Annotated in this window: 96 protein-coding genes, 4 tRNA genes and 3 pseudogenes; 20 read left to right on the forward strand and 83 right to left on the reverse strand. The window is 68.8% G+C overall.

Translation table 11 applies throughout. The features are described from left to right. The 29 genes and pseudogenes from ACWFR4_RS38865 to rpsJ all read right to left on the reverse strand — a co-directional run. Window positions 1–362 (reverse strand): annotated as a pseudogene (locus tag ACWFR4_RS38865) (DNA-directed RNA polymerase subunit alpha); the annotation flags it as partial. 116 nt (window positions 363–478) lie between these two features. Continuing rightward, window positions 479–883 (reverse strand): 30S ribosomal protein S11, encoded by a 405-nt coding sequence (gene rpsK / locus ACWFR4_RS38870; RefSeq protein WP_003956432.1) that lies wholly within the window; start codon window positions 881–883, stop codon window positions 479–481. Between the two features lie 65 nt (window positions 884–948). Beyond that, window positions 949–1,329 carry a 30S ribosomal protein S13 gene (gene rpsM, locus ACWFR4_RS38875; RefSeq protein ID WP_100594870.1) on the reverse strand — a complete coding sequence of 127 codons (381 nt, stop codon included), beginning with the start codon at window positions 1,327–1,329 and terminating at the stop codon, window positions 949–951. A 187-nt stretch (window positions 1,330–1,516) separates the two neighbouring features. Then, window positions 1,517–1,630, reverse strand: coding sequence for a 50S ribosomal protein L36 (rpmJ, locus tag ACWFR4_RS38880; protein ID WP_003974245.1), 114 nt, complete (start codon window positions 1,628–1,630; stop codon window positions 1,517–1,519). A 59-nt stretch (window positions 1,631–1,689) separates the two neighbouring features. After that, window positions 1,690–1,911, reverse strand: coding sequence for a translation initiation factor IF-1 (gene infA / locus ACWFR4_RS38885; protein WP_003948620.1), 222 nt, complete (start codon window positions 1,909–1,911; stop codon window positions 1,690–1,692). 139 nt (window positions 1,912–2,050) lie between these two features. Next, window positions 2,051–2,887 carry a type I methionyl aminopeptidase gene (gene map, locus ACWFR4_RS38890; RefSeq protein ID WP_453466299.1) on the reverse strand — a complete coding sequence of 279 codons (837 nt, stop codon included), beginning with the start codon at window positions 2,885–2,887 and terminating at the stop codon, window positions 2,051–2,053. Window positions 2,888–2,992: 105 nt separating this feature from the next. After that, window positions 2,993–3,646 (reverse strand): adenylate kinase, encoded by a 654-nt coding sequence (locus ACWFR4_RS38895; protein WP_453466301.1) that lies wholly within the window; start codon window positions 3,644–3,646, stop codon window positions 2,993–2,995. After that, window positions 3,646–4,959: a preprotein translocase subunit SecY gene (gene secY, locus ACWFR4_RS38900; RefSeq protein ID WP_453466303.1), complete on the reverse strand. Its 1,314-nt coding sequence runs from the start codon at window positions 4,957–4,959 to the stop codon at window positions 3,646–3,648. The genes ACWFR4_RS38895 and secY overlap by 1 nt, the downstream gene beginning before the upstream one ends. Before the next feature lie 280 nt (window positions 4,960–5,239). Further along, window positions 5,240–5,695 carry a 50S ribosomal protein L15 gene (gene rplO, locus ACWFR4_RS38905; RefSeq protein ID WP_100594874.1) on the reverse strand — a complete coding sequence of 152 codons (456 nt, stop codon included), beginning with the start codon at window positions 5,693–5,695 and terminating at the stop codon, window positions 5,240–5,242. A 2-nt stretch (window positions 5,696–5,697) separates the two neighbouring features. After that, a complete protein-coding gene (gene rpmD, locus ACWFR4_RS38910) occupies window positions 5,698–5,880 on the reverse strand; it encodes a 50S ribosomal protein L30 (RefSeq protein ID WP_041985698.1) in 183 nt (60 codons plus the stop codon). Continuing rightward, window positions 5,880–6,482, reverse strand: a complete 603-nt coding sequence (gene rpsE, locus ACWFR4_RS38915) for a 30S ribosomal protein S5 (protein WP_100594875.1) — start codon at window positions 6,480–6,482, stop codon at window positions 5,880–5,882. Before rpsE ends, rpmD begins: the two co-directional genes overlap by 1 nt. A gap of 42 nt (window positions 6,483–6,524) precedes the next feature. Further along, on the reverse strand, window positions 6,525–6,908 hold the full coding sequence (gene rplR / locus ACWFR4_RS38920; protein ID WP_453466305.1) for a 50S ribosomal protein L18: 384 nt from the start codon (window positions 6,906–6,908) through the stop codon (window positions 6,525–6,527). A 3-nt stretch (window positions 6,909–6,911) separates the two neighbouring features. After that, window positions 6,912–7,451: a 50S ribosomal protein L6 gene (gene rplF / locus ACWFR4_RS38925; protein WP_405479013.1), complete on the reverse strand. Its 540-nt coding sequence runs from the start codon at window positions 7,449–7,451 to the stop codon at window positions 6,912–6,914. A gap of 21 nt (window positions 7,452–7,472) precedes the next feature. Next, window positions 7,473–7,871 (reverse strand): 30S ribosomal protein S8, encoded by a 399-nt coding sequence (gene rpsH / locus ACWFR4_RS38930; protein ID WP_030221010.1) that lies wholly within the window; start codon window positions 7,869–7,871, stop codon window positions 7,473–7,475. Between the two features lie 223 nt (window positions 7,872–8,094). Continuing rightward, complete coding sequence (locus ACWFR4_RS38935) at window positions 8,095–8,280, reverse strand: type Z 30S ribosomal protein S14 (protein ID WP_003948630.1); 186 nt, start codon at window positions 8,278–8,280, stop codon at window positions 8,095–8,097. Window positions 8,281–8,285: 5 nt separating this feature from the next. Beyond that, on the reverse strand, window positions 8,286–8,843 hold the full coding sequence (gene rplE / locus ACWFR4_RS38940) for a 50S ribosomal protein L5 (RefSeq protein ID WP_100594878.1): 558 nt from the start codon (window positions 8,841–8,843) through the stop codon (window positions 8,286–8,288). Beyond that, entirely contained in the window at window positions 8,843–9,166 is a 324-nt protein-coding gene (gene rplX / locus ACWFR4_RS38945) for a 50S ribosomal protein L24 (RefSeq protein ID WP_100594879.1), read from the reverse strand. Before rplX ends, rplE begins: the two co-directional genes overlap by 1 nt. 2 nt (window positions 9,167–9,168) lie before the next feature. Beyond that, window positions 9,169–9,537, reverse strand: a complete 369-nt coding sequence (rplN, locus tag ACWFR4_RS38950; protein WP_003974257.1) for a 50S ribosomal protein L14 — start codon at window positions 9,535–9,537, stop codon at window positions 9,169–9,171. Window positions 9,538–9,634: 97 nt separating this feature from the next. Next, window positions 9,635–9,919, reverse strand: coding sequence for a 30S ribosomal protein S17 (rpsQ, locus tag ACWFR4_RS38955; protein ID WP_100594880.1), 285 nt, complete (start codon window positions 9,917–9,919; stop codon window positions 9,635–9,637). After that, window positions 9,919–10,143 carry a 50S ribosomal protein L29 gene (gene rpmC, locus ACWFR4_RS38960; protein ID WP_030671810.1) on the reverse strand — a complete coding sequence of 75 codons (225 nt, stop codon included), beginning with the start codon at window positions 10,141–10,143 and terminating at the stop codon, window positions 9,919–9,921. The genes rpsQ and rpmC overlap by 1 nt, the downstream gene beginning before the upstream one ends. After that, the gene (gene rplP / locus ACWFR4_RS38965) at window positions 10,143–10,562 is read right to left on the reverse strand and encodes a 50S ribosomal protein L16 (protein WP_030782563.1); all 420 of its coding nucleotides are present in this window, start codon (window positions 10,560–10,562) and stop codon (window positions 10,143–10,145) included. Before rplP ends, rpmC begins: the two co-directional genes overlap by 1 nt. A 5-nt stretch (window positions 10,563–10,567) precedes the next feature. Beyond that, a complete protein-coding gene (gene rpsC, locus ACWFR4_RS38970) occupies window positions 10,568–11,413 on the reverse strand; it encodes a 30S ribosomal protein S3 (RefSeq protein ID WP_453466307.1) in 846 nt (281 codons plus the stop codon). Next, the gene (rplV, locus tag ACWFR4_RS38975) at window positions 11,413–11,760 is read right to left on the reverse strand and encodes a 50S ribosomal protein L22 (protein WP_026249422.1); all 348 of its coding nucleotides are present in this window, start codon (window positions 11,758–11,760) and stop codon (window positions 11,413–11,415) included. The genes rpsC and rplV overlap by 1 nt, the downstream gene beginning before the upstream one ends. Window positions 11,761–11,802: 42 nt before the next feature. Beyond that, the gene (rpsS, locus tag ACWFR4_RS38980; protein ID WP_100594882.1) at window positions 11,803–12,084 is read right to left on the reverse strand and encodes a 30S ribosomal protein S19; all 282 of its coding nucleotides are present in this window, start codon (window positions 12,082–12,084) and stop codon (window positions 11,803–11,805) included. Between the two features lie 12 nt (window positions 12,085–12,096). Further along, a complete protein-coding gene (gene rplB / locus ACWFR4_RS38985) occupies window positions 12,097–12,933 on the reverse strand; it encodes a 50S ribosomal protein L2 (protein WP_453656431.1) in 837 nt (278 codons plus the stop codon). A 39-nt stretch (window positions 12,934–12,972) separates the two neighbouring features. After that, window positions 12,973–13,389 (reverse strand): 50S ribosomal protein L23, encoded by a 417-nt coding sequence (rplW, locus tag ACWFR4_RS38990; RefSeq protein ID WP_100594884.1) that lies wholly within the window; start codon window positions 13,387–13,389, stop codon window positions 12,973–12,975. After that, entirely contained in the window at window positions 13,389–14,042 is a 654-nt protein-coding gene (gene rplD, locus ACWFR4_RS38995) for a 50S ribosomal protein L4 (RefSeq protein ID WP_100594885.1), read from the reverse strand. Before rplD ends, rplW begins: the two co-directional genes overlap by 1 nt. A gap of 7 nt (window positions 14,043–14,049) precedes the next feature. After that, complete coding sequence (rplC, locus tag ACWFR4_RS39000) at window positions 14,050–14,694, reverse strand: 50S ribosomal protein L3 (RefSeq protein ID WP_100594886.1); 645 nt, start codon at window positions 14,692–14,694, stop codon at window positions 14,050–14,052. Between the two features lie 14 nt (window positions 14,695–14,708). Further along, window positions 14,709–15,017 carry a 30S ribosomal protein S10 gene (gene rpsJ, locus ACWFR4_RS39005; RefSeq protein WP_003948644.1) on the reverse strand — a complete coding sequence of 103 codons (309 nt, stop codon included), beginning with the start codon at window positions 15,015–15,017 and terminating at the stop codon, window positions 14,709–14,711. 508 nt (window positions 15,018–15,525) lie between these two features. Here rpsJ and ACWFR4_RS39010 point away from each other — a divergent pair. Both ACWFR4_RS39010 and ACWFR4_RS39015 read left to right on the forward strand, forming a co-directional pair. Then, complete coding sequence (locus ACWFR4_RS39010) at window positions 15,526–15,837, forward strand: hypothetical protein (RefSeq protein WP_453656432.1); 312 nt, start codon at window positions 15,526–15,528, stop codon at window positions 15,835–15,837. A gap of 155 nt (window positions 15,838–15,992) precedes the next feature. Continuing rightward, the gene (locus tag ACWFR4_RS39015; protein WP_453656433.1) at window positions 15,993–18,086 is read left to right on the forward strand and encodes a PIG-L family deacetylase; all 2,094 of its coding nucleotides are present in this window, start codon (window positions 15,993–15,995) and stop codon (window positions 18,084–18,086) included. 103 nt (window positions 18,087–18,189) lie between these two features. On the opposite strand, the gene tuf is transcribed toward ACWFR4_RS39015, so the two are convergent. The 16 genes from tuf to ACWFR4_RS39095 all read right to left on the reverse strand — a co-directional run bounded on the left by tuf (window position 18,190) and on the right by ACWFR4_RS39095 (window position 37,448). Further along, complete coding sequence (gene tuf / locus ACWFR4_RS39020) at window positions 18,190–19,383, reverse strand: elongation factor Tu (RefSeq protein ID WP_366122482.1); 1,194 nt, start codon at window positions 19,381–19,383, stop codon at window positions 18,190–18,192. Window positions 19,384–19,533: 150 nt separating this feature from the next. Further along, on the reverse strand, window positions 19,534–21,660 hold the full coding sequence (gene fusA, locus ACWFR4_RS39025) for an elongation factor G (RefSeq protein WP_453466865.1): 2,127 nt from the start codon (window positions 21,658–21,660) through the stop codon (window positions 19,534–19,536). A 39-nt stretch (window positions 21,661–21,699) separates the two neighbouring features. Next, window positions 21,700–22,170, reverse strand: coding sequence for a 30S ribosomal protein S7 (gene rpsG, locus ACWFR4_RS39030; protein WP_081218873.1), 471 nt, complete (start codon window positions 22,168–22,170; stop codon window positions 21,700–21,702). Between the two features lie 2 nt (window positions 22,171–22,172). Then, on the reverse strand, window positions 22,173–22,544 hold the full coding sequence (rpsL, locus tag ACWFR4_RS39035) for a 30S ribosomal protein S12 (RefSeq protein WP_003948652.1): 372 nt from the start codon (window positions 22,542–22,544) through the stop codon (window positions 22,173–22,175). 376 nt (window positions 22,545–22,920) lie between these two features. After that, window positions 22,921–23,130, reverse strand: coding sequence for a hypothetical protein (locus tag ACWFR4_RS39040; protein WP_453466863.1), 210 nt, complete (start codon window positions 23,128–23,130; stop codon window positions 22,921–22,923). Between the two features lie 191 nt (window positions 23,131–23,321). Then, window positions 23,322–27,221, reverse strand: coding sequence for a DNA-directed RNA polymerase subunit beta' (locus tag ACWFR4_RS39045; protein ID WP_453466861.1), 3,900 nt, complete (start codon window positions 27,219–27,221; stop codon window positions 23,322–23,324). A gap of 124 nt (window positions 27,222–27,345) precedes the next feature. Then, window positions 27,346–30,831, reverse strand: a complete 3,486-nt coding sequence (gene rpoB / locus ACWFR4_RS39050) for a DNA-directed RNA polymerase subunit beta (protein ID WP_453466859.1) — start codon at window positions 30,829–30,831, stop codon at window positions 27,346–27,348. Between the two features lie 666 nt (window positions 30,832–31,497). Then, on the reverse strand, window positions 31,498–31,881 hold the full coding sequence (gene rplL / locus ACWFR4_RS39055) for a 50S ribosomal protein L7/L12 (protein ID WP_266673324.1): 384 nt from the start codon (window positions 31,879–31,881) through the stop codon (window positions 31,498–31,500). Window positions 31,882–31,992: 111 nt separating this feature from the next. Continuing rightward, complete coding sequence (rplJ, locus tag ACWFR4_RS39060) at window positions 31,993–32,523, reverse strand: 50S ribosomal protein L10 (RefSeq protein ID WP_100594899.1); 531 nt, start codon at window positions 32,521–32,523, stop codon at window positions 31,993–31,995. A 277-nt stretch (window positions 32,524–32,800) separates the two neighbouring features. Next, the gene (locus ACWFR4_RS39065) at window positions 32,801–33,649 is read right to left on the reverse strand and encodes a DUF1396 domain-containing protein (RefSeq protein WP_453466857.1); all 849 of its coding nucleotides are present in this window, start codon (window positions 33,647–33,649) and stop codon (window positions 32,801–32,803) included. A gap of 59 nt (window positions 33,650–33,708) precedes the next feature. Next, entirely contained in the window at window positions 33,709–34,428 is a 720-nt protein-coding gene (locus ACWFR4_RS39070) for a hypothetical protein (protein ID WP_453466854.1), read from the reverse strand. Window positions 34,429–34,569: 141 nt separating this feature from the next. After that, window positions 34,570–35,298, reverse strand: a complete 729-nt coding sequence (gene rplA, locus ACWFR4_RS39075; RefSeq protein ID WP_100594901.1) for a 50S ribosomal protein L1 — start codon at window positions 35,296–35,298, stop codon at window positions 34,570–34,572. Between the two features lie 82 nt (window positions 35,299–35,380). Next, window positions 35,381–35,815: a 50S ribosomal protein L11 gene (gene rplK / locus ACWFR4_RS39080; RefSeq protein ID WP_389880059.1), complete on the reverse strand. Its 435-nt coding sequence runs from the start codon at window positions 35,813–35,815 to the stop codon at window positions 35,381–35,383. A 177-nt stretch (window positions 35,816–35,992) separates the two neighbouring features. After that, on the reverse strand, window positions 35,993–36,901 hold the full coding sequence (gene nusG, locus ACWFR4_RS39085; protein ID WP_453656434.1) for a transcription termination/antitermination protein NusG: 909 nt from the start codon (window positions 36,899–36,901) through the stop codon (window positions 35,993–35,995). Between the two features lie 77 nt (window positions 36,902–36,978). Next, window positions 36,979–37,266, reverse strand: coding sequence for a preprotein translocase subunit SecE (gene secE / locus ACWFR4_RS39090; protein ID WP_100594904.1), 288 nt, complete (start codon window positions 37,264–37,266; stop codon window positions 36,979–36,981). 109 nt (window positions 37,267–37,375) lie between these two features. After that, window positions 37,376–37,448: transfer RNA gene (locus tag ACWFR4_RS39095), tRNA-Trp, on the reverse strand. A 190-nt stretch (window positions 37,449–37,638) separates the two neighbouring features. Between ACWFR4_RS39095 and ACWFR4_RS39100 the strand changes: the two genes are divergently transcribed. Next, window positions 37,639–38,877 carry a pyridoxal phosphate-dependent aminotransferase gene (locus tag ACWFR4_RS39100; protein WP_453466355.1) on the forward strand — a complete coding sequence of 413 codons (1,239 nt, stop codon included), beginning with the start codon at window positions 37,639–37,641 and terminating at the stop codon, window positions 38,875–38,877. Between the two features lie 151 nt (window positions 38,878–39,028). After that, window positions 39,029–40,057, forward strand: a complete 1,029-nt coding sequence (locus tag ACWFR4_RS39105) for an adenosine deaminase (RefSeq protein ID WP_453466353.1) — start codon at window positions 39,029–39,031, stop codon at window positions 40,055–40,057. 18 nt (window positions 40,058–40,075) lie between these two features. On the opposite strand, the gene ACWFR4_RS39110 is transcribed toward ACWFR4_RS39105, so the two are convergent. Together ACWFR4_RS39110 and ACWFR4_RS39115 are read right to left on the reverse strand one after the other, a co-directional pair. Then, window positions 40,076–40,801: a DsbA family protein gene (locus ACWFR4_RS39110; RefSeq protein ID WP_453656435.1), complete on the reverse strand. Its 726-nt coding sequence runs from the start codon at window positions 40,799–40,801 to the stop codon at window positions 40,076–40,078. A gap of 32 nt (window positions 40,802–40,833) precedes the next feature. After that, the gene (locus ACWFR4_RS39115) at window positions 40,834–41,430 is read right to left on the reverse strand and encodes a TetR/AcrR family transcriptional regulator (RefSeq protein ID WP_453656436.1); all 597 of its coding nucleotides are present in this window, start codon (window positions 41,428–41,430) and stop codon (window positions 40,834–40,836) included. Between the two features lie 87 nt (window positions 41,431–41,517). Here ACWFR4_RS39115 and ACWFR4_RS39120 point away from each other — a divergent pair, with 87 nt between their 5' ends. Then, window positions 41,518–42,150, forward strand: coding sequence for an NAD(P)-dependent oxidoreductase (locus ACWFR4_RS39120; protein WP_453466348.1), 633 nt, complete (start codon window positions 41,518–41,520; stop codon window positions 42,148–42,150). 39 nt (window positions 42,151–42,189) lie between these two features. Here the strand turns inward: ACWFR4_RS39120 and ACWFR4_RS39125 are convergent, their stop codons facing one another. The 9 genes from ACWFR4_RS39125 to ACWFR4_RS39165 all read right to left on the reverse strand — a co-directional run bounded on the left by ACWFR4_RS39125 (window position 42,190) and on the right by ACWFR4_RS39165 (window position 47,488). Then, window positions 42,190–43,245 carry a UDP-N-acetylmuramate dehydrogenase gene (locus ACWFR4_RS39125; protein ID WP_453466347.1) on the reverse strand — a complete coding sequence of 352 codons (1,056 nt, stop codon included), beginning with the start codon at window positions 43,243–43,245 and terminating at the stop codon, window positions 42,190–42,192. A 98-nt stretch (window positions 43,246–43,343) separates the two neighbouring features. Next, window positions 43,344–43,724 (reverse strand): DUF3291 domain-containing protein, encoded by a 381-nt coding sequence (locus tag ACWFR4_RS39130; protein ID WP_406104673.1) that lies wholly within the window; start codon window positions 43,722–43,724, stop codon window positions 43,344–43,346. Window positions 43,725–43,766: 42 nt separating this feature from the next. Then, complete coding sequence (locus tag ACWFR4_RS39135) at window positions 43,767–45,212, reverse strand: DHA2 family efflux MFS transporter permease subunit (protein WP_453656437.1); 1,446 nt, start codon at window positions 45,210–45,212, stop codon at window positions 43,767–43,769. 114 nt (window positions 45,213–45,326) lie between these two features. Then, window positions 45,327–45,896 (reverse strand): TetR/AcrR family transcriptional regulator, encoded by a 570-nt coding sequence (locus ACWFR4_RS39140; protein ID WP_453656438.1) that lies wholly within the window; start codon window positions 45,894–45,896, stop codon window positions 45,327–45,329. 139 nt (window positions 45,897–46,035) lie between these two features. Then, window positions 46,036–46,464 carry a MaoC family dehydratase gene (locus tag ACWFR4_RS39145; RefSeq protein WP_326711636.1) on the reverse strand — a complete coding sequence of 143 codons (429 nt, stop codon included), beginning with the start codon at window positions 46,462–46,464 and terminating at the stop codon, window positions 46,036–46,038. 2 nt (window positions 46,465–46,466) lie between these two features. Next, on the reverse strand, window positions 46,467–46,919 hold the full coding sequence (locus ACWFR4_RS39150; protein ID WP_453466342.1) for an FAS1-like dehydratase domain-containing protein: 453 nt from the start codon (window positions 46,917–46,919) through the stop codon (window positions 46,467–46,469). Window positions 46,920–47,045: 126 nt separating this feature from the next. Further along, window positions 47,046–47,210 (reverse strand): 50S ribosomal protein L33, encoded by a 165-nt coding sequence (rpmG, locus tag ACWFR4_RS39155; RefSeq protein WP_100594914.1) that lies wholly within the window; start codon window positions 47,208–47,210, stop codon window positions 47,046–47,048. Window positions 47,211–47,297: 87 nt separating this feature from the next. Then, a tRNA-Met gene (locus ACWFR4_RS39160) sits at window positions 47,298–47,370 on the reverse strand. A 45-nt stretch (window positions 47,371–47,415) separates the two neighbouring features. Further along, window positions 47,416–47,488 (reverse strand) — tRNA-Thr (locus tag ACWFR4_RS39165). Between the two features lie 286 nt (window positions 47,489–47,774). Between ACWFR4_RS39165 and ACWFR4_RS39170 the strand changes: the two genes are divergently transcribed. After that, window positions 47,775–49,034 carry an amidohydrolase family protein gene (locus tag ACWFR4_RS39170; protein WP_453656439.1) on the forward strand — a complete coding sequence of 420 codons (1,260 nt, stop codon included), beginning with the start codon at window positions 47,775–47,777 and terminating at the stop codon, window positions 49,032–49,034. A 114-nt stretch (window positions 49,035–49,148) separates the two neighbouring features. Here the strand turns inward: ACWFR4_RS39170 and ACWFR4_RS39175 are convergent, their stop codons facing one another. Then, the gene (locus ACWFR4_RS39175; RefSeq protein ID WP_453656440.1) at window positions 49,149–50,231 is read right to left on the reverse strand and encodes a hypothetical protein; all 1,083 of its coding nucleotides are present in this window, start codon (window positions 50,229–50,231) and stop codon (window positions 49,149–49,151) included. Window positions 50,232–50,307: 76 nt separating this feature from the next. Between ACWFR4_RS39175 and ACWFR4_RS39180 the strand changes: the two genes are divergently transcribed. Continuing rightward, on the forward strand, window positions 50,308–50,964 hold the full coding sequence (locus ACWFR4_RS39180; protein ID WP_453656441.1) for an SDR family oxidoreductase: 657 nt from the start codon (window positions 50,308–50,310) through the stop codon (window positions 50,962–50,964). A 7-nt stretch (window positions 50,965–50,971) separates the two neighbouring features. Here the strand turns inward: ACWFR4_RS39180 and ACWFR4_RS39185 are convergent, their stop codons facing one another. After that, window positions 50,972–51,196, reverse strand: coding sequence for a hypothetical protein (locus ACWFR4_RS39185; RefSeq protein ID WP_393873856.1), 225 nt, complete (start codon window positions 51,194–51,196; stop codon window positions 50,972–50,974). Between the two features lie 127 nt (window positions 51,197–51,323). Between ACWFR4_RS39185 and nadE the strand changes: the two genes are divergently transcribed. Then, window positions 51,324–52,154 (forward strand): ammonia-dependent NAD(+) synthetase, encoded by an 831-nt coding sequence (gene nadE, locus ACWFR4_RS39190; protein ID WP_453656442.1) that lies wholly within the window; start codon window positions 51,324–51,326, stop codon window positions 52,152–52,154. A gap of 392 nt (window positions 52,155–52,546) precedes the next feature. Here the strand turns inward: nadE and ACWFR4_RS39195 are convergent, their stop codons facing one another. After that, on the reverse strand, window positions 52,547–53,830 hold the full coding sequence (locus ACWFR4_RS39195) for a calcium-binding protein (protein ID WP_453656443.1): 1,284 nt from the start codon (window positions 53,828–53,830) through the stop codon (window positions 52,547–52,549). A 681-nt stretch (window positions 53,831–54,511) separates the two neighbouring features. Between ACWFR4_RS39195 and ACWFR4_RS39200 the strand changes: the two genes are divergently transcribed. Further along, window positions 54,512–54,922 carry a hypothetical protein gene (locus ACWFR4_RS39200; protein WP_453656444.1) on the forward strand — a complete coding sequence of 137 codons (411 nt, stop codon included), beginning with the start codon at window positions 54,512–54,514 and terminating at the stop codon, window positions 54,920–54,922. A gap of 599 nt (window positions 54,923–55,521) precedes the next feature. Here the strand turns inward: ACWFR4_RS39200 and ACWFR4_RS39205 are convergent. Next, complete coding sequence (locus tag ACWFR4_RS39205) at window positions 55,522–55,764, reverse strand: hypothetical protein (RefSeq protein WP_453656463.1); 243 nt, start codon at window positions 55,762–55,764, stop codon at window positions 55,522–55,524. A gap of 426 nt (window positions 55,765–56,190) precedes the next feature. Between ACWFR4_RS39205 and ACWFR4_RS39210 the strand changes: the two genes are divergently transcribed. Continuing rightward, window positions 56,191–57,051, forward strand: coding sequence for a tetratricopeptide repeat protein (locus ACWFR4_RS39210; RefSeq protein ID WP_453656462.1), 861 nt, complete (start codon window positions 56,191–56,193; stop codon window positions 57,049–57,051). 688 nt (window positions 57,052–57,739) lie between these two features. On the opposite strand, the gene ACWFR4_RS39215 is transcribed toward ACWFR4_RS39210, so the two are convergent. Continuing rightward, the gene (locus ACWFR4_RS39215; RefSeq protein ID WP_453656445.1) at window positions 57,740–58,183 is read right to left on the reverse strand and encodes a hypothetical protein; all 444 of its coding nucleotides are present in this window, start codon (window positions 58,181–58,183) and stop codon (window positions 57,740–57,742) included. A 44-nt stretch (window positions 58,184–58,227) separates the two neighbouring features. Continuing rightward, on the reverse strand, window positions 58,228–58,890 hold the full coding sequence (locus tag ACWFR4_RS39220; protein ID WP_453656446.1) for a hypothetical protein: 663 nt from the start codon (window positions 58,888–58,890) through the stop codon (window positions 58,228–58,230). Between the two features lie 493 nt (window positions 58,891–59,383). On the opposite strand from ACWFR4_RS39220, the pseudogene ACWFR4_RS39225 reads away from it, so the two are divergent. The 3 genes and pseudogenes from ACWFR4_RS39225 to ACWFR4_RS39235 all read left to right on the forward strand — a co-directional run. Further along, a pseudogene (locus tag ACWFR4_RS39225) lies at window positions 59,384–59,689 on the forward strand (hypothetical protein); the annotation flags it as partial. Between the two features lie 415 nt (window positions 59,690–60,104). Beyond that, a pseudogene (locus ACWFR4_RS39230) lies at window positions 60,105–60,383 on the forward strand (DNA primase); the annotation flags it as partial. Window positions 60,384–60,424: 41 nt separating this feature from the next. Then, entirely contained in the window at window positions 60,425–61,426 is a 1,002-nt protein-coding gene (locus ACWFR4_RS39235; protein WP_453656447.1) for a tyrosine-type recombinase/integrase, read from the forward strand. 163 nt (window positions 61,427–61,589) lie between these two features. Here ACWFR4_RS39235 and ACWFR4_RS39240 read toward each other — a convergent pair. Beyond that, window positions 61,590–61,671, reverse strand: a tRNA-Tyr gene (locus tag ACWFR4_RS39240). 216 nt (window positions 61,672–61,887) lie between these two features. Here ACWFR4_RS39240 and ACWFR4_RS39245 point away from each other — a divergent pair. The 3 genes from ACWFR4_RS39245 (at window position 61,888) to ACWFR4_RS39255 (ending at window position 64,989) form a co-directional block, all read left to right on the forward strand. Next, on the forward strand, window positions 61,888–62,376 hold the full coding sequence (locus tag ACWFR4_RS39245) for a YajQ family cyclic di-GMP-binding protein (protein ID WP_116511131.1): 489 nt from the start codon (window positions 61,888–61,890) through the stop codon (window positions 62,374–62,376). A 127-nt stretch (window positions 62,377–62,503) separates the two neighbouring features. Then, window positions 62,504–62,929 (forward strand): hypothetical protein, encoded by a 426-nt coding sequence (locus tag ACWFR4_RS39250; RefSeq protein WP_375993894.1) that lies wholly within the window; start codon window positions 62,504–62,506, stop codon window positions 62,927–62,929. Next, window positions 62,926–64,989 (forward strand): CHAT domain-containing protein, encoded by a 2,064-nt coding sequence (locus tag ACWFR4_RS39255; RefSeq protein ID WP_453656448.1) that lies wholly within the window; start codon window positions 62,926–62,928, stop codon window positions 64,987–64,989. Before ACWFR4_RS39250 ends, ACWFR4_RS39255 begins: the two co-directional genes overlap by 4 nt. On the opposite strand, the gene ACWFR4_RS39260 is transcribed toward ACWFR4_RS39255, so the two are convergent. From ACWFR4_RS39260 to ACWFR4_RS39355, 20 genes are all read right to left on the reverse strand, one after another. Next, window positions 64,877–65,359 carry a tetratricopeptide repeat protein gene (locus tag ACWFR4_RS39260; protein WP_453656449.1) on the reverse strand — a complete coding sequence of 161 codons (483 nt, stop codon included), beginning with the start codon at window positions 65,357–65,359 and terminating at the stop codon, window positions 64,877–64,879. The two genes, ACWFR4_RS39255 and ACWFR4_RS39260, sit on opposite strands and share 113 nt — an antisense overlap. Next, on the reverse strand, window positions 65,356–67,983 hold the full coding sequence (locus ACWFR4_RS39265; RefSeq protein WP_453656450.1) for an Hsp70 family protein: 2,628 nt from the start codon (window positions 67,981–67,983) through the stop codon (window positions 65,356–65,358). The genes ACWFR4_RS39260 and ACWFR4_RS39265 overlap by 4 nt, the downstream gene beginning before the upstream one ends. A 32-nt stretch (window positions 67,984–68,015) precedes the next feature. Beyond that, on the reverse strand, window positions 68,016–68,690 hold the full coding sequence (locus ACWFR4_RS39270) for a hypothetical protein (protein WP_453656451.1): 675 nt from the start codon (window positions 68,688–68,690) through the stop codon (window positions 68,016–68,018). Continuing rightward, complete coding sequence (locus tag ACWFR4_RS39275) at window positions 68,674–69,135, reverse strand: hypothetical protein (protein ID WP_399971064.1); 462 nt, start codon at window positions 69,133–69,135, stop codon at window positions 68,674–68,676. The genes ACWFR4_RS39270 and ACWFR4_RS39275 overlap by 17 nt, the downstream gene beginning before the upstream one ends. Continuing rightward, window positions 69,132–73,874 (reverse strand): hypothetical protein, encoded by a 4,743-nt coding sequence (locus tag ACWFR4_RS39280; RefSeq protein WP_453656452.1) that lies wholly within the window; start codon window positions 73,872–73,874, stop codon window positions 69,132–69,134. Before ACWFR4_RS39280 ends, ACWFR4_RS39275 begins: the two co-directional genes overlap by 4 nt. A gap of 3 nt (window positions 73,875–73,877) precedes the next feature. Next, on the reverse strand, window positions 73,878–75,164 hold the full coding sequence (locus ACWFR4_RS39285) for a serine/threonine-protein kinase (protein WP_453656453.1): 1,287 nt from the start codon (window positions 75,162–75,164) through the stop codon (window positions 73,878–73,880). Next, window positions 75,142–78,195 carry an AAA family ATPase gene (locus ACWFR4_RS39290; RefSeq protein ID WP_453656454.1) on the reverse strand — a complete coding sequence of 1,018 codons (3,054 nt, stop codon included), beginning with the start codon at window positions 78,193–78,195 and terminating at the stop codon, window positions 75,142–75,144. The genes ACWFR4_RS39285 and ACWFR4_RS39290 overlap by 23 nt, the downstream gene beginning before the upstream one ends. A 175-nt stretch (window positions 78,196–78,370) precedes the next feature. Next, a complete protein-coding gene (locus tag ACWFR4_RS39295) occupies window positions 78,371–78,763 on the reverse strand; it encodes a YccF domain-containing protein (RefSeq protein ID WP_453460123.1) in 393 nt (130 codons plus the stop codon). Then, a complete protein-coding gene (htpX, locus tag ACWFR4_RS39300; protein ID WP_453460120.1) occupies window positions 78,760–79,623 on the reverse strand; it encodes a zinc metalloprotease HtpX in 864 nt (287 codons plus the stop codon). The genes ACWFR4_RS39295 and htpX overlap by 4 nt, the downstream gene beginning before the upstream one ends. A 170-nt stretch (window positions 79,624–79,793) precedes the next feature. After that, the gene (locus tag ACWFR4_RS39305) at window positions 79,794–80,249 is read right to left on the reverse strand and encodes an MscL family protein (protein ID WP_453460117.1); all 456 of its coding nucleotides are present in this window, start codon (window positions 80,247–80,249) and stop codon (window positions 79,794–79,796) included. A 45-nt stretch (window positions 80,250–80,294) separates the two neighbouring features. Continuing rightward, window positions 80,295–81,836, reverse strand: a complete 1,542-nt coding sequence (locus ACWFR4_RS39310; protein ID WP_453460115.1) for an NADH-quinone oxidoreductase subunit N — start codon at window positions 81,834–81,836, stop codon at window positions 80,295–80,297. Then, the gene (locus tag ACWFR4_RS39315; protein ID WP_453656455.1) at window positions 81,833–83,407 is read right to left on the reverse strand and encodes a complex I subunit 4 family protein; all 1,575 of its coding nucleotides are present in this window, start codon (window positions 83,405–83,407) and stop codon (window positions 81,833–81,835) included. Before ACWFR4_RS39315 ends, ACWFR4_RS39310 begins: the two co-directional genes overlap by 4 nt. Window positions 83,408–83,413: 6 nt before the next feature. Next, entirely contained in the window at window positions 83,414–85,408 is a 1,995-nt protein-coding gene (locus ACWFR4_RS39320) for an NADH-quinone oxidoreductase subunit 5 family protein (protein WP_453460109.1), read from the reverse strand. Beyond that, the gene (gene nuoK, locus ACWFR4_RS39325; protein ID WP_453656456.1) at window positions 85,405–85,806 is read right to left on the reverse strand and encodes an NADH-quinone oxidoreductase subunit NuoK; all 402 of its coding nucleotides are present in this window, start codon (window positions 85,804–85,806) and stop codon (window positions 85,405–85,407) included. Before nuoK ends, ACWFR4_RS39320 begins: the two co-directional genes overlap by 4 nt. Then, on the reverse strand, window positions 85,806–86,426 hold the full coding sequence (locus ACWFR4_RS39330; RefSeq protein ID WP_453656457.1) for an NADH-quinone oxidoreductase subunit J family protein: 621 nt from the start codon (window positions 86,424–86,426) through the stop codon (window positions 85,806–85,808). Before ACWFR4_RS39330 ends, nuoK begins: the two co-directional genes overlap by 1 nt. After that, window positions 86,423–87,034, reverse strand: coding sequence for a NuoI/complex I 23 kDa subunit family protein (locus ACWFR4_RS39335; protein WP_453460102.1), 612 nt, complete (start codon window positions 87,032–87,034; stop codon window positions 86,423–86,425). Before ACWFR4_RS39335 ends, ACWFR4_RS39330 begins: the two co-directional genes overlap by 4 nt. After that, window positions 87,031–88,002, reverse strand: a complete 972-nt coding sequence (locus ACWFR4_RS39340) for a complex I subunit 1/NuoH family protein (RefSeq protein WP_453460099.1) — start codon at window positions 88,000–88,002, stop codon at window positions 87,031–87,033. The genes ACWFR4_RS39335 and ACWFR4_RS39340 overlap by 4 nt, the downstream gene beginning before the upstream one ends. Continuing rightward, entirely contained in the window at window positions 87,999–89,129 is a 1,131-nt protein-coding gene (locus ACWFR4_RS39345; RefSeq protein WP_453656458.1) for an NADH-quinone oxidoreductase subunit C, read from the reverse strand. Before ACWFR4_RS39345 ends, ACWFR4_RS39340 begins: the two co-directional genes overlap by 4 nt. Then, window positions 89,126–89,767 (reverse strand): NADH-quinone oxidoreductase subunit B, encoded by a 642-nt coding sequence (locus ACWFR4_RS39350; RefSeq protein WP_453460093.1) that lies wholly within the window; start codon window positions 89,765–89,767, stop codon window positions 89,126–89,128. The genes ACWFR4_RS39345 and ACWFR4_RS39350 overlap by 4 nt, the downstream gene beginning before the upstream one ends. After that, window positions 89,758–90,150: an NADH-quinone oxidoreductase subunit A gene (locus ACWFR4_RS39355; protein ID WP_453460090.1), complete on the reverse strand. Its 393-nt coding sequence runs from the start codon at window positions 90,148–90,150 to the stop codon at window positions 89,758–89,760. The genes ACWFR4_RS39350 and ACWFR4_RS39355 overlap by 10 nt, the downstream gene beginning before the upstream one ends. A 165-nt stretch (window positions 90,151–90,315) precedes the next feature. Between ACWFR4_RS39355 and ACWFR4_RS39360 the strand changes: the two genes are divergently transcribed. From ACWFR4_RS39360 to ACWFR4_RS39375, 4 genes are all read left to right on the forward strand, one after another. Further along, on the forward strand, window positions 90,316–91,494 hold the full coding sequence (locus tag ACWFR4_RS39360; protein ID WP_453656459.1) for a sensor histidine kinase: 1,179 nt from the start codon (window positions 90,316–90,318) through the stop codon (window positions 91,492–91,494). A gap of 129 nt (window positions 91,495–91,623) precedes the next feature. Continuing rightward, on the forward strand, window positions 91,624–92,973 hold the full coding sequence (locus tag ACWFR4_RS39365) for a sensor histidine kinase (protein ID WP_453460084.1): 1,350 nt from the start codon (window positions 91,624–91,626) through the stop codon (window positions 92,971–92,973). A gap of 175 nt (window positions 92,974–93,148) precedes the next feature. Then, the gene (locus ACWFR4_RS39370) at window positions 93,149–93,808 is read left to right on the forward strand and encodes a LuxR C-terminal-related transcriptional regulator (RefSeq protein WP_453656460.1); all 660 of its coding nucleotides are present in this window, start codon (window positions 93,149–93,151) and stop codon (window positions 93,806–93,808) included. Between the two features lie 321 nt (window positions 93,809–94,129). Continuing rightward, window positions 94,130–95,469: 2-oxoacid:acceptor oxidoreductase family protein (locus tag ACWFR4_RS39375; RefSeq protein WP_453656461.1), on the forward strand; the 1,340-nt coding region annotated here is incomplete at its 3' end.

The following is a 95,469-nucleotide window of genomic DNA, read 5'->3' on the forward strand; positions in this document are numbered from 1 at the left end:
GGGTTGTGCACCTCGACACCGGCCGGGGGCGCGATGTCGGCGGCGGTGACCAGACCCGGTCCCTGCTTGCGCAGGTACATCACGACCGGCTCGTCGTGCTCCGAGGAGACGACCAGCTGCTTGATGTTCAGGATGAGGTCGGTGACGTCTTCCTTGACGCCCGGCACGGTGGTGAACTCGTGCAGGACACCGTCGATACGGATGGACGTGACCGCCGCACCCGGGATCGAGGAGAGAAGGGTCCGGCGAAGGGAGTTGCCGAGGGTGTAACCGAAGCCCGGCTCCAGCGGCTCGATCACGAACCGGGAGCGGAACTCGTCGACGACCTCTTCGGTCAACGAGGGACGCTGAGCAATCAGCATGAAACGTTTCCTTCAGTCATGGACACCCACTATTTGATGCCCGACTAGTACTGCAAGGGTACGGGCGGCACGCCTCCGAAGAGCCGTACCGCCCGAAAACCTAAGACAACCGTGCGTCAGACGCGGCGGCGCTTGGGCGGACGGCAGCCGTTGTGCGGGGTCGGCGTGACGTCCTGGATCGAACCGACCTCGAGGCCCGTGGCCTGGAGGGAGCGGATCGCGGTCTCGCGGCCGGAGCCCGGACCCTTGACGAAGACGTCAACCTTGCGCATGCCGTGCTCCTGGGCGCGACGCGCGGCCGACTCGGCAGCCATCTGCGCGGCGAACGGAGTGGACTTGCGCGAGCCCTTGAAGCCGACGTGGCCGGCGGAGGCCCAGGAGATCACGTTGCCCGAGGGGTCGGTGATCGAAACGATCGTGTTGTTGAACGTGCTCTTGATGTGGGCGTGCCCGTGAGCGACGTTCTTCTTTTCCTTGCGGCGCACCTTCTTGGCAGCGCCCTGACGACCCTTGGGGGGCATCTATTACTCCTACGGGAGGTGGTCGGTCCTGCAGCGACAGCTGTCGATAGACCGCTGAGCGAGGACTACTTCTTGCCCGGCTTCTTCTTACCGGCGATGGCGCGACGCGGGCCCTTGCGGGTACGAGCGTTCGTGCTGGTGCGCTGACCGCGGACGGGCAGGCCACGACGGTGGCGAAGACCCTGGTAGCAGCCGATCTCGACCTTGCGGCGGATGTCGGCCTGGATCTCGCGACGGAGGTCACCCTCGGTCTGGATGTTCGCGTCCACGTACTCGCGGATCTTGATCAGGTCCTCTTCGGACAGATCACGAACGCGGATGTTGCGGTCCACACCGGTGGCGTCCAGCGTCTGCTGGGACAGCGTGCGGCCAATGCCGAACACGTAGGTGAGGGCAACCTCTACGCGCTTGTCGCGCGGGAGGTCAACGCCTTCAAGGCGTGCCATTCAAGGCTCCTGTTGATACTCGGAGGTCTTCAGCAGAACCGTTCCCAGGTGCCGTACTAGGTACATCCTGGGTCCCCGGCCTCCGACCGGGGGTGTCGCCCTCCATTACCAATGGATCTGAAGAGGGACGGGTCCTGCATGTGTGCTTACTTGCGTCGCGCGAAACTCTGCGAACTGCAGTCGTGCGTCAGCCCTGGCGCTGCTTGTGGCGCGGGTTGTCGCAGATAACCATGACCCGGCCGTGACGGCGGATCACCCTGCACTTGTCGCAGATCTTCTTGACGCTCGGCTTGACCTTCATTGGGTGAGGTTCTCCGGGTCAGTGCCACCACCCCGCGCGTGGCAGGGTGCGGGCAAGATCTACTTGTACCGGTAGACGATCCGGCCACGCGTCAGGTCGTACGGAGACAGCTCCACCACGACCCGGTCGTCAGGGAGGATGCGGATGTAGTGCATACGCATCTTGCCGCTGATGTGAGCCAGGACCTGGTGGCCGTTCTGGAGCTCCACCTTGAACATGGCGTTCGGGAGAGACTCGACGACAGTGCCTTCGATCTCGATGGCACCTTGCTTCTTGGCCACGCTTCGCCCTTCGAATCGACTACCTTGATCGACTCAGCACATACATGCAGGCATGCGTGTGCACGAGAGCCGACGAGTCAGTCTACGTCAGGGCACCCGGAAAGACGAATCGGGGGAGTTTGCCCCACAGCCAAGATCATTATGCAAGGGGATCCGGGGCAGCTGTGACACCGAGCTCGGCCAGCTTGGCCTTACCCCCGTCGGGCGCGGTCAGCACCAGCGGGCCCTGCTCGGTCAGCGCGATGGAGTGCTCCCAGTGCGAGGACCAGGTGCCGTCCGTCGTGATGACGGTCCAGTCGTCCTTGAGCACCTCGGTCCGCGGCGTACCCAGCGAGACCATCGGCTCGATCGCGAGGCAGAAACCGGGGACGAGCTTCGGGCCCTTGCCCCGCCGGCGCTCGACGTAGTTCAGGAGGTGCGGGTCCATGTGCATCTCGGTGCCGATGCCGTGGCCGCCGTAGTCCTCGACGATGCCGTACTTGCCACCGCCCGGCTTGGGCTGGCGGCGGATGTAGGACTCGATGGCGCGGGAGATGTCGACGAGCCGGTTGCCGTTCTTCATCGCGGCGATGCCGGCCCACATCGACTCCTCGGTCACCCGGGAGAGCTCGACCAGCTCCGGAGCGTGACCGGTGCCCACGAACGCGGTGTACGCGGCATCGCCGTGCCAGCCGTCGATGATCGCGCCGCAGTCGATGGAGATGATGTCGCCGTCCTTGAGGACGGTCTTGTCGTCCGGGATGCCGTGGACGACGACCTCGTTGACCGAGGTGCAGATGGTCGCGGGGAATCCCCCGTAGCCGAGGAAGTTCGACTTGGCCCCGTGCTCGTCGAGCACCCTGCGCGCGACCTCGTCCAGGTCCCGGGTGGTGGCACCGGGCACCGCGGCCTCACGCGTCGCGGCGTGGATCGCGGCCACGACCAGCCCCGCCTCACGCATCTTGGCGATCTGCTCGGGGGTCTTGATCTGCACCATGGGCGCCTGCGCTCTCCGTCTTCCGTACTACAAGGTTTACCTAGACAACACTACGGCCGCGGCGCCCTGTACGGGCACCGCGGCCGGAGCAGCGTAACAACGGACTTACTTGTCGCGCTTGAGGGCGTCCATGGCCCGCGCGGTCACCTCGTCGACCTTGCCGAGCGCCGAGATCGTCCGTACCAGGCCCTGGGCCCGGTAGTAGTCGATGATCGGCTCGGTCTGCGTGTGGTAGACCTCGAGCCGCTTGCGGACGGTGTCCTCACTGTCGTCCTCGCGCTGATACAGCTCGCCGCCGCAGACGTCACAGACGCCTTCCTGCTTCGGCTGCTTGTACGACACGTGGAAGACGTGCGCGGAGTCCTTACGGCAGATGCGGCGGCCGGCGATGCGCTTGACCACCTCGTCCTCGGGGACCTCGAGGTCCAGGACCGCGTCGAGCTTCACTTCGTCCGCCTTGAGGGCGACGTCGAGCGCCTCGGCCTGCGAGACGTTGCGAGGGAAGCCGTCGAGCAGGAAGCCGTTCACGGCGTCCGGCTGCTCCATGCGGTCCTTGGCCATCCCGATGGTGACCTCGTCCGGAACCAGGTTGCCGGCGTCCATGAACGCCTTTGCCTGCTTGCCCAGCTCCGTGCCCTGGCTGATGTTGGCACGGAAGAGGTCGCCCGTGGAGATGTGCGGAATCGACAGGTCCTTGGCAAGGAACGCGGCCTGCGTTCCCTTGCCCGCACCGGGCGGCCCGACGAGGACGATACGCATCAGCGGAGGAACCCTTCGTAATTGCGCTGCTGAAGCTGGCTCTCGATCTGCTTCACCGTCTCCAGACCGACACCCACGATGATGAGGATGCTTGTCCCACCGAACGGGAAGTTCTGGCTTGCCCCGAAGCCAACCAACGCCATCGTTGGTACGAGAGCGATCAGACCCAGATACAGCGAACCCGGCCAGGTGATCCGGTTGAGTACGTAGCTGAGGTACTCAGCGGTCGGCCGGCCAGCCCGGATGCCCGGGATGAAGCCACCATACTTCTTCATGTTGTCCGCGACTTCCTCGGGGTTGAACGAGATCGCCACGTAGAAGAACGCGAAGAAAACGATCAGCAGGAAGTACGAAACGATGTAATAGGGGTGATTTCCCTTGGTCAGATGGTCGTTGATCCAGGTCTTCCACCCGGAATTCCCTCCCGCGAACTGCGCGACGAGGGCCGGGATGTAGAGCAGCGACGAAGCGAAGATGACAGGGATCACACCCGCCTGATTGACCTTCAGCGGGATGTAGGTGGACGTACCGCCGTAAGAACGGCGACCGATCATGCGCTTCGCATACTGGACAGGGATGCGGCGCTGCGCCTGCTCGACGAAGACCACCAGGCCGACCATGACGAGGCCCACCAGGATCACGGCGCCGAACTCGATCCAGCCGCCGGCGAGGTTACCGGTCGTCTTGATGGTCCACAGGGCGCTCGGGAAGGTGGCGGCGATCGAGATGAACATCAGGATCGACATGCCGTTGCCGATGCCGCGGTCGGTGATGAGCTCACCGAGCCACATGACGATGGCGGTGCCGGCGGTCATCGTGATGACCATCGTGATCGTCACGAAGATCGACTGGTCCGGGACGATCTGGTTCGCGACGGGGCAGCCCTGGAAGAGGGCGCCGCTGCGAGCGGTCGCGACGAGGCCGGTGCCCTGGAGGATGGCGAGCGCCACGGTCAGGTATCGCGTGTACTGCGTGATCTTCGAAGTACCCGCCTGACCCTCCTTCTTCAGGGCCTCGAGCCGCGGGATCACGACGGTGAGCAGCTGCAGGATGATGCTCGCGGTGATGTACGGCATGATGCCGAGCGCGAAGATCGTGATCTGCAGGAGCGCGCCACCACTGAACATGTTGACGAGACCGAACAGCCCCTGCGTGCCTTTGTTCGCGTCCACGCATGTCTGGACGTTCGAGTAGCTGACTCCCGGAATCGGTACATGCGTACCCATGCGGTAGACCACGATGATGCCGAGTGTGAAGAGCAGCTTCTTGCGCAGGTCGGGCGTCTTGAACGCCCGGGCGAACGCGGTGAGCACGGTGCCTCCTGCGACCCCCGCGCAAGTGCGTCAGAGGTGACGGTCTTGAGGTTCGATGAATGAAGGAATGCGTAACAGTCAAGCACCGGGTGAAGATCCCTCAGACTCGTCGTCTTCAGGACACACCGCCCGGCCCGGGGCGTCAGCCCCAGACAGATACAGCACAGTGCAGGCCACCTTACCGGCGACCATGCCCCCTTGGAACGACCAACCGGGGATGCCCCATATGTGGGGCATCCCCGGTTGGGAATCGCTCATGTCATAGAGACGTCTGAAAAGGTCAGACGAGCTCGGTGACGGTACCGCCGGCGGCGGTGATCTTCTCCTTGGCGGAGTTGGAGACGGCGTCAACCGTCACCTGCAGCGCCACGGTGAGCTCACCCTGGCCGAGCACCTTGACGAGGCTGTTCTTGCGAACGGCACCCTTGGCGACGAGACCCTCAACGGTGACCTCGCCACCTTCCGGGTACAGCGCGCTCAGCTTGTCGAGGTTCACGACCTGGAACTCGGTCTTGAACGGGTTCTTGAAGCCCTTGAGCTTCGGGAGACGCATGTGGAGGGGCATCTGGCCACCCTCGAAGCGCTCCGGAACCTGGTAACGGGCCTTCGTGCCCTTGGTACCACGACCGGCCGTCTTACCCTTCGACGCCTCACCGCGACCCACACGGGTCTTCGCGGTCTTGGCGCCCGGGGCGGGACGGAGGTTGTGGATCTTGAGCGGGTTGTTCTCCGCCATGATCAGTCGACCTCCTCGACCGTCACGAGGTGCCGCACGGTGTTAGCCATGCCGCGGAACTCGGGACGATCCTCCTTGACGACCACGTCGTTCAGGCGCTTGAGCCCGAGCGAACGCAGGGTGTCGCGGTGGTTCTGCTTGCTGCCGATGTAGGACTTCGTCTGCGTGATCTTGAGGCGAGCCATTACGCACCCGCTCCCGCACGTGCACGAAGCAGAGCCGCGGGGGCGACGTCCTCGAGGGGCAGACCACGGCGAGCCGCGATCTCCTCGGGACGCTGCAGGCCCTTGAGGGCCGCCACGGTCGCGTGCACGATGTTGATCGCGTTGGACGAGCCGAGCGACTTCGACAGGATGTCGTGAACGCCGGCGCACTCGAGGACAGCACGCACCGGGCCACCGGCGATAACGCCGGTACCGGGGGAAGCAGGCTTGAGCAGGACGACGCCCGCAGCCTTCTCGCCCGTGATCGGGTGCGGGATGGTGCCCTGGATACGGGGGACCTTGAAGAAGTGCTTCTTGGCCTCCTCAACACCCTTGGCGATGGCGGCCGGCACCTCCTTGGCCTTGCCGTAACCAACACCGACGGTGCCGTCACCATCGCCCACCACGACCAGCGCGGTAAAGCTGAAGCGACGACCACCCTTCACAACCTTGGCGACGCGGTTGATCGCGACAACGCGCTCAACGTACGCGGTCTTCTCGGCGGCAGGGCCACCGTCGCGACCCTTCCGGTCCCGCCGCTCGCCGCCACCGGCACCGCTTCCGCGGCGCTGGGGTCCAGCCATTGGAATTACCTCTCTTCGTTTTCCGCTAGCTACGGAACCGGATCAGAACTTCAGACCGGCTTCGCGGGCGGCGTCCGCCAGAGCGGCGATGCGCCCGGCGTACTGGTTACCACCACGGTCGAACACGACAGCCTCGACGCCCGCGGCCTTGGCACGCTCGGCGACCAGGGCGCCGACCTTGACGGCCTGCGCGGACTTGTCGGCCTCGACACCACGGATCGAGGTGTCCAGGGTCGACGCCGACGCGAGGGTGTGACCCTTAACGTCGTCGATGACCTGGGCCACGATGTGGCGGTTCGAACGCGTCACGACCAGGCGCGGACGCTCGGCCGTACCCGAAACATGCTTACGGATACGAATGTGACGGCGCTTGATGGCAGCACGCTTGTAAGCGTCGCCCTTAGCAATCTTGACACCGTATGCCATGGCTTACTTACCCGCCTTTCCGACCTTGCGGCGGATGACTTCGCCTTCGTACTTGACGCCCTTGGCCTTGTACGGGTCGGGCTTGCGCAGCTTGCGGATGTTGGCCGCAACCTCGCCGACCTTCTGCTTGTCGATGCCCTCGACCGAGAACTTGGTCGGCGACTCGACCTTGAAGGAGATGCCCTCGGGCGCCTCGATCAGGATCGAGTGGCTGTAGCCGAGCGAGAACTCCAGGTTGGAGCCCTTCGCCAGGACGCGGTAACCGACACCGCTGATCTCGAGCTTCTTCACGTAACCCTGGGTCACGCCGGTGATCATGTTGGCCACCAGCGTGCGGGACAGGCCGTGCAGAGCCTTGTTCTGACGCTCATCATTGGGACGGGCGACGTTCAGCACGCCGTCCTCGTCCTTCGTGATGACGATCGGAGCGACGATCGTGTGGCTGAGGGAACCCTTGGGGCCCTTAACCGAGACCGTACGACCGTCGATGGTGACGTCCACGCCGGCGGGAACCGTGATGGGGAGCTTGCCAATACGCGACATTAGCTATTCCTCCGTTCCCGACTACCAGACGTAGGCGAGGACTTCCCCACCTACGCCCTTCTTGCCTGCCTGCTGGCCGGTCAGAAGACCGTGCGACGTGGAGATGATCGCCACGCCGAGGCCGCCGAGGACCTTGGGCAGGTTGGTGGACTTCGCGTAAACCCGGAGACCGGGCTTGGAGATCCGCTTGATGCCCGCAATGGAGCGCTCACGGTTCGGGCCGAACTTGAGCTCGAGGACGAGGTTCTTGCCAACCTCGGCGTCCTCGGTCTTCCAGCCCGTGATGAAGCCCTCCTGCTGGAGGATCTCCGCGATGTGAGACTTGATCTTGCTGTGCGGCATCGCCACGGTGTCGTGGTACGCCGAGTTCGCGTTACGCAGACGAGTCAGCATGTCCGCGATCGGATCAGTCATGGTCATGAATTGGCCTTCGGCCTCTCTCGCCGGGGTTTCCTGTATGCGCCATCCCTCTCCCCACACAGAGGCGGGACGGGTGCGGTGCGGGGACCTACGGCGTAGTAAGTCGGTATGGGCGGCGGGCGCCCAACCCCACAAGCCTACGGCATGTGAAGGGGGGCTCCCGCCGTCCAAATACTTACCGAGAGCGTCCGGTAATTCCCAAGTCCCTAAGGACAGAAGGGGATTACCAGGAGCTCTTGGTCACGCCCGGCAGCTCGCCACGGTGAGCCATCTCACGAAGGCACACGCGGCACAGGCCGAACTTGCGGTACACGGAGTGCGGGCGACCGCAGCGCTGGCAGCGGGTGTAGCCACGCACACCGAACTTCGGCTTACGAGCAGCCTTGGCAATAAGAGCCTTCTTCGCCATCTCGGTTACGCCTCCTTGAAGGGGAAGCCGAGGTGACGAAGGAGCGCGCGGCCCTCAGCGTCGTTGGTCGCCGTGGTGACCACGGTGATGTCCATACCCCGGACGCGGTCGATCTTGTCCTGGTCGATCTCGTGGAACATGACCTGCTCCGTGAGACCGAAGGTGTAGTTGCCACGGCCGTCGAACTGCTTGGGAGACAGACCACGGAAGTCGCGGATGCGCGGAAGCGCGAGCGACAGGGTGCGGTCCAGGAACTCCCACATGCGGTCGCCACGGAGCGTGACGTGGGCACCGATCGGCTGACCCTCACGCAGCTTGAACTGCGCGATGGACTTGCGGGCCTTGGTGATGGCCGGCTTCTGACCGGTGATCGTGGTCAGGTCACGGACGGCACCGTCCATGAGCTTGGAGTCACGGGCGGCGTCGCCGACACCCATGTTGACCACAATCTTGACGAGGCCCGGGGTCTGCATGACGTTCTCGTAGGAGAACTCTTCCTGCAGCTTGCCCGCGATCTCCTCGCGGTACTTCGTCTTGAGACGCGGAGTCGTGGTGGTAGCCATCAGATGTCCTCACCCGTCCGCTTGGCAACGCGAACCTTGTTGCCCTCGTCGTCGAAGCGGTAACCGACACGCGTGACGACCTTGTTGCCGTCCTTCTCCACCACGAGCTGAACGTTGCTCACGTGGACAGGGGCCTCGGTCGTGACGATGCCACCGGCCTGCGAACCACTGGCGGTGGGGCCGGCCTTGGTGTGCTTCTTGACCCGGTTGACACCCTCGACCAGGACGCGGTCCTCGCGGGGGAAGGCCGCGATGACCTTGCCCTGCTTGCCCTTGTCCTTACCGGTGATGACCTGTACCAGGTCGCCCTTCTTGATCTTCATGCTTACAGCACCTCCGGCGCGAGCGAGATGATCTTCATGAACTTCTTCTCGCGCAGCTCACGGCCCACCGGGCCGAAGATACGGGTGCCACGAGGGTCGCCGTCGTTCTTCAGAATGACGGCGGCGTTCTCGTCGAAGCGGATGTACGAGCCGTCCGGACGGCGGCGCTCCTTGACGGTGCGAACGATGACAGCCTTGACGACGTCACCCTTCTTCACGTTGCCGCCGGGGATCGCGTCCTTGACGGTGGCGACGATGACGTCACCGATGCCCGCGTAGCGGCGACCCGAGCCACCGAGAACACGGATGGTGAGAATTTCCTTCGCACCCGTGTTGTCGGCGACGCGCAGTCGCGACTCCTGCTGGATCACGTCTATCTCCTGATTGTCTGCCGGTTCCCCCGGGGCAGTTCAGTGAACTGCCCCGGGAGCCTGGCGGAACGAACTCTGAGGGATACCCCTCAGAGAATTACTTGGCCTTCTCGAGGATCTCGACGATGCGCCAGCGCTTGGTCGCCGACAGCGGACGCGTCTCCATGATGAGGACGCGGTCGCCGACGCCGGCAGCGTTCTGCTCGTCGTGCGCCTTGAGCTTGTTCGTACGGCGGATGACCTTGCCGTACAGCGCGTGCTTGACGCGGTCCTCGACAGCGACGACGACGGTCTTGTCCATCTTGTCGCTGACGACCAGACCCTCACGGGTCTTGCGGAAGCCGCGGGCGGCAGTCTCTTCAGTCACGTTGCTCTCGCTCATCAGGCGTTCTCCACCGTCTCGATGCCCAGCTCGCGCTCACGCATGAGGGTGTAGATCCGCGCGATGTCCTTGCGGACGGCCTTCAGCCGACCGTGGTTCTCGAGCTGACCGGTCGCCGCCTGGAAACGGAGGTTGAACAGCTCTTCCTTGGCTTCGCGGAGCTTGTTGAGAAGCTCCTCGTCACCCAGTTCGCGCAGCTCGGACGCCTTGGTACCGGCCGACATCACGACTCACCTGCCTCGCGCCGAACAATCCGGCACTTCATCGGAAGCTTGTGAGCAGCGCGGGTAAGCGCCTCACGCGCAATCTTCTCGTTCGGGTAGGACAGCTCGAACATCACCCGACCCGGGTGAACGTTCGCGACCCACCACTCGGGGGAACCCTTACCGGAACCCATGCGGGTCTCGGCGGGCTTCTTCGTGAGGGGGCGGTCCGGATAAATGTTGATCCAGACCTTGCCGCCACGCTTGATGTGGCGGGTCATCGCGATACGAGCCGCCTCGATCTGGCGGTTCGTCACGTACGCCGGCGTGAGGGCCTGAATGCCGTACTCGCCGAACGCAACCGTCGTACCACCCTTGGCCTGACCGCGGCGCTTGGGGTGGTGCTGCTTGCGGTGCTTGACCCTACGGGGGATCAGCATTTCGGTCAGGCCTCCGTTCCGGTGCTCTCAGCCGGAGCGGCAGCGGCGGGCGCGTCGGCCTTGGGGGCCTCGGCGGCCGGAGCCGTCTGCTGCTGCGGCTTGCGACCGCGACCGCCACGCTCGCCACCACGGCCACCACCACGGGCCGGGCGGTCGGCGCCGCCGCCACCACGGGCCGGGCGGTTGCCGGCGCGGGCTGCGGCGTTCTCGGCGCGGACCTCGGCGATGTTCTTGACATCGCCCTTGTAGATCCAGACCTTCACACCGATACGGCCGAAGGTCGTCTTGGCCTCGAAGAAGCCGTAGTCGACGTTCGCGCGGAGCGTGTGCAGGGGCACACGGCCCTCGCGGTAGAACTCCGAGCGGGACATCTCGGCGCCGCCGAGACGGCCACCACACTGGATCTTGATGCCCTTGGCGCCGGCCTTCATCGTCGTCTGCATGCTCTTACGCATGGCGCGACGGAAGGAGACGCGGGAGGACAGCTGCTCGGCAACGGCCTGAGCAACCAGCTGAGCGTCGGTCTCGGGGTTCTTGACCTCGAGGATGTTCAGCTGGACCTGCTTGCCCGTGAGCTTCTCGAGGTCACCGCGGATGCGGTCGGCCTCGGCGCCACGGCGGCCGATGACGATGCCCGGACGAGCGGTGTGGATGTCCACACGCACGCGGTCACGGGTGCGCTCGATCTCAACCTTCGAGATACCGGCGCGCTCCATGCCGGAGGTCATCATGCGACGGATGGCTACGTCTTCCTTGACGTAGTCCTTGTACAGCTTGTCGGCGTACCAACGGGACTTGAAGTCCGTGGTGATACCGAGCCGGAACCCGTGCGGGTTTACCTTCTGGCCCATTACCGGGTTCCTTCCTTGCTGCTGACGACCACGGTGATGTGGCTGGTCCGCTTACGGATCCGGTAGGCACGGCCCTGAGCACGCGGACGGAACCGCTTCAGGGTCGGGCCCTCATCCACGTACGCCTCGCTGATGACCAGCGAATTGGCGTCGGTGTGGTCGTAGTTGTGTGCAGCGTTGGCGATGGCGCTGTCCAGCACCTTGCCAACCGGCACGCTCGCGGCCTGCGGGGCGAAACGCAGGACCGCCTGAGCCTCCGTGGCATCCATGCCACGGATGAGGTCCACCACTCGGCGGGCCTTCATGGGCGTGACGCGGATGTACCGCGCCTGGGCCCTGGCTTCCATGGTTGTCCCTTCAGTGTTCGTCATAGTCGATTCCACCCCGCCTTAGCGGCGCTTCGACTTCCGGTCGTCCTTGACGTGACCCCGGAAGGTGCGCGTCGGCGAGAACTCGCCGAGCTTGTGGCCGACCATCGACTCGGTGACGAACACCGGGATGTGGATCTTGCCATTGTGCACCGCGATGGTGTGACCCAGCATGCTGGGGATGATCATCGAGCGACGGGACCAGGTCTTGATGACGTTCTTGGTGCCGGCTTCGTTCTGTACGTCCACCTTCTTTACGAGGTGGTCGTCGACGAAGGGCCCCTTCTTGAGACTGCGCGGCATCTAAACCCGCTCCTAGCGCTTCTTGTTCGTCTTGCGGCGGCGGACGATGTACTTGTTCGAAGCCTTCTTCGGCGAACGAGTACGACCCTCCTTCTGACCCCACGGGGAGACCGGGTGGCGACCACCGGAGGTCTTGCCCTCACCACCACCGTGCGGGTGGTCAACCGGGTTCATCGCCACACCGCGGACGGTCGGACGAACGCCGAGCCAGCGCTTGCGGCCGGCCTTGCCCCAGTTGATGTTCGACTGCTCGGCGTTGCCGACCTCGCCGATGGTGGCGCGGCAGCGGACGTCGACCAGGCGGATCTCGCCGGACGGCATGCGCAGGTGGGCCATCTGGCCCTCCTTCGCCAGCAGCTGCACGGAGGCACCTGCGGAGCGGGCGAACTTGGCACCGCCACCGGGACGGAGCTCGATCGCGTGGATCGTGGTACCGACCGGGATGTTGCGGAGCGCCAGGTTGTTGCCCGGCTTGATGTCGGCCCCGGGACCGTTCTCGATGCGGTCACCCTGCGCCAGGCCACGCGGAGCGACGATGTAACGCTTCTCGCCGTCGGCGTAGTGCAGCAGCGCGATGCGCGCGGTGCGGTTGGGGTCGTACTCGATGTGCGCGACCTTCGCCGGCACGCCGTCCTTGTCGTGACGACGGAAGTCGATCACTCGGTAGGCGCGCTTGTGTCCGCCACCCTGGTGGCGAACGGTCACACGACCGGCGTTGTTACGGCCGCCCTTGCTGTGCAGCGGGCGGACCAGCGACTTCTCCGGCGTGGACCGCGTGACCTCGACGAAGTCGGCGACGGAGGAGCCACGGCGGCCCGGCGTCGTCGGCTTGTACTTGCGGATTCCCATTTCTCAGTCCTCGTCCGATATTCGGACCAAGGCGCTCCGTTAGGAGGCCTGGCCGAAGATGTCGATACGGTCGCCCTCAGCGAGGGTCACGATCGCGCGCTTGCTGTCGGCACGCTTGCCGAAGCCCGTCTTGGTGCGCTTGCGCTTGCCCTGACGGTTGATCGTGTTGACTCCGGTGACCTTGACCGAGAAGACCGCCTGGACGGCCTGCTTGATCTGGGTCTTGTTGGCACGCGGGTCAACGATGAAGGTGTACTTGCCCTCATCGAGGAGCGCGTAGCTCTTCTCGGAGACGACCGGCTTGAGGAGGACGTCACGGGGATCCGTGAAGCTCTTGCTCAGCGGCGTCTCAACGGTGTTCTTGCCCTCGGCCTCGTGGCGCTTCGCCTTGGCGATGCGCGCGGCCTTGGCGGCCTTGGCCGCCTTGGGGGCGATGCTCGGGTGACGCGTAGCCATCAGGCTTCGCTCCCTTCGGTGTCAGTGGCCTGCGGGCCGGACACGAAGGACTCGAAGGCGGCCTGAGTGAAGACCACGTCGTCCGAGACGAGAACGTCGTACGTGTTCAGCTGGCCCGGCTCCAGGATGTGGACCTGGGGCAGGTTGCGAGCGGAGAGCAGCGCGGCCTCGTCGGCACGGTCGATCACGAGGAGCAGGTTCTTGCGCTCCGAGATCTTGGCGAGCAGCGACTTGGCGGCCTTGGTGGAGACTCCGCCGTCGACCACGCCGGTGACGACGTGGATGCGAGCGTTGCGGGCCCGGTCGGTGAGGGCGTGGCGCAGGGCCGCGGCCTTCATCTTCTTCGGGGTCCGCTGCGAGTAGTCACGCGGCTGCGGGCCGTGGACGACGCCACCGCCGGCGAACTGCGGCGCACGGGTCGAACCCTGGCGCGCGCGGCCGGTGCCCTTCTGGCGGTAAGGCTTGCGCCCACCACCGCGGACCTCGCCGCGACGCTTGGTCTTGTGCGTGCCCTGACGGGCAGCGGCCAGCTGTGCGACGACGACCTGGTGGAGAAGCGGGATGCTGATCTTCTCTACGTCGAAGATCTCCGCGGGGAGCTCGACCGTCCCGGCCTTGTCGCCTGCCGGCGAAAGGATGTCAATGGTGCTCATCGGTTCCTCAAACCCCCTTGGCCGCGGTACGGACCAGGACGAGGCCACCGTTCGGACCCGGGACTGCGCCCTTGATGAGGAGCAGACCCTTCTCCGCGTCAACGGCGTGAACGGTCAGGTTCTGGGTGGTGACCCGCTCGTTGCCCATGCGACCCGCCATGCGCATGCCCTTGAAGACACGGCCGGGAGTGGCACAGCCACCGATGGAACCGGGCATGCGGTGCACACGGTGGGCACCGTGGGACGCCTTGCCACCCTTGAAGTTGTGGCGCTTCATGACACCGGCGAAGCCCTTGCCCTTGCTCTTCGCGGTGACGTCAACCTTGACGCCGGCCTCGAAGACCTCGGCCGTGATCTCCTGGCCCAGCGTGTACTCGCTGGCGCCGGGGGTACGGAGCTCCACCAGGTGGCGGCGCGGGGTTACATCGGCCTTGGCGAAGTGGCCCTTGAGGGGCTTGTTCACCTTGCGCGGGTCGATCTCGCCGAAGGCGATCTGGACCGACTCGTAGCCGTCAGTGTCGTTCGTACGGACCTGGGTCACGACATTCGGACCGGCCTTGACCACGGTGACCGGGACGACACGGTTGTTGTCGTCCCAGACCTGGGTCATGCCGAGCTTCTCGCCCAGGATGCCCTTGATCTGCTTAGCCATCTCTTCCGCGCCTCTCAGAGCTTGATCTCGATGTCAACGCCGGCCGGAAGGTCCAGGCGCATCAACGAGTCAACGGTCTTGGGCGTCGGGTCGAGAATGTCGATCAGGCGCTTGTGCGTGCGCATCTCGAAGTGCTCGCGAGAGTCCTTGTACTTGTGCGGCGACTTGATGACGCAGTACACGTTCTTCTCAGTGGGCAGCGGCACCGGGCCTGCGACCGACGCACCAGTGCGGGTCACCGTCTCGACGATCTTCTTCGCCGAGCTGTCGATGACCTCGTGGTCGTAGGCCTTGAGCCGGATGCGGATCTTCTGTCCCGCCATGGCTACTAGTAGTCCTGTCTCTCGAAACGCTCTGGAACCTGGCGGGTCCTATTCCGTCCTCCTCCGACCCACGCGGTCGGGCGTGTCGCAGTCTCACTGACAGAAATATCCATACGGATTTCCCTGCTCGGGAGCTGCAGCCCTGGGACCGCGAAGCCGGGGGAAGAAACCCACCGGGCGCCTGGCTGAACGACCTCACTGCACTTCCCGAAAGATTCCCGTACGTCCGCCCTAGCGCTGCCTGCGGATCTTTCGACCTTCTGGCAGATGGGGCGACGAGTACTGTGGGACTCGCTTCCGGTCCTCCCGGCGGGAGGCGCGCAGCATCGGCACTCAACCGAGCAACCCCGACAGTCTGCCACAGGCCGACCATGCCTGGCCAATCGAGCCGTAGAGAGTACCCCCGGAGTGACGAAGGTCAAACCGGGGGTGGGTGTTGCGGGGCGGCGTCTTCGTGCCGGACGGTCGCCGGCATCTCCCGGCAGGAGATCGGAGGGCATCCGCACCGATGACAGACCTCGGACGCCCGGACGACGACCGCGGCTGCCTGCGGGGGGTACTGGCCCTGCCGTTCGGCGTGCTCACTCTCATCGGCGCGTACTTCTGCTGGACCGCCATGTCCATCCGGCCGTACGGGAGTTGGGACGACGAAGCGCAGTCGGGCATCGTCCTGTCGTGTGCCGTCACCATTGCGGCCGCCGGATCGGTGGCAGCGCTCTGGCTGCTGCCGTCCGTGCGGCGGGTCATCGGGTGGGTGTGGGTCGCGCCCGCTCTGTTGCTCGGGGTCGCGGCGGCGGTGCGGTGGGGCGTCTGCAGCTGAGACGCGAAACTCTCTCCCCGCGAAGAACGCCGGTTCGAGTGAACAGAACATGTCCTTGCATGGAACCTGCCCCCACTGACGAGCCTCTTCTCGGCTGAAGCACCGAGAAGCAGCGCACATTCCGACCGCTGCGTACGGCGGACGGAGGACGGCACGTGCGACGTGGACGTGAGCAGGACAAACGTGATCAGAACGCGGAGCACGGCGGGCGAATAGCCGACGAGGGTGAGGGCTTCCCTGCGGCGCCCGGCGTTCACGGGCGCCGGGCCGTGCTCATCGGAGGCGCCGCCGTCGCCGTCGCCACCGCGGCCGCCCTCGTGGGCCACACGGCCACGACCGCGCCCCCGGCCCGCACCACCGCTCCCTCCCCCGCCTCCGGCCGCCCCGTCGCCGAGGGCGATCACGCCCTGCTGCTCCAGGTCCTCGCTCACCCCGACGACGACCTGTACTTCATGAACCCGGACACCAGCCAGGCCGTCGCCGCCGGCATCCCGCTGGTCTGCGTGTACGTCACCGCGGGCGAGGCCGACGGCGTCAACAAGATCCCCGGCCGCCCGCACCCCCCGGCCGACAAGTCCGCGTACGCCTCCGCCCGTCACCAGGGGCTCCGCCAGTCCTACGCCACCCAGCTCGGCCTGCCGGTCTTCAGCGGCTGGCGCACCGAGGTCGCCACGCTCGCGGGCGGGCACCAGGCCGAGGTGAACACCCTGGAGCACCGGGGCCGCCGCGTCGAGCTGGTCTTCCTCGACCTCGCGATGCACACCCCCGCGGGCCACATGGGCGCCCCGGCGCTGTGGCGGGAGCGCGGACTGCCGCTGCGTACGGTCGTCGTCGACGGGTCACCAGTGCGCCGGGCGCGGATGTACGACTACGACGGCCTCGTCGACGTGCTCGTGACCCTCTTCGAGCGCTACCGGCCCACCCTCGTGCACACGCTCGACCCGGACCCCGACATCCAGCACAGCGATCTGCGTACGCGGATACATGACAGCGAGCAGCCCGGTTTCTCCGACCACGCCGACCACACGGCCGTGGCCGCGTTCACCTGGGCGGCGCTGATCCGCTGGTCGCAGACCGCGGCCGACGGGCCGCCCCCGTTCGCGGCCACCGCCTTCCGCGGCTACTACAACCACCACTGGCCCGACAACCTCCCCGAGGCCGTGCTGCACGCCAAGGCCGAGCGCCTGATGCCGTACGGCGCGGCCCCGGACTGGCAGTGCGGCAACCCCTCGGGCTGCGGCGACTACAACGTCGGCGGGGACCGCCCCCTCACCAACCGCAAGGGCTGGGTCCGCTCGACGCACTACCGCTACCCGGGCCCACGGATCGCCCTCGCCCAGGAACCGGACGGCAAGCTGACCGGCTACGGCGTGCTCGGCATGCGGGCCGTCCGCTGGCGCGAGACCCCACAAGGGGTCTTCGGCCGGCCCACGGACCTGGGCGGCGGCCCGCTCGCGCCGGCCCTCGGCTCCACGACCCTCAGCGACGGACGTCAGCTGCTGTTCGGCCTGCGGCTCGCGGCCCTCGAAGGGCGCGGCGGCTCCGACCTGCGCGAGATCGTCGCCCTCGAACAGCGGGCCGCCGGTGGGGAGTTCGGCGTCTGGACCGGACTCGGCAACCCGGAGGCCGACCCCGTGCGCGGACGCCGCATCGGCGTCCCCGTCGCCGTCACCGCACCCGACGGGCAGGTCCACCTCTTCGTCAGGGACGCCTCCCAGGGCATCAGTACGCGCGTACGCGGCCTCGACGGGCGCTGGTCCCCGTGGCGCGGCCTCGGCGGCGGGCCCGTACAGGACGGCCTGACCGCGGTCGTCGGCGAGGACGGCGGCGTGCATGTGTACGGGCCGGGCCGCGACACAGTGCACCACTGGACTCCGGAGGGGCCCGCGCCGCTCGCCGGGCTGCCGGTGCCTGCCGACGCCGTGGCCGCAGCGGGCGGCCGGCTCTACTACCGGGCCCCCGCCTCGTCGGCGCTGACGGCGACGGCCGGGCCCCCGGTCGACTTTCCGGGCTACGGCCCTGTGACCGCCGACGGGCCGTACCTCCTGGGCCGGGACACCGGCGGCACGCTCCAGGTGCTGTACCGCGGCCGGACCCAGCGGGCCGCGCGTGACCTGGTCACCCTCGACGGACCCGCCCTGCGCGCCACCCCGCGCGGCCCCGTGGCCGCAGGCCTCTCCCCCGCAGCCCGGCCATGGCTGTGGCGCCCGGACAGCTCCACCGGCACCGGGACCGCCCGCAAGATCTGAGCCCCAAGAAAGAAGAACGCATGCGAAAGGGGCCCGTACGACCGAAGTCGTACGGGCCCCTTCTGGTGCTCGCTGGAGCTACCAGGTCAAACCGTCAAGGAAATTACTTGACGATCTTGATGACCTGGCCGGCGCCCACGGTCCGGCCACCCTCACGGATGGCGAACTTCAGGCCCTCTTCCATGGCAACGGGCTGGATGAGCGTAACGGTCATCTCAGTGTTGTCGCCCGGCATGACCATCTCGGTGCCCTCGGGGAGGGTCACAACGCCGGTCACGTCCGTCGTGCGGAAGTAGAACTGCGGGCGGTAGTTGTTGAAGAAGGGGGTGTGACGGCCACCCTCGTCCTTCGACAGGATGTAGGCCTGGGCCTCGAACTCGGTGTGCGGCGTGACCGAACCGGGCTTGATGATGACCTGGCCGCGCTCGACGTCCTCGCGCTTGATGCCACGGAGGAGCAGACCGACGTTCTCACCGGCCTGGCCCTCGTCGAGCAGCTTGCGGAACATCTCGATGCCGGTGACCGTGGTGGTGGTCTTCTCCTGCTTGATGCCCACGATGTCAACGGTCTCGTTGACCTTGAGGACACCACGCTCGATGCGGCCGGTGACGACGGTGCCACGACCGGTGATCGTGAAGACGTCCTCGATCGGCATCAGGAACGGCTTGTCGACGTCACGCTCGGGCTGCGGGATCGACTCGTCGACGGCGGCCATGAGGTTCAGGATCGACTGACCCCACTCCTTGTCGCCCTCGAGCGCCTTGAGCGCCGAGACCTTGACGACCGGCAGGTCGTCGCCCGGGAACTCGTACTCGGAGAGGAGCTCACGGACCTCGAGCTCGACGAGCTCCAGGATCTCCTCGTCGTCCACCATGTCGGCCTTGTTCAGGGCGACGACGATGTACGGAACGCCGACCTGGCGGGCCAGGAGCACGTGCTCCTTGGTCTGCGGCATCGGGCCGTCGGTGGCGGCGACCACGAGGATGGCACCGTCCATCTGCGCGGCACCCGTGATCATGTTCTTGATGTAGTCAGCGTGACCGGGGCAGTCGACGTGCGCGTAGTGACGCGTCTCCGTCTGGTACTCGACGTGCGCGATCGAGATCGTGATACCGCGCTGGCGCTCCTCGGGAGCCTTGTCGATCTGGTCGAAGGCCGAGGCCTCGTTCAGGTCCGGGTACGCGTCGTGCAGCACCTTGGTAATGGCGGCCGTGAGGGTCGTCTTACCGTGGTCGATGTGACCGATGGTGCCGATGTTGACGTGCGGCTTAGTCCGCTCGAACTTTGCCTTCGCCACTGGGTCCTCCTGCGGAGTGGTTCTGTACGCCTTGCTTCATCGGCGCCAGGTGATCTTTGCTGGGATACCCGGTGCCCGGGGCACCCGGCCTGAAGAGGCCGGAATGCCCCAGAGCTCCGGAGTCAAGCCTAAAGCGTGAACTCGGGTGAGTTACTCGCCCTTGGCCTTCGCGATGATCTCCTCGGCGACGTTCCGCGGAACCTCGGCGTAGGAGTCGAACTGCATCGAGTAGCTTGCGCGACCCGACGTCTTGCTGCGGAGGTCTCCGACGTAGCCGAACATCTCCGAGAGGGGCACGAGGCCCTTCACGACACGGGCGCCACTGCGCTCCTCCATGGCCTGGATCTGGCCACGGCGGGAGTTGATGTCGCCGATGACGTCACCCATGTAGTCCTCGGGCGTGGTGACCTCAACGGCCATCATCGGCTCGAGCAGCACGGGCTTGGCCTTGCGCGCGGCCTCCTTGAACGCCTGCGAACCGGCGATCTTGAAGGCGAGCTCGGAGGAGTCGACCTCGTGGTAGCCACCGTCGAGAAGGATGACGCGGACGCCAGTCATCTCGTAGCCGGCCAGGATGCCGAACTGCATGGCCTCCTGCGCACCCGCGTCCACCGACGGGATGTACTCCCGGGGGATGCGGCCACCGGTGACCTTGTTCACGAACTCGTACGTGGCGTCGCCGCTGTCGATCGGCTCGATCGCGATCTGCACCTTGGCGAACTGACCGGTACCACCGGTCTGCTTCTTGTGGGTGTAGTCGTGACGCTCGACGGCCTGACGGATCGTCTCGCGGTAAGCGACCTGCGGCTTGCCGACGTTCGCCTCGACGCGGAACTCGCGCTTCATGCGGTCGACGAGCACCTCGAGGTGAAGCTCGCCCATACCACCGATGATGGTCTGGCCGGTCTCCTCGTCCGAGTGGACCTGGAAGGAGGGGTCCTCCTCCGAGAGGCGCTGGATGGCGACACCCAGCTTCTCCTGGTCGCCCTTGGACTTCGGCTCGATGGCGACCTGGATGACCGGCGCCGGGAAGTCCATGGACTCCAGGATCACCGGCTGCTTGTCGTCACAGAGCGTCTCACCCGTGGTGGTCTGCTTCAGACCCATGACGGCGACGATGTCACCGGCGCCCACCGACTCGATCTCCTCACGCTTGTTCGCGTGCATACGGTAGATCTTGCCGATGCGCTCCTTCTTGCCCTTGACGGAGTTCAGCACGGCGGTGCCGGACTCCAGGCGGCCCGAGTAAACCCGGACGAAGGTGAGCTTGCCGAGGTGCGGGTCGCTCATGATCTTGAACGCCAGCGCCGAGAGGGGCTCCTCGTCGGACGGCTTGCGCTTGACGACCTTCTCCGCGTCCTTGACGTCGTGGCCCTCGATGGCCTCGACGTCCAGGGGAGAAGGCAGGTAGCGCACGACGGCGTCGAGCAGGGGCTGAACGCCCTTGTTCTTGAACGCGGTGCCGCAGAACACGGGGGTGACGGTGGTGTCGCCGCCCTTGCCGGAGGCGATGGTGATGCGACGGACCGCCGCGTACAGCTGGTCCACCGAGGGCTCAGTGCCCTCGAGGTACAGCTCCATCATCTCTTCGTCGTTCTCCGCGACGGCCTCGAGCAGCTTGCCGCGCCATTCCTCGGCAGCCTCGGTGTGCGTGGCCGGGATGTCGACGATGTCGTACGCCTCGCCCTTGGCGGCCTCGGCCGACCAGACGAACGCCTTCATCGTGACGAGGTCGACAACACCCTGGAAGTCCATCTCGGCGCCGATGGGCAGCTGCATGACCAGCGGGGTGGCACCGAGGCGGTTGACGATCATGTCAACGCAGCGGTGGAACTCAGCACCCGTACGGTCGAGCTTGTTGACGAAGCAGATACGCGGCACGCCGTAGCGGTCCGCCTGACGCCAGACAGTCTCGGACTGGGGCTCAACGCCGGCAACGCCGTCGAACACCGTCACGGCACCGTCGAGGACGCGGAGCGAACGCTCCACCTCGACGGTGAAGTCCACGTGGCCCGGGGTGTCGATGATGTTGATGGTGTGGTCGACATCGTTCAGCGGCCAGTGACAGGTGGTGGCAGCAGACGTGATCGTGATGCCACGCTCCTGCTCCTGCTCCATCCAGTCCATGGTCGCGGCGCCGTCGTGGACCTCACCGATCTTGTACGAAACACCGGTGTAGAACAGGATCCGCTCGGTGGTCGTCGTCTTGCCCGCGTCGATGTGGGCCATGATGCCGATGTTGCGCACATGGGCCAGGTCAAGTGAAGTGGTAGCCATCTCGGCTCAGTCTTCTCTCGGTCTCGATGTGGGTAGCGACTACCAGCGGTAGTGCGCGAAGGCCTTGTTGGACTCGGCCATCTTGTGGGTGTCCTCGCGCTTCTTCACAGCGGCACCAAGGCCGTTGGAGGCGTCGAGGAGCTCGTTGAGGAGACGCTCGGTCATCGTCTTCTCGCGACGGGCGCGGGAGTAGCCGACCAGCCAGCGCAGGGCCAGCGTGCTGGCGCGACCGGGCTTGACCTCGATCGGCACCTGGTACGTGGCGCCACCGACGCGGCGGGACTTGACCTCAAGGGTCGGCTTGATGTTCTCGAGCGCGCGCTTGAGCGTGATGACCGGGTCGTTGCCGGTCTTCTCGCGCAGGCCCTCCATGGCGCCGTACACGATGCGCTCGGCGGTGGAGCGCTTGCCGTTCAGCAGCACCTTGTTGATGAGGGAGGTCACCAGAGGAGAACCGTAGACCGGGTCGATGATGACCGGGCGCTTCGGGGCGGGGCCCTTACGAGGCATTCTTACTTCTCCTTCTTGGCGCCGTAGCGGCTGCGGGCCTGCTTGCGGTTCTTGACACCCTGGGTGTCGAGGGAACCGCGGATGATCTTGTAACGAACACCAGGCAGGTCCTTCACACGGCCGCCACGCACGAGCACGATGGAGTGCTCCTGCAGGTTGTGTCCCTCACCCGGAATGTAGGCCGTGACCTCGATGCCGCTGGTCAGACGCACACGCGCGACCTTACGGAGGGCCGAGTTCGGCTTCTTCGGGGTGGTCGTGAAGACACGCGTGCAGACGCCGCGACGCTGGGGCGAACCCTCGAGTGCGGGCGTCTTGTTCTTCTCGACCTTGTCCTGCCGGCCCTTCCGGACCAGCTGCTGGATCGTAGGCACTACTTCTCCGGTTTCTGTGTGCCGAATAGTAAAACTAACCTGGAACATCTCCCGACCCACGCGGTCGGGTGTGTCGAATACTGTGAACTCCCGCCGCCAAGCGGGAAGGGCGCAGATTACGGTGGCCCTTCTCGGACTCCCGCAGCGGCTGACGACACGCACGAGAGCCCAGGCACACCCCAGGCACAAGGTCTGAGCGTACCTACCTCATCGGGTTCGGTCAAAACAAATGCAGTCCACCGCGACACGCCGGACGTGTCACACCCCCGAACCATCCGTTCGTGGCCCCATCCTGGCCACTCCGTGTTCGTGCACCACTCGGTTTCAGTAGCTTGATCGCTCGCTGCAACGATCGGGGGCACATGACGGGGCGCATCTACCGGGTGACGGAGGTCTCGACGACCGTGTGCCCTTCCTGGCCCGCCTCGAGAGCGCGGACCGCTGGGGGCTCCTCGCACTCGGCCGTGAGCTGAGTTTCGCGCCCCGCATCGAGCTCCTGCACCAGCACGCGCCGTCGTCGCACGTCCTGTTCACGGGGCAGGGAGCGGTGCCGGGGCACCCGTACGCGGCCGCCCACGTCCGGCACGCCATACGTCCCCCAGCAGGCGCCCTGGGCTCCCTACGGGCCCGCCCTACGCGGCCGCCGGGCCGAACCCCGCGATGCCCCCGACTCCCTGCCTCCAGCCCATCCGCTGACCGCGGCCTGCTGCTCCTGGAAACGACGAAGGGCGCCCACCCCGTAGAAACGGAGTGGGCGCCCTTCGTCAGACGTACGCCTTACTGGTTGTACGGACCGTAGTCGTAGTCCTCCAGCGGAACGGCCTGGCCGGAGCCCGTGCCGAACGGCGAGTAGTCGATGTCGTCGTAACCGACGGCCGAGTACATCGCGGCCTTGGCCTCTTCGGTCGGCTCGACCCGGATGTTGCGGTAGCGGGACAGACCCGTACCGGCCGGGATGAGCTTACCGATGATGACGTTCTCCTTGAGGCCGATGAGGCTGTCGGACTTGGCGTTGATCGCCGCATCCGTCAGGACTCGGGTCGTCTCCTGGAAGGAGGCGGCCGACAGCCAGGATTCCGTCGCCAGCGAGGCCTTGGTGATACCCATCAGCTGCGGACGGCCGGAGGCGGGGTGACCGCCCTCGGTGACCACACGACGGTTCTCGGTCTCGAACTTCGAGCGCTCGACGAGCTCGCCCGGCAGCAGCTCCGCGTCGCCGGACTCGATGATCGTCACGCGGCGCAGCATCTGCCGGATGATGATCTCGATGTGCTTGTCGTGGATCGACACACCCTGCGAGTTGTAGACCTTCTGGACTTCGCCGACCAGGTGGACCTGGACCGCACGCTGACCGAGGATCCGCAGCACGTCATGCGGGTTGGTGGCACCGACGGTGAGCTTCTGGCCCACCTCGACCGCGTCGCCCTCGCCGACCAGGAGACGGGCACGCTTCGAGATCGGGAACGCCGTCTCGTCGCTGCCGTCGTCCGGGGTGACGACGAGCTTCTTGGTCTTCTCGGTCTCCTCGATACGGACGCGGCCCTTCGCCTCCGAGATCGGGGCGACACCCTTGGGCGTACGAGCCTCGAAGAGCTCGACGACACGGGGCAGACCCTGGGTGATGTCGTCACCGGCCACACCACCGGTGTGGAAGGTACGCATCGTCAGCTGGGTACCGGGCTCACCGATGGACTGGGCGGCGATGATGCCGACCGCCTCACCGATGTCGACCAGCTTGCCGGTGGCCAGCGAGCGTCCGTAGCAGAAGGCACAGGTGCCGACCGTGGACTCGCAGGTGAGAATCGAGCGGGTCTTGACCTGCTCGACACCGTGCTGGATCAGCTGGTCGATGAGCACGTCGCCCAGGTCGACGTTGGCCGGCGCGATCACCTTGCCGTCGATGACGACGTCCTCGGCGAGCATGCGGGCGTAGACGCTGGTCTCGACGTCGTCCGTCTTACGAAGGACGCCGTCCTCGCCGCGCTCACCGATCTGCAGCTTGAGGCCGCGCTCGGTACCGCAGTCCTCCTCGCGGATGATCACGTCCTGCGAGACGTCCACCAGACGACGGGTCAGGTAACCCGAGTCGGCGGTACGCAGGGCGGTGTCCGCCAGACCCTTACGGGCACCGTGCGTGGAGATGAAGTACTCCAGAACGGTGAGGCCCTCACGGAAGGACGCCTTGATCGGACGCGGGATGGTCTCGTTCTTCGCGTTCGACACCAGACCACGCATACCGGCGATCTGACGCATCTGCATCATGTTTCCTCGGGCACCCGAGTCAACCATCATGAAGATGGGGTTCGTCTTGGGGAAGTTCGCGTTCATCGCCTCGGCAACCTCGTTGGTCGCCTTGGTCCAGATCGCGATGAGCTCCTGCGTGCGCTCATCCTTGGTGATCAGACCGCGCTCGTACTGCTTCTGGACCTTCTCGTCCTGCGCCTCGTAGCCCGCGACGATCTCCTTCTTGGCCGCGGGGACCACGACGTCGGAGATGGCCACGGTGACACCGGAACGGGTCGCCCAGAAGAAGCCGGCCGCCTTCAGGTTGTCGAGCGTCGCCGCCACGATGACCTTGGGGTAGCGCTCGGCCAGGTCGTTGACGATCTCGGAGAGCTGCTTCTTGCCCACCGAGTAGTCGACGAACGGGTAGTCCTCGGGCAGCAGCTCGTTGAAGAGCGCGCGGCCCAGGGTCGTACGCAGCCGGAAGCTGTCGCCCGACTGGTACTCCGGCTCGCCTTCCTCGACGGCCGGCGGGGTCCAGCCACGCGGCGGGATGGTGCCCACCGGGAAGCGGATGTCGACGGACGACTGGAGCGCGAGCTCGCCGGCGTCGAACGCCATGACCGCCTCGGCGGTGGAGCCGAATGCACGGCCCTCGCCCTTGACGTCACGGAGCTCACCGTCGGTGGTGAGGAAGAACAGACCGAGGACCATGTCCTGGGTCGGCATCGTCACCGGACGGCCGTCGGCGGGCTTGAGGATGTTGTTCGAGGACAGCATCAGGATGCGGGCCTCGGCCTGCGCCTCCGCGGAGAGCGGAAGGTGCACGGCCATCTGGTCACCGTCGAAGTCCGCGTTGAACGCGGTGCAGACGAGCGGGTGGATCTGGATGGCCTTGCCCTCGACCAGCTGCGGCTCGAAGGCCTGGATGCCGAGGCGGTGCAGCGTCGGCGCACGGTTCAGCAGAACCGGGTGCTCGGCGATGACCTCTTCCAGGACGTCGTACACGACCGTGCGGCCGCGCTCGACCATGCGCTTGGCGCTCTTGATGTTCTGCGCGTGGTTCAGGTCGACCAGGCGCTTCATCACGAACGGCTTGAAGAGCTCCAGTGCCATGGCCTTCGGGAGACCACACTGGTGCAGCTTCAGCTGCGGGCCGACGACGATGACGGAACGCGCCGAGTAGTCGACTCGCTTACCGAGCAGGTTCTGACGGAAACGACCCTGCTTGCCCTTGAGCATGTCGGACAGCGACTTCAGCGGACGGTTGCCGGGGCCCGTGACCGGGCGACCACGACGGCCGTTGTCGAAGAGCGCGTCGACGGCCTCCTGAAGCATGCGCTTCTCGTTGTTCACGATGATCTCGGGGGCACCGAGGTCAAGGAGTCGCTTCAGGCGGTTGTTGCGGTTGATCACGCGGCGGTACAGGTCGTTCAGGTCGGAGGTCGCGAAGCGGCCACCGTCCAGCTGCACCATCGGACGCAGGTCCGGCGGGATGACCGGGACGCAGTCGAGGACCATGCCCTTGGGCTTGTTGGCCGTCTGCAGGAACGCGGAGACGACCTTCAGGCGCTTGAGCGCACGGGTCTTCTTCTGGCCCTTGCCGGTGCGGATGATCTCGCGGAGGCGCTCGGCCTCCTCGTCGAGGTCGAAGGACTCCAGGCGCTTCTGCAGTGCGGCAGCACCCATGCAGCCGTCGAAGTACGTGCCGAAACGGTCACGCAGCTCGCGGTAGAGGAGCTCGTCGCCCTCGAGGTCCTGGACCTTGAGGTTCTTGAAGCGGGCCCAGACCTCGTCGAGACGGTCGATCTCGCGCTGCGCACGGTCGCGCAGCTGCTTCATCTCGCGCTCCGCGCCTTCGCGCACCTTGCGGCGCACGTCGGCCTTGGCACCCTCGGCCTCGAGCTCGGCCAGGTCGGTCTCGAGCTTCTTGGCGCGGGCCTCCAGGTCGGAGTCGCGACGGTTCTCGATCTGCTGACGCTCCACCTGGACGTGCGCCTCGAGGGAGGGCAGGTCGCGGGTGCGGCGCTCCTCGTCCACGAACGTGATCATGTACGCCGCGAAGTAGATGACCTTCTCGAGGTCCTTCGGGGCGAGATCAAGCAGGTAGCCGAGGCGCGACGGAACGCCCTTGAAGTACCAGATGTGCGTGACAGGCGCGGCCAGCTCAATGTGACCCATCCGCTCACGACGCACCTTGGCGCGAGTGACCTCGACGCCGCAGCGCTCGCAGATGATGCCCTTGAAGCGGACACGCTTGTACTTACCGCAGTAGCACTCCCAGTCCCGGGTCGGACCGAAGATCTTCTCGCAGAAGAGTCCGTCCTTCTCGGGCTTGAGGGTGCGGTAGTTGATGGTCTCGGGCTTCTTGACCTCGCCGTGCGACCAGGTCCGGATGTCGTCCGCGGTGGCAAGGCCGATCCGCAGCTCGTCGAAGAAGTTGACGTCGAGCACTGTGCGTCAATCCCTCTTTCGGGGTTGTGCCCCTCGCGTTAGCGAGAAATAAGGCGCTTCATCATGGTCTGAACGGTCCCGGGGATGGCCGGGGGCTCCTTGTGGGAGCCCCCGACCAGGCCCGTCAGACCTCTTCGACGCTGCTCGGCTCGCGCCGGGACAGGTCGATACCGAGCTCCTCCGCCGCGCGGAAGACGTCCTCGTCGGTGTCGCGCATCTCGATGGACATGCCGTCCGAGGACAGCACCTCCACGTTGAGGCAGAGCGACTGCATTTCCTTGATGAGCACCTTGAAGGACTCGGGAATGCCCGGCTCGGGAATGTTTTCGCCCTTGACGATGGCCTCGTATACCTTCACGCGGCCGGTCACGTCGTCGGACTTGATCGTCAGGAGCTCCTGGAGGGCGTACGCGGCACCGTAAGCCTCAAGCGCCCACACCTCCATCTCGCCGAATCGCTGACCACCGAACTGAGCCTTACCACCCAGCGGCTGCTGGGTGATCATGGAGTACGGACCGGTCGAACGGGCGTGGAGCTTGTCGTCGACCAGGTGGTGCAGCTTGAGGATGTACATGTACCCGATCGAGACCGGGTCCGGGAACGGCTCACCGGAGCGGCCGTCGAACAGGTTGGCCTTGCCGGACGGCTGGACCAGGCGGTCCCCGTCGCGGTTCGGGATCGTGGCCTCGAAGAGACCGGAGATCTCGTCCTCACGGGCACCGTCGAAGACCGGGGTCGCGACGTTGGTGCCGGGGGCGACCTGGTCGGCGCCGATGGCCTGCAGACGCTGGGCCCAGTCGTCGGCCAGGCCGGAGACGTCCCAGCCGCGGCTGGCGAGCCAGCCGAGGTGGATCTCCAGGACCTGTCCCGGGTTCATTCGGGACGGGACACCCAGCGGGTTGAGGATGATGTCGACCGGAGTTCCGTCCTCGAGGAACGGCATGTCCTCGATCGGAAGGATCTTCGAGATAACACCCTTGTTGCCGTGGCGGCCGGCGAGCTTGTCACCGTCCGTGATCTTGCGCTTCTGCGCCACGTAGACACGAACCAGCTGGTTCACGCCCGGCGGCAGCTCGTCGCCCTCTTCACGGTCGAAGACGCGGACGCCGATGACCTTGCCGATCTCACCGTGCGGCACCTTCAGCGAGGTGTCGCGCACCTCGCGCGCCTTCTCACCGAAGATCGCGCGGAGCAGGCGCTCCTCGGGCGTCAGCTCGGTCTCCCCCTTGGGCGTGACCTTGCCGACGAGGATGTCGCCGGCGACGACCTCGGCACCGATACGGATGATGCCGCGCTCGTCGAGGTCGGCGAGGACCTCTTCGGAGACGTTCGGGATGTCCCGGGTGATCTCCTCCGGGCCGAGCTTGGTGTCACGGGCGTCGACCTCGTGCTCCTCGATGTGGATCGAGGAGAGGACGTCGTCCTGCACGAGGCGCTGCGACAGGATGATCGCGTCCTCGTAGTTGTGACCCTCCCACGGCATGAACGCCACGAGCAGGTTCTTGCCGAGCGCCATCTCGCCGTTCTCGGTCGCGGGACCGTCGGCCAGGACCTGGCCCTCGATCACGCGGGCGCCCTCGTCCACGACAACCTTCTGGTTGACGGAGGTGCCCTGGTTGGAGCGCGAGAACTTCGCGAGGCGGTACGTGGTGTACGTGCCGTCGTCGTTGGCGGTGGTGATGTAGTCCGCGGAAACCTCCTGGACCACACCGTCCTTCTCCGCCTTGAGCACGTCGCCCGCGTCAGTGGCGCAGCGGTACTCCATGCCCGTGCCGACGAGCGGCGCCTCGGACTTGATGAGCGGAACGGCCTGACGCATCATGTTCGCGCCCATGAGGGCACGGTTGGCGTCGTCGTGCTCGAGGAACGGGATCATCGCGGTCGCGACCGACACCATCTGGCGCGGCGAGACGTCCATGTAGTCGACGTCGTCGCCCGGGATGTAGTCGATCTCGCCGCCACGGCGGCGGACCAGGACGCGGTTCTCGGTGAACCGCATGTCCTCGCCGAGGCCGGCGTTGGCCTGGGCGATCACGAAGCGGTCTTCCTCGTCCGCGGTCAGGTAGTCGACGTCGTCGGTGACGACGCCCTCGACGACCTTGCGGTACGGCGTCTCGACGAAGCCGAACGCGTTGACGCGACCGTAGGACGCCAGCGAACCGATCAGGCCGATGTTCGGGCCTTCAGGCGTCTCGATCGGGCACATGCGGCCGTAGTGAGACGGGTGCACGTCACGGACCTCGAAGCCGGCCCGCTCACGGGAGAGACCACCCGGGCCAAGAGCCGACAGGCGGCGCTTGTGGGTGAGACCCGACAGCGGGTTGTTCTGGTCCATGAACTGCGACAGCTGGCTGGTGCCGAAGAACTCCTTGATGGAGGCGACGACCGGCCGGATGTTGATCAGGGTCTGCGGCGTGATCGCCTCGACGTCCTGAGTCGTCATGCGCTCGCGGACGACGCGCTCCATACGAGCCAGACCCGTGCGGACCTGGTTCTGGATGAGCTCGCCGACGTTACGCAGACGACGGTTGCCGAAGTGGTCGATGTCGTCGGTCTCGACGACGATCGAGACACCGCTGTCGCCAACGGTCTCGGTCTCACCGGCGTGCAGCTTCACCAGGTACTTGATCGACGAGATGATGTCCTCGACGGTCAGGACGCCGGCGTCCAGCGGGGCTTCGCCGCCCAGCTTCTTGTTGACCTTGTAGCGGCCGACCTTCGCGAGGTCGTAGCGCTTCGGGTTGAAGTAGAGGTTCTCGAGCAGCGTCTGCGCGGCCTCACGGGTCGGCGGCTCGCCCGGACGCAGCTTGCGGTAGATGTCGAGGAGCGCGTCGTCCTGGCCCTGGGTGTGGTCCTTCTCCAGGGTGGCGCGCATGGACTCGTACTCGCCGAACTCCTCGAGGATCTGCTCGGTCGTCCAACCGAGAGCCTTCAGGAGAACGGTGACGGACTGCTTGCGCTTGCGGTCGATGCGGACACCGACCATGTCGCGCTTGTCGATCTCCATCTCGAGCCAGGCACCCCGGGACGGGATGACCTTGGTCGAGAAGATGTCCTTGTCGGACGTCTTGTCGATCGAGGAGTCGAAGTAGACGCCCGGCGAGCGGACGAGCTGCGACACAACGACACGCTCGGTGCCGTTGATGACGAAGGTGCCCTTGTTGGTCATGAGCGGGAAGTCGCCCATGAAGACCGTCTGGGACTTGATCTCGCCGGTCTCGTTGTTGGTGAACTCGGCGGTGACGAAGAGCGGGGCGCCGTACGTGAAGTCGCGCTCCTTGCACTCGTCGATCGAGTTCTTCGGCGGCTCGAAACGGTGGTCGCGGAACGTCAGGGACATCGACCCTGAGAAGTCCTCGATCGGGGAGATCTCCTCGAAGATCTCCTCCAGGCCGGACTTCCTGGGGACGTCCTGTCCGCTTTCCAGAGCCGCCTCGACACGAGCCTTCCACGCGTCGTTGCCGAGCAGCCAGTCGAAGCTTTCGGTCTGCAGCGCAAGAAGGTTCGGAACCTCGAGGGGCTCCTTGATCTTTGCAAAGGAAATGCGCAGCGGGGCGGTGCTGGCGCCGTTGTTCGTATTCGCGGTCGAGGCAGTGCGCGAGGCGGCCAAGAGGGGGTCCTTCCGAGGGCTCGGACTCACTACGCGCGTACCGGTCCCAAGCTGGCACGGAGGCAGAAGCTTCCCGAATCGGCCGGTGAGGGCCAGGTCAGGACGGCTTCAGTCCAACGGTGCTGATGCGAGGGCATGCCCCTGGTGACGGGCAGGGAGCAGATAACAGGCAGCGCAAAGGGTCAGTGTAGCCACTTGGCTCACTGATGTCCAGTGCGGGTTTTTTGAGACCCTCGTTGTCCTCAACGACCCTCGTCAGACCCTCGTTGTTCTCAACAGCTGCAACACGTCACCACGTCACTCGTGGCGCGCACATCCTTACTGCCCTCTTCGTCGTCGATCCATGCCTCGGATCCGGATCGTTGTGACGACGCGTCCTGAGAATTGCGCGCTGCGTGCGGTTCGTCAAGGCCCCCTCCTGTACGAACAGGGCTGCCCCGACCCTCGCACTCACCAGCAGGCACCCGCTCCAGGCACCGGCTTCAGGCACAACGAAGATCACCATACTCGTCGGGACCGTCAGCGCAAGGCAGCCGAACTGGAACGCCGAGCGGCCGTCCGAAAAGCCTGAAGGGCGACCACCCAGTTGGGTGATCGCCCTTCAGTACGTTCGCGTTACAGCCCTACGCGAGAGCCGCTCCGCAAGGAGTCAGCAGACTCCCGAGGTCACTTGACCTCGACGGAGGCGCCGGCGCCCTTGAGGGACTCGGCGGCCTTCTCAGCGGCCTCCTTGGCGACCTTCTCGAGGACGGGCTTCGGGGCGCCGTCGACGAGGTCCTTGGCCTCCTTGAGGCCCAGGGAGGTGAGCTCGCGCACGACCTTGATGACCTGGATCTTCTTCTCGCCGGCGCCCGTGAGGATGACGTCGAACTCGTCCTGCTCCTCGACGGCCTCAGCGGCGGCACCCGGGCCGGCCGGACCGGCAACGGCGACGGCCGCGGCGGCGGTGACGTCGAACTTCTCCTCGAAGGCCTTCACGAACTCGGAGAGCTCGATGAGGGTCATCTCTTCGAACTGCGCGAGCAGGTCGTCCTGGGACAGCTTCGCCATGATGGCGTCCTTCCACTAATTCGGCAGGTGCCGGATGTAAATGTCGGCGGGCGTACGATCGGCCCGCTGCGACCGTCTCCCTAGTGGGCGACGGTCAATGCGCGAGCCGAGTTACTCGGCACCGCCCTGCTCGTCGCGCTTGACGCGAAGCGCCTCCGCAGTGCGGACGAACTTCGACGGGAGCGCCTGGAAGACCTGAGCAGCCTGAGTCTGCTTGCCCTTCATGGCGCCCGCCAGCTTGGCGAGCAGAACCTCGCGGGACTCGAGGTCCGCGAGCTTCTTGATCTCATCGGCGGACAGCGCCTTACCGTCAAGGACACCGCCCTTGATGATGAGGTTGGGGTTGTCCTTGGCGAAGTCACGAAGACCCTTCGCCGACTCCACCGGGTCACCGGTGACGAAGGCAACCGCTGTCGGACCCGTGAACAGGTCGTCCAGCGTGTTGATCCCGGCCTCGTTGGCCGCGATCTTGGTCAGCGTGTTCTTCACCACGGCGTACTCGGAGTTCTCACCGAGGGAACGGCGCAGCTGCTTGAGCTGGGCCACGGTGAGACCCCGGTACTCGGTCAGCACGGCGGCGTTCGAGCTGCGGAACTTGTCCGTGAGCTCGGCTACCGCGGCAGCCTTGTCGGGCGTCGGCATAGAGCGTCGGCCTCCTTCCGGGTGATGAGGACCGCTCAGAAGGGGCTGTACAAAACAAAACGCCCCGGCGCAGGCGCACGGGGCTTAGCTCTACCGGAACGAATCCGGGAACTTTCCACAGTCACCTGCGCAGGTCGTCCGCTTTCAGCAGATCCTTCGGTCACCGGTTCCTCTTGCAAGGGCACGGCAACGACCAGCGGTCTTTGGCTTCTCAAGGAGATTACGTGACGGGGTCCGTCTCAGGCAAATCCGCCCTTGCCGACCCCCGCCGGGACGCTCAACTGCTGGTCGCACCCTTCATCATCTGCGCCAGATCCACCACGTCCTCGGCGGCCGGAGTCCGTACGGTGACCGGCTTGTCGTAGTCGAAGAAGGTCATCGTCATGTCGAAGCGGCCCCTGTCCGCCGCGCCGCGGGTGCGGAAGCGCTTGGTGCGGTCGTCCTGGTCGATCCACAGGTCCACCGCGAGCTTGTCGATGCCCAGGCCCTCGTACATCGAGAGGTTCTTGTCGCGGCGCTTTCTGGTGGCCGCGTCCTCGTCCTCGTAGCTCTCGCGCATCTGGTCGAGCGTGACGGTGCCCTTGTAGTGCGCGGTCTTCTCGCCCTCCACGGTCTCCTCGCCCACCCGCTCGAGGTCCTTGGAGCCGTTGAGGAACGTGACCTGCTCGGCCGGGTTCTGGGCTGCCTGGCCGGCCAGCGGATTCGTCGCCGCGGCCTCCTGCGACGCGGGCCCGGAGATGTCGAACTTGAGCCAGCTCCTGCCGTCCGTCTTCTTGGCCGCGCCCTTGCCGCCGGCCATGTACAGGGCGCCGCCGGTGACGCGCATCTCGAGGGTGCCGTCGGAGCCCTGGTCGGGCGAGGTCATCCTCATCCGCATCGCCATCGGCTTCACGTTGATCGCGGCCTCGCCGTCGATCCGGCCCGAGCCGGGGGCCTCGCCGGTCATCCGGTAGCCGAACGACGTCAGCCGCTCCCCGTTCTCCGTGGCCTTGAGGACGGCCGCGGCCGCCGCCGTCCGCAGCGAGGAACCCGCCTTCCCGTCGCCCCCCGACGACGTACAGGCGGTGGCCCCGCCACACAGCACCGCGGCGGCCAGCACGGCCCCCGCCGCTCTGTTCACTGTCATGACCCCACCCCTAGGAACACGTGATCGATACACGTAGGTGGGCGCACGATACCGAAGGCTCAGGCGGCGGGCTTTCGATCAACGACGTCCTTGAAGTCGACGGTGTCCCGCGCCGGCGGGCGCTCGGCCGAGGCGCGGGCGCCGTAGTCGGCGTAATGCACCGTCCCGGAGAAGGCGCCGGAGGCCGTATCGGCTCGCTGAACGCGCTTGACCAGGAGGTGCCCACGGTCGATCCACACATCGACGCGCTGCCCGTGGGCCGAGCCCCTGTAGTGCGTGGCGCGGACACCGCGCACTGTCTCCCGGCCCACCTCGCGCGCGTTCCCCGAGGACAGCAGCAGCTTCAGGGAGGCAGCCGGCGAGAGGTCGGCCCCGGAGTCGTACGGGTATCTGATCCAGTGCTTGCCGTCCGACAACGCGGCGAACTTGTCGGTCATACGCGTGTAGTACGCGTCCGGCAGGAAGCGGGACTGGGACGGGGAGCCGCCCATGAGCCGGGTCGTCGAGGCCATCGAGCCGCCGGTCGTGGTCACCCTCAGAGTGCCGCGCAGCCCGCCCGACCAGCGCAGAACGCCCACGCTCCGCGAGGACAGGCTGGTGCCCGTGCTGCTCGTCGCCTCGATCCTCGCGGACCCGGCGGCGACGACCTCGGAACGGGCGGCCTTCAGCGCCCCGGTGACGCTCCCGTCGCGCTTGGGCGCCTCGTGCGTGCCGCAGGACACCAGGCCGGCCATCGCCAGGCAGACCGTCGCGTACCGCACCCATGTCCTGCCGTTCATACGCTCCCCCCGCCGAGCCCCAGGTCGACCCCGCACGCTAGCGGAGCGCACCCGCGCCCGGAGGGGTTAGCGGAAAAACGGGAACGGGCCCCGCACCTCGAAAGGTGCGGGGCCCGAGCCGACTTGGCTGAGCTGTCAGGCTCAGACCGCAGCCGGGTCCTCCTCGACGAGGAGGTTGCGGGTGCGGTTCGGGTCGAGCGGAACGCCGGGGCCCATCGTGGTGGCGATGGCGGCCTTCTTGATGTAGCGACCCTTGGCGGCGGACGGCTTCAGACGAAGGATCTCGTCCAGGGCCGCGCCGTAGTTCTCCACCAGCTGGGTGTCGTCGAAGGACACCTTGCCGATGATGAAGTGGAGGTTCGAGTGCTTGTCGACGCGGAACTCGATCTTGCCGCCCTTGATCTCGTTCACGGCCTTGACCACGTCCGGGGTCACCGTGCCGGTCTTCGGGTTCGGCATGAGGCCACGGGGGCCGAGCACGCGGCCGAGGCGACCGACCTTGCCCATGAGGTCCGGGGTGGCGACAACGGCGTCGAACTCGTTGAGGCGGTTGCCCTTGGAGATCTCGTCGATGAGCTCGTCGGAGCCGACGATGTCGGCGCCAGCGGCTTCCGCGGCCGCAGCACGGTCACCGGTCGCGAAGACCAGGACCCGGGCGGTCTTGCCGGTGCCGTGCGGGAGGTTCACAGTGCCGCGGACCATCTGGTCGGCCTTGCGCGGGTCGACACCCAGACGCATGGCGACCTCGACGGTGCCGTCGAACTTCGTCGCGGAGGTCTCCTTGGCGATACGGACGGCCTCGAGCGGGGCGTAGAGCTTGTCCCGGTCGATCTTCGCGTCCGCAGCGCGGAGAGTCTTGCTGCGCTTCACTTCTACTCCTGGAGTTCAGGTATGGAGTTCGTGGTGCGGACCAGCGCTGGCCCTACCACTGAAAGGTCAAACGGGGTGAGGATCAGCCCTCGACCGTGACGCCCATGGAACGCGCGGTACCGGCGATGATCTTCGCGGCGGCGTCCAGGTCGTTGGCGTTCAGGTCGGCCATCTTCGTGGTGGCGATCTCGCGGACCTGCGCGTCGGTGATCTTCGCGACCTTGGTCTTGTGAGGCTCGCCGGAGCCCTTCTCGATGCCCGCGGCCTTGAGGATCATCCTGGCGGCCGGGGGCGTCTTGGTGATGAAGGTGAACGAGCGGTCTTCGTAGACCGTGATCTCCACCGGGATGACCCAGCCACGCTGCGACTCGGTCGCGGCGTTGTAGGCCTTGCAGAACTCCATGATGTTGACGCCGTGCTGGCCCAGCGCGGGACCAACCGGCGGGGCCGGGTTGGCGGCACCGGCCTGGATCTGGAGCTTGATAAGCCCCGTGACCTTCTTCTTCTTGGGAGGCATTGCTCTCTCCGGGTCCTAGTGAGAGTTTTCAGCCGACCACCCGGTCATCCGGATGGAGGCATACCGCACAACGATAACGGGTATCTGTGTGCAGCTAAAAACCGAGCAGGTCAGACCGGCTTTGAGAGCCCGTCTGACCTGTTCGGAAGTGCTTGTTCCAGAAGGTGCCGGAAGGGGCTAGTTCTTCTGGATCTGGTCGAAGCTGAGCTCCACCGGAGTCTCGCGGCCGAAGATCTCGACGAGGCCCTTGACCTTCTTCGAGTCGGCGTTGATCTCGTTGATCGTCGCCTGCAGCGTCGCGAACGGGCCGTCGGTGACGGTGACCGAGTCGCCGACCTCGAAGTCCAGGACCTGGACCTCGACCTTGCGGGACGGAGCCGGCCTGCCCTCGGCCTCGGCGGCCTCACGGGCGGCCTTCTCCTCGGCCTCCGGGGCGAGCATCTTGACGATCTCGTCCAGGGTCAGCGGGTACGGGTCGTAGGCGTTGCCCACGAAGCCGGTGACGCCGGGGGTGTTGCGGACGACGCCCCAGGACTCGTTCGTCAGGTCCATGCGCACCAGCACGTAGCCGGGGAGCTTGTTCTGACGGACGGTCTTGCGCTCGCCGTTCTTGATCTGCGCGACCTCTTCCTGCGGCACCTCGGCCTGGAAGATGAAGTCCTCGACGTTCAGCGAGACGGCGCGCTGCTCGAGGTTGGTCTTCACGCGGTTCTCGTAACCGGCGTACGTGTGGATGACGTACCACTCGCCGGGCAGCGTGCGCAGTTCCTCGCGCAGGGCGACGATCGGGTCGACCGGCTCGGACTCCTCGGCGGCTTCCTCGACGGACTCCTCGTCGGCCTCGGCCTCGGGGGCGTCCTCGTCGGACAGCTCGGCGGCGTCGTCCTCGGCGTCGTGCTCGAGGGACTCCTCGGCGGCTTCGACCTCGTCCTCGGCGTGCTCGTCAGCCTCAGTGGCTGCCTCGTCGGCAGCCTCGGCCTGGACCGTGTCCTCGGCGTTCTCGGCGTCCGCCGCCTCGACAATGTCGAGCTCGTCCTCAGCGGACTCGACGGGCTCGATCGCCTCGTTCAGGTTCGGGTCAGACACTGTGGCTGCTTCTTCCTGGATACATAGGGGTGGAACACGCGAAAGGGGCGCCGGGTACGGCGCCCTTCGCGATCGGCTCAGCCGAAGATGTACTTGACGGCGTGGTTGAAGCCATAGTCAATCACGGTCACCAGACCGATCATGATGACCACGAACACAATCACCACACTGGTGTACGTGGTGAGCTGGTTGCGAGTCGGCCAGACAACCTTGCGGAGTTCCGCGACAATCTGGCGGTAGAAGAGCGCGAGACGGCCGAAGGGGCCTTTCTTTCCGCGCTTGCCACCCTTACGGGGCTTCTTCTGGGACTCCGGCGCCTCATCCTGGGCATCAGGCATGTCGATGGAGCCCACGGCGTCCGTCACGCGTCCTCACCTGAATTCCGGGTCGTGGCCGTGCCGCGCCCGGTTGAGCCGCACGGCGGTGCATTTGCAGTACGTACATGCGCACACGTCCTGGCGAAGGAGTGTGTAGCAGGGCCGGAGGGACTTGAACCCCCAACCGCTGGTTTTGGAGACCAGTGCTCTACCAATTGAGCTACGACCCTTTGTCTGCCCCAACGTACCGCATCCTTCCGACTGCACGTTGTGTGCCGGAAGAGTGCGGCCGGTGAAGGCCAACGAGCAGTGAGTGTACGTGCTCCGCGGCCCTCCGTCGAACAGAAAGAAGCGGGCCAGTCGTTGATCGTCCGTGAAACCCGTGTGCCGGCCGGGTTTCCGGTCTGGAACGATGGGGTTATGAGCGCTGCTGCTACACCTTCCTCTTCGCCCACCGAGCGCCGGGTCTCCGCCCGTATCGGCTCGATCTCCGAGTCCGCGACCCTCGCCGTCGACGCCAAGGCCAAGGCCCTCAAGGCCGCCGGGCGTCCGGTCATCGGTTTCGGCGCGGGCGAGCCCGACTTCCCGACCCCGGACTACATCGTCGAAGCGGCCATCGAGGCCTGCAAGAACCCGAAGTACCACCGGTACACGCCCGCCGGCGGTCTGCCCGAGCTGAAGGCCGCGATCGCCGCGAAGACGCTGCGCGACTCCGGCTACGAGGTCGACCCCTCGCAGGTCCTGGTGACCAACGGCGGCAAGCAGGCCATCTACGAGGCCTTCGCCGCGATCCTCGACCCGGGTGACGAGGTCATCGTCCCGGCGCCGTACTGGACGACGTACCCCGAGTCGATCCGTCTCGCCGGTGGTGTCCCGGTCCCGGTCGTGGCCGACGAGACGACCGGGTACCGCGTCTCCGTGGAGCAGCTGGAGGCGGCGCGCACCGAGCGCACCAAGGTCGTCCTGTTCGTGTCGCCGTCGAACCCGACGGGCGCGGTCTACAGCGAGGCCGACGCCGAGGCGATCGGCCGCTGGGCCGTCGAGCACGGCCTGTGGGTCCTCACGGACGAGATCTACGAGCACCTGGTCTACGGGGACGCCAAGTTCACGTCCCTGCCGGCGCTCCTGCCCGAGCTGCGCGACAAGTGCATCGTCGTGAACGGCGTCGCCAAGACGTACGCGATGACCGGCTGGCGCGTCGGGTGGATCATCGGCCCGAAGGACGTCGTGAAGGCCGCGACCAACCTGCAGTCGCACGCCACGTCGAACGTGTCGAACGTCGCGCAGATCGCCGCGCTCGCCGCCGTGTCCGGCGACCTGACGGCCGTCGCCAAGATGCGCGAGGCCTTCGACCGCCGCCGCAAGACCATCGTGCGCATGCTGAACGAGATCGACGGCGTGTTCTGCCCCGAGCCCGAGGGCGCCTTCTACGCGTACCCGTCGGTGAAGGAGCTGCTCGGCAAGGAGATCCGCGGCAAGCGTCCGCAGGACTCCGTCGAGCTGGCCGCGCTGATCCTGGAGGAGGCCGAGGTCGCGGTCGTCCCGGGTGAGGCCTTCGGCACGCCGGGCTACCTGCGTCTGTCGTACGCCCTGGGCGACGAGGACCTGGTCGAGGGTGTCTCGCGAATTCAGAAGCTGCTCGCCGAGGCGCGCGACTGACGCGTCTTCCGCGTGATGCGGGCCGTCTCCGGGGTTCCCGGGGGCGGCCCGTTTTTTCGTCCGGATCCTCGGTTCGGATTTTCGTTCGGACAAGGCCACGAAGGGGGAAAGCCGCTTCCCCGGCGGCGGGTGTGTGCGGCAAGATCCTCGAATGGAGCGTGTACCACGTGATGTAAGGCAGCTGCCCAAGGCCCATCTTCATCTGCACTTCACCGGGTCGATGCGGCCCACGACCCTGCTCGAACTCGCCGACAAGTACGGCGTCAGGCTGCCCGACGCCCTGACCGGGACCGAGCCACCGAAGCTTCGGGCCACCGACGAGCGCGGCTGGTTCCGTTTCCAGCGGCTCTACGACGCCGCGCGGTCCTGCCTGCGCGAGCCCGAGGACATTCAGCGGCTGGTCCGCGAGGCCGCGCTGGAGGATCTCGCGGACGGGTCGGGGTGGCTGGAGATCCAGGTCGACCCGACGTCGTACGCGCCGCGGCTCGGGGGCCTGATCCCGGCCCTGGAAGTCATCCTGGACGCCGTCGAGACCGCCTCGCGCGACACGGGCCTCGGCATGCGGGTCCTGGTGGCCGCGAACCGCATGAAGCATCCGCTGGACGCGCGCACGCTGGCCCGCCTTGCCGTGCGGTACGCGGACCGCGGCATTGTCGGCTTCGGGCTCTCCAACGACGAACGGCGGGGCATGGCGCGGGACTTCGACCGCGCGTTCGCCATCGCCAGGGAGGGCGGCCTCCTTGCCGCGCCGCACGGCGGCGAGCTGACCGGCCCCGCCTCCGTACGCGACTGCCTGGACGACCTGGAGGCGGCGCGGATCGGGCACGGGGTGCGGGCCGCCGAGGACCCGCGGCTCCTGAAGCGGCTCGCGGACCGGGGGGTGACCTGCGAGGTCTGTCCCGCCTCCAATATCGCACTCGGCGTCTACGAGAAGCCCGAGGACGTACCCCTGCGCACTTTGTTCGAGGCAGGGGTGCCGATGGCGCTCGGCGCCGACGACCCGCTCCTGTTCGGCTCGCGTCTGGCCGCCCAGTACGAGATCGCGCGCCGGCACCACGACTTCGACGACGCCGAACTGGCCGAACTGGCGCGGCAGTCGGTGCGCGGTTCGGCGGCGCCGCAGGACATCAAGGCGAAGCTGCTGTCGGGAGTCGACGACTGGCTGACCGCCGCCCCCTGAGCAGGCCCAGCACGTCTGTCACTCCGGCAGGGTCGACGACCTGACCGCCAGCGGAACGTACTTGGGGTCGAACATCAGGTTCCACCGGTCCTCGCTGATGAGGGTGCCGTTCACCGCGAAGGCCGGGGTGCCGGGCGCCTTGTCGGCCTCGTAGGCCCTCTCGGAGGCGGTGACGAAGGAGCGGTACTTCATGCCCTTCACCGCCGCGTCGAACTCGGCGCCGCGCAGGCCCTTCACCCGCGAGGCCATGCGGAGCAGGAACGCGTCGGTGTAGCCGTCGACGGCCTCCTCGGGCTGCTCCTGGAAGAGGAGGTCGTGGTACTCGACGAACTTCCCCTTTTCCAGTGCGGCCCGCAGCGCGTTGGCCGCCTTCTTCGAGCCCTTGCCGCCGAGCCGGTCGTCGAGGAACGACGCCAGGGTGTACTCGGTCCTGACCTCGCCGTGGAGGGTCATCTTCCGCAGCGCGCCGGCGCCGCCGTCCTGCTCGAAGTCACCGCAGACGGGGCAGCGCAGGTCCTCGTAGAGCCGTACGACGGTGTCCGGCTTCGATGACCCGACGACGACCGTCGTGCCGTCGGCCGCGAGGTGTTCGGGCAGCTGCCCGGAGCTCGCAAACCGCTCGGGCTTCTTGGCGTCGGCCGCGTCCCCGTCGGCCGATCCCCGACCGCACCCCGCGGCGAGTACTCCCGTCAGCGCCGCCACCAGCACCGGTATGGCGGCCCGGCGCCCTCTTCCACGCAGCATGATCTTGCCCCTCCCCAGAAAGAGTGGGGACTCTATGCGATCCCTGTGAGCAGGGTGCGGGCGAGGCCCGCGGCGAACTCGTCCAGCGGCTGCGGGGGCTTGCGGTCGGGGGCCATGTCGTACGCGAACGCGCGCTGGGCGCAGGCTCCGAGGAGGAGGGACGCGGCAGCGTAGGTGTCGGCGTCACGGCTGACGCGGCCCGCGTCCTGCTCGGATCTGAGGTAGGCGTCCAGGCCCTGGATCGGGCGGTGGGGGCCCGTGCCCATCTCGCGCAGCGCCTCCTCGTGACGGCGCTTGAGCTGGGGTTCCGCGTACAGGGAGGCGGCCATCGGGAAGGTCTGCTCGTAGAAGAGGGCGGCCTCGCGGGCGATCTCCGTGAGGTTCTCCTCGACGCTCTTCGCGCCCGGTTCCTTGGACAGCTCGGCCAGGAGCGGTCCGAGCTTGGGCAGCCGCTCGCTGAGAACGGTCACGAACAGCTCTTCCTTGTTCGCGAAGTACTTGTAGAGCGCCGCTTCCGAACAGTCCGCCGCCTTGGCGATCTCCTTGGTGGTGGCGCGGGCGAGGCCGATGCTCAGCATGAGTTCATGGGCGGCGTCGACGATGCGGACCCGGGCCGGCTTCTGATGCATGCGGGCTCCAACCGAGCTTGACGAGCGGGTGAGTGTCCACTCACTCTAGGGGTGAGTGAACACTTACCCACCCTAGGAGGGTGTGCCATGAGGATCACCGTTTTCGGAGCGACCGGCGGTATCGGCCAGGAGATCGTCCGGCAGGCATTGGCATCGGGCCATCAGGTCACCGCGGTGGTCCGTGACCCCGCGCGGTTCACGGTGACGGGCGCGGGCCTGGAGGTGTTCCGGGCGGATGTGCGGGACCCCGAGGCGCTGCGCCCCGCGGTCGCCGGGCGCGACGCGGTCCTGTCCGGGCTCGGCGCTCGCAGGCGCGCCGACGCGGGCATCGCGGCCGAGCTGACCCGGTCGGTGCTGGGCGCGGTGGAGACCGAGGACGTACGGCGTCTGCTCGTCGTGAGCGCGGCGCCGGTCGGCCCCGAACCCGAGCGCTCACCGCTCGTCGACCGCGCCATGCTCGGCGTCATCAACTCGCTGCTCAAGCCCGTCTACGACGATCTGCGGGCCATGGAGGGCGAGCTCGCGGCCAGCGCCACGGACTGGACCTCCGTACGCCCGCCGAAGCTCACGAACAAGCCGCTCACGGGCACGTACCGGACCGTGGTCGGCGGGAATCCGCGCAGCGGCCGAAGCATCTCGCGGGCCGACGTGGCCCACGCGATGCTGGCGATGGTCGACGATCCCGCGACGGTGAAGCAGGGCGTGGGGGTCGCCTACTAGCGGGTCACGGGCGGGTCAGAGGGCAGGCCAGAGGGCGTGTCAGAGGGTCACGCCCACCGTGACCGGCTCGTTGACCAGCGTCACACCGAAGGCGTCGTGGACGCCGGCCACGACCTCGCGGGCGAGCGCGAGGAGGTCGTCGGTGGTCGCCTCGCCGCGGTTGGTGAGGGCGAGCGTGTGCTTGGTGGAGATACGGGCGGGCCCGCTGCCGTAGCCCTTGGTGAAGCCCGCCTTGTCGATGAGCCAGGCCGCCGAGGTCTTCACTCGGGCCTCGCCGGCCGGGAAGGCGGGCGGGGCGGTGTCGGGGCCGAGACGGTCCGCCACGCGCGCGTGGAAGGCGGCGAACTCCTCCTCGGTGAGGATCGGGTTGGTGAAGAACGACCCGGCCGACCAGGTGTCGTGGTCTTCGGGGTCGAGCACCATGCCCTTGCCCGCACGCAGCTTCAGGACGGTCTCGCGCGCGAGGGCCGCGGGGACCCGGTCGCCCGCCTCGACGCCGAGGGTGCGCGCCGTCTCGGGGTACTTGACGGGGGCGCTCATGCCGCCCGCATCCTCGAGCCCGAACCGCACGCGCAGCACCACGAAGCGGTCGGGATCGGCCTTGAAACGGCTGTGCCGGTACGAGAACGCGCACTCCTCGTTCGGAATCGTGACCGTCTCGCACGTCTTCCGGTCGTACGCGATCACTTCCGTGATCGTCGACGAGACCTCCTGGCCGTAGGCGCCCACGTTCTGGATCGGCGTGGCGCCGGCGGAGCCGGGGATTCCGGCGAGGCACTCGATGCCCGCGAGGCCGGCCTCGACGGTGCGGGCGACCGCGTCGGTCCACACCTCGCCGGCCGCGAGCTCAAGGCTCCCACCGTCGAGCGAGAAGCCTTTCGTGGCGATCCGCAGGGCCGTACCCGCGAAGCCCTTGTCGCCGATGACCAGGTTGCTGCCACCGCCGACGATCAGCAGCGGGGTGCCCGTCGCATCGGCCTCACGGACGGCGGCGATCACCTCGTCGTCGGTCGTCGCCGTCAGCAGCCGTGCCGCGGGGCCGCCGAGACGGAAGGTGGTCAGGGGGGCGAGGGGGGCATCGTGGAGTTCCTGCACGCGCTCAAGAGTACGAGAACGACCCCACCGGTCGTGGCGGGGCCGTTCTCGTACGCACTCGGGGTCCTGCTCGCCTGTGGTCCTGGGCGGCGCGCGGATCACGTCAGGCGCCGCAGCGCCTCCGCCCAGTCGAGCGGCAGCTCGTCCGTGGTGGTCTGCCAGCGCACGAACTTCGCGTCCTTCATCTGTGAGCGCAGACCACCGGCCGTGGGGCCGTGGGGCGCCGAGCCCGCGAAGCGCTTCAGCGCGTCGGGCGACTCCCAGGCGGACAGGGTCCAGAAGGTCCGCCGCAGGGGCGCCGCCTTCACGGAGGCCCCGTACGCGCCGGGTGCCTTGCTCACCTGGCGCCAGACAGAGGGGGTCTTCGCGAAGAAACGGAGGGCTCCCCACAGGGTGCGGGTCTCGAAGCGGGAGGCCATGACGTGGACCTCGGCGCCGGCCGGCGGGGTGTTCGGGACGGTCCAGGGCAGCGTGGGCATGACGTGCTCCTTCGGGGAGTGCCGGTTCGATGCGGGGCGTTCTCAGTGCGAGGCGGTCTCCAGGACCTGGGCGGACTCGGGCTCGGGCTCGCTCTTGAGTCCCTCGGCCGCGCGCCGGCGGGAGGGGATGAACAGAGCCGCGGCTCCCGCGACGGCCACCGTGGCCGCACCCACCCACAGCGCGGGCCGGACGCCGTCCACGAAGTTCTGCGCGGGCTCGTAGCCGCCCTGCGCCGCGAAGATCGACGACATCACGGCGATACCGAGCGCTCCGCCCACCTCGCGCAGCGCGTTGTTCGTGCCGGACGCGATGCCCTGTTCCTGCGGACGGACGCTGGACATGACCAGGTTGGAGGCGGGGGCGAAGTAGAGCGACATCCCGATGCCGTTGATGATCAGGGCGGGCAGCTGGGCGGTGTACGAGGCGTCGACGGCGATCACGGAGGCGTAGTAGGCGAGGCCCGCGGCCTGGAGGAAGAGGCCCGTGGCGACGACCAGGCGGCCGCCGATCCGGTCGGAGAGGTACCCCGCGATCGGCGAGACGAGCATCGGCATGCCGGTCCAGGGCAGCATCCGCAGGCCCGCCTCGGTGGGCGAGTAGCCGAGGACGCCCTGCATGTACTGGCTGAGCAGGAAGATCGAGCCGAACATCCCGAGGAACATCAGCAGGCTGGCCGCGTTGATCCCGGCGAAGGCACGGGAGCGGAAGAGGCGCATCGGCAGCATCGCGTTCCTGGCGCGGGTGCCGTGCAGGACGAAGGCGACGAGCAGGGCACCGCCGGCGAACAGGCCCAGCAGGACGAGCCCGCTGGTCCAGCCGTCGCGGGGCGCGCGGACCAGGGCGTACACGATGCCGAAGAGGCCGCTGCTGGCGAGCAGGGTGCCGACCAGGTCGAGCCGGGCGCCGGTGCCGTACGACTCGTGCAGGCGCAGCCGGGCGAGCGGGAGCAGGGCGAGGCCGAGCGGGACGTTCAGCCAGAAGATCCAGTGCCAGGAGACGTGCTCGGTGAGGCTGCCGCCGATCAGCGGCCCGCTCGCGACCGCGAGCCCGTTGACGGCGCCCCAGATCCCGTACGCCATCCCGCGCTTCGCCGCCGGGACGGCCGCGGTCAGCAGGGTGAGCGTCAGCGGCATCATGATCGCGGCGCCGGCGCCCTGGACCGCGCGGGCGGCGATCAGCGAGTCGATGCCGGGCGCCATGGCCGCGGCGGCGGACGCGCCGGTGAAGACGGTGAGGCCGACGAGGAAGAGCCGGCGGCGGCCGAACCGGTCCCCCAGGGCCGCGCCGAACATCAGCAGCACGGCGAAGGTGAGCGTGTAGGCGCTGACCGTCCACTCCAGGTCGTCGAGCGCTCCGCCGAGGTCGTTGCGGATGGAGGGCAGAGCGGTGGTGACGACGAGGTTGTCGAGGGCCGCCATGAATCCGGCGACGCTGGTGATGACGAGGGCCCAGACGGCTCCCCCGCGGCGTGCTGCCTGCTGTGACATCGTTCCCCCAGAACGGTGGTTAGTTATTGATGACTAACTTTCATGGGCGCGAAAAGGCCAAGACCCTCCCCGGACACCCACCCCTGGTTCCCTGTAATCAGTTGCTGACTACCGCTAGTGCTCCAGGCTCCCCTTGGCGCGAGCCGATGGATACAGCCCCTCCCAGATCCGGTGCTCCGGGGGGAACCCCATGGAGACCAGGACATTGATCAGCATTCCGTAGGCCATGAACGTCGTCGTCACGTCCACGTCCGCCCCCAGAGGCAGATGCGCCGCCTCCCAGAGCTTCATCCACTCGGCGCGGACCGCCTCGCCGAACTCGTGGTCACCGGCCGCCTCGGCGGCGGCGACCGCGACGTACACCTGCATCTGCATCATGAGCCGCTCGGGTTCCTTGGCGATGACATCGGTGTACGCGTTCGCCATGGCGCCCAGGGCTTCCTCGCCCTCCAGCCCTTCGGCGGCCTCGGCGAAGAGCCGCGTCGCGTCCTGTACGCAACGGGTCGCCGCCGCGAGGAAGATGGCCTTCTTCCCCGGGAAGAGCCGGAACAGATACGGCTGCGAGACACCCACCCGCTTGGCGATCGCCTCAGTAGAGGTGCCGTAGTAGCCACCCCTGGCGAACTCGCTCATCGCCGCACGGATGACGCTCTCACGCCGCTCTTCTGCGCTCATCCTGACCATGGGGCTAAGTTAGTGGTCAATCACTACCTATGTCAAGCGTCACATCCCGGCTCCCGCGAAGGCGTACGAGTCCTGCCTACGAGTAAGGGGCACCCCGCAATGGAGGGTGCCCCTTACTCAGGTTCCTACGGAGCAGCCGTTACGCCAGCTGCACAACCGCCCGCGACATGCCGAGCACCTTCTGGCCCGCGCTCGTCGCGACGAGGTCGACGCGGACGCGGCCGTCGTCGAGCTTGGCGGCGACCTTGCCGCTGACCTCGATCGTGGCGCCCTTGTCGTCGTTCGGGACGATGACGGGCTTGGTGAAGCGCACGCCGTACTCCACGACGGCGGCCGGGTCACCGACCCAGTCGGTCACGACGCGGATCGCCTCGGCCATGGTGAACATGCCGTGGGCGATGACGTCCGGGAGCCCGACCTCGACCGCGAACTTCTCGTTCCAGTGGATCGGGTTGAAGTCCCCGGAGGCGCCCGCGTACTGCACGAGCGTGGCGCGGGTCACGGGGAACGCCTGGGCCGGCAGCTCCGTGCCGATCTCCACATCCGCGTACTGAATCGTCGTCGTCATGGTCACGCCCCCTCGGCCGCGCGCGACACGAGCTTGGTGTAGGCGGTCACGACGTGCTCGCCGGCCTCGTCGTGGACCTCGCCGCGAATATCCAGGATGTCGTTGCCCGCAAGGGACTTGATCGCCTCGATCGTCGAGGTCACGGTGAGCCGGTCACCGGCGCGCACCGGGCGCGTGTACGCGAACTTCTGGTCGCCGTGCACGACGCGGCTGTAGTCGAGGCCCAGCTGCGGGTCATCGATCACCTGGCCCGCGGCCTTGAACGTGATGGCGAACACAAAGGTCGGCGGAGCGATCACATCGGAGTGGCCGAGCGCCTTGGCCGCCTCCGGATCGACGTAGGCGGGATTGGCGTCCCGCACCGCCTCCGCGAATTCACGGATCTTCTCCCGGCCGACCTCATAGGGGTCGGTGGGCGGGTAGGACCGTCCCACGAAGGACTGGTCGAGCGCCATGGACTCGGCACCTCCTGGATTTGCGCTGTTGCCGGATGTTGCCGGATCTTACGGCCGGCCGCCCACACGCGATAACGACATGAGGCCGCCCCCTCGAAAGGGGACGGCCTCATGTACGAGCCTGAGTTAGCGCGTTTCGCGGTGCGCCGTGTGCTGGTTACAGCGCGGGCAGTGCTTCTTCATCTCAAGACGGTCCGGGTCGTTACGCCGGTTCTTCTTGGTGATGTAGTTCCGCTCCTTGCACTCCACGCAGGCCAGCGTGATCTTCGGGCGGACGTCGGTGGCAGCCACGTGAGTGCTCCTTGGACGGACGGTTGACGGATGAACGCATGAATAGTAGCCGACCGGAGGACCGACCCCACAATCGGCTACTGTGTGTAGCGGTGACCGGACTTGAACCGGTGACACAGCGATTATGAGCCGCTTGCTCTACCGACTGAGCTACACCGCTTTGATGCGATGCCCCTCACCCGAAGGTGAGGGAACTTCACACCAGAGCCCCAATACGGAATCGAACCGTAGACCTTCTCCTTACCATGGAGACGCTCTACCGACTGAGCTATTGGGGCGAGCGATGAAGACATTACACGCTCGCCTGCCGATCGCCCAAATCCGTTTCGCGGCCGCCGCCCAGGGGCAGGACCGCGGCCCTTCCGGAGCCGCAACAGCCGCCCACGGCCGCCTCATCAGCACCGCGCACCACAGCAGTACGACTATTGCGCTCCTCCGCGAAGCGGGCCTGCCGCAGCTCTAGGCTCGACCCGCGCTGCGTGATCTTGTACGCCCCTCCAGGCCCGCCCCGGTCCGGGGCGGGCCCCGCCCACGCGGCCGCCGCCCCCGAACCTCAGGAGCGCGATGCCCGACAGCCAGCCGCAGCACCCCCACTCCCCCGGCAACGACTCCACCGCCGAGGGCACCGCCCTCCTCCTGTGCGGCGCCAGGCTCACCGACGGCCGGACCGTGGACGTGCGGCTGGACAACGGGCGCATCGAGGCCGTCGGCACGGTCGGCAGCCTCACCGCCCGCTCCACGCGCGTGGACCTCGGCGGCTACGTCCTGCTCCCCGCCCCCGCCGAACCCCACATCCATGGCGACACGGCACTGTCCGCGGAGACGGAGGGGCCGGTGTCGTACGACGGGCCCGACGTACAGCGGCGGGCCACCGAGGCCGCGCTGCTCCAGCTCGGGCACGGGGCCACCGCGCAGCGCGCGCATGTGCGGATCGGGGATGTGCAGGGCCTCGGCCCGATGGAGGCGGTACTCCAGGCACGGCGGTCGCTGCGCGGCCTGACCGATCTGCGGACCGTGGCGATGCCCCGGCTCCTGACGGGCCTCGCGGGGGCCGACGGCCTGTCGATGCTGCGGGACGCGGTGAAGATGGGCGCGTCCGTGGTGGGTGGTTGCCCGGATCTCGACCCCGACCCGACCGGCCACGTGGAGGCGGTCCTGGAGGTCGCGGCGGAGCACGGCTGCGCGGTGGATCTGCATACGGACGGCGGCGATCCGGCCCGGCTCGGGCGGATCGCGACGATGACCGGAGGGCTGCGTCCCGGCGTCACGATCGGGCCGTGCGGCGGGCTCGGGCGGCTGCCGCGCGAGGTCGCCGCGCGCACCGCCGACCAGCTCGCCGCCGCGGGCGTCACGGTGGTCTGCCTGCCGCAGGGCGGCTGCGCGGGCGTCGACGGGCGCGGCACGGCTCCCGTACGGCTCCTGCGGGCGGCCGGGGTGCGGGTCGCCGCGGGCAGCGGGGCACTGCGCGACATGGCGAACCCGGTGGGCCGCGGCGATCCCCTGGAGGCCGCGTACCTGCTGGCCTCGCGCTACGGGCTGCGCCCCGAGGAGGCGTACGACTGCGTCAGCGGGGCGGCGCGGGCCGCGCTCGGGCTGCCCGAGGTGCGGGTGGAGGCGGGCTTCCCCGCGGAGCTCATCGCCGTACGCGGCGACCGGCTCGCGGGTGCCCTCTCGCTGGGGTACAGCCGGGTCGTGGTGCATTGGGGGCGGGTGGTGGCGCGCACCAGTGCGGTGCGGGAGTACTGCGACTCGGCGACGCTCGATCTGCCGCGGCAGGGGCGGGCGGGTAAGCCGCTGGAGGGCGGGGGCGGCGGGCAGAACTGAAGAGACCCGCCCGCACGCGGGACCCCTTCATTTTCCTGCCGGCCCCTCTGCCGCTTCAGCTCCTGTCGGCCCATCTGCCGCCCCCACGCGCGGCATTGACGAACTGTCGAACTGTCAGAAGCCGCCCATAGGGGCACCCGACATGAACGGGTTGCCGCGGGCGAGGTCGCCGAGCGGGACCTCGGTCGCGCCGGACGGTGCGCTGATGTCGCCCGCCTTGCCGAACTTGAGCACCAGCGGGACCTTCGCGCCCTTCTTGCCGTCGGCGAGGGCCGCGAGGTCGAAGGAGATCTTCGACAGCGCGCCGTTGGTGATCGAGAAGTCGACGGCGACCTTCTTGGCCGGGGCGCCCTTGAGGTCCTTGGCGGTGGGGAATCCGGCGCCGGGCGGCAGCTCGTCCTTCAGGGGGCCGAGCTTGTCGAAGAGGTCCGTCAGGAGCTCACGGAAGGACGCCTTGGCGACGATGCGCTCCGTGCCGTCCTCGGTGCCGGCGCTGCGGAGGGTGACGTCGTCGGCGATGACGCCGCGCAGGGCCTTGAGCACCTTCCGCTGGGCCTTCTCGTCCAGCCCGCCGGAGCCCTTGGCATGGTTGGATCCCTTGCCCGAGGTGCTCTTCCTGAACTCCGAGAGGTCCACCTTGACCCACTCGCCTTCGAGGGCCTTCGCGAGCCCCTCCTCGCCCTTCGGCAGGTCCTTCGGCGAGGGGAGGGGGAAGCCCATGAGCTCCGACGTCTTCTGCATGTCGAGGCGGAAGTAGACGAAGTCCCCGGCGAGCCGGTACTCGGCCAGGGTGCCGCCCGGGACCGACACCTTCATGCCCATCCCGACGAAGTCCTTCTCGCCCGACTCGGACAACGGCTTCTTCGACCGTACGGAGAAGGTGACGTGGGCACCGGCGAAGGTCTTGGCGATCGTCGGCGGCATGGCCTCGTCGCCCTGTCCGCCGGCCAGCTCCATGAGCGCGTCCGGCTTCGCGTCGAGGCCCAACTCGAAGGAGAGCGACTTCTGTTCGCCGAGCCTGTCGGCGGCCTTGTCGATCTTCTGACCTGCCGTCAGGTTCTCGACAGTGCCGCAGGCGGAGGTGGTCGCGAGCAGCAGTGCGGCGCAGCCGGCCGCGGTGAGGGTGGTGGTGCGTATGGCGCTGATGTCTGACTCCCGCAGAGGTCCGATGAGAGACCCGGCGGCCGTCGGCCGCACGGGTCGCTGAGGAGACCCGCGAGGCACGTACAAGGTTGCGCGGCGAACGGGGGCGGCCCGGCGTACGGTCGGAAGCATGCGCATTGTCATCGCTGGGGGTCATGGTCAGATCGCGCTGCGGCTCGAGCGTCTGCTCGCCGCACGCGGAGACGAGGTCGCGGGCATCATCCGCCGTGCCGAGCAGGCGGACGACCTGCGGGAGGCCGGGGCCGAGCCCCTTGTGTGCGACCTGGAATCGGCGTCCGTGGAGGAGGTCGCCGGGCTTCTGGAGGGCGCGGACGCGGCGGTGTTCGCGGCCGGCGCGGGGCCCGGCAGCACGGCGGGGCGCAAGGACACGGTGGACCGCGCCGCGGCCGTGCTGTTCGCGGACGCCTCGGAGCGGGCCGGGGTGCGGCGGTACGTCGTGGTGTCGTCGATGGGCGCGGACCCGGCCCATCAGGGGGACGAGATCTTCGACGCGTATCTGCGGGCGAAGGGCGAGGCGGACGCGTCCGTACGGGCCCGGACCGGACTCGACTGGACGATCGTGCGTCCCGGGATGTTCACGAACGACGCGGGCACCGGACTCGTACGCCTGGAGGCGTCCACCGGGCGGGGTCCGGTGCCGCGGGACGACGTGGCGGCGGTGCTCGCGGAGCTGGTGGAGACGCCCGCCACCGCGGGGCTGACGCTGGAGCTGATCTCCGGGTCGGCGCCGGTGACGGTGGCGGTCAAGTCGATCGCGGGGAACTGAGCGCGGTTCAGAAGAGCGGGAGCTGGCCGGGCGCGACCGGGACCACGTACCCGTCGAGGGACGGCTGCGCGGCGCCGAGCTGCGCGGGCCTGCGGGAGCCGGGGCAGGACACGAGCTCGCCCGCGCTGCGGGCCCCGGGCGGGTCGTGGCGGGCGAAGCGGCCGGCCACGACGGCGATGTCGCGGCGGCACTCGGGGCAGTTTCTGCGGCGAGACGCCGACGGTACGGACATGCGATCAGTCTGCGCCACGGGCCTCGTCCACGCCCCGTCCGGACACATCCCGCGCCCCCTGAGCCGCCGGACACCCCCAGTAGGGTGGGGCGCGACAGCACCTCATGAACCGGAGCAAGGAGCAGACGTGAGCGAGTCGGCGTCTAACGGCCTGCAGCAGGAGATCGCCAGGGAGCTCCAGGTCGCCGAGACCTTCGAGGCCGAACCCGAGATCGAACGCCGGGTGGCCTTCCTCACCGATCGGCTGACCTCCACCGGGCTGCGCTCCCTCGTGCTCGGCATCAGCGGCGGCGTCGACTCCACCACCGCCGGCCGGCTGTGCCAGCTCGCAGTCGAGCGGGCCCGGGCCGCCGGGCACGAGGCGCGGTTCTACGCGATGCGGCTGCCCTACGGGGTCCAGGCCGACGAGCACGACGCCCAGCTCGCGCTCTCCTTCATCCGGGCCGACCACGTGCTGACCGTGGACATCAAGCCCGCCAGCGACGCCGCGCTCGAGGCCTCAGTGGCCGCGGACGTGAGCTTCCGCGACGAGGGTCACCAGGACTTCGTGCACGGCAACATCAAGGCCCGGCAGCGCATGGTCGCCCAGTACGCGGTGGCCGGCGCGCACAGCGGCCTGGTCGTCGGCACGGACCACGCCGCCGAGGCGGTCTCCGGCTTCTTCACCAAGTTCGGCGACGGCGCCGCCGACCTCGTCCCGCTGACCGGCCTGACCAAGCGCCGGGTGCGCGCCGTCGCGGACGCGCTGGGTGCGCCCGCCGAGCTGGTGTGGAAGGTCCCGACGGCCGACCTGGAGACCCTCGACCCGGGCAAGGCCGACGAGGACGCGCTCGGGGTCACCTACGACGACATCGACGACTTCCTGGAGGGCAAGCCGGTGGACGGGCGGGCCTTCGAGACAATCGTCCACCGCTACCGCCTCACCGACCACAAGCGCCAACTCCCCATCGCTCCCTAGCGGGCACTGCGTGGGGGCCGTAGGTACGAGACCGTCTGTCCGACGCGGTCTCGTAACCCCCTCACGGGCCTCGGAATACAGAGAACCCCCTCCGAACTACGTTTCCGTAGTTCGGAGGGGGTTCTCCACCATGTGGCGGCGCCAGGATTCGAACCTGGGAAGGCTGAGCCGGCGGATTTACAGTCACCCGACTGTGGTTAGTCGATATGACCGCTTACCTGCGGCGTAGTAGCAAACCGGCACCTAGGCAGCCGTTATGCATCCTGTTCGCGTGAACCGACAGGACTGAGGGCGTTGAAACGGGCCTCGTGCGTTGGTCGCCGCTGCGACGAGGGATGCGCCGGGGCCCGTTTCTGATGTTCGTCGATCAGGTCGGAGTCGGGTGGGGTGGGTCAGAAGCAGCCGGGGCCGGTGGAGGGGTTGAAGCAGGCGTTGAAGCCGGGGCCGCCGTCGTTGGTGTTGGTGCCGGGGCCGCCGAGGAGCGCGTCGTTGCCGGGACCGCCGAGGAGGGCGTCGTTGCCGTTGTTGCCGTTCAGGTTGTCGGTGCCGTTGCCACCTTCGATGCGGTCGTTGCCGTCGCCGCCGGACAGCACGTCGTTGCCGTCGCCGCCGCAGATGAGGTCGTTGCCACCGCGGCCGTCGACCACGTCGTTGCCACCGAGAGCGAAAATCACGTCATTGCCGGGAGTGCCGATCAGGACGTTGCTGCCGTTGGTGCCGGTGATGGTGGGCGTGGCGGTCGCGCAGGTGGGGGGCGCCGGGTCGTAGGTGATGGTCACCACGGCCGGCCCCGCGGCGGGTGCGGAGGTACCACCCGTGGGGACGCGGTTCGACGCACCACCGCCGCCACCGGGACCGAAAGCAGCGATAGGAGCGTTCTGGATGGTGCTGCAGCCTCCGCCGCCGCCTCCACCGAACCAGCCGCCCCCGCCTCCACCCGCCCCGAAGGCGCCTCCGCCGTTACCGCCCGCACCGCCCGTGCCCGGAGTGCCGGACGTACCGCCGCCGCCGGGGCATACGGCTCCGCCCGCGCCGCCGGCGGTCTGGGTTCCGCCGCCGCCGCCCTGGCCGCCGCTGTTCGTTCTGCTGCCGCCGGGCGTACCGGTGTTTCCGGCGTTTCCGCCCTTGGCCTCCGGGACGGGGAAATTGGACAAGGGGCTGCTTCCGCCGCCGCCTCCGCCGCCCGCGACGATGAGGCGGGGGTCGGTGGCGGGGACGCCGGTCAGGGTGCAGCCGGGGCCCGCCGAGCTGCAGGTGCGGACATCGCTGGATCCGCCGCCGGCACCGCCTGTACTCGCCGGTCCGCCGCCGGCGCCCCCACCCGTGCCAACATTGACATAGAGGGTGGTCGTGCTCGGCGGCACCGTGACGGTGCCGGTGACGGTGGCGCCGTTGCCTCCTGCGCCGCCGTTGGGTCCGTTCTGGCCTGCGGCGCCGGTGGCGGTGACGGTCAGTTGGGTGACGCCGGACGGAACGGTGAAGGGCTGGTTGGCGCCGGCGTTGAAGGTGACCGTCACGGGCGCCGCCTCGGCGGGGGTGGCCGTGTGCACCACCAGTGCTGCCGGCAGTGCCACCGTGGCGAGCAGGACGGCAGCACGCTTTGCCGGGCGCCGCCGCTCACCCGCGGCTCCGGCGCCACGTCGAGGGAACATGGCGTGTTGCAGGGTCGGTCTCACGATGGGGACTCCTCGACAAAGAGCGCGGCACTCAGGGCGTGCCACGGACGTCGGTTGGTGTTCAGGCCCCTGCCGGGACCGCCCGACGATCAAGCCACACGCACCCTGTGCGGCCGTACAGACACACCGTCATACCGCCCGCGATCCACCGACCAGACGCTGCCGACCCCGAACTCGGTCCTGTGATCCGTTGTCAAGTGGACCGATGCCCTGCCAGGTCATCCCGCCCCACCAGAGGAACAGGGATCCCTCCGCTGCTGGTCACCTGATCCGCCGGACAGGCCCTGGAGATCCCGTCCACGCGCCGTCCACGCGCTCTGAGACGGAGCGTTCGAGACCGAGAGAGCGAGACAGTCCCACCCCCCACGGGAGGGCAAAAGAAAAGGTCCCCGACCTGCTGAAACAGCAGGTCGGGGACCTTTTACCTTCCAGTGGCGGCGCCAGGATTCGAACCTGGGAAGGCTGAGCCGGCAGATTTACAGCGGGCTCCGTTCGCCCGGTGTGACCAGCGCGTTCGCTCGAACTTGACGCTGCCGGGGGACGCCTGGGGGAACGGCATCCGTTCCTTAGACGCCTCACCCGGGTAGGGCTCGCTCACAACGTGCATTGAACGTACGCGATCACGCATGTTGCTGGTTGCTCTGAGGCAACTGGCAATGACTGGCCGGAGGGGGCGGGTTCGTGGATCCGGAGATGGCTGTGCTGGCAGGTACGGCGGGGACAACCTTGGTGACGTTGTTGACGACCGAGGTATGGCAACGCGCCAGGGACGGTGTCGCCTCGCTGTGGCGCCGTGCTGAGCCAGAGCGGGCCGGAGTGATTTCCGCCGAGCTCGAAGTGACCCGAAGAGAGTTGCTGGCTGCACAGGCTGGCGGCGATCTCGAATCCCCCAGCGAACTGGGTGCGGAATGGCAGGGCCGTATACGGCGACTGCTCGCAGCACACCCCGAGGAAACAGAGGCGCTGCGGACGCTGCTCAACGAACTGGCCCCGTACACGTCCGCAGAGTCGTCGGTGACACAGCACGCCACCGCCTCCGGTCATGCGCGGGTCTACCAGGCGGGCCGGGACCAGAACTTCGGCCACCGATGAGCAGCCACAACGACGCCCGGGCCGATGGCCAGGGTCGCGTCTACCAAGCCTCCGGCGACCAGCACATCACTGAGCACCACCACCACACGCCCGATTGGTCGGGTCCGGACTCCGTACGCCGCCCAACGGTCGGCCGCATCCCCGTGGTACTCCGCGACCGCGTCGGAGAGATGGGCCGTCTGCACGCCGCCGTCGAGCCCAGCGTCGGCAACAGCGTCTACGTCCTCCACGGCCTAGGCGGTTGTGGCAAAACCGCCGTTGCCTACGCACTCTTCCAGCACGCCACCAACCAGGAGGGCCGAATCGGGCTGTGGGTCAACGCTTCCGACCCCGCCTCCCTGCGCGCCGGCATGCTCGCCGTCGCAGCCGACCGCGGAGCCACCGACGGTGAACTGGTGGGAGCACGCAGCGGACTACGTCCCGCCGCTGATCTCGTTTGGCACTACCTCGACCGCTCCGACCAACCCTGGCTCCTGGTCCTCGACAACGCCGATAACCCCGCCATCCTTCGTGACGGCGGCTGGCTGCGTAGCAGCCCCACTGGCACCGTGGTCGTCACGACCCGGCAAGCAGCGGCTCACTGGTGGCCCGGGGCGGAGCTACTCCAATTCGGTGTGCTCCCACGTGAGGAGGCCGCCCTTGTACTCCGCGACCTCGCTCCGCATGCCGGATCGATCGAAGACGCCGCGGAGGTCGCTGACCGCCTCGGACGACTGCCTCTGGCGCTCACCCTCGCCGGCGGATTCCTCGCCCACCAGGTGATCGACCCATGGAGTCTGGCCGACTACGGCCGCCGACTCGACGGCAGCGCAGGTCTCGACCCCATCGAGCTCATCGAACAAGGCGCCACAGCTATCGGCGACGATTCTCGACACCTGCCCAGCCGCACCTGGCAGCTCTCCCTAGATGCCCTCGCCGCACAGGGCCGACCCGAAGCAGGTCATCTTCTGCGCCTACTCGCCTGCTGGTCCAATGACCCATTGCCGCTGTCAGTCCTGCTCGGGGCGGAACTCGGCCCGGCACTTCCGGCGTCTCACGTCGAATCGGCCCTGCGCGGGCTCATTGATCACTCCCTCACCGAGCTGGCGCCTGGGGAGACGCGCTGCCTGAGCACCCACGGCGTACTCCTCGACAGCGTGGCCCGAGCCACACCCGCTGACGAGCACGAGCAGCTCTCCGCCGCTGCGGCCCGCCTATGTCTCGCTCTATTGCCAGAGGTTCCTGACCGAGGGGCGCAGGACCCTCGGGTGAACCTGCTTGCACCACATGTGATCGCGCTATTGCGGAGAACAGCAAGTTGGGCGATCAGCCAATCGACAGTTGAAGCCGCAGCAGAGTGCGCTCTTCGGCTTGTTACTGCGGTTCATAGAGCTGGCGACTATACCTCGGCACTCAGCTTTAGCAGCGACGCCGTGGAGCTGCTAAAACCCCGTCTGGGCGAAGACAACATTTGGCTTATCAGACTGCGCCAACGTATAGGCCGGGACCTTTGTCGACTTGGGCGGTTTGAGGAATCAGAAGCCCTGTTACGGCAAATCCTGGAGGACTGCGAACGAGCGCTAGGCCCAGAAGCACCGGACACTCTAGCGGCTTGCAGAAGGCTAGCCAGTCCACTCGTCAACCTTGGCCAAAGACCGGATGCCACCTCACTCTTTCGGCGAGCAGCCGATGGATACGTTCGAGCACTCGGCCCCGTGCACCCCCTCACACTTCTCGCACGGTCGGGCGTCCTAGAAGTATCCCCGAAGTCGATAGACGTAGACGCAGGGTCGGACTTGGTGATGGAATGCCGTCGCGAACTCGGAGACGATCACACCATTACGCTCATCACGGAACTCAACTGTGCCTTTTCACTTAAGTGCGCGGGGCGACCGGAGGAAGCCTTACCGTACATTCGCTCCGCCTTTGCAAAGTTTGCGCGGCGCTTTGGCCCTGATTACCCCCTCGCATTTAATGCGAGGTCAACACTGGGCGCGATTCTGCATGTGCTCGGTCAAAACACTGAAGCAATCGAGCATCTAGAAGAAGTTGCAGAAGGCCGGACCAGGGTACTCGGACCGAACCATCCATGGACCATCTACGCCAAGGAACTCCTGAAGCAATATCGAGACTCACAGAGAGAATCTTGACATTGCATCGGCCTACCCAGTTTCTCAGCAAGGTGGGTGGTTCGGACCAACGGCCAGCGGCACGGAGGCAGGCAGTAATGCACGAAGTGACTGCCTCCGAACCCATGCGCCGGCAGACTTACTGCGGGCCGTCTCTCTACCTGCTGACCAGGCGTTCCCTGTGCGCGTGCGTCGCTTGGGGGACGCCTGGGGGGATCCAGGCTACCGGCGAGGAAAGCCAGCAGATTTACAGTCCCCACAGGCGAGTAGGTCTGAACTGCCTCTTTCCTGAGGGACTAGCGCATCGCCCCACGCTGGCCCCACTAGGTATGCGCGCTTAGAAGATGAGCATCTCCCGGGCATGCGCCTCCTAGTGGGTCAACCGATGGCGACGTCACGGTGACCTCGGATCCGGGGCAGGGGGTGTTCTCGGCATCAGGGGCAGCGGCACCCCGCCCTCCGACGCCTGAGGGGCGACGCCGGAGGTGACGCAACGTGCTGTACGTCGTCACGAGCACGCCGACTGAAGGCAGAGCGGCTTCCTCCAGGCCCGCCTGGCGGCGGGTCTTCAGGCTATGAGTGCCACACGGCACGCCACGCTCACCGACACCCGAGCACGCTGCTCACCGTCCGACCCCTGAGAGGGGGCCGGACGGTGATCGCGTCAGAATCTCGTCACTTGCTCCGGTGGGGCAGGCTGCAGGCTGCCCTACCCCGCGCCTTCCGGCGCCTCGCCGCGGCCAATCGTCATTGACCAGCGCACCGTTGACGGTGCTTGGACCGAGACCGTTCCCTTCTTCTCCACTCCGGTGACGCCAACCTGGTTGTAGGTGGTGGTGACTTCACCATCGACGCACTTCAGCGGGAAGCCGACCTTCACCGGATTCAGGGAGACCTTGATCTCCCCCTTGCCTTGGCATCGCACGGCAACGATGAGGTCTTTCCCCTTCTGGCCCCTTCGGTACTCGATGGTCCGCCCTCCACGAGTCCCGCTTTGCCGGCCGGCGACAGTCTCGGTCCCGTCCAACTCGGGCGGGATCTTCACCGACTCCCGTGTGGGCGTGGCGGGTTCGGACTTGCTGGGGGCAGCCGGTTTGGAGGCTTTACCGGAATCTGGGTGGTCGGGCGAGCAGGCAACTACAAGCGGCAGCATGACCGCAGGCAGAAGAGCCAGCCTCGCGAGGAGTCGCCGGGACATTAATGGGTCTCCCAGATGTACCAACCGATTCGGGTGGGCGTGTACAGCGTCGCCGGGCGCTTAACGCCCTTGGTGCAGTTGGCATAGACCCACTGGCTGTAGCCATCGGTCTTCAGCCGATAGACCCCGTACTTGGCATTGGTGGTGTACTTGGAGGGAGTGTCAACCGTGATCTTGTTGCCCATCTTCCCGGTGAGTTTCACGGAGAGCTGGACGCTGTACTCCTGTTCAATCTCGGCTACCGCGACGCCGGCCTTCGCCTTCAGCGTGCCGCTGACGGCGATGCCTACCTCACCCGTCACTTCGGAGGTGAACTCCGACTTGGCCGTACGCGAGGTGCCGTTGTAGTTGGACTGAGTGGGGCCCACGCCCTTGTGGTACTTCTTGTGCTTCGCCGTGGACTCCCACAGATAGTGCGGCTCGCACGCCTCCCTCGGAGGAACCTGCGGGTCCTTCGGAGGGGCCTCCGTCGGCGGCGTCTCGACCTCACCGACACCCCCTTCAACGAGGTCGCCCTCCTCGGGGGCCGCGGGAGGCGCCGTCTCCACTGCCTCGGTCGGGGCAGGAGTCGGGTCCTCCGCGAAGGCCGGGTTGGTCGTGCCCAGCACCGCTATCACCAGAGTCGGTCCAACCAGCAGTGACGCTGCTCGTGAAATGCGCATGCCGATCCCCCTTTAGTCGTGCGTGACGGGAGGCTGTGTGCGGCAACCCCCCGATCGCAGGCCCTGATCTTGCAGTGGAACGCACCAAGAGAACAAGATCCTCATGAAGATCCTGAGGAGAACGTGAGCTTCCGGTTATCGACATGCGGGCTTCGCGCGACGCCAATATCTCTATTTATTCATGGGCACTTGGGACACTCGTGGTGCCGACTCAAGGAAGTTCAATCCTGCACTTATCCCCTCGCGCACAACCTTCCGTGCGGACCCAGGGGGTCGATAGTTCGACGGGAAACTTCTCTCGATAGCTGGAAACGACTAGGGCCTTGATTTCTCGACCGCGGAAGCGCCGGAGCGGAGTCATGGAGTCCGTCGACATGGGGCACGGACGCTTCAGACCGTCATGCGGGGGGGCGTTTCGGCGTGCACAGAAAATCGGGCAGGACGATGCTCGCCACGGAAGGCACGTTCGCCGGCTGCACGGGCATGAGCGGTCGGCCGGGTCGTCACCGGCTACGCCATCGAGCCCGCCAAGCCCGAACCGGTCGCGGCCAAGCCGCTCGTCTCCCGCACGGCCGTGAACATCGCCCTCGGAGGGATTGGGTTCGGCGCCGTCTGCGGCGGACTGGTCCTGCTCACCACATTCATCGCCGCCCTCGCCGCACTGATCCAGCAACTCATCATCCTGGCCGCCGTCATCTTCGGCGGATTCATCGCCGCGCAGGTCCTCGGCAGTTCGCGCGGCGGCACCACGGTCAACATCCGCAAAGCCGTAATCAAGCGCAACCACTTCCACAGATGAGCTACGGAACCAACGGCGGTGGCGGTGTCGGAGGCGGCGGCACCTTCGCCGAGACCGCGGGCCCCGCACCGGCCTCGCGCCTGCCTTGGCCTCGCCTGTTGGACCACAGGATGTACGGGGGCACGATCACTGCCCCAGCGATGGCCGAGCCCAAAGCAAAGTGCCAAGGCGTGCCCAGCAGGTGGGACACCACCGCGACCAGCCCGTACCACAGGGCCCCGATACAGATCCCCGCCAAATAGCGCAGCCACGGGCGGCTTTTCCAGCCGTGGTCTGTCCCACCTGTGCGCGGTTGTCTTCCGGTCATGTCCAGCGACTCCCCCGAAGCATCGAAAAGGGGGCGGCCCCATCTCGCCAAAGACCCGGGCCGCCCCTGCCAACCAGCCCGCTACAGACCTGTTGGAGGTCTCCCAGCATGACGCAACCCCCCGACATCCGGCGAGAGCAATCGCATACCGCTCTGTCCCTGGCAGCCTCCAGCGTGCCCATGCTGCCGTTACGAGCCGGGAAGGTGCCGTTCGGCAACTGCGCAGCTTGCGCACAGAATGCGTGCGGTGGCCGGCCGAACATGAAAACCCCAGGCCCCTGCACCTGCCCGAACCCGTGCCACGGCTGGGCCGCCGCCACCACCGACCCCGATGTCATCAACTCGCCGACATGGGCCCGCTCGACCCGCCGCACGCTCGCAGAAGCGATGGCCACTGTTACCCGTGTGCTCGTGAAGGACACCAAGGCATGGCCGATGCCAGGACAGTGCGCGCAGCCTTGTACGGCTGGGCGTTCAACATGAACCGCCGCGACGAGGAACCCCCAGCCGACGTGGCCAAGGTGCTCAACTGGTTCGAGCGGAAGTCACTCCCCACATCGGCACTGTCCGACCGGATGCGCGTCCGGACAGCACTCGATGCGCTCACCAAGAAGCTGGACGGTACGACGGCCGCTGCGAGCACCATCCGCCGGAAGCGGGCCATCTTCCACAACGCCCTTGGCTACGCGGTCGACGCCGATCGCCTCCCCGCCAATCCGCTACCCCAGGTCCAGTGGAAGGCACCCGAGCAGGTCGCGGACGAGGTGGATCCCGCCTGTGTGCCGGGACCGCGCCAAACGGCGACACTGCTCAGTTCCGTGCACGCACAGGGCCCCCGAGGGCGCCGCATGGTCGCCTTCTTCGGATGTATGTACTTCGCGGCGGCACGGCCGGCGGAGGTGATCGGGCTCCGCTTGGCAGACTGCGACCTCCCACGGCGTGGATGGGGCACGCTGCGGCTGCGCGAGACGCGCCCCCGCTCTGGGTCCGCGTGGACCGACACGGGCGAGTCTCACGACAGGCGGGGACTGAAGCACCGGCCGCGCAAGGCGGTCCGAGTGGTCCCCATCCCCCCGGACCTGGTTGCGCTGCTCAGGTGGCACGTAACGGCGTACGGGGTGTCACCCGACGGCCGTCTGTTCCGCACCCTGCAAGGCGGCATCATCCAAGACACCGGCTACGGCGAGGTGTGGGCCGAAGCTCGCCGACGGGCGCTCACTCCAGCGCAGTACGCATCTACGCTGGCCAAGCGGCCATACGACCTTCGTCATGCCGCCGTCTCGACATGGCTGAGTTCCGGAGTCGAGCCACAGGCGGTCGCGCAGAGAGCGGGACACAGCGTGGCTGTCCTGTTCCGCGTCTACGCGAAGTGCCTAGACGGTGCGGCGGCCACAGCCAATGCTCGGATCGAGGCCGCGTTGAAGGGCTAGTGGCCCGTGGGGCGCCCCACGGCTGCCCCACACACGCTGGTCAGCACGCGAATCAGGGTGAGACACAGTGGGGCAATACGCCTAAAGCGGATCTACCGCCCGGGGAAACGACGAGAGGGCCCGTTCCCAGCGTATTCGCTGGTCACGGACCCTCTCGGTCGTGTGGCGGCGCCAGGATTCGAACCTGGGAAGGCTGAGCCGGCAGATTTACAGTCTGCTCCCTTTGGCCGCTCGGGCACACCGCCATGGGTTTGCTGCTTGGGATCTCCGCTGTGGGGCGGTGCTCCGTGGCAACGACGTAAACGATACCTGATGGACGGGGGTGCTTCGCCACCCGATTGATCGGGACCCGAGGGCGGGGTGGTGGCTAGGCTTTGCGGATGCGGCCCGGGGACCGAGGGCCGTGGATGACGCATTCAGACGCAAGCCGTTTCACAACCCGATACAAGGAGCCACAGGACATGGCCGACTCCAGTTTCGACATCGTCTCGAAGGTCGAGCGGCAGGAGGTCGACAACGCCCTCAACCAGGCCGCCAAGGAGATCTCGCAGCGCTACGACTTCAAGAACGTCGGCGCCTCGATCTCGTGGTCCGGCGAGAAGATCCTGATGGAGGCGAACTCCGAGGACCGCGTCAACGCGATCCTCGACGTCTTCCAGACCAAGCTGGTCAAGCGCGGGATCTCGCTGAAGGCGCTGGACGCGGGAGAGCCGCAGCTCTCCGGCAAGGAGTACAAGATCTTCGCCTCCATCGAGGAGGGCATCTCGCAGGACAACGCCAAGAAGGTCGCCAAGATCATCCGCGACGAGGGCCCCAAGGGCGTCAAGGCGCAGGTCCAGGGCGAGGAGCTGCGGGTCAGCTCGAAGAGCCGCGACGACCTCCAGGCCGTGCAGGCGCTGCTGAAGGGCCAGGACTTCGACTTCGCGCTGCAGTTCGTGAACTACCGGTAGGGACAGCGGGTGAGCACAACTGTCGCTGAAGCAGGGGCAATTGCCCTGACGTGATGGTCTGCCGCCGCTCCCGGTGCGAGGCTGGTGGGACTAGATTCCCGCTGCCCACAGGGCACTGGAGGTTGTTGTGGCGGCAGAACCCACGGTCGGCGCAGGTTCCACCCTCGAACTGGCGTTGCACGGGCCGGATCCGGGGCCCGAACTGGCCACCCTCCACGAGGCGCTGACGGCCGCGGGGGCCGCCAGTGTCGACCAGGTACGACTCACCGCACCCTCCTCCGACCAGCGGGTCGCCGAGCTGGTCCAGGTCTGCACGCTGCTCGTGGGCGGTGCGGTGGACGTGGTGTCGATCGTCGAGGCCGTACGCGGCTGGCTCGCCGGGCGCCGGGAGGCGGCGGCGCGGCAGCCCGCCCCGGCCGGCGCGGACGACGTGGTCCCGTCCGTCGTCATCACCATCGGTGACCAGCGTCTCGAGATCACGTATCCGTCGGACCGCGCGCAGAGCGATGCCATCGCGCGCTTTCTGGACCTGCACCGGCAGGACGGGCGATGACCACCCTCGACGTACGCACCTCGGCGCACGGCCCGGGGCGCACGCAGTACGCGTACGGGCTGAAATCCGGTGGCGCGTCCGTGGTGGGGCCGCTGGAGCAGGAACACGCCGTCGATGTCAGCCAGGACCTGGTCAAGGATCTGTGCAAGGACATCGACGAGGCGCTCAAGGACGCCCGTGACGACGATCCGACGCTGGGCAGAGTGCTCCGACAGAAGGGGAGACTCCTCTTCAACTCACTCTTTCCGCGCGCCGGTTCGGGCGAGATGGTGCGCCAGCTGAAGGAGTCGACAGGATCGCTCCTGGTCAGCACGAACGAGTCCCTGGTGCCGTGGGAACTGCTGCACGACGGGGAGAGCTTCCTCGGCCTCGTGCACGAGCTCGGCCGGCGGTCCGTCGTCAGCAGACCGGTGGTGGGCGGGCGCGAGTGCACACAGGTGCGGCGGGCGCTGATCGTCGGGGACACCCTGGGGGATCTGCCGTCGGCCCGCGAGGAGACCGAACGGATCAGCGCCTGGCTGGAGGGGCACGGCGTCGCGTGCACCGTTCTCATCGGGCGGGACGCGACCCTGGTCCGGGTGATCCAGGAGCTGGCCGAGGACGAGGAGCCGTACGACCTCTTCCACTACTCGGGGCATGTGTCCGGGGTCTCCGGGGCCGCCGGGCTCATGGTGCACAACCGGAAGCTGATCGACATGGACGCCCTCCAGCCCCTGGCCGGGCTCGGGGCGCCGCCCGTCGTCTTCATCAACGGCTGCGCGTCCGCCGACCCCGCGCTCGAACCGGCCTCGCGCGCGCTCGCCGAGGCCTCGCTCACCATGAGCGCCTGCATGTCCTTCATGGTCATGGGGGCCAAGACCGTCGTCGGTACTCGGACGCCGGTCGGGGACGCGAGCGCGCTGCGCTTCGCCGAGGCCTTCTACGGCCAGCTCCAGGAGCAGATCACGGCCGGGGCCGCGATGCGGCAGGCGCGGGCCGATCTGGAGCAGCGGGCGGACTGGGCCTGGGCGTCGTTCGTGCTCTACGGCGATCCCGAGGTGCGGATCTCCACCGCGGCCGAGCCCGCCCCACGGCCGCCCGCCGCGCCCGAGCGGCCCGAGTTCACCCCCGAGGCCTCCGAACTCCTGCGCAAGACACGGGAGTTCGCCGCCGTACGCGGCCTGGTCACCTCCGTCGATCTGCTGATGGCCCTGCTCGAGGACGAGGAAGTACGGGAACGGGCCGCCGCGCGGATCGGGGCCCAGCGCATGGATCTGCTGGCCAAGGTGCTGCGTGAGATCCAGGGGCAGACGCCGCGCGGGAGCGGTACCCAGGCCGGGTCGAGCAGCGCGTCGCTCACCGCGGTGAACGGGCACCGGCCGCGGATCGGGCTGTCGGGCACCGTGACCCGGGTTCTCGACGGGGCCGAGGCGCGGGCCCAGGAGGCCGGGCGGGACATCGGCGTCGACGACATCTCGCTGGCGTTCCTCGCGACGGGCGGCGGGAGCTGCGCCGAGCTGTTGCAGCTCATCGGGGTCGCACCCGAGCGGCTGCTGCTGCCGCACTCGGACGCGCCGGCGCAGGGCGACGACGAGCGCGTGGACATCGGGTCGCTCGACCCGCGTGCGGCCGCCGCCGTTCAGTGCGCGCGGCTGCTCGCCTCGGTGCAGCGCAAGAAGATCAGCACGTACATGATGCTGCGCGCGTTCGGGGTCGTCGGGAGCGAGGCGCTGCGCGGGGCGCTCGCCGCGCAGGGCGAGGACGGCGCGGCCGCGTTCCGGAAGCTGGCCGGGCTCGGGAATCCCAAGCCGAGGGAGTTCTCCTCGCGGACGTTGTCCAAGGTGCAGGAGGCCTGCCGGGACGCGCAGGAGCCCGTCGACGAGCAGACGCTGCTGATAGCGATGCTCACCGACGAGGACTCCACGGCACGGACGATGCTGCGGCGCCTGGGGGTGGCGCCGGAGCTGGTCATTCAGTCGTTGCAGGCTCCTTCTCCGGAGGCTTCGGAGGCTTCGGAGGCTTCGGAGGCTTCGGATTCTGCGAGGGCGTCGAAGTCCCCGCGGACTCCGGACTCTCCGTAGCCCGGGAGTCCAGGTGGGCCAGGCCCTTCAGCGCCGTCGCGTCGTTCGGGCGGCGGGTGAGTACCTGGTGCCAGTGGTCGCGGGCCTCCTCCGGGTCGTCCAGGAGGAGGCAGGCCAGCGCGAGGGCGCTGCGGGCCTCGGCGTCGCCGGGGCACCAGTGGACGACGGCGGCGAAGTGGTCGCGCGCGGTGGACGTGCGGCCGGATCTGGCCGCCTCGAGACCCGCGTTGAAGAGCTTCGCCGGGTGGGCCCTCAGGCGCGCCCACGCGCGCAGTGGGGTGGCGCAGGACCGGCAGGTCTCCGCCGTCGCGCTGTTGACGGCCCGGCAGCGCGGCAGGGGGCAGGCCAGCCGGCCCGGGTCCGACGTCACCAGTTCCCCCCTGCGGACCGGTTCCCGGGGTTGTCGACCGGGATACCGACCGCCTCGGCCCGTTCGGTGAGCAGGATCTGGCCGAGCTGGCGCAGCCGTGCGACCAGCTTGCCCGCCTCCTGGCCCACCTGCTCCGGGTTCGTGGCGAGGAGGGGCACGAGCTGCTCCAGCCTGCTCCTGACCTCGGTCAGGTCGCGTTCCTCCGAGGTCCTGCCGGTGGCCACGGCGACCCGGCTCAGTTCCTCCGCCCGCTGGAACCCGAAGCGCAGCAGGCCCTCGGCGCGCTCCTGCGGGGAGAGCTCCCCGCCCGGGGAGGAGCGCAGCAGCCCCCTCAGATAGGTGAAGTGGCCCTGCAGCTGGGCGATCGCCTCGCCGTACCTGCGCTGGTCACCGGCGGCGTGGGCGCGTTCGCCCTCGGCGCGCTGGGCCTCGATCGCGCGGATCACCTCAGGGCCGTCGAACGGCTTGTCGCCCGCCGGACCCGACTCGGAGAGATGGGCGTGCAGCCGCAGGCAGTCGTCGACCAGGGCGTCGAACTCCCGCTTGGGCGGCTGGAGTTCCTGGTCGGCCTCGCCCAGGACGGCCACGATCTCCTCCAGCTCGCGGAACTCGTGCACCGCCGCCGCTACGTCGCCCCGGTCGCGGGCCTCCTCGAAGGCGCGGCGGGCCTTGGTCCACTTGGCGCGGACCACGGTCTGCGGGCCCGTCGCGAGATAGCCGACGTTCTCCTCGAAGCGGTGGTAGAGCTCCTCGACCACGGACGCGTCGGGCATCGGCGGGTCCACCGGCACTTCGAGCAGGGCGTCGAAGGTGGTGTCCTCGCCGATCGAGCCGCGGACGGTGATGGACGCGTCCTCCTGCATGGCCACGTTCATCCGGATCGCCGTCCCCCGCGGCGTCGACGAGGGGACCACGACCTTGATCACCTGGATCGGTACGGCCTGCTGGAACAGCCGCAGCTCGACCTGCTCCCGGCCGGGGTGCCCGAAGTCGAAGTCGGCCTCGAAGGGCAGCTGCTGCATGGCCGGGATCAGTTCGCGGCGGCCGGTGCGCCCGTCGCCCAGGTCCACCTCCAGGAGGACCGACTTGGCCGTGATGGCCGCTCCCCCGCCGCCGCCGCCGGGCCGCGCGCTGTGGGCGAGCGCGCGGCCGGCCGTGGCGACCACGTCGCCCTCGGCGTCGTACACCTCGAAGGTGAGCAGGCTCTCCGCGTCCGGCTGCACCGGGACCTGGGTGAAGGCGAAGGCGCCCTCCTCGGTGAGGTCCGCCTCGTCCTCGAAGCCGGTGGTGGTGAGGTGGACACGGCCGCCGGAGAGGTCGAGGCCTTCGGCGAGCGCCTGGACGGTACCGCCGACGTGGGTGGCCTCGGAGCCCGTGGCGGCGAAGCCGTGGAAGGAGACGCGTACGGTGCGGGCCTCGTCGTAGACGGCGAGGCCGCCGACGGCCGCCGCGCGCACCGCGGCGCCCAGCGCGACGGCCGTGTCGGCGTGCTCGACGACCGGCGCCTCGCAGGCCGCGCGGGCCTGGCGGGCGGAGCCGGGCGCGGGGTTCGCGCAGAGTTCCTGCGTCACCATCTCCCTGACCAGCGGCATATGGGTCGAGCCGCCCGCCAGGATGATGTGGTCGACGTCGGCGAGCGTGATGCCGGCCCGCTCCTCGGCGCGCCGCAGGGCCTCGTCGCAGTAGGCGAAGGTCCGCTCGATCAACGGGCGGGCGATGTCGTCCAGTTCGGGCCGCTCCAGGAGCGCGTCGATGACCACCGGCCGCTTCTCCTGGTCGGTGAGGCGCCCGGTGTCGCGGAGCATGTAGTCGGGCTGGTCCGTGAGCGCCTTCTTCGCGCCCTCCGCGAGGATCTTCAGCTGGCTGAAGCGGAGCCGGTCCTCGGGGTCGTTCTCGGGGTCGAGGTCGAGGGCGTAGCCGTCCGCCTGGAGCATCTTCTGGAGGTGCCGGGCGAAGGCCTCGTCGATGTCGTCGCCGCCCAGGCGGTTGTTGCCGCTGATGCCGAGGACCTCGAAGGTGCCCTCCGTGCAGCGCAGAACGCTGACGTCGAAGGTGCCGCCGCCGAGGTCGTACACGAGGAAGGTGCCGTTACGGGTGGTGGTGCGCCAGCAGTAGTGGCTGGCGGCGGCGGTCGGCTCGTGGAGCAGGCCGAGGACTTCGAGCCCGGCCTGCTCGGCGGCCTTGCGGGTGGCGTCGATCTGCGGCTGGTCGAAGTAGGCCGGCACGGTCACCACGGCCCGGTCGACGATCCAGCGCACGTCCGGGCTGTCGAACGCCGCCACGTCCGTCTCGATCCGGCGCTTCATCTCGGCCAGGATCGCGGCCGAGACCTGCGCCGGGGTGTACTCCTCGCCGGCCAGGTCGACGGTCGTACGGCTGCCCATCAGGCGTTTCACCGACGTGACCGGCTCCGGGGTGCTGCCCTTGCGGGCGAACGCCTTACGGCCCACGACCAGTTCACCGCCGGCCGGGCTGCGCCAGACGCAGCTGGGCGTCGTGTACGACTTCGAGACCGGATCGCGGTGGATCACTATGTCGCTGTCGGAGGGGTTCATCACGGCTACGGCGCTGTTGGTCGTGCCGAGGTCGATGCCTACGGCCTTGCTGACGATCTGCTGGCTCATGTGGGGTGACCGCTCCTTCTTGGCCTGCTCGTTCAGGTGTCCGTGGGTGCAGGTGTCTGTCCCGGCGGCGGCATCTCCGTGTCGGGCTCGGGCTTCACCTGGGAATCCGGCTCGGGGGGTGCCTCGGGCTCGGGTTTGGGCTCGGGGGCGGGGGCGGGAGCAAGGGCAGGGGCAGGGGCAGGGGCAGGGGCAGGGGCGCCCATGACGACCTGGGCGAAGCGCACCACGGCGCCGTCGTGGAACACCGCGTACTCGTTCGTCTCGGCCACGACCTCGGCGTCGAACTCCGGGCTCTGCAGCCAGTGCACCGGGTCCGCCCAGTCCAGGACCTCGTCGGCGGTCAGGCCCTTCGGGTCACGCACCTCCACGCCGGCGCCGCGCAGCACGTCGAGCATCCGGTCCTTCACGTTCTTCAGCTCACGGTGCCGGAGCTTTTCGTCCACAGCCTCGCGCGACTCCCCCGCCCTGTTGACCTGCTGCTCCAACGTGCCGATGAGCATGGCCAGTTCGAAGAGCGTGGCGTGCACGCGCGTCGCGGCCGAGGCGGAGGCGCCGCGGGCAGCGGCCAGCTCCTCGTGGCGGCGCTGCAGTACGCCGGCCAGCTCGGCCTCCGGTGCGGTGGTCGCGCCGTGGACCTCGGGGACGGGGCGCTCGGCGAAGTTCTCCCAGCCGGGCCGCACGGCGTCGGACTCATCCGAAGAGGACATCGCGCACCTCCAGTTCCGGTTCCTCGTCCTGGGCACGGGCCGCCGCAGGGGCCGTACGCAGGGCGTCGTCCGCCCCCGCGACGGGCGCCGTCGCGAGGGCGCGGACGGTGCGGCGCAGCGCCTCCGGCAGGTCGAAGTCCTCGGGCCGCAGGTTCTGGCCCCCGAGGTCCGCCGGGTAGGTGCGGTGGGTGCGGGCGAACGCGTCCCACCGGCGGTCGCGGTAGTCGGTGCCCGGTGGCTCGGTCACCTCGTACCGCAGCCGGGCCCGCGGGTTGCGGATCAGCTCACGCATCGCCCAGTCGTAGAGGTCGCGGTCCTGGGCGGTGGACGCGGTCTGGATGCCTTCCTCGGCGCGTTCCACGATGTGCGCCTCGGTGGCGTCGACGGGGAGTCCGAGTACGTGGAAGGGGTTGGGCCGACGGTTCGCCGACGGCAGTGTCGTCATGGGCGCAGCCTTCGCAGGAGGTCTTCGATACGGGTGATGTTGTCCCGGGTGGCGGCTTCCGGGGCGATCCGCTCCGCCCGCCGCAACAGGCTGATGGCCGCCTGCAGTTCACCCTCCACGGCGTTCGGGCCGATGCGGACGGAGCGTTCGAGGTTGCTGAGAGCGGAGTTGCTCATGGCCACCGCGCGGTTGTTCATCCCGGTGGCCACCGCGCGCAGCGCCTTGGCGGCCTCTTCGCGCATCTTGGGGTCGTCGCCGGCGGCCGCGATGCGCTCCGCGTCGCGCACCGAGCGCTCCGCTTCGTCGAGCCGCTCGGCCTCCAGCAGGACGTAGCCGTGGTTGATCAGGGTGCTGGTGCGGAGCCGGTCGAGGGTCTTCTTGGTCGCGTCGGTCCTCGGGACGCGGTCGAGTTCGGCGAGGGCCTTCGGGTAGCGGCGCGCCTTGATGTGTTCGAGGGCGGTGCTGAACAGGGCGTCCTGGCGGTACTGCTCCAGGAGTTGCGGAGCGTTGGTGTTGGCCGGGTTCCACTCCTTGGCCAGTTCGAAGTACGCGATGGCCTTGCCGGTGTCCCGGTCGAGGAGGCCGCGGTCCACGTAGTGGGCGGCGAGCAGCTGGTTCTCGCGCAGGTGCGGGCGTCCCTTGACGGCGCCCTGGGCGAGCAGTTCCGCGTACCGCACGGCCTTGGTCACGACGGTGCGCATGTGGTCCCGGTCGCCCATCTGGTAGAGGCAGTTCTGCCACTCGTTGTGCCAGGCGACGACGGTGCACAGGACATTGCTGGGTGCGAAGCCGTGGTCGACGGCGGCCGCCAGGCTGCTGATGCCCTCTTCGTAGTCCTTGTCGATGCCGTCCGGCAGGGCGCGGACCCGCTCGGGGTCGTCGATGCGTTTCTCGGCCGCGCGCACCAAGTCGGTGGACCAGTCGTCGAGCAGGGCGCCCGCGCGGTCCGAGACGGCGGCGAAGAGGTCCTCGTCGACGCCCGGCAGCACTCCGGCCAGGGGCCCCTCCGCCAGCAGGGTGCGGGTGACATGGGTGCCCTGGCGCAGGGCGGTCAGGCAGTTCAGATGGAGGCGGGCCTGGTCCTCGCGGTGCTCGGCGAGGGCCCGGGCGCCGTGGCTGCGGTGCAGGGTCAGGAGCTCCTCGGTCAGGGAGGTGCGCAGATACTCGGCGTCGGGACCGGTCGCCGCGTCGGCGCCGGGGATTCCCGCGTCGTCGGACCCCGAGCGGTCGGCGAACGCCTCCCAGAAACCCGGGTGGCACAGCAGCAGGACCCACAGGACGGTCGCGGTGACCAGATCCTCGCCGGCGGCTCCCGTGCGGGTCAGCTGCGCCAATGCCTCTTCGCGGTAGACCACGGCCATCGAGTGCAGTACGGGGATGTCGTTACGGGCGGCCCTGCGCGCGAAGAACCGCGTCAACTCCCTCTCTATGGCGCCCGCTCGGTCCGCCGCGAGTGCCTGCCACACCGGGTGCTCGGCCATCGCGGCTTCCACGGCCGGGAACCTGCCGGGGCGTTCCCAGGTCTGGGCCGCGTCCGGGAAGAGGTGGCTCAGGAGGGCGTCGGAGCGGTCGTTGCGCTCCAGGTCGGCGCGGTGCCGGTGGGCCGGGTGCTCCCCGGGGAGATGACCGGCGGCCCGGCCCAGGAGTTCCAGGGCCCGTGCGGGGTCGCCGTCCGCGTTGGCGGCGACCGCCCGGTGGCACAGGTACTTCCCGTACTCGGCGGCGGCCGTGTCCGCGTCGGCATCGGCGTTCAGGACGTCCCGCCACAGCCTGTCGGCGACTTCGTGGTCCCCGACGGCGGCGGCGCACCGGGCGAGGGTGACGGCGTCGAGAGGTACGAGACCGTCCGCTTCCGGTGGGTCTTCGGTGAGGCGGTCCGCCAGGCGGCGTACGACCTCTGCCAGGGCCTGGGCGCGGCCGTCCCGCCGCCTGGCGCGGGCCACCCTGGCGCAGAGCGCGGGCAGGGTCGCGGCCACGTCGACCAGGCCGGTCAGGTCGTGATCGCGCAGGGCCAGGGTGAGCGCCTCGGCGGCCTTCGCGCGCTGGGCCGGGAGGTGACCGGCCGCCTGGACGACGAGGAGCGGGGCGGGCAGGCCGGGGTTGCCGCCGACGGACGGCAGCTCGGCGGGCGGCTTGCCTTCGAGGGCCTGGGCGAGAAAGGCGACTACTTGCGCGGCGGCGCGACGGTCCTCTTCGGCGCCGCCTGCGCCCTCCGCGCCCTCATCCTGTACGTCGCCCTCCGGGCCCTCGGCGCCGCCGTCCTGTACGGCGCCCACAGCCCGTAGAAGCCGTACCGCATCCGCTGTGTCGCCGGCCTTGAGCGCGGCCGCCGCGAGGGGCAGGGCCAGCAGCGGGTCGTCCCTGACCTCGGCCGCGGCATCCGCATCCGCATCTGTATCCGCGTCCTCGGCCGTCTCCTCGGCTGTCTCGTCGTGCGGCCCGGCCAGCGAGGCGGCACGACGGGCCTCGCGCGCCACCACCGGCAGCGGCCAGGCCTGCGCGAGGACACCGAGCGCCTCGGCCAACTCGCCCTGCACAGCGCGGTCTTCGGCCAGCAGGCAGGCCCGCCCCAGAGCCATGGCGAGCACCTCCACGGCACGGGCGTCGCCCACCTCAGCGGCGGTCGGCCCATCGGCCTCCCCCGCCCACCCCACCAGCGCCTCCACCAGTACGGGCTCCGCCCCGCGCGGCTCCACCAGCAGCTGTCCGAGCCCGAGCAGCCAGGCCGTACTGGGGTGATGGCGGACGATGCGCCACGGCGCGGCGCCCGTACCGTCGGCGGGGCGTGCCGCGCGTTCGGCGAGGAGGCGGGCCGCGCGGGCGAGACGTCCGGCGTCGGCGGGGACGGGCGGGAGGGCACCGGGCCCGGTGACCTGCGCGTCGATGAGCCGCGCTGCCGCCCACCCGGCGCGCTGCACCGCCCGGTCGGCCTCCCCGCCGGCCCACAGCGCCGTGGCCTCGCGCAGCGCCAGTACGCCGCTCTCGTAGCGGGCCCGGGGCGTCGGCAGGCGGTCGAGGCGCTGCCCGGCGTCGGCCGTGCGGCCGAGGGCCAGTTCGGTTCGGGCGCGGACGAGTTCGGCCTTGGGGCCGCGTACGCCGTCGAGCAGGTCCGCCGCCCGGTCGGGGTGTCCGGCGTTCAGTTCGGTCACGGCGAGGACCAAGGTGGCGCGGTCGTGGCCCTGGCCGCGGGCCTGTTCGAGCAGGGAGTGGGCCCGGTCGCGGTCTTCCGGGAGGGCCGACAGGGCGCGCCACAACAGCTGTTCGGGCAGGGGCAGGCGGCCGAAGAGGGAGAGGGCGGTGAGGTGGCCGACCGCGCTCCGGCGGCCGCCGGCGACCTCGACGCCGAGGAGGGTGCGCAGGGCCTCCAGGAGTTCCGGGACGGTGGCACCCTCGGCGCCGAGCGGGTCCCACGCCAGGTCGACACCGGGGTCCCGCCCCTCGGCGAGCCTCAGCCGGGCCGTGACGACCGCGGTGAAGGCGTGTGCCGCGCCCTTCATGACCGTACGTTCCTCGTCGGTGGCGCGGTGGCCGGGATCGACGTCCGCCAGGAGGCAGCCGAGCGGCCACGCGCGCGCGTCGCCGTCGGTGAGCAGCGCGCGGCAGCGGCGTCCCGCCGCCTCGTGTTCGCCGCACAGCAGCTGGGCCCAGGCCGCGTGATAGCCGAGGTCGGGCCGGTCCGGGAACTCGTCGGCGACCACGACGAGGTTCTTGGCGGCCAGGTCGGCGTTGCCTTCGAGGAGCTGGGCGCGGCCCTGGGCGTAGCGGCCCCAGGGACGGCTGTCGCCACCGTCGCCGATCGTGGCGAGCCGCACGGCCGTCAGCGGGGCCGGGGTGGCGGGGCCCGGGGGTCCGTCACGGCCTGGGTCCAGTTCGAGCCACTCCAGCATCCGGCACAGGTCGGTCAGTTCGGCGCCGCGCGGTGTGAGGGCCGCTTCCCGTCCGCGTACGGCGGTGAGGGCCTCGGCGTACGCGCCGCTGTGCAGGCGGGTGGCGATGAGACCGCGCAGGGCCTCGCCGTCGGTGGGGTCGGCGGTGCAGGCGCGGGTGAAGTGGGCGGCCGCGTCGGCCGTTTCGCGGTGCAGCAGCAGGGCGCCGAGCCCGAGCGTCCGGTCGAGGCCGGCGAGGCGCAGGCCCGCCACGGACAGTTGCGTGGCGAACGCGAAGGCCCGCTCCACGCGGCTGGTCTCGTCGGCGAATCCGGCTCCGAGGAGGCGCCCCACCATCTGGTGCGCTTCGGGCGGCACGGTCGCGTACCGCCTGAAGATGTCCACGTAGATGGCCAGTTGGTCGTCCTGGTCGGCGCCGAGCCTGGCCAGGGCGGTGGCGGCGATGGAGCGGGACTCCTCGTGGACGAAGGCGCTGCGGTAGAGCCGCGTGTACAGGGACACCGCGAAGTCCCGGTCACCTGCGTCGGACCGGGCCACGGCGGCGTCGGCGAGCGGCACCCAGCTCTGGTGGAGTCCGATGCGCCCCTCGGCCGCCATCCGCTCGCCGACCTGGGCGAGCCGGTCCAGGTCGGCTGCCTCGACGAGGGGCAGGAAGCGGGGACCGAGGAAGGACTGCTGGAAGGAGGGCCACAGGTCAGCGGTGCGGTCCTGGTACTCCTCGATGCCCGCGAGGACCGCGCGCAGGCCCACGAGGCCGGCGCGCGGATCGGCGTCGTCGAGCGCGCTCGCCCAGGCATTCTCCAGCCGGCCGCGCCGGGACAGACCTTTCCTCAGGGACCGCTGGGGCTCCACCCGTCACCCCCGGTCCCGCTCGGCGCGGGCGAGGCGCCCGAACCGCTCCGCCTGGAAACGGTTGCCGGCCTTGCGGAACGCCTCCTCCGCGCGGCGGGCGAGCCTGGCTCGGTCCGCGCCGGACGGCATCAGGGCGCGCCCTCGGACGAGTTCACAGGCGTCGGCCCAGGAGTGGGCGGCCGCCAGGTGATCGCCCGCGGACTCGTGGACCTGCCCCAGTTCGGTGAGCAGGCCCAGGCGTAACGGGTCGGGGACGTGGTTGCGTTCGAGGCCCCTGCGGAGCACGGCCGCGGCGGCCGGGCCCTGCCCCGACGTCCTCAGCCGCCGCCCTTCCGCCAGCTCGGCCTCGCCCGGCTGCCGCACGACCGGCCTCTCCAGGACCACGTCCAGGGCGGTGATCACCTCCTCCGCGCTGCGGAACCGCTGCGCGGGCCGTAGTTCGAGCAGGCGCATCACGAGGGCGTCCAGGGCGGGTGGGACGAGGTTGTTGTGGACCGAGGGGCGTACGGGCGGCGCGTTGCGCTTCTGTTCCTGGAGCCAGTCGCCGTGCGCCGACTCGGGCAGCGCGGGCGGCGGTGTCAGATGCGCGTACGCGTGGCGGCCGGTCAGGCCCTCGTACATCAGGAGCCCCAGCGAGTACAGGTCGGACTCGGGGACGCTGGAGCCGGCCGCGGTCTCCGGCGCCATGTACTGGAGGGTGCCGACCGTGCCCGGGACGTGGCCGAGCTCCAGCATCCGGGCGGCCAGGCCGAAGTCGATGAGCCGGACCCAGTTGTCGCTGCCCAGGAGGACGTTGTCGGGCTTGAGGTCGCGGTGCAGCAGCGGCGGGTCCAGGCGGTGCAGTCCGCGCAGGGCCACGCAGATCTGCCGCGCCCACTTGACGAGCAGCGGTGCCGGGACGCGCCCCATCTCGGCGAACTGGCCGGCGAGGGTGGCCCCGGGGACGTACTCCATGGCGAGGAAGGCGCGGCCACCGAGACCCTTGGCGAGGCCGCCGTCGTACACGTGCACGAGATGGCGGCGGGCCTCGGCGTCCGCCATGGTGTCCATCGCCTCGGCGAGCAGCAGGACGTCCTGGAACAGCTCCGCGGCGTTCTCCTCGGTCAGGCCCGAGCGCCGGGAGAGCTTGAGAGCCACACTGCGCACCGGATGGCCGAGGATGTACTGGTCGGCGCGGAAGACCGCCCCGAAACCGCCGCCTCCGATCCAGCCGCTCAGTGCGTAGCGGCCGTCGACCACCCGGCCGTCGAGTCCGCGCAGGTCGGACTCATCCGGTGCGGCCTGGTTCATCGTGTGCGTCCCCCTCTCCGCTCCTGCCGGACTTGGTCAACCCGCCTTCCACAGAGGACAGTTCCACCCCGCCCACCGGTTCCGGCGACAGGAAGCGCACCCGTGTACGGGAACCGCTTCCCGACCCGTCCCGGCCGGAGAACAGGGCGTCACGCACGCCCGGCGGCGGTGGAGGCACGAAGTCGACGACGATCCGGTCGCAGGCCTGGAACTCCTCCGCCCGCTCCTCGGCCGCCGCGAGAACGGGGTTCTCGACCAGGTCGGAGAGCACCTTGGCCATGATGCGGCCGCCCTCGCGCCCGCCCGCCTCGGAGTTGAGGCGGTGGCCGAGCGCGCCCGCGTACTGCACCAGCTCCTCGGGGACGGTCAGCTCCTTCTCCCGCTTCTCGCGCCAGAAGGCCGCCTGCCGGTCCAGCACCTTGCGGCCGATGGCGGTCATCGCGTCGCCGCCGAGCGGGCGGAAGACGATGACGCGGCGGACGCGGGCCAGGAACTCGGGGGTGAAGACGGGCGTGCCGTCCCGGCTGCGCTCGGACGCGAGCTTGGCGCGTACGGCGGCGGAGATCTCCTCGTCCGAACTGCCTTCGCCGAGGCGCGCGATGATCTCGTGCCCGGCGTTCGTGGTGAGGATGAAGATGGCGCGGTCGCCGTGCGCCTTGACGCCCCGCTGGTCGGTGATCCAGCCCTCGTCGAAGAGGTTGAGGAAGGGCCGCAGCACCTCGGGGTGCGCCTTCTCCGCCTCGTCGAGGAGGAACACGCAGTACGGGTCGCTGTTGAGCTCGTTGATGAGCCGCCCGCCGCGCTCGTGCCCCACGTAGCCCGGCGGTGAGCCGAGGATGCCGGACACGCTGTGCGGCTCCGTGAAGTTCTCCATCGGATAGGTCTGGAGCCGCTTGGACGCCGAGTAGAGACCGGCGACCCGCTTGGCCAGCTCCGTCTTGCCGACGCCGGTCAGGCCCGCGAAGAGCAGCACCGACGCCGGCCCCGAACTGACCGCGGCCAGGCCCGCCTTGATGCGCCGCAGCTCGTCCGCGACCACCCGGACCGCCTGGTCCTGCCCGACCACCTCCGCGCCGAGCGCCATCGCGTAGTCGACCCGCTCGCCGCCCGTACCGGCGATCTGCTCGCGCGGCATCCCGGACAGCTCGGACACCACGTCGGCCACTTCGTCGAGCGTCACGGCGCTGCGCTCGTCGCCGTGCTGTCTGCGCGCGTAGTCGAGGTCCTCGCAGGCGCGGCGCAGCACCTTGACGGCGGACAGCGGCAGCCGCTGGTGCCGGACGAAGTCACCTGCGAGGACCACGGCCCTCGCCACCGCGTGGCGCTCGATCCGGATGCCGGTGAACTCCGTCTCCAGCGCGTCCGCCGCGAGACGCACCATGGCCCGCGCCGCCTCCCGCTCCGGCTCGGCCATGTCGATACGGCAGGTCAGCTCCTGGAGGACGTGGTCGGCGGCGACCAGGTCCTCGTAGTCGTGCTCGGCAAGCACCCCGATGAGATGGATGCTGCGCTCCTTGAGGGCGCGGCGCAGCTCCAGCAGGTGGTCGGCGCCGTGCCGGCCGCGCAGCAGAGGGCCCAGGCCGTCGACGCAGACGACCAGATCGGTGCGGCCCGCGACCTGGCCGATCAGGGCCGTCAGCTGCTCGCCGCTGCTTTCCGCGGCTACGTCCTTGCAGTCGACGCGCAGGAACCGCTTGCGGCGCAGGAACGGGATCTCGCCCGTGGCGGCCCGCCGGGCGAGCTCGCGCAGCAGGGTGGTGGTGCCGATGCCGGGCAGGCCGGTGATCAGTACGTGGTTGTTCTCCGTACGGTGCAGGGCCCGGCACAGTGGCTCGAAGTAGCCGTCCAGGTGGGCGGCCGGACCGATGGCCCCCGTCCTCGCGAGCCAGGTGAGGTCTTCGGAGGGCGGCAGGAACGCGGGCAGCCGGAAAGGCACCTCGCGGGGCGCCGTCGAGCGGGTCTCACCGAGTACGTCGCGCACGCTCTCGCGCAGCCGCTTGATGTCGAGGCGCAGCGGCTCGGCGGCCAGGACGGAGGCGAGGCGCTGCGGCGGGCTGTCCAGGAGGGCCGCGAGCAGGTGCGGGGTGTCGATCTGCTCCGCGTCCCAGCGGGCGGCCGTCGTGCGCGCCGCGTGCAGCAGGTCCCGCAGGGACTCGCCGATCCCGTCGCGGTCGAGGCGCGGGGCGGTCCGGCTCCCCCGCTCGGTGATCCGGAACGCCTGGGTGATGATCTCCACGGCCTTCACCAGGCCGACCTGGAGCGGCAGTTGGAGCCGGAAGAGGCGCTCGGCGGGTCCTTCGGTCTCCGACAGGAGAGCCATCAGACAGTGCGGCGGAAGCAGCCGGTCGTAGCCGAGCTCGGCGGCCCGCTGGGCGGCCAGCTCCAGGACGGCCCAGGCGTCGTTCGTGAACTCCTCGGAGCGCAGCCGGCCCGACGCGTCGTCGTACAGCTCGGGCGGCTCGTCGGCGTGGACCCCGACCTGCCTGCGCAGCGCCTCGGCGGCCAGGGACAGATCGAGGAGCGGGGTCAGGAAGTCCCGCTCGTCCGCGGAGGGGGCGTCGAGCAGACAGGCCAGCAGCAGCTCCAGACGGACCTCCGCGCCCACCGCGTCCCGCGCGCATCGGGACTCGAACTCCTCGAAGGCCGCGGCCAGTTCGGGGCTCACGTGGTCGCGCGCTCCGTCGAAGGCGTAGCCGTTCCCCGGCGGCGCGTAGACGGCGACTGTCTCCAGGAGGTGATGCGGGGCAGCGCCCTCGGCGAGCGCGCCCTCGAACGCGGGGAGCACCGCGGGGTCGCGGGCGTCGAGCGCCGCGTACAGGATGTCGCCGGGGCGTAAGTGCTCGGTGGCGCGCTCCGCGGCGGACAACAGGACGGCGGCCGTGCGCTCGTCCTCGAGTGCGTCCGGATCGAGGAAGCCGTCCGTGAAGAGGCGTACGGAACGGCCTTCGGGACGGCCTTCGGGATCGTTCCCGGGACCGCCTTCGGGGCCGTTCTCCGGACTGTCCGGACTCTTTGCGGAATCGTGCTGCATCTTCGCGCGCAGGCCACGGCTTCACGACGTTTCGGGCCTGCTTGCCCACCTCCCCCGTGCACCGGCCATGCTTCCACACGGAGTACGCGGGGTCCCTTTGCTACGCAAAAGAGGGGACAACTCTTTGGCCGTACGGCCGAGTTGATCCCCTCCTGCTACGACGCCCCGCCGGTGCCTACCGCGACGCGAACGGCTGGTCCGTGCGGACGATTTCGCGGCCGAGCGGCATCAGGGAGACCGGGATCAGCTTGAAGTTGGCGATGCCCAGGGGGATACCGATGATCGTGATGCACTGCGCGATGCCCGTCACGATGTGGGCGAGGGCGAGCCACCAGCCGGCCAGGACCAGCCACAGCACGTTCCCGACGCAGGACGGGGCGCCCGCGTCCTGGCGCTCGACCGTCGTATAGCCGAACGGCCACAGCGCGTACACGCCGATCCTGAACGCCGCGATGCCGAACGGGATTCCGATGATCGTGATGCACAGGATCAGGCCCGCGAGCAGGTAGCCGAGGAACAGCCAGAAGCCGCTCAGCACTAGCCAAATGATGTTGAGGATTGTCTTCACGGGTGACGACCTGCCATCTGCTCTAGCCGGGCGATGCGCTCCGCCATCGGCGGATGCGTGGAGAACATCTTGGACATGCCCTGCCCGGGACGGAAAGGGTTCGCAATCATCATGTGACTTGCGGTCTCGATCCGCGGCTCCGGGGGGAGCGGCAACTGCTTGGTCCCCGCGTCGAGTTTGCGCAGGGCGCTTGCCAGGGCCAGCGGGTCGCCGGTGAGCCGGGCGCCCGACGCGTCCGCCTCGTACTCCCGGGATCGGCTGATGGCGAGCTGGATGACCGTGGCCGCGATGGGGCCCAGGATCATGATCATCAGCATGCCGAGCAGGCCGGGGCCGTCGTCGTCGTTCGAACGGCCGACGGGGATCAGCCAGGCGAAGTTGACCAGGAACATGATCACCGAGGCGAGGGCGCCGGCGACCGACGAGATCAGGATGTCGCGGTTGTAGACATGGCTCAGCTCGTGCCCGATGACGCCGCGCAGCTCGCGCTCGTCGAGGATCCGGAGGATGCCCTCGGTGCAGCACACCGCGGCGTTGCGCGGATTGCGGCCCGTCGCGAAGGCGTTGGGCGCTTCCGTCGGCGAGATGTACAGGCGGGGCATGGGCTGGCGGGACTGCGTCGACAGCTCGCGGACCATGCGGTAGAGCGCGGGGGCCTCGAACTCGCTCACGGGGCGCGCGCGCATCGCGCGCAGGGCCAGCTTGTCGCTGTTCCAGTACGCGTACGCGTTCGTCGCGAGGGCGATTCCGAGGCCCACGATCAGCCCCGTACGACCGAAGAAGCTGCCGATGACGATGATGAGGGCCGACAGCCCCCCGAGGAGTACGGCGGTCTTCAGCCCGTTGTGCCGGCGGTGCACGGTACGCCCTCCATGTGGTGCGGCAGGGGAACCCTCTGCTTACTGGTGCTGGGTGCTTCCACGGTCCAGTGGACCCTCCTGTACTGGTGAACGCCAGACGAGGAGGACGAGTTCCCTTGCGCGCGCAGGGCGCATGTAGGCCGTACGGGTGGAGGGTGCCGAGGCGGGGGTCAGCGCTGTTCGGGGAGCCCGGCGAGCGCGAGGGCCGCGGGGTCGGCCTTGAGCTCGCTGGTGCAGTGGGAGCAGCGGGTGGCGATCGCGGGGATCTGGCTGAAACAGCGCGGGCAGTCGCGCAGGGCGGCCTTGATGTCGACCGGCCTGCCGCGGTCGAGGCGGGCCTGGAACTTCATCATCGGGACGACGACGAGGAAGTAGAGCACCGCCGCCGTGATCACGAAGGCGATCGCCGCGGCGACGAACTTGCCGTAGGGGAAGTCCGTGCCCTCGACCCGGAAGTGCGCTTCGCTGAAGTCGCCGGTGGAGCGCGTGGCGAGGCCGATGAGCGGGGCGATGAACGCCGTGCTGAAGCCCGTGACGACCGCGGTGAAGGCGGAACCCACGGCGAGGCCGATCGCCATGGTCACGATGTTTCCGCGAAGGATGAAGTCCTTGAACCCGCTCAGCACGACATGTCTCCCTGGTGTACGACGTTGAGGTCGCTAAGAGGGTGCCTAGAAGAGGCCCGTCGACGCAAAACGGAGAACCATCTGAGGTGCACCCGACAGGACGACCCCGATGACGGCGGTCAGCCCGATCGCCGCGGTGAGCGGCGCCGGAATCCGCTGTACCGCCTGCTCGCCCTCGGCGGAGCGGAACAGGGTCGCCGTCCACTGGAGGTAGTAGTAGAGAGCGATCACGACGTTGACTGCCATGACGACGGCGAGCCAGCCGAGGCCCGCGTCGACGGCCGCCGAGAAGACGGTGACCTTCGCGAAGAGACCGATGATGCCGGGCGGCAGGCCCGCGAGGCAGAGCAGGAAGAAGCCGAGGACCAGGGCGGCCAGCGGCCGGGAACGGTACAGGCCGCGGTAGTCGCTGATGCGGTTCAGGGGCTTCGTGCGGGCCACGAGGGCGGCCACGGCGAAGGCACCGAGGTTCACGGCGGCGTACATGAGGGCGTACGCGACCGTGGAGCCGATGGCCTTGTCGGCGTCCTTGGAGTAGGCGGCCGCGGCGATCGGGACGAGGAGGTAGCCGGCCTGGCCCACCGACGACCAGGCGAGCAGGCGTACCGCGCTGTACGCGCGCGTGGCCTGCTGGCGCAGGGCCGCCACGTTGCCCACGGTCATGGTGAGCGCGGCGAGCGCGGCCAGGGCCGGGCCCCACACGTCGGCGTAGGACGGGAAGGCGACGACGGTGACGAGGATGATCCCGGAGAAGCCGACCGCCTTGCCGATCACCGACAAGTAGGCGGCGACCGGCAGCGGGGCTCCTACGTAGGTGTCGGGCACCCAGAAGTGGAAGGGGGCGGCGGCGGTCTTGAAGGCGAAACCGACCAGGGTGAGGGCGACGCCCGCCTGGGCCAGGGTGTGGAACTGCCCGTCGACGTGCGTCAGAGCGGTGGCGATCCTCGTGAGGTGCAAGGTGCCCGTCGTCGCGTAGACGAAGCTCACGCCCAGAAGGGTGACCGCGGTCGCCGTGACCGAGGACAGGAAGAACTTCAGGGCCGCTTCCGAGGAGCGCCGGTCGTCGCGCTTGATGCCTACGAGGGCGAACGCCGGCAGGGACGCCACTTCCAGGGCGACGACAAGGGTGGCCAGGTCGCGCGACGCGGGCAGCAGCGCGGCGCCCGCGGCGGAGGACAGGAGCAGGAACCAGAACTCTCCCTCGGGGAGCGCCCTGGGCGTGTTCTTCGCGTCCTTGATGCCGGTGATGGACAGGAGCGCGGTCAGCAGGGCGCCGGCCAGGACGAGGAACTGGATGACGAGCGTGAAGTGGTCGGCCGTGTAGCTGCACGCGGCCTGCTCGCCCTTGAGCGTCTTGAGGCAGAAGGTCGAGCGGTCGCCGTCCAGAAGGGGCAGCAGCGCGAGCGCGGCGGCGGCCAGACCCGCGACGGAGACCCAGCCGAGCAGCGCCTTCCTTCGCTCGCCGAGGAACAGGTCCGCGACGAGCACCACGAGGGCGACGACCGCCGCGATGGTGGGCGGCGCGATCGCGAGCCAGTCGACGGACTGGACGAGGGACGCCACGGACGGCGCGGCGACGGCGGTCACTGGATGCCTCCTGCGAGGAGCTTCTGCACGGCCGGGTCGGTGAGCCCGATCAGAGCCGCGGGCCAGAGCCCGCCGACGACGGTGAGGGCGACGAGCGGGGTCCAGGCGGCGAACTCGTAGCCCTGGACGTCGGCGAGCTTCGGCGCCTCGGCCTCGTGCGGGCCCATGCAGACCCTGCGGACGACGGCGAGCATGTACGCGGCGGTGAGCAGCGTGCCGAACGCGGCGATCGCCATGAACGTGAGGAACGCGGGGCGGCTCAGGTCGGCGGCCGGCTTGAACGCGCCGAACAGGGCGAGCATCTCGCCCCAGAACCCGGCGAGGCCGGGCAGCCCGAGGGAGGCGACGGCGGCGAAGGCGAGGAGCCCGCCGAGGCGGGGCGCCTTGCCGTAGAGCGCCATGCCGCCCTGCTGGGCAAGCGTGTCGAGGTCTGTGCTGCCCGTGCGGTCCTTGAGGGCGCCGACGAGGAAGAACAGCAGGCCGGTGATGAGGCCGTGGGCGATGTTCGCGAAGAGCGCGCCGTTGACGCCGGTCGGCGACATCGTCGAGATGCCGAGCAGGACGAAGCCCATGTGCCCGACGGACGAGTACGCGATGAGGCGCTTGAGGTCGCCCTTGGCGCCGGGCCGCGCGAGGGCGAGGCAGGCCAGGGACCCGTAGATGATCCCGACGACGGCGAACGCAGCGAGGTACGGCGCGAAGGTGTGCATGCCGTCGGGCGTCACCGGCAGCAGGATCCGCACGAACCCGTACGTGCCCATCTTGAGCAGCACGCCGGCGAGGAGGACCGAGCCGACGGTGGGCGCGGCGGTGTGGGCGTCGGGCAGCCAGCTGTGCAGCGGCCACATCGGCGTCTTGACCGCGAGCCCGATCCCGATCGCCAGAACGGCGGTGACCTGCACGGACGTGCTCAGGCCCCGGCCGTTGTCAGAGGCGAGTGCCACCATGTCGAATGTGCCGGACTTGAGTCCGATGAGGAGGATGCCCAACAGCATCACGACGGAGCCGAGGAGCGTGAAGAGGATGAACTTCCAGGCGGCCTTGGCCCGTTGCTCACCACCCCAGCGGGCGATGAGGAAGTACATCGGGATGAGGACCATCTCGAAGGCGAGGAAGAAGAGCAGCAGATCGAGCACGGCGAAGGTCGCGAGGGTGCCGGACTCGAGCAAGAGGATCAGCGCGACGAATGCCTTGAGGGACGGGCCCTTCGGCATTTTGAAGTAGCTGTACAGCGCGCAGAGGAAGGTCAGCAGGGCGGTCAGGACCAGGAGGGGGAGCGAGATGCCGTCGATACCGAGGTGGATCCGCACGTCGAGTGCGGGGATCCAGCTGATGTCGGTCGTGGCCTGCATCTTTGACGGGTGGTCATGGTCGAAGCCGAGCGCGAGGACGATCGCGGCGATGAGGATCACGCCGGTCACGGTCACGCCGTGGCGGAGCACGGCCTGGTCCGGGGACTTCCCCTTCAGCCCGGGCGGGGCCGGGAGAAGAGCGGCGGCGGCGCCGACGAGCGGGCCGACGACGATCAGTGCGAGAAGGAACTGCATCACGGATTCACTGATATCGATCACGGCTGCTCACGCTCCGGCGGTGGCGACGAGGACGACGGCGATCGCCAGGACGACGGTCCCTGCGAGCAGGGCGCTGAGATAGGTCTGCACGTTGCCGGTCTGGGCACGGCGGACGGCCCGGCCCAGCCAGTTGGGTACGGCGGCGGCGCCGCGCACATAGGTCTCGACGACCTCGCGGTCGAGGAAGCGGACCAGTGAGGCCGCGGCCGTGACCGGCCGGACGAACAGGGCCGCGTAGACGGCGTCCAGGTGGAAGCCGGTGGCCGCGTGGCGGTGCAGCGGGCCGAGCAGGAGACGGCCCGGGTCCGCCGGATCGGGGGCGTAGGCGATGTCCCCGTACGCGGCCGCATGGGTCGCGATGGCCTCGGCCTCGACGATGCCGCCGTCCGCGTCGGGGTGGGCGGCTACGGCGCCGAGCGGGGCGCCCGCGGCGAGGGCCGTGGTGTGGCGCCAGGCCGCGTAGGTGACGAGTCCGCCGACGAGGGCGACGCCCGTGCCGAGGACGGAGGTGGTGAGGGTCGGGGTCAGCGAACGGCCGTCGAACCAGTCGGGCACGACGCCGACGGTGAGACCGAAGGCGAGCGAGGGGATCGCCAGGACCCACAGGACGGCGTTCATCACGACGGGCTGCTTGCCGTGGTCGGGGGCCTCGGTGCCGTGGCCCCGGAAGACCAGGAGCCAAAGGCGCGTGGCGTACGCGGCGGTGAGCAGGGCCGTGAGGAGGCCGGACACGAGGACGATCCAGCCCGCCGAGGACGGGATCGCCTCGGCGTGGCCGGTGGCGGCGTGCTCGGCGGAGCCGAGGACGGCCTCCTTGGAGAAGAAGCCGCTGAACGGCGGGATCGCGGCGAGCGCGAGGAGCGCCACGGTCATCGTCCAGTAGGCGTCGGGGACGCGGTCGCGCAGGCCCTTCATGCGGGACATGGCGGCGAGCGAGTTGGTGCCGGCGGCGTGGATGACCACGCCCGCCCCGAGGAACAGCAGCGCCTTGAAGGCGCCGTGCGACAGGAGGTGGAAGACGGCGGCGCCGCGGTCGCCGACGGCGAGGGCGCCGGTCATGTAGCCGAGCTGGCCGATCGTCGAGTACGCGAGGACGCGCTTGATGTCGTCCTGCGCGAGGGCGGCGAGCGCCGAGCCGGTCATCGTGACGGCGGCCATGACGGCGAGGACGACCAGGGCGGCGCCGGAGGCGGCGAAGACGGGGAGGAGCCGGGCGACGAAGTAGACACCGGCGGCGACCATCGTCGCGGCGTGGATCAGCGCGGAGACCGGTGTGGGGCCGGCCATCGCGTCGGGCAGCCAGGTGTGCAGCGGGAACTGCGCGGACTTGCCCGCCACTCCCGCGAGGAGCAGCAGCGCGATCAGCGTGGGGTGGTCGAGGCCGCCGCTCGCGACGGCGCCGAGGACCGTCGTGATGCGGAAGGACCCGGCGTCCACGGCGAGCGCGAACAGGCCGATCAGGAAGGGGACGTCGCCGAGCTTCGTGACCAGGAACGCCTTGAGGGACGCGGCGCGCGCCTCGGGTGTCTCCCAGTAGTGGCCGACGAGGAAGTACGAGCAGATGCCCATGACTTCCCAGCCGACGAGCAGCACCATCAGGTCGCCCGAGTAGACGACGAGAAGCATCGCGGAGGTGAAGAGGGAGACGAGCGCCGCGTACGACGGGTAGCGCGGGTCGTCGCGCAGGTAGGCCGTCGAGTAGATCTGCACGCACGACGCGACGACGCAGACCAGGACGGCGACGAGCGCGGCGAAGCCGTCGATGTACAGGGCGAGCTCGATGGGGACCGAGCCCGTCGGGGTGAGTTCGGTGGCCGCGTCGATGCTCCGGCCGCCGCCCTGGCGCACGGCGACGAGGACGGTGAGGGCGAGCGCCGCGAGGGTCGGCAGCACGGCGAGGGGCCGTACGAAGCCGGGCGCGGTGCGGCCCAGGAGCAGTCCCGCCGCGGCGGCGAGGAACGGGAGGAGGGGGACGAGTACGGCGAGGGTCGTGGTGGTCACGCGGTGGCCTCGGCCTTCTCGTCCGTAACGGTCTCGGCGCCGGCGTCCGGTGCAAAGCCGTCGGGTCCGCCGTCGTCCGGGGACTCGGCGGTGTCACGAAGCTTGTCGATGTCGGAGGTGCCGCGACCGCGGTACACGGCGAGCACGATCGCGAGGCCGATGCCGATCTCGGCCGCGGCGATGGCGATGGTGAACAGGGTCAGCGCCTGGCCGGAGTGGAGGGTGTCGCGGGCCGCCTTGCTTAGCCAGACGTCGAAGGCGACGAGGTTGAGGTTGACGGCGTTGAGCATCAGCTCGACGGACATCAGGACCAGGATCGCGTTGCGGCGGGCCAGCACTCCGTACAGGCCCGTGCAGAAGAGCAGCGCGGAGAGGACGGCGGGGTAGGCGAGGTGCATCAGCGGTTCCCCTCCCGGGCCTTGGTGTTCGTGTCCTGCGCCTTGGTGTTCGCGTCCTGTGGCGTGGCGGTCTTGCGGGACAGGACGATCGCGCCGACGAGGGCCGCGAGCAGCAGGACCGAGAGCGCCTCGAAGGGCAGCACCCAGTGCTGGAAGAGGATCGATCCGGTCACCGCGGTGGTGCCCTGGGGTGCGCCGTCGAGGTCGACCCAGGTGGTGCGGAAGGCGTCCACGACGACCCAGACGAGGGCGGCGGCCGCGGCGACGGCGACGGTCAGCGCGGCCCACCGGTTGCCCGAGTCGGCGTCCGGGGAGCGGCCGATCGGCGCCCTCGTGAGCATCAGTCCGAACAGGAGGAGGACGACGACGGAGCCGACGTAGATGAGGACCTGTACCCAGGCGATGAACTCGGCGGTGAGCAGCAGGTATTCGACGGCGAGGCCACCGAGGGCGACGACCAGCCACAGGGCCGCGTGCACCAGCTGCCTGGTGGTGACGGTGACGATCGCGGCGCCGAAGGTGACCAGGCCGACGAGGAGGAACGCGATCTCGACGCCGGTCGGCGAGAGGAATCCGTGGGTCTGCGTGGCCGCGGTGGCGGCCGCTGCGATGGGGGTCACGCGGGTCCCTCCTCTCCGGGTGCGGGTTCGCCGGGTGCGGGTTCTTCCGCGGCGGCGGCCTGCGCGGCGGCCAGCTTGTCGGCGGCCTTGCGGGCGGCGGCGAGTTCCTTGGGTTCCTCGGCCGCCGGGTCGAGCGCGGGCGGGGCCGGGACCGTCCACATCCACTCGCGGAGCCGGTCGCGCTCGTGGGTGAGTTCGTGGATGTCCGTCTCCGCGTACTCGAACTCCGGGGACCAGAACAGCGCGTCGAACGGACACACCTCGATGCAGATACCGCAGTACATGCACAGGGCGAAGTCGATGGCGAAGCGGTCGAGGACGTTGCGGCTGCGCTCGCGGCCGCCCTCGACGGTGGCCGGCACCGTCTCCTTGTGGGAGTCGATGTAGATGCACCAGTCGGGGCACTCGCGGGCGCACAGCATGCAGACCGTGCAGTTCTCCTCGAACAGGCCGATGACGCCACGGGTGCGGGGCGGCAGTTCGGGCTGGACGTCCGGGTACTGCTCGGTGACGGTCTTACGCGTCATCGTGCGGAGGGTGACGGCAAGACCCTTGGCGAGACCTGCGCCGGGGATGCGGGGCCGGCTGGGCGGGAGTGACTCGGTCACTGGTTGATCGCCACCTTCACGATTCCGGTGAGCGCGATCTGCGCGAGTGCGAGCGGGACGAGGAGGGTCCAGGAGAGCTTCTGGAGCTGGTCCTCGCGGAGACGGGGGTAGGTGACGCGCAGCCAGATCACGACGAACGCGAGGACGGCCGCCTTCAGCAGCGTCCAGACCCAGCCGAGGCCGTCGGCGCCCCACGGCCCGTGCCAGCCGCCCAGGAACAGGACGGTGGTGAGGCCGCACAGGACGACGATCCCGGCGTACTCGGCGAGCAGGAACAGGGCGAAGCGCAGGCCTGTGTACTCGGTGTACGCGCCGAAGATGATCTCGGAGTCGGCGACCGGCATGTCGAAGGGCGGGCGCTGGAGTTCGGCGAGGCCCGCCACGAAGAAGACGAGGGCGCCGACGATCTGCCACGGCACCCACCACCACTCGAACGCGTCGACGATGCCGGGCAGCGAGACGGTACCGGCGGCCATCGCGACCGAGGCGGCGGCGAGCAGCATCGGCAGTTCGTAGGCGAGGAGCTGCGCGGCGGTGCGCAGGCCGCCCAGGAGGGAGAACTTGTTGGCCGACGCCCAGCCCGCCATGAGCGAGCCGAGCACTCCGACGCCCATGACGGCGAGTACGAAGAAGATGCCGGCGTCGACGACCTGGCCGACCGCGCCCTCGCTCGGGCCGACGGGGATGGCGAGCAGGACGAGGAGGTACGGCAGAAGCGCGACGGCGGGCGCGAGCTGGAAGATGCGGCGGTCCGCGTCGGCGGGGACGATGTCTTCCTTCTGCGCGAACTTCACGCCGTCGGCGACGAGCTGGGCCCACCCGTGGAAGCCGCCCGCGTACATGGGGCCGAGGCGGCCCTGCATGTGCGCCATCACCTTGTGCTCGGTCTGGCCGACGACGAGGGGCAGGACGAGGAAGGCGACGAAGACGACGATGAGCCGCAGAGCGACGTCGAGAACGTCGTTCACTCCGTTCCTCCTGAGGGGGTTTCGGGGACTTCGGGGGTGGCGTCCGGAGCTTCGGGGGCGTCCGGGCTTCCGGAGGTAGCCGGGGCATCCGGGGCTTCGGAGGCAGCCGGGGCATCCGGCGCGTCCGGGGCACCCGGGGCATCCGGCGCGTCCGGGGCATCCGGCGCTTCAGGCGTGGGCTCCTCCGGCGTGGCCGGTTTCGGCTCGTCGAAGGCCGGGCGGGCGTGGTGCCAGGGCGCGTCGCCGGTAGCACCGGACTTGCCTGCGGCGTCCGGCTTCGGCGCCGCGGGAGTCTCGGGCGCCGCGGGAGTCTGAGGCGCCGCAGAATTCTCAGGTGCCGCAGGGGCCTCAGGGGTTGCCGGTGCCTCAGGAGTTGCCGGCGTCTGCGAAGCCGACCCCTGCGACGCGCTCCGCGAGCGTCTCGGCGGCGCGGCAGCCGCCGCATCCGTGCCGGCCGGGGCGGCCTGACTGGCCGACCCCTCCCCCGCCGTGCGCGTCCGCCGCACCGGACGGTCGCCCGCCGCGCGGCCCGCGCCACGGGCCGGGCGGGCCGGGGCGGGCGGAAGCTGGCCCTTCAGCGGGCCCCACTCGTTCGGGTCCGGAACACCCGGCGGCAGTATCTGCCGCCGCTTCGGCCCGCCGTGTTCGGACTCCCCCGGCTCCTTGGCGCCGGGCCATGCCTTCACGACACGCGCCGCGAGCACGAAGTCCTTGCGCAGGGGATGGCCCTCGAAACCGTCGGGGAGCAGGAGCGGCACCAGGTGCGGGTGGCCCTCGAAGCGGACGCCGAACATCTCGTGCGTCTCGCGCTCGTGCCAGCCCGCGCCCGCGTACACGTCGACCGCGGTGGCCAGGACGGGGGCGTCGTGCGGCACGGTCGTGCGCAGGAGCAGTCGGCGTACTGGAGACAGGGCGACGACGTGCGCGCAGACGCGAAAACCGGTGCCGGGCTCGTCGACCGCGCTCAGCCAGTCGAAGTAGGTGCAGCCCAGCGTGGTGCGGGCCGTTTCGAGGGCGGCGATCCACGTGGCCGCGGGAACGTCGACCGTGAGGACCTCGTACGACTCCTCGGCCGTGGCGTCCGGGCCGAAGAGCTCCTCGACGGGTCGGGGCAGCCAGCCGGTCACCGCTCCCCCTCCCCGGAGTCGTCGCGCGTCGGGACCGGCGGCTTCACGAGGCCGCTGCTGAGGGCGGCCGCCGACGGCCGTCCCGCCGCCGCGTCGGCGCCGTAGCGCTCGCCGAGCGACTCGCGCGCGATCTTCTCCTGAAGTTTGAGGATGCCCTGGAGCAGCGCCTCCGGCCTGGGCGGGCACCCGGGCACGTACACATCGACCGGGATGATCTGGTCGACGCCCTTGGTGACCGAGTACGAGTCCCAGTACGGGCCGCCGCAGTTGGAGCAGGCGCCGAACGAGATGACGTACTTGGGCTCGGGCATCTGCTCGTACAGGCGCTTCACGGCCGGGGCCATCTTGTCCGTGACCGTGCCGGAGACGACCATCAGGTCGGCCTGGCGCGGGCCCGGCGCGAAGGGGATGACGCCGAGGCGGATGAAGTCGTGCCGCGCCATGGACGCCGCGATGAACTCGATGGCGCAGCAGGCAAGACCGAAGTTGAAGACCCAGAGCGAGTAGCGGCGGCCCCAGTTGAGGACCACCTTCATCGGCTCGGGGGCCAGCCGGGACAGCACGCCCAGCTTCTTCGGGCTGACGGGCTCCGGCAGGAGCACCGGCTCCGAGGGGGGCAGGTCCGGGGTCACGTCCATGTGAGGACGCCCTTCTTGTATGCGTACAGCAGGCCCACGGCGAGGAAGCCGAGGAAGATGAACATCTCCACGAGCGTCGCCGCGCCGAACTGCGGATCGGCGAAGACGGTCGCCCACGGGAAGAGGAAGATCGAGTCGACGGCGAAGATGACGTAGAGGAACGCGTAGACGTAGTAGCGGACCTGGGTGTGGGCCCAGCCCTCGCCGACGGGGTCGACGCCGCACTCGTACGTCAGGAGTTTCTCGGGGGTCGGCACGACCGGGCGCAGCAGCCGTCCCGCCCCGAAGGCGACGGCCACGAACAGGACTCCGACGACGACGAGCCCACCGACGACGGAGTACGTCTGGAAGTAGCCTGCGGCGACCATGGTCGATTCCGGCATGTCCGCCCCTCGCTCCATTATGTTCGACGATCTGTACGCACGGGAGTCTAGGGCCTGTTAAAGAGAGGGTAAGCAGGCGTCCAGGGTTGAGGTGGGGTTATCCCCCGTCGGGTCCGGCAGCCCGCCTCATGGCGCCCCGGCGCCCGGCCGGGCACGCTGTCGCATATGACCGCTCGCATCGTCACCACAGAGCCGGACGTGGACCGTCCGCCGGCGCCGCGCTTCGCCTTCGGCCGGCACACCTGGAAGGAGATCGCGTATCTCCTCAGCAATCTGCCGGTCGCCGTGCTCGGCTTCGTCTATGTCGTGACGATGCTGGCCACCGGCGTCGGCCTGGCCGTGACGGTGATCGGTCTGCCCGTGCTCGCGGCCGGTCTGTTCGGCGCGCGTCAGTTCGGGAAGGCGGAGCGGGGGCGGGCCCGCGCGCTGCTCGGGCTGCGCATCGAGGAGCCGAGCCCGCTGCCGCGCAGCCGCGACGAGGGCTTCTTCGGCCGGCTGTGGTCCGGCCTGAAGGACCCGGTGGGCTGGCGGGCGGTGCTCTACGAGTTCATACGGCTGCCGTGGGGTGTGCTCACGTTCGCCATCACGCTGACCGGGCTCTTCGTGCTGTGGCCGGTCCTCCCGTTCATCGTGCGGGGCCTGACCAACGCGGACCGGGCGATGGCGCGGGCACTCCTGTCGCCGTCGGACGAGCTGGAGCGGCGGATCGCCGAGCTGGAGTCGGACCGCGGCGTCGTCGTCGACACGGCCGCCGCCGACCTGCGCCGCATCGAGCGCGACCTGCACGACGGCGCACAGGCCCGCCTGGTCAACCTCGCCATGGGCCTCGGCCTCGCGAAGGAGAAGCTCCTCGAGGACCCGGACGCCGCTGCCGCCATGGTCGACGAGGCACACGGCGAGGTGAAGCTGGCGCTTCAGGAGCTGCGCGATCTGGCCCGCGGCATCCACCCGGCCATCCTGACCGACCGCGGCCTGGACGCGGCGCTCTCCTCGGTGGCCTCGCGCTGCACGGTTCCCGTGAAGGTCACGGCGGACCTGCCTCAGCGGCCCGCCGCGGCGATCGAGGGCATCGCGTACTTCACGGTGTCCGAGCTGCTGCAGAACGTCAGCAAGCACAGCGGGGCGCGGTCGGCGTCGGTCGACGTGTGGCGCTCCGCGGACCGGCTGCTGATCCAGGTGCAGGACGACGGGCGCGGCGGCGCGAGCCTCGACAAGGGCACGGGCATGTCGGGCCTCGCGGACCGGCTCGGCGCGGTGGACGGCCTGTTCGTCGTGGACTCGCCGGAGGGCGGTCCCACGACGGTGACCGCGGAGCTGCCCTGGCGCGACCGCACACCCGCGTAAGCGCGGCTGTGGCCGGCGGGGTAGGGAAAACCCCCGGTCCAAGACGCCGACCAGCTCCATGGCCGCGAGGCGCCACCGCGAGGAGTCTGGACGTACCAGGCGGACGAGCAGAACGGACGGACCCCACCAATGATCACGCCCACGCAGCATGGACACGGATACGGCTACCGCGACGACGCGGTGGCCGGGGAACGGCGCCGCCGTCTCCCGGCCGGGCTGCGCGCGCCGTTCGAGGCCCGTACGTTCCGCGAGCTCGGCTATCTGCTCCTGAGTCTCCCGCTCAGCATCATCACGTTCGTGTACGCGGTGACGATGGTGTCGCTCGGCGCCGGCCTACTGATCACGTTCCTCGGCATCCCGGTGCTGGCCGGCGCCCTCGCCGGGGCGCGCGGGTTCGCCGCGATGGAGCGGGCCAGGGCGCGCGCGCTCCTCGGCGTCGACGTAGGCACGCCGGGCCCGCTGCGGCCCCGCACCCAGGGCCCGATGGCGTGGATGGGCGCCCTCCTCAAGAGCGGCGAGTCGTGGCGCAACCTGCTGTACACGGTCGTGCACTTCCCGTGGGCGGTCTTCGCGTTCAACGTCGCGCTGGTCTTCTGGACGGTGGGCTGGTCCCTGCTCACGTATCCGCTGTGGCAGTGGGTCTTCCCCATGTACGCCGGCCAGGGCGGGATCCAGCTCTACGGCGACGGCGCGCACAACATCTACCTGGACAACCCCTTCGAGATCACGGTCACCGCGGCGGTCGGCCTGCTGATCACGCTCGCGACGCCGTGGATCATCAGGGCGCTGGCCTCCGTGGACCGGGCGCTGGTGAGCGGGCTGCTCGGCCCGTCGCGGCTCGCCACGCGCGTCGTGGAGCTGGAGTCGGACCGCGGCGTCGTCGTCGACACGGCCGCCGCCGACCTGCGCCGCATCGAGCGCGACCTGCACGACGGCGCACAGGCCCGGCTGGTCAACCTCGCGATGGATCTGGGGCTCGCCAAGGAGAAGCTGACGGAGGACCCGCGGGAGGCGGCGCGCATGGTGGACGAGGCGCACGGCGAGGTGAAGACGGCGCTCCAGGAGCTGCGGGATCTGGCCCGCGGCATCCACCCGGCCATCCTGACCGACCGCGGCCTGGACGCGGCCCTGTCCTCCGTGGCCTCCCGCTGCACGGTCCCGGTGCAGGTCGAGGTCGATCTGCCCGCGCGGCCCGCGCCGGCCATCGAGGGCATCGCCTACTTCACGGTCAGCGAGCTCCTGCAGAACGTCAGCAAGCACAGCCGGGCGACCCGCGCCACGGTCGACGTGTGGCGGGTCGAGGACCGCTTGATGCTCCAGGTGACGGACAACGGCGTGGGCGGCGCCGACGCCTCCACCGGCTCCGGCCTCGCCGGGCTCGCCGAGCGTCTCGACGCCGTCGACGGGATCCTCCTGGTGGACTCGCCGACGGCGGGCCCGACGCGGATCACGGCGGAACTGCCTTGGCGGCGCGCCTGACGACCGGCGCCCGCGTGTGCGGTGCACCCCTTCCCGGGGTGCACCGCACACGCGTGTCCTCCCTCTTCCCGGCCAATCCCGGCGCCACGACCCAGGACAGTCCGGATGCTGGGATGCTGGTGACTGTTGAACGGGTGGGACGGGCTGTGGGGGGCCGAGAAACGTGGAGGACAGAGTGCGAGTGGTCATCGCCGAGGATTCAGTGCTGCTCAGGGAGGGCCTGACCCGGTTGTTGACCGACCGCGGGCACGATGTGGTGGCGGGCGTGGGCGACGGGGACGCGCTGGTCAAGACCGTCACCGACCTGGCCGCGCAGGACGCGCTGCCGGACGTCGTGGTCGCCGACGTGCGGATGCCGCCGACCCACACGGACGAGGGCGTGCGCGCCGCGGTCCTGCTGCGCAAGCAGCACCCGGGCCTCGGGGTGCTGGTCCTTTCGCAGTACGTGGAGGAGCAGTACGCGACCGAACTGCTCGCCGGTTCCAGCCACGGTGTGGGCTATCTGCTCAAGGACCGGGTGGCCGAGGTGCGCGAGTTCGTGGACGCGGTCGTGCGGGTGGCGCAAGGCGGTACGGCCCTCGACCCCGAGGTGGTGGCCCAGCTCCTGGGTCGCAGCCGCAAGCAGGACGTGCTGGCGGGGCTGACCCCGCGTGAGCGCGAGGTGCTCGGCCTGATGGCCGAGGGGCGGACGAACTCGGCGATCGCGCGTCAACTGGTCGTGAGCGACGGCGCGGTGGAGAAGCACGTCAGCAATATCTTCCTGAAGCTGGGACTGTCCCCGAGTGACGGGGATCACCGGCGTGTTCTGGCGGTGCTCACCTACCTGAACTCGTGACGACCTGACACCCTGTCAGATATGGCGGGAATCGGTCGGCGGACTCCAGGACGCTCCGGCCGGCCTCGGGGTCGACCGGAGGGCCGGCCGCGGGGTCGACCCTGAACCGGTCCTAGAACCAAAGGATGAGTGGGCGCGTCTTCGAACAGGGGACCATGGGGGTGGGTAAAACATGACAAACAAGGTCATCAGGGTGTCTCATTGTCGCGTCCACCATGCGAACTATCCAGGGAAGGCGACCCTTACCGACGTAGGGTGGGCCATGGAGGGGCCGGTCGGCCGGCCGCTCCCGCAGAGCCGCCTCGAGGGAGGTCCAGTTCAGTGACCAGCCAGGTCAGCAGCCAGGCCGAGCAGGCCGATGGGGCAGTGGTCGGAGAGCAGCGCAAACACGCGGGCGACAAAGACGTACAGCGTCTGGACCGGGTGATCATCCGGTTTGCGGGTGACTCGGGTGACGGTATGCAGCTGACGGGTGACCGGTTCACTTCGGAGACGGCGTCGTTCGGGAACGATCTGTCCACGTTGCCGAATTTTCCGGCTGAGATTCGGGCGCCCGCGGGGACACTGCCGGGCGTTTCTTCGTTCCAGTTGCATTTCGCGGACCATGACATCCTCACGCCGGGCGATGCGCCGAATGTGCTGGTGGCGATGAACCCGGCGGCGTTGAAGGCGAACATGGCGGATGTGCCGCGTGGTGCTCAGGTCATCGTCAACACGGATGAGTTCACCAAGCGGGCGATGCAGAAGGTCGGTTACGACACGTCGCCGCTGGAGGACGGTTCGCTGGACGGGTATCACGTCCATCCGGTGCCGTTGACGACGCTGACGGTTCAGGCGCTCAAGGAGTTCGAGCTGTCCCGCAAGGACGCGGGCCGTTCGAAGAACATGTTCGCGCTGGGTCTGCTGTCGTGGATGTATCACCGGCCGACGGAGGGCACGGAGAGGTTCCTCCGGTCGAAGTTCGCGAAGAAGCCGCAGATCGCCGCGGCGAACATCGCGGCTTTTCATGCGGGCTGGAACTTCGGTGAGACGACGGAGGACTTCGCGGTCTCCTACGAGGTCGCGCCGGCTGCGTCCGCGTTCCCGACGGGTACTTACCGCAACATTTCTGGGAATCTGGCGCTGTCGTACGGGCTGATCGCGGCGTCCCGGCAGGCGGATCTGCCGTTGTATCTGGGCTCGTATCCGATCACGCCGGCTTCGGACATCCTGCACGAGTTGTCGAAGCACAAGAATTTCGGTGTGCGCACGTTCCAGGCGGAGGACGAGATCGCGGGGATCGGCGCGGCGCTGGGCGCGGCGTTCGGCGGTTCGCTGGCGGTGACCACGACGTCGGGTCCGGGTGTGGCGCTGAAGTCGGAGACGATCGGGCTGGCGGTCTCCCTCGAACTGCCGTTGCTGGTGGTGGATATCCAGCGTGGTGGCCCCTCGACGGGTCTGCCGACCAAGACGGAGCAGGCGGATCTGCTGCAGGCGATGTACGGGCGCAATGGTGAGGCGCCGGTTCCGGTGGTCGCGCCGAGGACGCCGGCCGACTGTTTCGACGCGGTGATCGAGGCGGCCCGGATCGCGATCACCTACCGGACCCCGGTCTTCCTTTTGTCGGACGGTTATCTGGCGAACGGGTCGGAGCCGTGGCGTATCCCGGAGATCGATCAACT

This window comes from Streptomyces sp. NPDC055140 (assembly GCF_053607285.1).

Bases quoted from the DNA above. Each gene is read 5' to 3' on its own strand.
- rpsK (WP_003956432.1), bottom strand. From the start codon at position 883: ATGCCCCCCAAGGGTCGTCAGGGCGCTGCCAAGAAGGTGCGCCGCAAG.
- rpsM (WP_100594870.1), bottom strand. From the start codon at position 1,329: ATGGCACGCCTTGAAGGCGTTGACCTCCCGCGCGACAAGCGCGTAGAG.
- rpmJ (WP_003974245.1), bottom strand. From the start codon at position 1,630: ATGAAGGTCAAGCCGAGCGTCAAGAAGATCTGCGACAAGTGCAGGGTG.
- map (WP_453466299.1), bottom strand. From the start codon at position 2,887: ATGGTGCAGATCAAGACCCCCGAGCAGATCGCCAAGATGCGTGAGGCG.
- ACWFR4_RS38895 (WP_453466301.1), bottom strand. From the start codon at position 3,646: ATGCGTATCGTCCTCGTCGGGCCGCCCGGTGCGGGCAAGGGAACGCAG.
- rplO (WP_100594874.1), bottom strand. From the start codon at position 5,695: ATGGCGGAGAACAACCCGCTCAAGATCCACAACCTCCGTCCCGCCCCG.
- rpmD (WP_041985698.1), bottom strand. From the start codon at position 5,880: ATGGCTCGCCTCAAGATCACGCAGACGAAGTCCTACATCGGCAGCAAG.
- rpsE (WP_100594875.1), bottom strand. From the start codon at position 6,482: ATGGCTGGACCCCAGCGCCGCGGAAGCGGTGCCGGTGGCGGCGAGCGG.
- rplR (WP_453466305.1), bottom strand. From the start codon at position 6,908: ATGGCATACGGTGTCAAGATTGCTAAGGGCGACGCTTACAAGCGTGCT.
- rplF (WP_405479013.1), bottom strand. From the start codon at position 7,451: ATGTCGCGTATTGGCAAGCTCCCCATCACGGTTCCCGCCGGCGTGGAC.
- rpsH (WP_030221010.1), bottom strand. From the start codon at position 7,871: ATGACCATGACTGATCCGATCGCGGACATGCTGACTCGTCTGCGTAAC.
- ACWFR4_RS38935 (WP_003948630.1), bottom strand. From the start codon at position 8,280: ATGGCGAAGAAGGCTCTTATTGCCAAGGCTGCTCGTAAGCCGAAGTTC.
- rplE (WP_100594878.1), bottom strand. From the start codon at position 8,843: ATGGCTACCACCACGACTCCGCGTCTCAAGACGAAGTACCGCGAGGAG.
- rplX (WP_100594879.1), bottom strand. From the start codon at position 9,166: ATGAAGATCAAGAAGGGCGACCTGGTACAGGTCATCACCGGTAAGGAC.
- rpsQ (WP_100594880.1), bottom strand. From the start codon at position 9,919: ATGAGCGAGAGCAACGTGACTGAAGAGACTGCCGCCCGCGGCTTCCGC.
- rpmC (WP_030671810.1), bottom strand. From the start codon at position 10,143: ATGTCGGCCGGTACCAAGGCGTCCGAGCTGCGCGAACTGGGTGACGAG.
- rplP (WP_030782563.1), bottom strand. From the start codon at position 10,562: ATGCTGATCCCCCGTAGGGTCAAGCACCGCAAGCAGCACCACCCCAAG.
- rpsC (WP_453466307.1), bottom strand. From the start codon at position 11,413: ATGGGCCAGAAGGTAAACCCGCACGGGTTCCGGCTCGGTATCACCACG.
- rplV (WP_026249422.1), bottom strand. From the start codon at position 11,760: ATGGAAGCCAGGGCCCAGGCGCGGTACATCCGCGTCACGCCCATGAAG.
- rpsS (WP_100594882.1), bottom strand. From the start codon at position 12,084: ATGCCGCGCAGTCTCAAGAAGGGGCCCTTCGTCGACGACCACCTCGTA.
- rplB (WP_453656431.1), bottom strand. From the start codon at position 12,933: ATGGGAATCCGCAAGTACAAGCCGACGACGCCGGGCCGCCGTGGCTCC.
- rplW (WP_100594884.1), bottom strand. From the start codon at position 13,389: ATGGCTACGCGTCACCCGAGCATCGCCCCCAAGGCGGCCAAGGCCGCC.
- rplD (WP_100594885.1), bottom strand. From the start codon at position 14,042: ATGAGCACCATTGACATCCTTTCGCCGGCAGGCGACAAGGCCGGGACG.
- rplC (WP_100594886.1), bottom strand. From the start codon at position 14,694: ATGGCTAAGCAGATCAAGGGCATCCTGGGCGAGAAGCTCGGCATGACC.
- rpsJ (WP_003948644.1), bottom strand. From the start codon at position 15,017: ATGGCGGGACAGAAGATCCGCATCCGGCTCAAGGCCTACGACCACGAG.
- ACWFR4_RS39010 (WP_453656432.1), top strand. From the start codon at position 15,526: ATGACAGACCTCGGACGCCCGGACGACGACCGCGGCTGCCTGCGGGGG.
- fusA (WP_453466865.1), bottom strand. From the start codon at position 21,660: ATGGCTACCACTTCACTTGACCTGGCCCATGTGCGCAACATCGGCATC.
- rpsG (WP_081218873.1), bottom strand. From the start codon at position 22,170: ATGCCTCGTAAGGGCCCCGCCCCGAAGCGCCCGGTCATCATCGACCCG.
- rplL (WP_266673324.1), bottom strand. From the start codon at position 31,881: ATGGCGAAGCTGTCCCAGGACGACCTGCTCGCGCAGTTCGAAGAGATG.
- rplJ (WP_100594899.1), bottom strand. From the start codon at position 32,523: ATGCCGACGCCCGACAAGGCTGCCGCGGTAGCCGAGCTCACGGACAAG.
- ACWFR4_RS39065 (WP_453466857.1), bottom strand. From the start codon at position 33,649: ATGACAGTGAACAGAGCGGCGGGGGCCGTGCTGGCCGCCGCGGTGCTG.
- ACWFR4_RS39070 (WP_453466854.1), bottom strand. From the start codon at position 34,428: ATGAACGGCAGGACATGGGTGCGGTACGCGACGGTCTGCCTGGCGATG.
- rplK (WP_389880059.1), bottom strand. From the start codon at position 35,815: ATGCCTCCCAAGAAGAAGAAGGTCACGGGGCTTATCAAGCTCCAGATC.
- ACWFR4_RS39100 (WP_453466355.1), top strand. From the start codon at position 37,639: ATGAGCGCTGCTGCTACACCTTCCTCTTCGCCCACCGAGCGCCGGGTC.
- ACWFR4_RS39105 (WP_453466353.1), top strand. From the start codon at position 39,029: ATGGAGCGTGTACCACGTGATGTAAGGCAGCTGCCCAAGGCCCATCTT.
- ACWFR4_RS39110 (WP_453656435.1), bottom strand. From the start codon at position 40,801: ATGCTGCGTGGAAGAGGGCGCCGGGCCGCCATACCGGTGCTGGTGGCG.
- ACWFR4_RS39115 (WP_453656436.1), bottom strand. From the start codon at position 41,430: ATGCATCAGAAGCCGGCCCGGGTCCGCATCGTCGACGCCGCCCATGAA.
- ACWFR4_RS39120 (WP_453466348.1), top strand. From the start codon at position 41,518: ATGAGGATCACCGTTTTCGGAGCGACCGGCGGTATCGGCCAGGAGATC.
- ACWFR4_RS39130 (WP_406104673.1), bottom strand. From the start codon at position 43,724: ATGCCCACGCTGCCCTGGACCGTCCCGAACACCCCGCCGGCCGGCGCC.
- ACWFR4_RS39135 (WP_453656437.1), bottom strand. From the start codon at position 45,212: ATGTCACAGCAGGCAGCACGCCGCGGGGGAGCCGTCTGGGCCCTCGTC.
- ACWFR4_RS39140 (WP_453656438.1), bottom strand. From the start codon at position 45,896: ATGGTCAGGATGAGCGCAGAAGAGCGGCGTGAGAGCGTCATCCGTGCG.
- ACWFR4_RS39145 (WP_326711636.1), bottom strand. From the start codon at position 46,464: ATGACGACGACGATTCAGTACGCGGATGTGGAGATCGGCACGGAGCTG.
- ACWFR4_RS39150 (WP_453466342.1), bottom strand. From the start codon at position 46,919: ATGGCGCTCGACCAGTCCTTCGTGGGACGGTCCTACCCGCCCACCGAC.
- ACWFR4_RS39170 (WP_453656439.1), top strand. From the start codon at position 47,775: ATGCCCGACAGCCAGCCGCAGCACCCCCACTCCCCCGGCAACGACTCC.
- ACWFR4_RS39180 (WP_453656441.1), top strand. From the start codon at position 50,308: ATGCGCATTGTCATCGCTGGGGGTCATGGTCAGATCGCGCTGCGGCTC.
- ACWFR4_RS39185 (WP_393873856.1), bottom strand. From the start codon at position 51,196: ATGTCCGTACCGTCGGCGTCTCGCCGCAGAAACTGCCCCGAGTGCCGC.
- ACWFR4_RS39215 (WP_453656445.1), bottom strand. From the start codon at position 58,183: ATGCTGCCGCTTGTAGTTGCCTGCTCGCCCGACCACCCAGATTCCGGT.
- ACWFR4_RS39220 (WP_453656446.1), bottom strand. From the start codon at position 58,890: ATGCGCATTTCACGAGCAGCGTCACTGCTGGTTGGACCGACTCTGGTG.
- ACWFR4_RS39235 (WP_453656447.1), top strand. From the start codon at position 60,425: ATGGCCGATGCCAGGACAGTGCGCGCAGCCTTGTACGGCTGGGCGTTC.
- ACWFR4_RS39245 (WP_116511131.1), top strand. From the start codon at position 61,888: ATGGCCGACTCCAGTTTCGACATCGTCTCGAAGGTCGAGCGGCAGGAG.
- ACWFR4_RS39255 (WP_453656448.1), top strand. From the start codon at position 62,926: ATGACCACCCTCGACGTACGCACCTCGGCGCACGGCCCGGGGCGCACG.
- ACWFR4_RS39265 (WP_453656450.1), bottom strand. From the start codon at position 67,983: ATGAGCCAGCAGATCGTCAGCAAGGCCGTAGGCATCGACCTCGGCACG.
- ACWFR4_RS39270 (WP_453656451.1), bottom strand. From the start codon at position 68,690: ATGTCCTCTTCGGATGAGTCCGACGCCGTGCGGCCCGGCTGGGAGAAC.
- ACWFR4_RS39275 (WP_399971064.1), bottom strand. From the start codon at position 69,135: ATGACGACACTGCCGTCGGCGAACCGTCGGCCCAACCCCTTCCACGTA.
- ACWFR4_RS39285 (WP_453656453.1), bottom strand. From the start codon at position 75,164: ATGAACCAGGCCGCACCGGATGAGTCCGACCTGCGCGGACTCGACGGC.
- ACWFR4_RS39290 (WP_453656454.1), bottom strand. From the start codon at position 78,195: ATGCAGCACGATTCCGCAAAGAGTCCGGACAGTCCGGAGAACGGCCCC.
- nuoK (WP_453656456.1), bottom strand. From the start codon at position 85,806: ATGCACCTCGCCTACCCCGCCGTCCTCTCCGCGCTGCTCTTCTGCACG.
- ACWFR4_RS39350 (WP_453460093.1), bottom strand. From the start codon at position 89,767: ATGGACGTGACCCCGGACCTGCCCCCCTCGGAGCCGGTGCTCCTGCCG.
- ACWFR4_RS39355 (WP_453460090.1), bottom strand. From the start codon at position 90,150: ATGCCGGAATCGACCATGGTCGCCGCAGGCTACTTCCAGACGTACTCC.
- ACWFR4_RS39360 (WP_453656459.1), top strand. From the start codon at position 90,316: ATGACCGCTCGCATCGTCACCACAGAGCCGGACGTGGACCGTCCGCCG.
- ACWFR4_RS39365 (WP_453460084.1), top strand. From the start codon at position 91,624: ATGATCACGCCCACGCAGCATGGACACGGATACGGCTACCGCGACGAC.